The organism is Paracoccus sp. TRP (assembly GCF_000185925.1).
Taxonomy (GTDB): Bacteria; Pseudomonadota; Alphaproteobacteria; order Rhodobacterales; family Rhodobacteraceae; genus Paracoccus; species Paracoccus kondratievae.
This window is the reverse complement of record NZ_AEPN01000004.1, coordinates 1-110172: the sequence shown is the minus strand read 5'-3', so window position 1 is coordinate 110172 and position 110172 is coordinate 1. Positions and strand designations below refer to the sequence as shown.

At 64.1% G+C, this 110172-nt stretch carries 106 protein-coding genes, 2 tRNA genes and 1 pseudogene (1 of these 109 only partly in view); 54 read left to right on the top strand and 55 right to left on the bottom strand.

Going from position 1 to position 110172, the window contains the following annotated elements:
- Together cobA and PARACOCCUSGL_RS0104000 are read right to left on the bottom strand one after the other, a co-directional pair.
- Nucleotides 1-594: the 5' portion of a uroporphyrinogen-III C-methyltransferase gene (cobA, locus tag PARACOCCUSGL_RS0104005; RefSeq protein WP_010393304.1), read on the bottom strand. The gene continues 270 nt to the left of window position 1, outside the view; the window shows 594 of its 864 coding nt (coding positions 1-594); it begins with the start codon at nt 592-594; its stop codon lies beyond the left edge, outside the window.
- A 71-nt stretch (nt 595-665) separates the two neighbouring features.
- On the bottom strand, nt 666-2456 hold the full coding sequence (locus PARACOCCUSGL_RS0104000) for a nitrite reductase (protein ID WP_010393302.1): 1791 nt from the start codon (nt 2454-2456) through the stop codon (nt 666-668).
- Between the two features lie 133 nt (nt 2457-2589).
- Here PARACOCCUSGL_RS0104000 and PARACOCCUSGL_RS0103995 point away from each other — a divergent pair, with 133 nt between their 5' ends.
- The 8 genes from PARACOCCUSGL_RS0103995 (at nt 2590) to PARACOCCUSGL_RS0103960 (ending at nt 10988) form a co-directional block, all read left to right on the top strand.
- Nucleotides 2590-4629 carry a NosR/NirI family protein gene (locus tag PARACOCCUSGL_RS0103995; RefSeq protein ID WP_010393300.1) on the top strand — a complete coding sequence of 680 codons (2040 nt, stop codon included), beginning with the start codon at nt 2590-2592 and terminating at the stop codon, nt 4627-4629.
- The gene (locus PARACOCCUSGL_RS0103990; RefSeq protein WP_010393299.1) at nt 4626-5540 is read left to right on the top strand and encodes an FAD:protein FMN transferase; all 915 of its coding nucleotides are present in this window, start codon (nt 4626-4628) and stop codon (nt 5538-5540) included. Before PARACOCCUSGL_RS0103995 ends, PARACOCCUSGL_RS0103990 begins: the two co-directional genes overlap by 4 nt.
- Before the next feature lie 74 nt (nt 5541-5614).
- Complete coding sequence (locus PARACOCCUSGL_RS0103985; protein WP_010393297.1) at nt 5615-6067, top strand: cytochrome c; 453 nt, start codon at nt 5615-5617, stop codon at nt 6065-6067.
- 12 nt (nt 6068-6079) lie between these two features.
- A complete protein-coding gene (locus PARACOCCUSGL_RS0103980; protein ID WP_010393295.1) occupies nt 6080-7468 on the top strand; it encodes a cbb3-type cytochrome c oxidase subunit I in 1389 nt (462 codons plus the stop codon).
- Between the two features lie 3 nt (nt 7469-7471).
- Nucleotides 7472-8284 (top strand): CbbQ/NirQ/NorQ/GpvN family protein, encoded by an 813-nt coding sequence (locus PARACOCCUSGL_RS0103975; RefSeq protein ID WP_010393291.1) that lies wholly within the window; start codon nt 7472-7474, stop codon nt 8282-8284.
- An 11-nt stretch (nt 8285-8295) separates the two neighbouring features.
- Nucleotides 8296-10215 (top strand): nitric oxide reductase activation protein NorD, encoded by a 1920-nt coding sequence (locus tag PARACOCCUSGL_RS0103970; protein ID WP_010393289.1) that lies wholly within the window; start codon nt 8296-8298, stop codon nt 10213-10215.
- On the top strand, nt 10215-10751 hold the full coding sequence (locus PARACOCCUSGL_RS0103965) for a cytochrome c oxidase subunit 3 (RefSeq protein ID WP_010393287.1): 537 nt from the start codon (nt 10215-10217) through the stop codon (nt 10749-10751). The genes PARACOCCUSGL_RS0103970 and PARACOCCUSGL_RS0103965 overlap by 1 nt, the downstream gene beginning before the upstream one ends.
- A 3-nt stretch (nt 10752-10754) precedes the next feature.
- Nucleotides 10755-10988, top strand: coding sequence for a cytochrome C oxidase subunit IV family protein (locus tag PARACOCCUSGL_RS0103960; RefSeq protein WP_010393283.1), 234 nt, complete (start codon nt 10755-10757; stop codon nt 10986-10988).
- Between the two features lie 12 nt (nt 10989-11000).
- On the opposite strand, the gene PARACOCCUSGL_RS0103955 is transcribed toward PARACOCCUSGL_RS0103960, so the two are convergent.
- The 5 genes from PARACOCCUSGL_RS0103955 to PARACOCCUSGL_RS0103935 form a co-directional block, all read right to left on the bottom strand.
- Nucleotides 11001-11675, bottom strand: coding sequence for a Crp/Fnr family transcriptional regulator (locus tag PARACOCCUSGL_RS0103955; protein ID WP_010393279.1), 675 nt, complete (start codon nt 11673-11675; stop codon nt 11001-11003).
- A 92-nt stretch (nt 11676-11767) separates the two neighbouring features.
- Nucleotides 11768-12892, bottom strand: a complete 1125-nt coding sequence (gene nagA, locus PARACOCCUSGL_RS0103950) for an N-acetylglucosamine-6-phosphate deacetylase (RefSeq protein ID WP_010393276.1) — start codon at nt 12890-12892, stop codon at nt 11768-11770.
- Nucleotides 12892-13917: an SIS domain-containing protein gene (locus PARACOCCUSGL_RS0103945; RefSeq protein ID WP_010393274.1), complete on the bottom strand. Its 1026-nt coding sequence runs from the start codon at nt 13915-13917 to the stop codon at nt 12892-12894. The genes nagA and PARACOCCUSGL_RS0103945 overlap by 1 nt, the downstream gene beginning before the upstream one ends.
- Complete coding sequence (locus tag PARACOCCUSGL_RS0103940) at nt 13917-14684, bottom strand: GntR family transcriptional regulator (RefSeq protein WP_010393273.1); 768 nt, start codon at nt 14682-14684, stop codon at nt 13917-13919. The genes PARACOCCUSGL_RS0103945 and PARACOCCUSGL_RS0103940 overlap by 1 nt, the downstream gene beginning before the upstream one ends.
- The gene (locus tag PARACOCCUSGL_RS0103935) at nt 14684-15517 is read right to left on the bottom strand and encodes a BadF/BadG/BcrA/BcrD ATPase family protein (protein WP_010393271.1); all 834 of its coding nucleotides are present in this window, start codon (nt 15515-15517) and stop codon (nt 14684-14686) included. The genes PARACOCCUSGL_RS0103940 and PARACOCCUSGL_RS0103935 overlap by 1 nt, the downstream gene beginning before the upstream one ends.
- 154 nt (nt 15518-15671) lie before the next feature.
- Here PARACOCCUSGL_RS0103935 and PARACOCCUSGL_RS0103930 point away from each other — a divergent pair, with 154 nt between their 5' ends.
- The 5 genes from PARACOCCUSGL_RS0103930 to PARACOCCUSGL_RS0103910 all read left to right on the top strand — a co-directional run bounded on the left by PARACOCCUSGL_RS0103930 (nt 15672) and on the right by PARACOCCUSGL_RS0103910 (nt 20762).
- Entirely contained in the window at nt 15672-16550 is an 879-nt protein-coding gene (locus PARACOCCUSGL_RS0103930; protein ID WP_010393269.1) for an N-acetylmuramic acid 6-phosphate etherase, read from the top strand.
- Between the two features lie 48 nt (nt 16551-16598).
- Entirely contained in the window at nt 16599-17858 is a 1260-nt protein-coding gene (locus tag PARACOCCUSGL_RS0103925) for an ABC transporter substrate-binding protein (RefSeq protein WP_010393268.1), read from the top strand.
- A gap of 119 nt (nt 17859-17977) precedes the next feature.
- Nucleotides 17978-18895 (top strand): carbohydrate ABC transporter permease, encoded by a 918-nt coding sequence (locus PARACOCCUSGL_RS0103920; RefSeq protein WP_010393266.1) that lies wholly within the window; start codon nt 17978-17980, stop codon nt 18893-18895.
- 9 nt (nt 18896-18904) lie between these two features.
- Nucleotides 18905-19744: a carbohydrate ABC transporter permease gene (locus tag PARACOCCUSGL_RS0103915; protein WP_010393263.1), complete on the top strand. Its 840-nt coding sequence runs from the start codon at nt 18905-18907 to the stop codon at nt 19742-19744.
- A gap of 25 nt (nt 19745-19769) precedes the next feature.
- A complete protein-coding gene (locus PARACOCCUSGL_RS0103910; protein WP_010393260.1) occupies nt 19770-20762 on the top strand; it encodes an ABC transporter ATP-binding protein in 993 nt (330 codons plus the stop codon).
- Here PARACOCCUSGL_RS0103910 and PARACOCCUSGL_RS0103905 read toward each other — a convergent pair.
- Nucleotides 20759-21646, bottom strand: coding sequence for a cation diffusion facilitator family transporter (locus PARACOCCUSGL_RS0103905; protein ID WP_010393258.1), 888 nt, complete (start codon nt 21644-21646; stop codon nt 20759-20761). The two genes, PARACOCCUSGL_RS0103910 and PARACOCCUSGL_RS0103905, sit on opposite strands and share 4 nt — an antisense overlap.
- Nucleotides 21647-21802: 156 nt before the next feature.
- Between PARACOCCUSGL_RS0103905 and PARACOCCUSGL_RS0103900 the strand changes: the two genes are divergently transcribed.
- Nucleotides 21803-22255 carry a hypothetical protein gene (locus tag PARACOCCUSGL_RS0103900; RefSeq protein ID WP_010393257.1) on the top strand — a complete coding sequence of 151 codons (453 nt, stop codon included), beginning with the start codon at nt 21803-21805 and terminating at the stop codon, nt 22253-22255.
- Nucleotides 22256-22308: 53 nt separating this feature from the next.
- Here the strand turns inward: PARACOCCUSGL_RS0103900 and gltB are convergent, their stop codons facing one another.
- The 6 genes from gltB to PARACOCCUSGL_RS0103870 form a co-directional block, all read right to left on the bottom strand.
- Nucleotides 22309-26844, bottom strand: a complete 4536-nt coding sequence (gene gltB, locus PARACOCCUSGL_RS0103895) for a glutamate synthase large subunit (protein ID WP_029371468.1) — start codon at nt 26842-26844, stop codon at nt 22309-22311.
- A gap of 11 nt (nt 26845-26855) precedes the next feature.
- A complete protein-coding gene (locus PARACOCCUSGL_RS0103890) occupies nt 26856-27644 on the bottom strand; it encodes a hypothetical protein (protein WP_010393252.1) in 789 nt (262 codons plus the stop codon).
- A gap of 11 nt (nt 27645-27655) precedes the next feature.
- A complete protein-coding gene (locus PARACOCCUSGL_RS0103885) occupies nt 27656-29149 on the bottom strand; it encodes an NAD(P)-dependent oxidoreductase (protein WP_010393251.1) in 1494 nt (497 codons plus the stop codon).
- Between the two features lie 150 nt (nt 29150-29299).
- Nucleotides 29300-30106, bottom strand: coding sequence for an undecaprenyl-diphosphate phosphatase (locus PARACOCCUSGL_RS0103880; RefSeq protein ID WP_029371466.1), 807 nt, complete (start codon nt 30104-30106; stop codon nt 29300-29302).
- Entirely contained in the window at nt 30103-31095 is a 993-nt protein-coding gene (locus PARACOCCUSGL_RS0103875) for a complex I NDUFA9 subunit family protein (RefSeq protein WP_010393246.1), read from the bottom strand. Before PARACOCCUSGL_RS0103875 ends, PARACOCCUSGL_RS0103880 begins: the two co-directional genes overlap by 4 nt.
- A 31-nt stretch (nt 31096-31126) precedes the next feature.
- Entirely contained in the window at nt 31127-32725 is a 1599-nt protein-coding gene (locus PARACOCCUSGL_RS0103870) for a GMC oxidoreductase (protein ID WP_040601682.1), read from the bottom strand.
- A gap of 258 nt (nt 32726-32983) precedes the next feature.
- Here PARACOCCUSGL_RS0103870 and PARACOCCUSGL_RS0103865 point away from each other — a divergent pair.
- Together PARACOCCUSGL_RS0103865 and PARACOCCUSGL_RS0103860 are read left to right on the top strand one after the other, a co-directional pair.
- Nucleotides 32984-33068, top strand: a tRNA-Leu gene (locus PARACOCCUSGL_RS0103865).
- Nucleotides 33069-33244: 176 nt separating this feature from the next.
- Entirely contained in the window at nt 33245-33697 is a 453-nt protein-coding gene (locus PARACOCCUSGL_RS0103860; RefSeq protein ID WP_029371464.1) for an NUDIX domain-containing protein, read from the top strand.
- On the opposite strand, the gene PARACOCCUSGL_RS0103855 is transcribed toward PARACOCCUSGL_RS0103860, so the two are convergent.
- Nucleotides 33694-34962, bottom strand: coding sequence for a PP2C family protein-serine/threonine phosphatase (locus PARACOCCUSGL_RS0103855; RefSeq protein ID WP_010393239.1), 1269 nt, complete (start codon nt 34960-34962; stop codon nt 33694-33696). The genes PARACOCCUSGL_RS0103860 and PARACOCCUSGL_RS0103855 overlap by 4 nt on opposite strands.
- Before the next feature lie 119 nt (nt 34963-35081).
- Here PARACOCCUSGL_RS0103855 and PARACOCCUSGL_RS0103850 point away from each other — a divergent pair, with 119 nt between their 5' ends.
- On the top strand, nt 35082-35432 hold the full coding sequence (locus PARACOCCUSGL_RS0103850) for a hypothetical protein (RefSeq protein ID WP_010393237.1): 351 nt from the start codon (nt 35082-35084) through the stop codon (nt 35430-35432).
- 7 nt (nt 35433-35439) lie between these two features.
- Here PARACOCCUSGL_RS0103850 and ilvA read toward each other — a convergent pair whose 3' ends face one another.
- On the bottom strand, nt 35440-36678 hold the full coding sequence (gene ilvA, locus PARACOCCUSGL_RS0103845) for a threonine ammonia-lyase IlvA (protein ID WP_010393235.1): 1239 nt from the start codon (nt 36676-36678) through the stop codon (nt 35440-35442).
- 168 nt (nt 36679-36846) lie between these two features.
- On the opposite strand from ilvA, the gene PARACOCCUSGL_RS0103840 reads away from it, so the two are divergent.
- The 3 genes from PARACOCCUSGL_RS0103840 (at nt 36847) to mog (ending at nt 39260) form a co-directional block, all read left to right on the top strand.
- Entirely contained in the window at nt 36847-38073 is a 1227-nt protein-coding gene (locus PARACOCCUSGL_RS0103840) for an argininosuccinate synthase (RefSeq protein WP_010393233.1), read from the top strand.
- Between the two features lie 116 nt (nt 38074-38189).
- A complete protein-coding gene (locus PARACOCCUSGL_RS0103835) occupies nt 38190-38669 on the top strand; it encodes a VOC family protein (protein WP_010393231.1) in 480 nt (159 codons plus the stop codon).
- 42 nt (nt 38670-38711) lie between these two features.
- Entirely contained in the window at nt 38712-39260 is a 549-nt protein-coding gene (mog, locus tag PARACOCCUSGL_RS0103830; protein ID WP_010393228.1) for a molybdopterin adenylyltransferase, read from the top strand.
- Here the strand turns inward: mog and PARACOCCUSGL_RS0103825 are convergent.
- The 4 genes from PARACOCCUSGL_RS0103825 to PARACOCCUSGL_RS0103810 form a co-directional block, all read right to left on the bottom strand.
- Nucleotides 39235-39849: an AAA family ATPase gene (locus PARACOCCUSGL_RS0103825; protein WP_010393225.1), complete on the bottom strand. Its 615-nt coding sequence runs from the start codon at nt 39847-39849 to the stop codon at nt 39235-39237. The two genes, mog and PARACOCCUSGL_RS0103825, sit on opposite strands and share 26 nt — an antisense overlap.
- A gap of 61 nt (nt 39850-39910) precedes the next feature.
- On the bottom strand, nt 39911-40693 hold the full coding sequence (locus PARACOCCUSGL_RS0103820; RefSeq protein WP_010393223.1) for an ATP-binding cassette domain-containing protein: 783 nt from the start codon (nt 40691-40693) through the stop codon (nt 39911-39913).
- Nucleotides 40690-41763, bottom strand: coding sequence for an ABC transporter permease (locus PARACOCCUSGL_RS0103815; RefSeq protein WP_010393221.1), 1074 nt, complete (start codon nt 41761-41763; stop codon nt 40690-40692). Before PARACOCCUSGL_RS0103815 ends, PARACOCCUSGL_RS0103820 begins: the two co-directional genes overlap by 4 nt.
- A gap of 101 nt (nt 41764-41864) precedes the next feature.
- Nucleotides 41865-42884, bottom strand: a complete 1020-nt coding sequence (locus tag PARACOCCUSGL_RS0103810) for a sugar ABC transporter substrate-binding protein (protein ID WP_010393219.1) — start codon at nt 42882-42884, stop codon at nt 41865-41867.
- Nucleotides 42885-43000: 116 nt separating this feature from the next.
- On the opposite strand from PARACOCCUSGL_RS0103810, the gene PARACOCCUSGL_RS0103805 reads away from it, so the two are divergent.
- From PARACOCCUSGL_RS0103805 to PARACOCCUSGL_RS0103795, 3 genes are read left to right on the top strand one after another with little or no spacing between them, the layout of a single operon-like run.
- Nucleotides 43001-44194 (top strand): ROK family transcriptional regulator, encoded by a 1194-nt coding sequence (locus tag PARACOCCUSGL_RS0103805; protein WP_010393217.1) that lies wholly within the window; start codon nt 43001-43003, stop codon nt 44192-44194.
- A gap of 18 nt (nt 44195-44212) precedes the next feature.
- The gene (locus PARACOCCUSGL_RS0103800) at nt 44213-45130 is read left to right on the top strand and encodes a DnaJ C-terminal domain-containing protein (protein ID WP_010393215.1); all 918 of its coding nucleotides are present in this window, start codon (nt 44213-44215) and stop codon (nt 45128-45130) included.
- The gene (locus PARACOCCUSGL_RS0103795) at nt 45127-45474 is read left to right on the top strand and encodes a hypothetical protein (protein WP_010393213.1); all 348 of its coding nucleotides are present in this window, start codon (nt 45127-45129) and stop codon (nt 45472-45474) included. The genes PARACOCCUSGL_RS0103800 and PARACOCCUSGL_RS0103795 overlap by 4 nt, the downstream gene beginning before the upstream one ends.
- Here the strand turns inward: PARACOCCUSGL_RS0103795 and PARACOCCUSGL_RS0103790 are convergent.
- The 3 genes from PARACOCCUSGL_RS0103790 to ccmI are packed head-to-tail and all read right to left on the bottom strand — an operon-like array spanning nt 45471 to nt 47325.
- Complete coding sequence (locus PARACOCCUSGL_RS0103790; RefSeq protein WP_010393211.1) at nt 45471-45650, bottom strand: DUF1289 domain-containing protein; 180 nt, start codon at nt 45648-45650, stop codon at nt 45471-45473. The genes PARACOCCUSGL_RS0103795 and PARACOCCUSGL_RS0103790 overlap by 4 nt on opposite strands.
- Nucleotides 45647-46114, bottom strand: coding sequence for a Holliday junction resolvase RuvX (gene ruvX, locus PARACOCCUSGL_RS0103785; protein WP_010393209.1), 468 nt, complete (start codon nt 46112-46114; stop codon nt 45647-45649). The genes PARACOCCUSGL_RS0103790 and ruvX overlap by 4 nt, the downstream gene beginning before the upstream one ends.
- Complete coding sequence (ccmI, locus tag PARACOCCUSGL_RS0103780) at nt 46111-47325, bottom strand: c-type cytochrome biogenesis protein CcmI (RefSeq protein ID WP_040601691.1); 1215 nt, start codon at nt 47323-47325, stop codon at nt 46111-46113. Before ccmI ends, ruvX begins: the two co-directional genes overlap by 4 nt.
- A 203-nt stretch (nt 47326-47528) precedes the next feature.
- Here ccmI and PARACOCCUSGL_RS0103775 point away from each other — a divergent pair, with 203 nt between their 5' ends.
- The 12 genes and pseudogenes from PARACOCCUSGL_RS0103775 to der all read left to right on the top strand — a co-directional run bounded on the left by PARACOCCUSGL_RS0103775 (nt 47529) and on the right by der (nt 59858).
- Nucleotides 47529-48803, top strand: a complete 1275-nt coding sequence (locus PARACOCCUSGL_RS0103775; protein WP_010393204.1) for a sarcosine oxidase subunit beta family protein — start codon at nt 47529-47531, stop codon at nt 48801-48803.
- Between the two features lie 157 nt (nt 48804-48960).
- Nucleotides 48961-49191: a hypothetical protein gene (locus PARACOCCUSGL_RS0103770; protein ID WP_010393202.1), complete on the top strand. Its 231-nt coding sequence runs from the start codon at nt 48961-48963 to the stop codon at nt 49189-49191.
- 286 nt (nt 49192-49477) lie between these two features.
- Nucleotides 49478-49789, top strand: a pseudogene (locus tag PARACOCCUSGL_RS0103765) (sarcosine oxidase subunit delta); the annotation flags it as partial.
- Nucleotides 49790-49878: 89 nt separating this feature from the next.
- Nucleotides 49879-52809 carry a sarcosine oxidase subunit alpha family protein gene (locus tag PARACOCCUSGL_RS0103760; protein ID WP_010393198.1) on the top strand — a complete coding sequence of 977 codons (2931 nt, stop codon included), beginning with the start codon at nt 49879-49881 and terminating at the stop codon, nt 52807-52809.
- The gene (locus PARACOCCUSGL_RS0103755) at nt 52802-53320 is read left to right on the top strand and encodes a sarcosine oxidase subunit gamma (protein WP_010393196.1); all 519 of its coding nucleotides are present in this window, start codon (nt 52802-52804) and stop codon (nt 53318-53320) included. The genes PARACOCCUSGL_RS0103760 and PARACOCCUSGL_RS0103755 overlap by 8 nt, the downstream gene beginning before the upstream one ends.
- Before the next feature lie 60 nt (nt 53321-53380).
- Nucleotides 53381-53836, top strand: coding sequence for a hypothetical protein (locus tag PARACOCCUSGL_RS0103750; RefSeq protein ID WP_010393194.1), 456 nt, complete (start codon nt 53381-53383; stop codon nt 53834-53836).
- 107 nt (nt 53837-53943) lie between these two features.
- Nucleotides 53944-54543, top strand: a complete 600-nt coding sequence (locus tag PARACOCCUSGL_RS0103745; RefSeq protein WP_010393190.1) for a superoxide dismutase — start codon at nt 53944-53946, stop codon at nt 54541-54543.
- A 76-nt stretch (nt 54544-54619) separates the two neighbouring features.
- On the top strand, nt 54620-55198 hold the full coding sequence (locus tag PARACOCCUSGL_RS0103740; protein ID WP_010393189.1) for a DUF1203 domain-containing protein: 579 nt from the start codon (nt 54620-54622) through the stop codon (nt 55196-55198).
- 139 nt (nt 55199-55337) lie between these two features.
- Nucleotides 55338-56249: an EamA family transporter RarD gene (gene rarD / locus PARACOCCUSGL_RS0103735; protein ID WP_010393187.1), complete on the top strand. Its 912-nt coding sequence runs from the start codon at nt 55338-55340 to the stop codon at nt 56247-56249.
- 42 nt (nt 56250-56291) lie between these two features.
- Entirely contained in the window at nt 56292-56987 is a 696-nt protein-coding gene (locus PARACOCCUSGL_RS0103730) for a tetratricopeptide repeat protein (RefSeq protein ID WP_010393185.1), read from the top strand.
- 82 nt (nt 56988-57069) lie between these two features.
- On the top strand, nt 57070-58392 hold the full coding sequence (locus PARACOCCUSGL_RS0103725) for a PQQ-like beta-propeller repeat protein (RefSeq protein ID WP_010393183.1): 1323 nt from the start codon (nt 57070-57072) through the stop codon (nt 58390-58392).
- Nucleotides 58389-59858: a ribosome biogenesis GTPase Der gene (gene der, locus PARACOCCUSGL_RS0103720; RefSeq protein ID WP_010393181.1), complete on the top strand. Its 1470-nt coding sequence runs from the start codon at nt 58389-58391 to the stop codon at nt 59856-59858. The genes PARACOCCUSGL_RS0103725 and der overlap by 4 nt, the downstream gene beginning before the upstream one ends.
- Here the strand turns inward: der and PARACOCCUSGL_RS0103715 are convergent.
- From PARACOCCUSGL_RS0103715 to PARACOCCUSGL_RS0103705, 3 genes are all read right to left on the bottom strand, one after another.
- Nucleotides 59855-60628, bottom strand: a complete 774-nt coding sequence (locus tag PARACOCCUSGL_RS0103715; RefSeq protein WP_010393179.1) for a hypothetical protein — start codon at nt 60626-60628, stop codon at nt 59855-59857. The two genes, der and PARACOCCUSGL_RS0103715, sit on opposite strands and share 4 nt — an antisense overlap.
- A gap of 57 nt (nt 60629-60685) precedes the next feature.
- The gene (gene serS / locus PARACOCCUSGL_RS0103710) at nt 60686-61978 is read right to left on the bottom strand and encodes a serine--tRNA ligase (protein ID WP_010393176.1); all 1293 of its coding nucleotides are present in this window, start codon (nt 61976-61978) and stop codon (nt 60686-60688) included.
- Nucleotides 61979-62046: 68 nt separating this feature from the next.
- Nucleotides 62047-62349, bottom strand: a complete 303-nt coding sequence (locus tag PARACOCCUSGL_RS0103705) for a SoxS protein (RefSeq protein ID WP_227493398.1) — start codon at nt 62347-62349, stop codon at nt 62047-62049.
- 201 nt (nt 62350-62550) lie between these two features.
- On the opposite strand from PARACOCCUSGL_RS0103705, the gene meaB reads away from it, so the two are divergent.
- The 4 genes from meaB to PARACOCCUSGL_RS0103685 all read left to right on the top strand — a co-directional run bounded on the left by meaB (nt 62551) and on the right by PARACOCCUSGL_RS0103685 (nt 65109).
- Entirely contained in the window at nt 62551-63549 is a 999-nt protein-coding gene (gene meaB, locus PARACOCCUSGL_RS0103700) for a methylmalonyl Co-A mutase-associated GTPase MeaB (RefSeq protein WP_010393173.1), read from the top strand.
- On the top strand, nt 63533-64165 hold the full coding sequence (locus PARACOCCUSGL_RS20240; RefSeq protein ID WP_010393171.1) for a methylated-DNA--[protein]-cysteine S-methyltransferase: 633 nt from the start codon (nt 63533-63535) through the stop codon (nt 64163-64165). Before meaB ends, PARACOCCUSGL_RS20240 begins: the two co-directional genes overlap by 17 nt.
- 114 nt (nt 64166-64279) lie before the next feature.
- Entirely contained in the window at nt 64280-64555 is a 276-nt protein-coding gene (gene rpmB / locus PARACOCCUSGL_RS0103690) for a 50S ribosomal protein L28 (protein WP_010393169.1), read from the top strand.
- A 137-nt stretch (nt 64556-64692) separates the two neighbouring features.
- A complete protein-coding gene (locus PARACOCCUSGL_RS0103685; protein ID WP_010393167.1) occupies nt 64693-65109 on the top strand; it encodes a copper chaperone PCu(A)C in 417 nt (138 codons plus the stop codon).
- Nucleotides 65110-65126: 17 nt separating this feature from the next.
- Here PARACOCCUSGL_RS0103685 and PARACOCCUSGL_RS0103680 read toward each other — a convergent pair whose 3' ends face one another.
- Genes PARACOCCUSGL_RS0103680 through PARACOCCUSGL_RS21745 form a run of 3 tightly spaced genes read right to left on the bottom strand, consistent with a single transcriptional unit; the run spans nt 65127 to nt 68478 of the window.
- Nucleotides 65127-65765, bottom strand: coding sequence for an arylesterase (locus PARACOCCUSGL_RS0103680; RefSeq protein ID WP_010393166.1), 639 nt, complete (start codon nt 65763-65765; stop codon nt 65127-65129).
- Nucleotides 65765-68188 (bottom strand): heavy metal translocating P-type ATPase, encoded by a 2424-nt coding sequence (locus tag PARACOCCUSGL_RS0103675; RefSeq protein WP_010393163.1) that lies wholly within the window; start codon nt 68186-68188, stop codon nt 65765-65767. Before PARACOCCUSGL_RS0103675 ends, PARACOCCUSGL_RS0103680 begins: the two co-directional genes overlap by 1 nt.
- 35 nt (nt 68189-68223) lie before the next feature.
- Nucleotides 68224-68478, bottom strand: a complete 255-nt coding sequence (locus tag PARACOCCUSGL_RS21745; protein ID WP_138918276.1) for a hypothetical protein — start codon at nt 68476-68478, stop codon at nt 68224-68226.
- Nucleotides 68479-68616: 138 nt separating this feature from the next.
- Between PARACOCCUSGL_RS21745 and PARACOCCUSGL_RS0103670 the strand changes: the two genes are divergently transcribed.
- Nucleotides 68617-69201 carry a L,D-transpeptidase gene (locus PARACOCCUSGL_RS0103670; RefSeq protein ID WP_029371451.1) on the top strand — a complete coding sequence of 195 codons (585 nt, stop codon included), beginning with the start codon at nt 68617-68619 and terminating at the stop codon, nt 69199-69201.
- Nucleotides 69202-70257 carry a tRNA 2-selenouridine(34) synthase MnmH gene (gene mnmH / locus PARACOCCUSGL_RS0103665; RefSeq protein WP_010393157.1) on the top strand — a complete coding sequence of 352 codons (1056 nt, stop codon included), beginning with the start codon at nt 69202-69204 and terminating at the stop codon, nt 70255-70257.
- A 58-nt stretch (nt 70258-70315) separates the two neighbouring features.
- On the opposite strand, the gene PARACOCCUSGL_RS0103660 is transcribed toward mnmH, so the two are convergent.
- The 10 genes from PARACOCCUSGL_RS0103660 to PARACOCCUSGL_RS0103615 form a co-directional block, all read right to left on the bottom strand.
- Complete coding sequence (locus PARACOCCUSGL_RS0103660) at nt 70316-71119, bottom strand: purine-nucleoside phosphorylase (RefSeq protein ID WP_010393155.1); 804 nt, start codon at nt 71117-71119, stop codon at nt 70316-70318.
- A complete protein-coding gene (locus PARACOCCUSGL_RS0103655; protein WP_010393153.1) occupies nt 71103-72068 on the bottom strand; it encodes an ABC transporter permease in 966 nt (321 codons plus the stop codon). Before PARACOCCUSGL_RS0103655 ends, PARACOCCUSGL_RS0103660 begins: the two co-directional genes overlap by 17 nt.
- Nucleotide 72069: 1 nt before the next feature.
- A complete protein-coding gene (locus PARACOCCUSGL_RS0103650; RefSeq protein ID WP_029371447.1) occupies nt 72070-73164 on the bottom strand; it encodes an ABC transporter permease in 1095 nt (364 codons plus the stop codon).
- 61 nt (nt 73165-73225) lie between these two features.
- Nucleotides 73226-74812, bottom strand: a complete 1587-nt coding sequence (locus tag PARACOCCUSGL_RS0103645; protein ID WP_010393148.1) for an ABC transporter ATP-binding protein — start codon at nt 74810-74812, stop codon at nt 73226-73228.
- 1 nt (nt 74813) lies between these two features.
- Complete coding sequence (locus PARACOCCUSGL_RS0103640; protein WP_010393147.1) at nt 74814-75800, bottom strand: BMP family protein; 987 nt, start codon at nt 75798-75800, stop codon at nt 74814-74816.
- 91 nt (nt 75801-75891) lie between these two features.
- Entirely contained in the window at nt 75892-76296 is a 405-nt protein-coding gene (locus PARACOCCUSGL_RS0103635) for a GNAT family N-acetyltransferase (RefSeq protein WP_029371445.1), read from the bottom strand.
- A 7-nt stretch (nt 76297-76303) separates the two neighbouring features.
- Nucleotides 76304-76897, bottom strand: coding sequence for a tRNA (adenosine(37)-N6)-threonylcarbamoyltransferase complex dimerization subunit type 1 TsaB (gene tsaB, locus PARACOCCUSGL_RS0103630; RefSeq protein ID WP_010393141.1), 594 nt, complete (start codon nt 76895-76897; stop codon nt 76304-76306).
- Nucleotides 76890-77444, bottom strand: coding sequence for a NifU family protein (locus PARACOCCUSGL_RS0103625; RefSeq protein WP_010393139.1), 555 nt, complete (start codon nt 77442-77444; stop codon nt 76890-76892). Before PARACOCCUSGL_RS0103625 ends, tsaB begins: the two co-directional genes overlap by 8 nt.
- A 53-nt stretch (nt 77445-77497) precedes the next feature.
- Entirely contained in the window at nt 77498-78106 is a 609-nt protein-coding gene (locus PARACOCCUSGL_RS0103620) for a type II CAAX prenyl endopeptidase Rce1 family protein (protein ID WP_010393138.1), read from the bottom strand.
- Entirely contained in the window at nt 78106-78561 is a 456-nt protein-coding gene (locus PARACOCCUSGL_RS0103615; RefSeq protein ID WP_010393136.1) for a universal stress protein, read from the bottom strand. The genes PARACOCCUSGL_RS0103620 and PARACOCCUSGL_RS0103615 overlap by 1 nt, the downstream gene beginning before the upstream one ends.
- A gap of 155 nt (nt 78562-78716) precedes the next feature.
- On the opposite strand from PARACOCCUSGL_RS0103615, the gene PARACOCCUSGL_RS20235 reads away from it, so the two are divergent.
- Nucleotides 78717-79622: a sugar transferase gene (locus tag PARACOCCUSGL_RS20235; RefSeq protein WP_010393134.1), complete on the top strand. Its 906-nt coding sequence runs from the start codon at nt 78717-78719 to the stop codon at nt 79620-79622.
- Between the two features lie 10 nt (nt 79623-79632).
- On the opposite strand, the gene truA is transcribed toward PARACOCCUSGL_RS20235, so the two are convergent.
- The 3 genes from truA to PARACOCCUSGL_RS0103590 form a co-directional block, all read right to left on the bottom strand.
- Nucleotides 79633-80415 carry a tRNA pseudouridine(38-40) synthase TruA gene (gene truA, locus PARACOCCUSGL_RS0103605; RefSeq protein ID WP_010393131.1) on the bottom strand — a complete coding sequence of 261 codons (783 nt, stop codon included), beginning with the start codon at nt 80413-80415 and terminating at the stop codon, nt 79633-79635.
- 3 nt (nt 80416-80418) lie between these two features.
- A complete protein-coding gene (locus PARACOCCUSGL_RS0103600; protein ID WP_040601687.1) occupies nt 80419-81396 on the bottom strand; it encodes a 5-bromo-4-chloroindolyl phosphate hydrolysis family protein in 978 nt (325 codons plus the stop codon).
- Nucleotides 81397-81659: 263 nt separating this feature from the next.
- A tRNA-Gly gene (locus tag PARACOCCUSGL_RS0103590) sits at nt 81660-81733 on the bottom strand.
- Between the two features lie 85 nt (nt 81734-81818).
- Here PARACOCCUSGL_RS0103590 and PARACOCCUSGL_RS0103585 point away from each other — a divergent pair.
- Entirely contained in the window at nt 81819-83267 is a 1449-nt protein-coding gene (locus tag PARACOCCUSGL_RS0103585) for a TrkH family potassium uptake protein (RefSeq protein WP_029371442.1), read from the top strand.
- On the opposite strand, the gene PARACOCCUSGL_RS0103580 is transcribed toward PARACOCCUSGL_RS0103585, so the two are convergent.
- A complete protein-coding gene (locus PARACOCCUSGL_RS0103580) occupies nt 83264-84703 on the bottom strand; it encodes a peptidoglycan-binding domain-containing protein (RefSeq protein ID WP_010393128.1) in 1440 nt (479 codons plus the stop codon). The genes PARACOCCUSGL_RS0103585 and PARACOCCUSGL_RS0103580 overlap by 4 nt on opposite strands.
- Before the next feature lie 80 nt (nt 84704-84783).
- Here PARACOCCUSGL_RS0103580 and PARACOCCUSGL_RS0103575 point away from each other — a divergent pair, with 80 nt between their 5' ends.
- The 8 genes from PARACOCCUSGL_RS0103575 (at nt 84784) to glmM (ending at nt 95025) form a co-directional block, all read left to right on the top strand.
- The gene (locus PARACOCCUSGL_RS0103575) at nt 84784-85746 is read left to right on the top strand and encodes a glycine--tRNA ligase subunit alpha (protein ID WP_010393127.1); all 963 of its coding nucleotides are present in this window, start codon (nt 84784-84786) and stop codon (nt 85744-85746) included.
- A gap of 1 nt (nt 85747) precedes the next feature.
- Nucleotides 85748-86218 carry a DUF6446 family protein gene (locus PARACOCCUSGL_RS0103570; protein ID WP_010393126.1) on the top strand — a complete coding sequence of 157 codons (471 nt, stop codon included), beginning with the start codon at nt 85748-85750 and terminating at the stop codon, nt 86216-86218.
- Entirely contained in the window at nt 86218-88320 is a 2103-nt protein-coding gene (gene glyS, locus PARACOCCUSGL_RS0103565; RefSeq protein WP_010393124.1) for a glycine--tRNA ligase subunit beta, read from the top strand. The genes PARACOCCUSGL_RS0103570 and glyS overlap by 1 nt, the downstream gene beginning before the upstream one ends.
- Nucleotides 88321-88480: 160 nt before the next feature.
- Nucleotides 88481-91036: a putative PEP-binding protein gene (locus PARACOCCUSGL_RS0103560; protein ID WP_010393122.1), complete on the top strand. Its 2556-nt coding sequence runs from the start codon at nt 88481-88483 to the stop codon at nt 91034-91036.
- A 264-nt stretch (nt 91037-91300) separates the two neighbouring features.
- Nucleotides 91301-91792: a cell wall hydrolase gene (locus PARACOCCUSGL_RS0103555; RefSeq protein WP_010393120.1), complete on the top strand. Its 492-nt coding sequence runs from the start codon at nt 91301-91303 to the stop codon at nt 91790-91792.
- 78 nt (nt 91793-91870) lie between these two features.
- Nucleotides 91871-92653 (top strand): dihydroneopterin aldolase, encoded by a 783-nt coding sequence (locus PARACOCCUSGL_RS0103550; RefSeq protein ID WP_010393119.1) that lies wholly within the window; start codon nt 91871-91873, stop codon nt 92651-92653.
- A gap of 46 nt (nt 92654-92699) precedes the next feature.
- On the top strand, nt 92700-93671 hold the full coding sequence (folP, locus tag PARACOCCUSGL_RS0103545) for a dihydropteroate synthase (protein ID WP_010393116.1): 972 nt from the start codon (nt 92700-92702) through the stop codon (nt 93669-93671).
- A gap of 10 nt (nt 93672-93681) precedes the next feature.
- Complete coding sequence (gene glmM / locus PARACOCCUSGL_RS0103540; RefSeq protein WP_010393115.1) at nt 93682-95025, top strand: phosphoglucosamine mutase; 1344 nt, start codon at nt 93682-93684, stop codon at nt 95023-95025.
- Nucleotides 95026-95076: 51 nt separating this feature from the next.
- Here glmM and PARACOCCUSGL_RS0103535 read toward each other — a convergent pair whose 3' ends face one another.
- Genes PARACOCCUSGL_RS0103535 through dksA form a run of 3 tightly spaced genes read right to left on the bottom strand, consistent with a single transcriptional unit; the run spans nt 95077 to nt 97222 of the window.
- Nucleotides 95077-96174, bottom strand: coding sequence for an FAD-dependent oxidoreductase (locus PARACOCCUSGL_RS0103535; RefSeq protein WP_369750404.1), 1098 nt, complete (start codon nt 96172-96174; stop codon nt 95077-95079).
- 14 nt (nt 96175-96188) lie between these two features.
- Nucleotides 96189-96767, bottom strand: coding sequence for a DJ-1/PfpI family protein (locus PARACOCCUSGL_RS0103530; RefSeq protein ID WP_010393108.1), 579 nt, complete (start codon nt 96765-96767; stop codon nt 96189-96191).
- Nucleotides 96768-96799: 32 nt separating this feature from the next.
- Entirely contained in the window at nt 96800-97222 is a 423-nt protein-coding gene (gene dksA / locus PARACOCCUSGL_RS0103525) for an RNA polymerase-binding protein DksA (RefSeq protein ID WP_010393107.1), read from the bottom strand.
- Between the two features lie 163 nt (nt 97223-97385).
- Here dksA and PARACOCCUSGL_RS0103520 point away from each other — a divergent pair, with 163 nt between their 5' ends.
- Nucleotides 97386-98225 carry a MoxR family ATPase gene (locus PARACOCCUSGL_RS0103520; protein WP_010393105.1) on the top strand — a complete coding sequence of 280 codons (840 nt, stop codon included), beginning with the start codon at nt 97386-97388 and terminating at the stop codon, nt 98223-98225.
- Entirely contained in the window at nt 98222-98662 is a 441-nt protein-coding gene (locus PARACOCCUSGL_RS0103515) for a GNAT family N-acetyltransferase (RefSeq protein WP_010393102.1), read from the top strand. Before PARACOCCUSGL_RS0103520 ends, PARACOCCUSGL_RS0103515 begins: the two co-directional genes overlap by 4 nt.
- Before the next feature lie 57 nt (nt 98663-98719).
- On the opposite strand, the gene PARACOCCUSGL_RS0103510 is transcribed toward PARACOCCUSGL_RS0103515, so the two are convergent.
- From PARACOCCUSGL_RS0103510 to sucC, 9 genes are all read right to left on the bottom strand, one after another.
- Entirely contained in the window at nt 98720-99214 is a 495-nt protein-coding gene (locus PARACOCCUSGL_RS0103510; protein ID WP_029371430.1) for a lytic transglycosylase domain-containing protein, read from the bottom strand.
- A 148-nt stretch (nt 99215-99362) separates the two neighbouring features.
- On the bottom strand, nt 99363-100757 hold the full coding sequence (lpdA, locus tag PARACOCCUSGL_RS0103505) for a dihydrolipoyl dehydrogenase (protein WP_010393099.1): 1395 nt from the start codon (nt 100755-100757) through the stop codon (nt 99363-99365).
- Nucleotides 100758-100807: 50 nt separating this feature from the next.
- The gene (locus tag PARACOCCUSGL_RS0103500; protein WP_010393098.1) at nt 100808-101200 is read right to left on the bottom strand and encodes an MAPEG family protein; all 393 of its coding nucleotides are present in this window, start codon (nt 101198-101200) and stop codon (nt 100808-100810) included.
- Nucleotides 101200-101457, bottom strand: a complete 258-nt coding sequence (locus PARACOCCUSGL_RS0103495; protein ID WP_010393096.1) for a hypothetical protein — start codon at nt 101455-101457, stop codon at nt 101200-101202. Before PARACOCCUSGL_RS0103495 ends, PARACOCCUSGL_RS0103500 begins: the two co-directional genes overlap by 1 nt.
- A 141-nt stretch (nt 101458-101598) precedes the next feature.
- On the bottom strand, nt 101599-103143 hold the full coding sequence (gene odhB / locus PARACOCCUSGL_RS0103490) for a 2-oxoglutarate dehydrogenase complex dihydrolipoyllysine-residue succinyltransferase (protein ID WP_029371428.1): 1545 nt from the start codon (nt 103141-103143) through the stop codon (nt 101599-101601).
- A 2-nt stretch (nt 103144-103145) separates the two neighbouring features.
- Nucleotides 103146-106112, bottom strand: coding sequence for a 2-oxoglutarate dehydrogenase E1 component (locus tag PARACOCCUSGL_RS0103485; protein WP_010393093.1), 2967 nt, complete (start codon nt 106110-106112; stop codon nt 103146-103148).
- 21 nt (nt 106113-106133) lie between these two features.
- Nucleotides 106134-107294, bottom strand: a complete 1161-nt coding sequence (locus PARACOCCUSGL_RS0103480) for a glycosyltransferase family 2 protein (protein ID WP_010393092.1) — start codon at nt 107292-107294, stop codon at nt 106134-106136.
- Nucleotides 107295-107500: 206 nt separating this feature from the next.
- On the bottom strand, nt 107501-108385 hold the full coding sequence (sucD, locus tag PARACOCCUSGL_RS0103475) for a succinate--CoA ligase subunit alpha (protein ID WP_010393091.1): 885 nt from the start codon (nt 108383-108385) through the stop codon (nt 107501-107503).
- A gap of 4 nt (nt 108386-108389) precedes the next feature.
- A complete protein-coding gene (gene sucC / locus PARACOCCUSGL_RS0103470) occupies nt 108390-109583 on the bottom strand; it encodes an ADP-forming succinate--CoA ligase subunit beta (protein WP_010393090.1) in 1194 nt (397 codons plus the stop codon).
- A gap of 329 nt (nt 109584-109912) precedes the next feature.
- Here sucC and PARACOCCUSGL_RS0103460 point away from each other — a divergent pair.
- Nucleotides 109913-110172: hemolysin-type calcium-binding region (locus PARACOCCUSGL_RS0103460; RefSeq protein ID WP_010393088.1), on the top strand; the 260-nt coding region annotated here is incomplete at its 3' end.

The following is a 110172-nucleotide window of genomic DNA, read 5'->3' as shown; positions in this document are numbered from 1 at the left end:
ATAGACGGCAAGCGTGGTCTGCGGATCGGCAAGAGACGCCCAGTCCAGATCCAGCGCCGCATCCCGTGCCCGGTGGCCGGTGACATGGCGCAGCCCGGTCGCAAGTCCGCGATGTGTCAGCGGAAACCGGGCCGAGGCCGCCGCACCCTGTGCCGCGGTGATGCCGGGTATATAGTCGCAGGGGATGCCCGCGTGGGTCACGGCCTCAAACTCTTCGCCACCACGGCCAAAGATCGTCGGATCTCCGCCCTTGAGCCGCGCCACGGTCAGGCCCGAGCGTGCCAGCTCGACAAGCAGGGCGTTGATCTGTTCTTGCGGAACAGGGTGAAACCCTGCCGCCTTGCCCACGGGGATGCGGCGGACATGGGCCGGAACGCAGGCCATCACCTCGGCCGAGACCAGCCGGTCATGGACCACCACGTCCGCCTGCTGCAAAAGCCGCAGTGCCCGCAGTGTCAGCAGCTCGGGATCGCCCGGGCCCGCACCGATCAGATCGACGCGGCCCATGCCCGTCTTGCCCTGTTGCGGCCTGTCCAGCGCCGCGCCGTTCAGGCCGCAACGCGCGGCCCCATTCGTCACCGTCTTGCCGGCCATGTCCGAACCCCATTGAAATGCTGCCGGGGCAGGGGCGCAAACGCCCCTGCCTGTGGTTGCAACCGTGCTGATCAATAGGTGTCGGTCATGGTGTTATAGACGTTGAACTTGCCGGTCGGGGTTATCAGCCGCTTGTCCTTGATGACGTGCTTAAGCTCCAGCGTCTGGTCGTCCACGACGACAAGCGCCGATTCCTGGTCCTTGCTGTTCCAGACGCTGAACCAGATTTCGGTACCGTCCTTGTTGAACTCACCCTGAACGACGCGAGGCTGGCCCTCGGTGATGCCCGCCCATTCGGCGATGGGCAGCGTCGTGAATTCGGGGTCCGAGCCGTCGCCCGTCAGCGCCTTGGTGTCAAACACCGCGACCGAGCCCGAGATTTCGGCCTCGGGGTTCAGCGGCGCGTCTACATAAAGGTGCTGCGATTTCGGATGCGTCTTGATGAACAGTGACCCGCCCCCCAACGCCGGGAAGCTGTCGAGGATCTTCCACGCGTTGTCGGGATGGCCCTCGGGATCGGTGCCGATCAGCGCCACCGAATCGTCGCCCATATGCGAGGTCGCCCAGACCGGGCCAAAGGTCGGGTGGACAAAGTTCGCGCCACGCCCCGGGTGCGGGGTCTGGCCGCCGGTATCCTCGATCGAGACGAGCTTGCCTTCCTTGGTGTCGATCACCACCAGCTTGTTGCGGGCATTGGCGGCGGTGATGAAGTAACGGTGCGAGCCGTCCAACCCACCGTCATGCAGGAAACGTTCGGCCTCGATCTCGGTGGTCTTGAGGTTCCTGAGGTCGGTGTAATCGACCAGCAGGATCTTGCCCGTTTCCTTGACGTTAACGATGAACTCGGGCCGGTAATGGCTGGCCAGGATCGCGGCAACGCGCGGCTCGGGGTGGTATTCCTGCTCGTCATAGATCATGCCGCGCGTGGACTGAATCTTCATCGGCTCCAGCGTTTCGCCGTCCATGATGACATATTGCGGCGGCCAGTAGGCCCCGGCGATGGCGTATTTGTCCTCCCAGCCCTCCATCTTCGAGGTCTCGATCGAGCGCGCTTCCGACCCGATCTTGATCTCGGCCACGGTGGTCGGTTCTTTCATCCACAGGTCGATCATGTTGACCTTGCCGTCGCGGCCGATGACGAACAGATAACGGCCCGAGGCGGACATGCGGCTGATATGGACCGCATAGCCGGTGTCGAGTATCGACTTGATCTCATAGCTTGCGCCGTCGATCAGCGCGATCTGGCCTGCGTCCCGCAGTGTGACGCTAAAGAGGTTCTCAAGATCCCAGTCGTTTTCCTGCTTGGCCGGGCGCTGTTCCGGGGGAACGTGGACCTTCCAGGTTTCGCGCATCTCTTTCATGCCGAATTCCGGCGGAGCAGCGGGGTCCAGCAGCAGGTAATTCGCCATCAGGTCGACCTGTTCGGGCGAAAGCTGGCCCGAGGTGCCCCAGTTCGGCATCCCCGCCGGGGAGCCATAGGTGATAAAGCTTTGCAGATAGTCAAAGCCAAGCTCACGCGTCAGGTCGGGGGTCAGCGCCTTGCCGGTCGCGCCCTTGCGCAGCACCCCGTGGCAGCCGGCGCAGCGTTCGAAATAGATCTTGTTGGCCTCGTTATACTGCGCCTCGCTCAACGCCGGGATGCCCTCGGGCGCGCCGGGGGCGGCTACCTCTTGCTGTGCGAGATTGTCGAGCGAGGGCTCGTAGCGGTTGTCTGTCTTGGTCTTGTGATCCTCAAGTGCGGCGGCAGGGTCTTTGGCCGGCGGGGCCTGCTCTTGCGCAGAGACCGCAAGCGGCCCAAGGACAAGGGCCAGGGCTGCCGAGGCCATCAGGCCGGGTCTGGCGAAGAAAGTCCTTTGTCTCATCTGGCTTTCCTATTTGCTGGCGCGCGTTCACGCTGTTCCTGAGCGGATTTCGCGCCAGCGGCTTTGATCTATGTTAAGGCCGGGGTGCGGCATTTCGGCGATCAGCGGGCAAAGACCTGGGACGCGGACCTTTATGCCCGGACACCATCCTTTCGCACCTTGCCGCCTGCTTTTGGCACTGATCGCACTGATCTTGCTGAGCCTGCCCATGTGGGCCGCGCCGCCTGCCGCCCCCGATGCGGTGCAGGCGCAGGCACTTTTCGGGGCGGATGGGCCAGTGGTGCTGGACCGCCGCGAAACGCCGGTGCCCGGCTGGGGTGTCAGCCGTGAGGGCCGGGCGCTGGGCATGATGGGCTCGACCTGGGAAATCGCGGCAACCACTGGCTATTCCGGCAAGCCGCTGGATGTGCTGGTCGCGGTCACACCACAGGGTATTATCGCCGGTGCGCTGCTGGTTCGCCAGACCGAGCCTGTGCTGAGTCTTGGCATCTCGGACGCGCATATCGCCGCCTATGTGGACGGCTTCCGGGGCGTCGACCTGTCGCAGCCCCCGGGCTGGGACAGTGCGCTGCCCGAGGTGATCTCGCGCGCCACCGTCTCGACCGGGGTGATCCGCGACGGCATTTTGCGCAGCGCCCGGGTACTGGCGCAGGCGCAGGGGGTCGGCGGGGGCGGGATCGACCGCGTTACCTACCGCCCCGCCACATGGGCCGATCTGATGGCTGAGGGGGCGTTGGCTCATGCCGTTGTCTCGATGGCCGATGCAGCGCGCGCCTTTGCCGGGGCCAAAGTACCGGTCCAGCCGTCGGACGCGCCCTATCTGGATCTTTATGCCGGGCTGATCGACCCGCCGACCGTGGGTCGCAACCTGCTGGGTGCGCGCGAATTCACCGCCGCCGCAGGCGCGCTGCAACCCGGTCAGGCGCTGGTCGCGGTGCTGTCGCGCGGGCTTTACAGTCCACGTGGGACCGAATGGCACCGCACGGGCCGGTTTGAGCGTATCGCCTTTGAACAGGGCGCGCTGCGTATCGGGCCCGGCGACGGCGATTTCACCATGATTGAAAAGCTGGCCTTGCCGGACGCGCCCGAGTTCAGGGAAATGAGCCTGTTTCGGCTGAACATCGACCCCGTTGCCGGGGGCATCGATCCGCGTCAGCCCTTTGATCTGGTCGTGACAGCAACCCGGCCCTTGGCGGCGGGGGGTGAGGCGGTGCTACCGGTCCGCGCCACGATTCGCCTGCCAGAGGCTTATATCCTGACCGATCCACCTGCCGTGCCGCTGTGGCAGGAGTTCTGGCGGGACAAGGTGCCCGGCATCGCCATCGTCGGCGCAATGCTGCTGGTGCTGGCGCTGATCCTTTTCGGGCAAGAGGCGCTGGTGCGCAGGCCCCTTTTGTGGCGCCGGGTGCGGCTGGGCTATCTGACGGTGACGCTATTGGTGCTTGGCTGGGGGCTGAACGGCCAGCTTTCAGTCGTGCAGGTGGTGGCCTTTCTGAATGCGCTTCTGTCCGGGTTCCGGTGGGAGACGTTTCTGATCGAGCCGATCATTTTTCTGATCTGGTCCGCCGTGGCGCTGGGGTTGCTTTTCTGGGGCCGCGGTGTGTTCTGCGGCTGGCTGTGCCCTTTTGGCGCGCTGCAGGAGCTGACGAATGCTGTCGCGCAAAGGCTGGGGGTGCGCCAGATTGCTTTGCCTCAGGCCCTGCACGAACGGCTGTGGGTGATCAAATACACGCTGTTTGTCGCCATCGTCGCGCTGAGTTTTTACAGCATGGAGCAGGCGCTGATCCTTGCCGAGGCCGAACCGTTCAAGACGGTGATCTCGATGCGTTTCCTGCGCGCATGGCCCTTTGTGCTGTTCGCGTTGGCGGTGCTGGCGGGCGGGCTGTTCATCGAGCGTTTTTACTGTCGCTATCTGTGCCCGCTTGGGGCGGGACTGGCGATTCCCGCCAAGCTCAAGATCTTTGACTGGCTGCGCCGCCGTCCGCAATGCGGGCGCGAATGTCGGCTGTGCGAGGTGAAATGCACCGTCGGCGCCATCGACCCGCTGGGGCGGATCAATCCCAATGAATGCGTGCTGTGCCTGCGTTGTCAGGTGGTGATGAACGACCCCGGCACCTGTCCTGTGCTGAAACGCCGCGCCCGAACGGCTGCAAGTCCCGGAGATGCGCCATGAACCGCCGCCGCTTTCTGCTTGTCACCGCCTGCGCCGCCTTGCCCGCCCGGGCATGGGCTGCGCCCCAGGAATGGCGGGGTCGCGCCATGGGGGCCGATGTCACGCTGCGGCTCCGGGGTGCCAGCCCCACGCAGGCGCGCAGTTTTTTTGGCGAGGCGGCGCGGGTTCTTGCCCATGTCGAAAGCCTGTTCTCGCTGCATCGCGATTCGGATCTGACCCGGCTGAACCGGGACGGGCGGTTGCGCTTTCCCGCGCCGGGGATGATCGAACTGCTGACGCTTTCCGGACGGCTGCATGAGGCGACGGGGGGCGCTTTTGACCCGACTGTGCAGCCCCTGTGGGTGGTGCGGGCGCGGGGCGAGGATGAGACGACTGCCCGCACGCTGGTTGGATGGGACGCGGTCAGATGGTCGCGGACCGAGGTGCGGCTGACCCGCCCCGGCATGGCCCTGACCTTTAACGGGTTGGCGCAGGGCTGGGCTGCCGACCGGCTGGCCGGGGCGGCGGTGCGTCACGACCTGACCGATCTGCTGATCGACACGGGCGAAATCCGGGCGCTTGGCACGCGCCGCTGGCCGGTGACTTTGGCCGATACGGCGGGGGCTGCCTATCGCCGCATTCGCCTGTGCGACCGGGCGGTGGCGACTTCTTCGCCTGCGGGCACGCTGATCGGGCCGCGCGGGTTGCCTCATATCCTTGCGCCGGGCGGGGGTGGGGTGTTGTGGGACACGATCTCGGTCAGCGCGGCGACTGCGGCAATGGCGGACGGGCTGTCCACCGCGCTGTGCCTGATGCAGCCCGATGCTGCCTGTGGGGCGCTGAGGCGTCTGCCCGGCTGCCGGATCGAGCTTGCCGTCCCCGCGCAGGACGCGGAATTTTCGGGGAAAATGCCGGCCACCTGCCACGCTTGACTTTCATCAATGAACGACTCGTCCCCCGGGTCCAGTCAGGAAATATCTGACAATAACTGATGGGGACCCGCGTCATGAGCGACATCATGACCAAGAACATGGCCCGGAACGTCTTCTACGGCGGGTCCATATTCTTTTTTCTGGTCTTTGGCGCATTGACCATACACAGCCACATCTACGCCCGCACCAAGGCCGTGGATGAGGCCCAGCTTACGCCTTCGGTCGTTCTCGGCAAGCACGTGTGGGAACGTAACGCCTGTATCGACTGCCATACTTTGCTGGGCGAAGGTGCCTATTTCGCGCCCGAGCTTGGCAATGTCATGCGGCGCTGGGGCGTGCAGGACGATCCCGAAGCCGCTGTCGAGACCCTGCGCGGCTGGATGGAGTCCATGCCCTCGGGGATCGAGGGGCGCCGCCAGATGCCCCGGTTCGAGCTGACGGATGAGGAATACCGGGCGCTGACCGATTTCCTGCTGTGGACCGGCACGATCAACACCCAGAACTGGCCGCCGAACGACGCTGGCTGAGGGGGAACAACGATGAGATATCAATCGCAACGCATCGCCTATGCGTATTTTCTGGTGGCCATGGCGCTGTTTGCCGTGCAGGTCACGATTGGCCTGATCATGGGCTGGATCTATGTCAGCCCGAATTTCCTGTCCGAGCTTTTGCCCTTTAACATCGCGCGGATGCTGCACACCAACAGCCTTGTCGTCTGGCTGCTGCTCGGGTTTTTCGGGGCGACCTATTACATCCTGCCCGAAGAGGCAGAGCGCGAGCTGCATTCGCCCCTGCTTGCCTGGATCCAGCTGGGCATCCTTGTCCTGGGCACGCTGGGCGTGGTCGTGACCTATCTTTTCGACCTCTTTCACGGGCACTGGCTGCTTGGCAAAGAGGGGCGCGAATTTCTTGAACAGCCCAAATGGGTCAAGCTTGGCATCGCCGTCGCGGCGGTGATTTTTATGTATAACGTCAGCGTCACCGCGCTGAAGGGGCGGCGGACGGCGGTGACCAACGTCCTGCTGATGGGGCTGTGGGGCCTGGTGCTTCTGTGGCTGTTTGCCTTTTACAACCCGGCGAACCTCGTGCTCGACAAGCAGTACTGGTGGTGGGTCATCCACCTGTGGGTCGAGGGCGTGTGGGAACTGATCATGGCCGCCATCCTTGCCTTTCTGATGCTCAAGCTGACCGGCGTTGACCGCGAGGTGGTCGAAAAATGGCTTTATGTCATCGTCGCCACGGCGCTGTTTTCGGGCATTCTTGGTACCGGGCACCATTACTACTGGATCGGCCTGCCAGCCTATTGGCAATGGATCGGCTCGATCTTTTCCAGCTTCGAGATCGTGCCCTTCTTTGCCATGATGTCCTTTGCCTTCGTCATGGTCTGGAAAGGCCGGCGGGACCACCCAAACAAGGCAGCCCTGCTTTGGAGCCTTGGTTGCACCGTGCTGGCGTTTTTCGGTGCCGGGGTCTGGGGCTTTCTGCATACGCTGCATGGGGTGAACTATTATACCCATGGCACGCAGATCACCGCAGCGCATGGTCACCTGGCCTTTTACGGCGCCTATGTCTGCCTTGTGCTCGCGCTGGTCAGCTACACCATGCCGGTGCTGAAAGGGCGCGATCCCTATAACCAGGTGCTGAACATGGCCTCGTTCTGGCTGATGTCGGCGGGGATGGTGTTCATGACCGTGACGCTGACCTTTGCAGGCACGGTGCAGACCCATCTGCAACGGGTCGAGGGCGGCCTTTACATGGACGTGCAGGACGGGCTGGCGCTGTTTTACTGGATGCGCTTTGGCTCGGGTGTCGCAGTGGTCTTGGGGGCGCTGCTCTTCATCTACGCTGTGCTTTTCCCGCGGCGCGAGGTTGTGACCGCCGGTCCGGTGCAGACGCACAGGGACGGCCATATGGAAACGGCCGGGTAAGCCATGAATGCGCATGTGAAACCCGCAGAAGGGAAGGGGGCGGATGTCCCCTTCTACCTGCCGCAGGGCGACGAGGTCGCGGTGTTCGAGGCCGCCGCCGCCCGTGATCTGCCGGTGTTGCTGAAAGGGCCGACCGGCTGTGGCAAGACGCGTTTCGTCGCCCATATGGCGGCGAGGCTGGGGCGGCCGCTTTATACGGTCGCCTGTCATGACGACCTGTCGGCGGCCGATCTGATCGGGCGCTATCTGCTGAAAGGTGGCGAGACGGTCTGGACCGACGGTCCCCTGACCCGCGCTGTGCGCGAGGGTGCGATCTGCTATCTCGACGAGGTGGTCGAGGCGCGCAAGGATGTCACTGTCGTCCTGCATCCGCTGACCGATGACCGTCGCATCCTGCCCATCGACCGCACCGGAGAAGAGATCGAGGCCGCGCCCGGTTTCATGCTGGTCGCGTCATATAACCCGGGCTACCAGAATATCCTCAAGACCCTGAAACCCTCGACCCGGCAACGTTTCGTGGCGATGGAGTTCGACTTTCCCGAACCCACCCGCGAGGCCGAGATCGTCACCCGCGAAAGCGGCCTTGATCCTGACCGCACGCTGGGGTTGGTGCGGCTGGCGGGCAAAATCCGCGGGCTAAAGGGCCAGGACCTCGAAGAAGGCGTCTCGACCCGGCTGGTGGTCTATGCCGCCAGTCTGATCGCCGGTGGCATGGCGCTGGACCGCGCCATCGAGGCGGCGATGATCGAGCCCCTGACCGACGAGGCCGAGGTCAGGCGCGGGCTGCGCGATCTGGTCGCGGCTATCTTTGGCTAAGGGGTCGCGGCATGGGTCTGCACCTTGAACCATGGGAGCCCGAGGAAACTGTCGGCAAGCTTTGGCACGTCTGGGCCAGCGGCTTTGGCGCCCCGCAAGAGTTCGACGATCAGGCGGTGGCGCTGGCCGAGGTTTCGGGCAGGCTTGCGGTGCTGTTTCGCGCTTTGGGCGGCGGCGCCTCGGTTGAGATCAGGCCCGCCGCTGCCCGTTCATCTGCGCATCGTATCGGCTGGCTGCGGCGGCTTGGCACGGTGGCCGAAACAGTCCCGCACGCAAGTTTTGACGGCGAAATCCTGCGCCTGCCCGAACGCCTGTCGGCCTTGCCGTCGCGGCAGGCGAACGGGGCGCTGTATCTGTGGCTTGCGGCCTGCGCGGCCCATGCTGATCTGACGCCTGCGTATGACGATCCGCTGTGCCGTGATCTTGCGCGGCTTGGTGCGGCCCGGCGCGCGGTCGATGCCACGCTAAGGGACGCGCCGGGTCTGGCCGGACTTTATGCTGATCTGTCCCGGCTGGTCCTGACCCTGCGCCCCGTCGCCCCCCTGCCGCCCGCCGAGGCCGCAGTCGAGGCTTTGATACGTCATTTGCTTGGCGACCCCGCGCCTTTGCCGGGTCTGGCCCGTGACTGGCTGGCGGTGTTAGACGATCCCACGGCGCAGCGGGTCCCACGTGGCTATCGTCCGATGCGTCCCGTGCCGCTTTGGCCCGATCTGGCGCCGCCCGAGACGGCCGAGACCGCTGCCCCCGGCGATGCGCCTGACGGTATCACCGCCGATCCGGCCAACGGGCGCATCTTTCGCGCCCGCCGACGGCAAAGCGATCAGCCCCAGCGCCGCGACAGCCTGATCCTGCACAAGTTTGAGGCTCTGCTGAGCTGGGCCGACCTGATGAATCTCAACCGGCATGTCGATGATGATGACCAGGATGATGCGAAGAAGGCGGCCGAGGATCAGGAAGAACTGGGCCTTGGCCAGGTGTCAAAGGCACCGGCGACGCGTTTGCGGCTGCATCTCGATCTTGCGCCCGAGGATGCGGATCTTGAGGCAGTCGCTGGCATTCATACCTATCCCGAATGGGACGCCCGGCGCGGGCGCTATCTGGCCAGCCATGTGCGGGTGCTGGAAAACCGCGCGCCCGAACAGGACGAGGCCCCGCAGCCTGACCCCCGCGCGCAGTCGCGCATCCGCGCCGTGCGCCGCCAGTTCGAGGCTTTGCGCCCGGGACGCCTTACCACCACCGGCCACCGCGATGGGGATGATCTGGATGCCGAGCTGACCGTCCGCGCCGCCGCCGATCTGCGTGCCACCGGACAGGGCAGCGACCGCATCTGGCGCCAGTCCCGGCCGCTTGCTCGCAATCTGGCGGTGTCGATCCTGCTTGATGTTTCGCGCTCGACGGAAAGCGCGGTGACCGGGCGCGCCGTGATCGAGGTTGAGCGAGAGGCACTGGCGGCGCTGGCCTGGGGGCTGGACGCCTGCGGCGACCGTTTCGCGATCAACGCCTTTTCGTCGCTGAAACGCGACCGGGTATTTCTGAGCACCTGCAAGGATTTCGATGAACCAATGGGCGTCGCAGTCGAGCAGCGCATCGCCGGGCTGCGTCCACGCTTTTACACCCGGCTGGGCGCGGGCATTCGCCATGCCTCGGCCGGGCTTGCGCGGCAGTTGGGTAGTCGCAGGCTGTTGCTGGTCATCACCGACGGCAAGCCCAACGACCTTGACCACTATGAGGGCCGCCACGGCATCGAGGACAGCGCCATGGCCGTGCGTGAGGCCCGCCGCGCCGGACACGCGGTTCATGGCATAACCGTCGACCGCGACGCGAAAAGCTGGTTTCCACGTATCTTTGGGCCCGGGGGCTTTTCCCTTGTCCCGCATCCAGACCGGCTGCTGGCGGCGCTGCCGGTGATCTACCGGCAATTGGTGCGCTGATGCGGATACAGGACCTTCCCGGAGAGCCGGTGATCTGGGTGCTGATCGCCTCGGAACTGCTGGTCTTTGCTGCGGCTGCTACCGCGATGGCGGCGGTGCGGCTGACCGATCCCGCGGGTTTTGCCGCCGCGCAGTCGCAGCTGCATGGATGGATGGCGGCGCTCAATACGGCGATCCTTGTCACCTCGGGCTTTTGCGCAGCCCTGGCCGAGCGTGCCTGCCGGCGTGGCGACCGCAGGCGGGCGCGTATGACGCTGGCGCTGGCGGCCTTGGGCGGGGTGGGCTTTCTTGCGGTCAAGATCGCCGAATATGCCGCCGACCTGCGCGCAGGCCTTGGCCTTGAAACCCACCCGTTCTTTACCTTTTACTATCTCATCACCGGTTTTCACGCTGCGCATGTGCTCTTTGGGATCGGGGTTCTGGCGCTGGTCGCAATCCGCCTGCGTGCCGAAGAGGTGCAGGCCGGCGCGGCCTTTTGGCATATGGTCGATCTTGTCTGGGTGCTGATCCTGCCGCCGGTTTATCTGCTGGGGTAGGGGATGGATCTGCATCGCATCTGGCTGACCCTTCTGGCGCTGACGGCGGCGACCACGGCCCTGTCTTTTGGCTCGGGCGCTGTGGTGGCAGCAGGACTGGTGGCGCTGGCTTTCCTTAAGGCCCGCGCGATCATGTCGGGTTTTCTGCACCTTGATCGCGCACCGGAGTGGAGGACGGCCTTTACCCTGCCTCTTGCGCTTTGGCTGGTGTTGATCTGGGGGCTTTACGCCTTATGATCCTGCGCGGCGCTAATCCATCGCCAGCGCGCGCAACCCGGCGATATCGGCGATGATAGCGCGGTTGGCCTCGACCTCGACCCCATGCTGACGCAGCCGGGCAAAGGCCCGCGACAGGCTTTCGGGCTGCATACCCAGGTGCCCGGCGATGAGACGTTTGTTATAGGGCAGGCGAACCTCGGCGCCGCCGCTTTCGGCATCGGACAGATCGGCCAGGAACTGCGCCACGCGCTGGACGCCGGTATGGGCCTTAAGCCGCTCTATCTGGTCCACCAGCCCCTGCAGATGCACAAAGGTCGATGCCAAAAGGCCGATGGCAAATTCCTGATTTTCCAGCAGGAACTGACGCAACCGCGCGCCGTCGATCTGCAGCAGCGTGCAGTCCGAGATCGCCTCGGCCGAGACCGGATAGGGTTCGCCGCGCAGCACCATCGCCTCGGCAAAGCTGCGGTTGCGGCCCAGAATCGCAACCACCGCCTCGGCCCCGCTGGGCGTCAGCCGGGACAGTTTGACGAAACCGTTCAGGACGATGAACACCGAACGCGCCGGATCGCCCTGCAGAAAAATCGTCTCGCCCTCGCTATAGCTGCATCGCAGGGCGTCCTTTAGCAGCTTGTCGCGCATCTCGGGCGTCAGCCCGTTCAGCAGAACGGACTTTTTCACTGCTTCGGGCGGGGGGGCGCTCATCGTGACCTCTTTCACGGTTCGGCGAGTTTACAAGTTTCGCACGACCGCGCGCCAAGGGAAAGACCACGCGGACACGTGGCCTTGCCGATGCGTCACAATGACAGCCAGTGTTCGCGCAGGCTGAAGTCGGGGCCAAGCAGCACCAGATCCGCCGCGCGACCCGGAGCAAGCCTGCCATAACGGTCCTCAAGCCCAAGCAGTGCCGCCGGGATGGCCGAGGCCATGCGCAGTGCGCGCTCGGGTGCGATACCGACCTGACTGACCAGCAGCGCGATTGCCTGCGGCAGCGTCAGATCGGCCCCGGCCAGGGTGCCATCCGCCAGCGTCAGCCGCCCGTCACGGCGCAGCACCTTGCGGCCGCCCAGTTCCATCTCGGTCAGGTTGGTGCCGGCAAAGGCCATGCAGTCGGTGACCAGAAAGATGCCGTCGGGCCGTGCCGCCAGCGCCAGTCGCATGACCGCAGGATGGACATGGATGCCATCCGCGATCAGCCCCGCCGCCACATCCGAGGTCAGCACCGCCCCCGCCAGTCCCGGCGCGCGGTGGCCGATCTGGCTCATGGCGTTGAACAGATGCGTGGTGCAGCGGGCGCCCGCAGCAAAACCGGCCTGTGCCTCTTCATAGGTGCATTCGCTGTGGCCAAGGCTGACCACCGCGCCCGCCCCGGCAAGGGCGGCGATCTGCTGGGGGCTTGCTGCCGCGGGCGCAAGCGTCACCATCAGCGCGGGCAGGCGGCGGGCGGCGTCGCACAGCCGCGCCAGGTCCTCATCCGTCATCGGCCGGATCAGCGCCGGGTCATGCGCGCCCTTGCGGCGAGGGTCGAGATGCGGCCCTTCGAGATGCAGGCCCAGAAAACCCGGCACCTCGTTTTCGGCCGCAGCAATGCCAAGCGCGATGACATGGGCGGTCGCCTCGGGCGTGTCGGTGATCAGCGTCGGCAGCACCCCCGCCGTCCCAAGTGAGCGATGGGCGGCGCAGATGCGGCGCAGCCCATCGGCATCGGTTGAGCCGTCCAGCATCAGCCCGCCGCCGCCATTCACCTGCAAATCAAGAAAGGCCGGGGCAAGGATGCCTGTTACGGTACGGCGATCCCCCGCCGGGGCCTCGGCCTCGGGCAGGATGGCGGCGATCTGGCCGTCCTCGATCACCAGCGCATGACCGTCAAGAAAGCGCGTACCGTCAAAGATGCGCGCGCCCGTCAGAACCTCGCGCGTCATCACACCGTCTCCGTCACCTTGCGCAGATGCGGGGGCGTGTCAGGGTCAAAGCCGCGCCGCCGGGCCAGCCCCTCGATAAAGGCATAGAAACCGGCGATGGTGACCAGGGGCGCGACCAGCGGGTGCAGGTCGGGGACCGAGGGCAGGGTGACAGCGTTGTCGGCCTCGGTTCCCGTGACAAACACATCTGCGCCCTGTGCCGCCAGACGCTCGGCGGTGGCCCTGAGCTGGGGCAGCGCGGCGTCCTCGACTCCCAGCGCCAGCACCGGAAAGCCGGATCGGACGATGGCGGCGGGGCCGTGCAGCACCTCTGCGGCGGAATAGGCCTCGGCGTGGATGCCCGAGGTTTCCTTGAATTTCAGTGCTGCCTCGCAGGCGATGGCAAAGCTGGGGCCACGCCCCAGCACAAAGGCCGAGTTCGCCCGCGCAAGACGTGCCGAAAGCGGCGACCAGTCCAGCGTGATGGCCTTGCCAAAGGCCTCGGGCAAGGCGGCGACGGCGTCCTTGAGTGCGCTGTCTTCGCGCCATTCGGCCAGCAGCGACAGGCCCGCGAGCACTGAGCAGACAAAGGTCTTGGTGGCGGCGACGCTTTTTTCCTCACCCGCCTGCAGGGGCAGGCAATGGGCCGAGACCTGTGCCATCGGGCTGTCTTCGACGTTGGTGATGGCGATCGACAGTGCGCCGCCCTGACCCGAGGCGCGCATCATTTCGACCCCGTCCGGGCTGCGACCGGATTGTGAGATGCCGATACAGGCCGCTTTGCCCAGCCGCAGGGGCCGGCGATAGATCGACGCGATGGACGGGCCGACCGAGGCGACCGGCACCCCGGCCTCAAGCTCGATGGCGTATTTCAGATAGGTCGCGGCATGGTCCGACGAGCCGCGTGCCACGGTGACCAGCAGGTCGGGGTCCTTGCGGCGCAGGGCATTGGCGGCGTCCATGACCGCATCGCGCGAACGATCAAGGAAACGGGCGGTGGCCTCGGGGATCTCGGCCACTTCGCGCGCCATATGTGTCTGGCTCATCACGGGTTCCTTTCGCCTTCAGGGGCAAGTTTCAGTTCCACGGCAAAGTCATAGGCATCGCCGCGATAGAGCGAGCGGGTAAACTCGACCACCTTGCCCGAGGGCAGGTACGAGATACGTTCGATCCTTAGCCCGGCCACACCGGGGCTGACGCCCAGCAGATCGGCGTCCTTGGCGTTCAGATTGGCGGCCGAGATCCGCTGCACCGCCCGCACCGGCCGCAACCCGCGCGATTGCAGCACCGCGTATAGTGAATCGGTGACGCAATCGGGATCGGGCAGGATATCCTGGGGCAGCGAGGCGCGCTCAATGGCAAGCGGCACCCCGTCCGAGCTGCGTACCCGTTCCAGCCGGGCCACATGCGCGCCGACGCCCAGCCCCAGTGCCATCACCTCTTCGGGGGCGGGGGTGAACAATCCGCGCGCGATCCAGCGGCTTTCGACATTGCGGCCGCGCCGGGCCATGTCCTCGGTGAACGAGGTCAAAAGCGACAGCGCCTGTTCCAGCTTTTCGACCTTGGGCGCAACAAAGGTGCCCGAGCCGCGCTTTTGAATCACCTGCCCCGAGGCGACCAGCTCGGCCACCCCTTTGCGCACGGTGACGCGCGACAGGCCGGTCATCGTTGCCAGCTCTCGCTCGGACGGCAGGCTGTCGCCCGGTTGAAGCCGCCCCGAGGCGATGGCATCGGCGATCAACCGGTGCAGTTGCAGATACAGCGGCCCGCCGCCGGTTTCCTCAAAGGCCTCGGCGGTGAAAAGCTCTCCCATCACACCTCCTGCCGGGCAAGATGCAGTGCCCCGTCAAGGCCCGAGCCCTTGGGCGCGCGGATTGGCCACAGCCCCTGCAGCCGGTGGGCGTAATGCGCGCCAAGGCCGCCCAGAAATACCACCGGCAGGTCGCGGCCCGCCTGAAGGGTGTCGATCATGGCGCGGATCTCGGCCACGGCGCTGTCAAAAAGACGCTCGGCCGCCGGATCGCCCCCGGCGACGATGCGCGGCGCGAAGATCGCGAACTCGGCCGGTCGTGCCCTGAGGCCAAATGAAATCACGCCCTCGATTCCGCCCAGCTCGTCCAGCACCGCCTGCAAAAGCGGGCTCATGGGCACGAAACCGTCTTCGGCGCGCAGGGCCTCGGATAACAGTGCCCGGCCCAGAACCGCGCCGCTGCCCTCATCGCCCAAAAGAAAGCCGCGTCCGCCGTATTGCCGCATCTCGCCACCGATCTGGACAGCAAAGACCGAGCCGGTGCCCATGGCGGCGACGATCCCGTCATCGGCACCCAGCGCGCCGGTCGCTGCGGTGACGGCGTCGGTAACGATGCGCGTGCGGCGAAAGGGCAGCATGGATTGCAGGCTGAGCGCGGCGGCGGTGACATTCGCGCCTGCAAGGCCCAGCACCGCAGTCAGCTCATCCACATGGCCGCGCCCGGCCTGTTCCAGCGCCGCGCGGGCGGCGGCGAGGATATTGGCGCAGGCTGTCTTTACATCGGTCGAGATATTGGCAGGCCCCGATGCGCCCTCGCCGATAATCCGGCCCGAGCCGTCTGCAATAGCGGCGCGGCAGCCGGTTCCTCCCCCGTCAATGCCCAGAAAATATGACATGGCGACTCCCTTTGAACGGATGATACCAAAGCAATACCAAAAGGGAAGGGTAAATTTCAAAACCGCTGGGAAACGTCAATTTCTGATATCTGATGCAGATGAGTCTTTACAAGTGGTATTGTTTTGGCATTATCGGTGAAACAGGGGGAATCACATGACCGCATCTGGCACCGAGGCAAGGCATCCGGCATCCGCAGGGCTTCACGCCCGTACGGGCGACGAGGTGCTGCGCATCCTGCTTGACGCGCAGGTGGCGGCGCTTGGTGCGCTGCGGCCTGCGTTGCCGGCCATCGAACGCGCGGCCGACGCTGCTGCCGGGGCGCTGCGCCAGGGCGGCAAGCTTGGCTATGCCGGGGCAGGTTCCTCGGGGCTGATGGCACTGGCCGATTGTCTTGAGCTTGCCGGCACTTTCGGCATCGCGCCCGAACGGACGCCGATGATGTTTGCCGGGGGCGCCGGGGCGCTTTTGCATCTGACCGGCAGTGTCGAGGATGATCCGGAACTGGCGCTTGCCGATCTGGACCGTTCAGTGCTGGGCAGGGGGGACGTGCTGCTGTGCCTTTCGGCCTCGGGGCGCACACCCTATGCGCTGGCGATCTGCACGGCGGCACAGGAACGCGGCGTGACCGTCGTCGGCCTGACCAATGTGGCGGATTCGGCGCTGCTCAGGATCGCAGATATTCCGGTCCTGATCGAGACCGGGGCAGAGGTTGTCTCGGGCTCGACCCGGATGGGGGCGGCAACAGCGCAAAAGGTGGCGCTGAACATGCTGTCGGTCCTGGTGGCGATCCGGCTGGGCCATGTTCATGACGGCTATATGGTCAATGTGGTTGCCGACAACATCAAGCTGGTCGATCGCGCAGCCCGCATCGTCGCCGCAGTGGCGGGGGTCGGGCGCGACGTGGCCGAAGAGGCTTTGTCGCGGACGGGTGGCGTGGTCAAACCCGCGATTCTGGTCGCGCGCGGCGCAACGCCCGAAGAGGCTGAGGCGCAGCTGACCGAAAATGGGGGCCTGCTGGCCCCTCTGATCTGATTTCAACCAGAGGGTCCGTGAGAGACCCGATGCCGAAGGGAGAAGACCATGACCAAGACCATCCGCCTGGCGCTGCTGGCCAGCACGATGCTGGGCACCGCCGCCTGGGCCGAGGACGTGACGCTGACCGTCGAAAGCTGGCGCAACGATGACCTTGCCATCTGGCAGGACAAGATCATCCCGGCTTTCGAAGCGGCGAACCCCGGCATCAAGATCAATTTCGCCCCCTCGGCCCCGCCGGAATATAACGCGGTGCTGAACTCCAAACTGGATGCTGGTTCGGCGGGCGACCTGATCACCTGCCGGCCCTTCGACGCCTCGCTCGAGCTCTTTAAAAAGGGCAAGCTGGCGGATCTGACCGATCTGGCGGCGATGGCCAATTTCTCGGATGTGGCGAAATCTGCCTGGCAGACCGACGATGGCAAGCAGACCTTCTGTGTGCCCATGGCCTCGGTGATCCACGGCTTTATCTATAACAAGAACGCCTTTGCCGAGCTGGGGCTTGAGCCGCCGAAAACCGAGGCAGAGTTCTTTGCCCTGCTCGACAAGATCAAAGAGGACGGGACCTATATTCCGATGGCGATGGGCACCACCGACCAGTGGGAAGCCGCGACCATGGGCTATCAGAATATCGGCCCGAACTACTGGAAGGGCGAAGAGGGCCGCAAGGCGCTGCTTGCCGGGACGCAAAAGCTGACCGATGAGGCCTGGGTCGCCCCCTTCCGTCAACTTGCGAAATGGAAAGATTATCTGGGCGATGGTTTTGAGGCCCAGACCTATCCCGACAGCCAGAACCTGTTCACGCTGGGCCGTGCCGCGATCTATCCCGCCGGCTCGTGGGAGATCGGGGTCTTCGGCCCGCAGATCGGCGGTGCGTTCGAGATGGGCGCTTTCCCGCCTCCGGTCCCGGCCGAGGGGGACAAGTGCTATATCAGCGACCACACTGATATCGGTCTGGGCCTGAATGCTGCGACCAAGCATCCCGAAGAGGCCAGGAAATTCCTGGAATGGGTCGGCTCGCCGGAGTTCGCCGAGCTTTATGCCAACGCGCTGCCGGGCTTTTTCTCGCTGAACTCGACGCCGGTCGAGATGCAGGACCCGCTGGCCAAGGAATTCGTGTCCTGGCGTCAGAATTGCGAACCGACGATCCGCTCGACCTATCAGATCCTGTCGCGCGGCACGCCGAACCTGGAAAATGAGACCTGGACCGCCTCGGCCAATGTCATCACCGGTGCCGAGACGCCCGAGGCTGCTGCCGAGCGGCTGCAAAAGGGCCTCGCCTCGTGGTATGAACCGCGGCAGAAGTAACCGTCTGCCGGGTCCGGGGGACCGACGCGATAATCGGCCGGGCTGTCTGGCCCGGCACAAGGCGGGGGGCGAAACCCCCTGCACCCCCAAGGGTAGTTTCAACCGAGAAGGAGGGCGTCATGGCGCAGCGGAAAGCGTTTCGCTGGCATATCATGGTGTTTCTTGCACCTGCGGTGCTGGTCTATACCGCGATCATGATCGTTCCGCTGTTCGGGACGCTGAACCTGTCGCTGTTCAACACGACAGAAGAGGGGCGCGTCTTTGTCGGCCTGAAGAACTTTGCGACGCTGTTTGGCGATCCGCGCTGGTCTGAACGCTTTTGGAACGCCCTTGGCAACAACGCCTGGTTCTTTCTTGTCCATATGCTGGTCCAGAACCCGGTCGGGGTGGCGCTGGCGGCGCTGCTGTCCTCACCACGGTTACGCGGGGCCGCCTTTTACCGCACCGCGATCTTTATTCCGACCATTCTGTCGTTCGTCATCGTCGGCTTTGTGTGGAAACTGATCCTGTCGCCGATCTGGGGCATCGCCCCCGGCATGCTGGATGCCGTCGGGCTGAAGGGGCTGTTTGCGCCCTGGCTTGGCCGCGAAGGCTCGGCGCTGACGACGCTGGCGCTGATCTCGGTCTGGCAGTTCGTCGGCATTCCCATGATGCTGATCTATGCGGCGCTGCTGTCGATCCCCGACGAGGTGATCGAGGCGGCCGAGATGGACGGCGTCACCGGCTGGTCGCAGTTCTGGAAAATCAAGCTGCCGCTGATCCTGCCCTCGATCGGTATCATTTCGATCCTGACCTTTGTCGGCAACTTCAACGCTTTTGACCTGATCTATGTGACGCAGGGCGCACTGGCGGGGCCGAATTTCTCGACCGATATCCTTGGAACCTTCCTTTATCGGACGTTCTTTGGCTTCCAGCTCCAAATCGGCGACCCGCATATGGGCGCGACAATCGCCACCGCCATGTTCGGGATCATCCTGCTGGGCGTCAGCCTGTATCTCTTCACCGTCCACCGTCGGCTGCGCCGCTATCAGTTCTGAGGGGAAAGCATGAGCCAGGCCCGCAACTCAACTGCCCGCAGCCTTGCCGCACATGCGGTGCTGATCCTCTATACGGCGATCGCGCTGTTCCCGGTCTTTGTCGTGGTCGTGAACAGTTTCAAGAACCGGCGCGCGATCTTTGCCGATCCGCTGGCGGTGCCGACAGCCGACACATTCGACCTGATCGGTTATCGTACGGTGCTGGCGCAGGGGGATTTCTTTCTCTACTTCCAGAACTCGCTGATCGTGACGGTGGCAAGCCTGTTCTTTGTCCTGCTGTTCGGCGCCATGGCAGCCTTTGCGCTGTCGGAATACCGTTTTCGCGGCAATACGCTGACGGGACTTTACCTTGCGCTTGGGATCATGATCCCGATCCGGCTGGGAACGGTCGCCATCCTGCAAATGATGGTGGCATCCGGGCTGGTCAATACGCTGACTGCCCTGGTGCTGGTCTATACCGCGCAAGGCCTGCCCCTAGCCGTATTCATCCTGTCCGAATTCATGCGCGGCGTTTCGGATGATCTCAAGAACGCCGGACGTATCGACGGTCTGTCGGAATACACGATCTTTTTCCGGCTGGTCCTGCCGCTGGTCCGGCCCGCCATGGCGACCGTCGCCGTCTTTACCATGATCCCGATCTGGAATGACCTGTGGTTCCCGCTGATCCTTGCCCCAAGCGAGGCGACCAAGACCATCACGCTGGGCAGCCAGGTCTTTATCGGCCAGTTCGTCACAAACTGGAATGCGGTGCTGGCGGCGCTAAGCCTCGCGATCCTGCCGGTGCTGGTGCTTTACCTCATCTTCTCGCGCCAGCTGATCCGCGGCATCACCGCCGGCGCCGTCAAATGATCCGTCCCGCAGTAAGGAGACCCTGATGGGAGCCCTGACCCTTAGCCAAGTTACCAAGTCCTTCGGCGCCACCCAGGTCATCAGGGGCGTGGACCTCAATGTCGAGAATGGCGAGTTCTGCGTCTTTGTCGGTCCCTCGGGCTGCGGCAAGTCCACGCTCTTGCGCATGATCGCGGGGCTTGAGGATGTGACCTCGGGCGATGTCACCATCCATGGCGCGCGCGTCAACGATCTGGCCCCGGCCAGGCGCGAAATCGCGATGGTGTTCCAAAGCTATGCGCTTTACCCGCATCTGACCGTGCGCGACAACATGGGGCTGGCGCTGAAACAGGCCGGTACCCCGCGGGTCCAGATCGAACAGGCGACCGAGAAAGCCGCCGAGATGCTGGACCTTTCGCATCTGCTTGAGCGCCGCCCGGCCGAGCTTTCTGGCGGTCAGCGCCAGCGCGTCGCCATCGGCCGCGCCATCGTGCGGCGGCCCAAGCTGTTTCTCTTTGACGAGCCGCTGTCGAACCTTGATGCGGCGCTGCGCGTGCAGACCCGGATCGAGATTGCGCGCCTGCATCGCGAACTGGGCGCGACGATGATCTATGTCACCCATGACCAGGTCGAGGCGATGACGCTGGCCGACAAGATCGTCGTTCTGCGCGGTGGCGTGGTCGAGCAGGTGGGCCGTCCGATGGATCTTTACAACGATCCCGACAACACCTTCGTCGCCGGGTTCATCGGCAGCCCGCAGATGAACTTTCTCAAGGCTGGCAAGCTGGGGCTGCGCTCGGACACGCTGGGCATCCGCCCCGAACATCTTGAGCCGGGCAGCGGCCAGATCAGCGGCCGCGTCAGCCATGTCGAGAAGCTGGGCGGCGAGACGCTGGTCTATGTCGCCACCGAAGATCATGGTTTGCTGACCGTGCGCCAGTTCGGCGAACAGGATTATGCCGTGGATGAAGAGGTGGGGCTAAGCTTTGATCCGAACCGTGCCTTCCACTTTGACGCAGAAGGCAAGCGCCTGCGCTAGATGACCACAACGCCCGAGTGCTTGGCCTTGTGTTCGGGTTCGACATGGATCGTGATAAGCGCACCGGGCAGTTTTTGCTTCAGCGCCTGTTCGATCCGGTCACAGATGTCATGGGCGGCATCGACAGTGGTGCCCCCTTCGACCACCAGATGAAAATCGATAAAGGTGCGCGGCCCGGCGTGGCGGGTGCGCAGGTCATGTGCCTCGATCGCGCCGGTGGCGGTGTCCGAGATGGTGGCGCGGATATCGGCCAAAGTATCCTCGGACACGGCTTCGTCCATCAGGCCCGACAGCGACGAAGCCATTACCTTCCAGCCCGACCACAGGATATTCAGCGCAACCAATGCGGCAAGCGCCGGGTCAAGCACCGCCCAGCCGGTTATAACGGCCAGCCCAACCCCGGCGATGACCCCGATTGATGAGATCACATCGGACAGAAGGTGGTGACCGTCGGCGACCAGTGCCGGGGATTTCAGCTTTCGGCCCCGGCTGATCAGCACCCAGCACCACAGCCCGTTCAGGATGCTGGCCGTGCCGTTCACCAGCAACCCCTCCAGCGGGGCGTCCAGCATGCGCGGGTTCTGAAAGCCGTGCCATGCCTCGCGCAGGATCAGCAATGCGGCGACGATGATCATCACCCCCTCCAGCACGGCGCTGAAGAACTCGGCCTTGTGGTGGCCATAGGGGTGGCCGCGGTCGGCGGGCTTGGCCGCGATCCGGATCGCGATCAGTGCCGCGACGGCAGTCGCCACGTTCACCGTGCTTTCCAGCGCGTCCGACAGCAGCGCGACCGAACCGGTCATCCACCAGGCCAGCGCCTTCAGCGCCAGCACCACGATGCCGGTCAGGATGCTGCCAAGGGCGATTTTTTCGGTCGCGGACATGGGCGCGCTTCCTTTTCCGATTCCGTCGCCCGGCGGCTTTTACCCCTGATTGCAGGTGAGGCCAACCGCAACCGGCCCGAAAGGGGATGTATGGCTGGCTTGCAGAACCGTCGCGGTCTTGCTGTAAAACCACCACGTTCAGATGAGGGACATCCCATGCAGATCAGCACAACGCCCGAAATGTGGGTGGTGCAGCGCGAGCGGCGGCTGCGCATCCCCGAGATCGCCAATGCCGCCGCCGAGCTTGCCCCCGAGATCGGGCAGCAGATCAAAGACGCCGGCCTTGAGGTTGCGGGGCCGTGGATATTCATTGCGCAGAACTTGCCCAAGGATGGCGAGACCGAATTTGACTGGCGCATCTGCCGTCCGGTCGCCGCATCGGGCAGCGCCGTTGCCGGGCTGCACCACCTGCCGCCCGTACCTGTCGCCTCTGCCCTGCACGAAGGGCCGCTGGCGGCGCTGTTTTCTGACGGCTATGCGCCGCTTTTGGCCAAGATCGCTGCTGCGGGGCGCGCGCTTACCGGCGAAAGCCGCGAAATCTATCACGACTGGACCGGACCCGGGGCCGAGCGGCAAAAGATCGAGATCCAGTTCGGTCTGACACAGTAGCCCCACGTTACGGGGGATGTGAAACGGGGGCCCCGCAGGCCCCCGTATTCGTTTCATTCCGCCGGGATCGCTGACAGATCCTCGACCGGGGCAATGGGATGCTTCAGATGGGGCAGCATCTCTTTGGGGCAGACCTGCAGGAAATTCCGCCGCTCTTCTTCCCAGTTTTGCAGGATCTCGTCGGCACGGCGCGAGCCCGTCTCTTTCACGTGCATCTCGATCAGGCCCTTGAGCTCGGCTTCCCAATGGGGCTGGGTAACCGGGCAGAGCACCAGCGTTTCGGGGTTGATGTAATCGCGTGCGATGCCCTCGGGGTCATAGAGATAGGCCATGCCCCCGGTCATGCCGGCGCCAAAGTTCGCGCCGATGCGGCCAAGGATCACTGCAACGCCCCCGGTCATGTATTCGCAACCGTTCGAGCCACAGCCCTCGATCACCACCGTGGCGCCCGAGTTGCGGACGCCAAAGCGTTCGCCCGCCCGGCCAGCCGCGAAAAGATAGCCGGCGGTCGCGCCATAAAGCACGGTGTTGCCGATGATCGTGTTTTCATGGGCGACCAGCGGGCTGCCCATGGGCGGACGTACGACGATGATGCCGCCCGATAGCCCCTTGCCGACGTAGTCGTTGGCATCGCCCGAGACCTCGATCTTCAGCCCCGGCGCGGCAAAGGCGCCGAGGGACTGGCCCGCGCTGCCGGTCAGCCGGACCGTCAGGTGGTCGGGCTGCAGCTTGTTGCGCATACCAAAGGTCTGCACGATCATCGACGAGGTCCGGGTCCCGACCGTCCGCTGGGTGTTCCGGATCGCATAGCTCAGCTGCATCTTCTCACCATCCGAGAAGAAGCGGCCAGCATCGCGGATGATCTCGGCATCCAGCGTGTCGGGCACGGCGTTGCGCGGCTTGGAGCGGTCATAGACGATCTTTTCCGAGCCATCGACGGTGATCAGCAGCGGGTTAAGGTCAAGGTCGTCCAGCGATTTGTCACCCCGGCTGACCTGGGTCAGCAGATCGGCGCGGCCAATGACCTCGTCCAGTGAGCGGGCACCGATGCTGGCGAGGATCTCGCGCACCTCGGTGGCGTAGAAGGTGATCAGGTTCACCACCTTGTCGGCCGAGCCGTTGAACATGGCCCGCAGCTTTTCGTCCTGCGTGCAGACGCCCACCGGGCAGGTGTTCGACTGACACTGACGGACCATGATGCAGCCCATGGCGATCAGGGCGGCGGTGCCGATCCCGTATTCCTCGGCCCCCATCATCGCTGCCATGACGATGTCGCGCCCGGTACGCAGGCCACCGTCGGTGCGCAGCGTCACCCGGTCGCGCAGGCGGTTCATCGCCAGCACCTGATGCGCCTCGGTCAGACCCATCTCCCACGGCAGGCCCGCGAATTTGATCGAGGTCGCGGGGCTGGCGCCCGTGCCGCCGTTATGGCCCGAAATCAGGATGATATCGGCCTTGGCCTTGGCAACGCCCGCCGCGATGGTGCCGACACCGGACGAGGCGACCAGCTTTACCGTGATCTTGGCACGTGGGTTGATCTGCTTGAGGTCATAGATCAGCTGCGCCAGATCCTCGATCGAGTAGATGTCGTGATGCGGCGGTGGGCTGATCAGCGTCACGCCTTTGGTCGAGTGGCGCAGCCGGGCGATCAGCTCGGTCACCTTCATGCCGGGCAGCTGGCCGCCTTCGCCGGGCTTGGCGCCCTGTGCGACCTTGATCTCAAGCTCTTCACAGGCGTTCAGGTATTCGGCGGTGACGCCGAAACGGCCCGAGGCGACCTGCTTGATCTTGGCACAGGGGTTGTCGCCGTTCGGCAGCGGATGGCTGTGGGCCGGATCCTCGCCGCCCTCGCCCGAGTCGGACTTGGCGCCGATGCGGTTCATGGCGATGTTCAGGGTCATATGCGCCTCGGGCGACAGGGCGCCCAAAGACATGCCCGGCGTCACAAAGCGCTTGCGGATCGAGGTGATCGATTCAACCTCTTCGATCGGCACCGGCTTACCCAGCGGTTTGATATCCAGAAGGTCACGGATATGGATCGGCGGGTTCGCCCGCATGGTGGCGGTGAACTGCTTCCAGATATCATAGGACGCTTTCTCGCAGGCCAGCTGCAACAGCCGCATGGTGTTGGCTTCCCACGCGTGCTTTTCGCCCGAACGACGCGCCTTGTAAAAGCCGCCCACCGGCAGCAGATCGACAAGCGGCGCGCCAAAGCCCTTGGCATGAGCCTCTTCCAGCTTGGCCTGAAGCCCGTGCAGACCGATCCCCGAGATGCGCGACTGCATGCCGGGGAAATATTCCGCGACCATCGCACGGCTCAGCCCCACGGCCTCAAAGTTCAGGCCGCCGCGATAAGAGCTGAGGACCGAAATCCCCATCTTGGCCATGATCTTCAGCAGGCCGGCGTTGATCGCCTCGCGGTAGCGGGTCATGACGTCGATCAGGTTGCCTTCCAGCAGGCCGCGCCCGATCCGGTCGGCCAGCGTGTCCTGGGCCAGATAGGGGTTCACTGTGGTCGCGCCGCAGCCGATCAGCACCGCAAAGTCATGCGGGTCCACGCATTCCGAGGACCGGACGTTCAGCGAACAGAAGGTCCGCAGCCCCTTGCTGGTCAGCCAGCTGTGCACGGCGCTGGTCGCAAGGATCGTCGGTACGCCGACGCGGCTGGCCGAGATACCTTCGTCGGTCAGGATGATGTGACCGTGACCCGAGCGGACGGCATCCTCGGCCTCGGCGCGGATGCGGGCCAGCGCATCGGCCAGCGCGTCCTGCCCGCCATTGACCGGGAAGGTACAGTCGATCTGCGTTGCCTGATCCTGGAACATGCGGGTCAGCTCTTCGAACTCGCCATTGGCGAGGAAGGGGCTTTCCAGCATGGTGATCTCGGCATGGGTCGAGCTTTCCTCAAGCACGTTCTTGAGGTTGCCGAACCGCGTGCGCAGGCTCATCACCCGGCTTTCCCGCAGCGAGTCGATCGGCGGGTTGGTCACCTGGCTGAAGTTCTGGCGGAAATAATGCGACAGCGGCCGGAACTGGCGCGACAGCACCGCAGGTGGCGTGTCGTCACCCATCGAGGCAAGCGCCTCTTTGGCGTCCTCGGCCATCGGCACCAGCACCTGTTCGATCAGCTCGATGTTGTAGCCAACGGCGATCTGGCGACGGCGCAGGTCTTCATCTTCGTGCAGGGCGGTTTCGGGCAGTGTCGCCATCAGCTCGGACGGCTGGACGACTTTTTCCACCCAGTCGCCAAAGGGCTGGCTGGCGGCCAGATGGTCCTTGATCTCGCGGTCGTGGTAAAGCTTGCCCTCGGCCATATCGACGGCGATCATCTGACCCGGACCAAGCGCGCCCTTTTCGCGCACAGTGGTTTCATTGACCGGGACCATGCCAGCCTCTGACCCCGCGATCAGCAGGTTATCGGCGGTCACGACATAGCGCAGCGGCCGCAGCCCGTTACGGTCCAGACCGCCGCAGACCCAGCGCCCGTCGGTCATGGCCAGCGCCGCGGGACCGTCCCATGGCTCCATGATCGAGTTGCAATAGGCGTACATATCCGCCCATGCCTTGGGCATGTCGGTCGTTGCTTTGGACCAGGCCTCGGGGACAAGGATGGTCTTGGTCATCGGCGCATTGCGGCCCGAACGGACCAGCACCTCGAACACCGCATCAAGCGCCGCCGAGTCCGAAGAGCCGCCGGGGATGATCGGCTTGATATCCTCGGCCATGTCGCCAAAGGTGCGGCTGGCCATGCGGATTTCATGGCTGCGCATCCAGTTGGCGTTGCCTTTCAGCGTGTTGATTTCGCCGTTATGGGCCAACATGCGGAAGGGCTGGGCCAGCCACCATTGCGGGAAGGTGTTGGTCGAATACCGCTGGTGATAGATCGCAAAGGCGCTTTCGAACCGCTCATCCTTGAGGTCGGGATAGAACTCGGCCACCTGCTCGGCCAGCATCATGCCTTTGTAGATGATGCTGCGGCACGACAGCGTGCAGATATACATGCCCGCGATCTGAGCCGCCACTGCCGCTTTCTCGATCCGGCGGCGGATGATGTACAGTTCGCGCTCGAACTGCTCGTGGTCGATGTCCTTTTCGCAGCGGATCAGGATCTGTTCGATCTCGGGGCGGGTGGCGTTGGCCTTTTCCCCCAGAACCGAGGTGTTCACCGGCACATGCCGCCAGCCATAGATGTAATGGCCCATGCGCAGCACCTCGGATTCCACGATGGTCCGGCAGCGTTCTTGTGCGGCGAAATCGGTGCGTGGCAGAAAGACCTGGCCGACGGCGATCAGCTTGTCATTGTCGGGCTCATGCCCCGTGCGGCGCACCTGATCGTAAAAGAAGGGCACCGGGATCTGCACATGGATGCCCGCGCCATCGCCGGTCTTGCCATCCGCGTCCACCGCGCCGCGATGCCAGATTGCCTTCAGCGCATTGATGCCGCTTTCGACGACCTTGCGGCTGGCCTTGCCGTCGATGCTGACCACCAGCCCGACGCCGCAGGACGAATGTTCATCCTCGGCACGGTAGAGGGAGTGTTCCGCCATCCAGTCGCGGCGGGCCTGTTCCTGCTGTTCCCAGCTCGTCATGTCACAGTCCTTCACGTCCGTGCCTCCTTCAAAAGCTGCCTCAGGATGTCGGCCCCCTCGCCGCCCACCATCTGCAGGTCGCAATCATATTCCGGTGTGGTCGAACCAAAGCCGGGGTGCCCCGGGAACGCGAAGGTTACCGGACTGTCGTTGGTCTGCTGCACTGCGCCGGTCCAGTCCTCCGAGGTCTCAACACCCCCGTAGAACCGCCCTTGCGTGCGGCTGATGAATTGCTGGCCACGGCGCCGGATCAGCACCTGCCCGGATTCGCTGTAGGTGGTCAGCTCGAACCGGGTGACATCCAGCGCCATGCCGTCGATCTGCACCTTTTCGCCCGTCAGCTCGTCCTGACCGACGTGGTGCAGCCGCTCGCCGCTGTTTGAGCGGGTCCAGAAGTCGAAATCGTCCTGGCCGCTGCGCAAAAGCGTGCTGAACGAGGCATGATCCTCGGCCTCGTCCTCAAGCACATCGGTCAGGCCGGTACGCAGGTCGGTGCTTTCCATCCAGCGCGTCTCGCGGTCGATGCGCGACTGAAAGGTCGCCCCTTCCTGGGTGAAATAGGTCACGCGCTGGTCGCCTGGCGCGTCCGAGTCGCAACGATAATGCTGCGAGACGGTACAGCCGCGGTTTTGCACCGTGACCTCAAGCTTGCAGCCCGAAGGCGGGGTGAAATTCGCCGCCGCCGCCGGTCCTGCGGGCAGCAACAGCCAGATCGCCATACCTGCCGCCAGCGCCATGGCGCCGGCCGGCCGGATGGGGCAGGAGTGCTGCGCCTGTGTCCTGAAGGAATATATCCGCATGGTCCGCCCCCTTATTCCGCAGCGACCCGGGCAGCGCCCGAGAGATAGCTGACGATGCTGTCGGCGGCCTCGCGCCCGTCGCGGATTGCCCAGACGACCAGTGAGGCGCCGCGTACGATATCGCCCACGGCAAAGACGCCGGGCAAGCTGGTCTGATGGGTCTGGTAATCGGCCTTGATCGTGCCCCAGCGCGTCACCTCAAGCCCGTCCACGCCCCAAAGACGCGGCAGCTCCTCGGGCTCAAAGCCCAGGGCCTTGATGACCAGTTCGGCGGGTTCGTCGTAATCGGCACCCTCGATCAGTTCGGGACTTTGCCGGCCCGAGACATCGGGCGCGCCCAGCCGCATCCGCTGCACGCGAACGGCGCTGATGGTCGGAACCTCGCCCGTGTCGTCAACATCGCGTTCCTGCGCAACCATCGCCTCGCCCGTGACATGGCCGGAGAAGGCGCCGGGGGCCGAAAGCCAGACGAATTCGACGCCTTCCTCTTCGGCGTTCTGCACTTCGCGCTGGCTGCCGGGCATATTGGCCCGGTCGCGGCGATAGAGGCATTTCACCGATTGCGCGCCCTGACGGATGGCGGTGCGCACGCAATCCATGGCGGTGTCGCCGCCGCCGATAACGATGACGCGCTTGCCCTTGGCGTTCAGCTCTCCGTCCTCGTAATCGGGGATCTCGTCACCCAGATCGACCCGGTTCGAGGCGGTCAGATAGTCCAGCGCCCGCACCACGCCCCGCGCGGCGGCATTGTCGATGTCCAGATCGCGGGTCTTGTAAACGCCGGTCGCGATCAGCACCGCGTCATGTTTGCCGCGGATCGCGTCAAAGCTGATATCGGTGCCCACATCGACGTTCAGAACGAATTCGACCCCGCCTTCGGCCAGTTGCCGGGTGCGACGCTCGACCACGTGCTTTTCCAGCTTAAAGCCGGGGATGCCATAGATCAGCAGCCCGCCGGCGCGGTCGTGGCGGTCATAGACCGTGACCTGAAAGCCCATGCGGCGCAGGCGGTCCGCTGCGGCAAGGCCACCCGGGCCGGCGCCAATGATGCCGATCGACTCCGAACGCTCCTGAGCCGGGGTGATCGGTGCGACCCAGCCCTCTTCCCATGCGGTGTCGGTGATGTATTTCTCGATCGCGCCGATGGTGACGGTGCCATGGCCCGATTGTTCGATGACGCAATTGCCTTCGCACAGCCGGTCCTGCGGGCAGATGCGGCCGCAGATTTCGGGGAAGGTGTTCGTCTCCTGGCTGCGCAGGTACGCTTCCCGGGTGCGCCCCTCGGCGGTCAGGCGCAGCCAGTCCGGGATGTTGTTGTGCAGCGGGCAGTGGCTTTGGCAATAAGGCACGCCGCATTGGCTGCACCGGCTGGACTGCTCCTTGGCCTTGGCATCGGCGAATTCGCGATAGATTTCGTGGAAATCTCCCGAGCGGGATGCCGCGTCACGTTTTTCGGGCATCTCGCGCCCAATGGTGACGAATTTAAGCATCTTCTGCGTGGCCATGGCTGCGCGTCCTTGGATGGCGAGGGAATTCCCCGCCTGATACGGCAGCCTGCAGTCAAATAAAAGTCAGCAATACTGACTCATTTAACGATTTTCCGGTCTGAGCGCGATTTTTTATCGCTGAGCGGCAGGAAAATAGGTCAACATTGCTTACCATCCAGCCTGTAAAGCCAGTAAAACCACGACTCCGACCACGATTCGCCACCAGGCAAAGAAGCCATAGCCATGGGCCGAGACATAATTCAGCAGCCCGCGGACCACGACGATGGCGGCCAGAAAGGCGCAAACAAAGCCGATGACGATGTTTCCGGTCGCAGCGGCGTCCAGAACATCGCGGTTTTTGTAGAGGTCAAAGACAAAGGCGCCCAGCATCGTCGGCATGGACAGGAAAAAGCTGAACTCGGCCGCAGAGCGTTTGTCCGCCCCCAGGAGCAGCGCCCCGACGATGGTCGCGCCCGAACGTGAGACGCCGGGGATCATCGCCAGGCACTGGATAAAGCCGATCTTTAGCGCCATTGGCAGCGGAAAATCTTCGGCTGCGAAATAGCGCGGGCGCGAGGCCAGCCGGTCCACGAACAACAGCACCACGCCCCCGACGATCAGCATCGTGGCGATAAGGGCTGGGGTCTCGAACAGGATCTCCTTGATGATCTTGTGGGTCAGGACCCCGATCACCGCGGCGGGCAGGAACGCCAGCAGCACCGCAAGGATAAAGCGGCGTGCCTGCGGGTCATGCGGGGCGGCAGAGAAAATCCGCCACAACCGCCCGGCATAGACGCCAAGGATGGCAAGAATCGCGCCCAGCTGGATCAGCACTTCGAATGCGCGGCCGGGCGAATCAAAGCCCAGAAAATGTCCGGCAAGCAGGACATGACCAGTCGAGGACACGGGAATGAACTCGGTCAGCCCTTCCAGCAGACCGAGTGCGGCAGCGACAAGAGTGTTATGATCCATCAGCTGTTGCGCAGGTTTTTCGCCGAGGCCGTGATCGCCTCATATTGGCCGGTCGGGCGGAAGCGCCAAAGATAGCCCTCGATGATCGGGGGCGCGGCGGTCGGTTCGATGCCCAGATCGGCAAAAGTCCTGACCTTGCCCGAGACACGGTTCGGCTGACGCAGCTGCCGCGCCTGATCGCGGGTCAGCACCCGGTTTGTCAGCAACCCGCCGCTGACGACCTGCACGGTGTCCAGCGCAAAGCCCATCAGTCCGGCCAGCCAATGCGGCACGCCGATGATTGCGCGGCGGCGTGCAGTGGCGGTCAGCACCTGCCGGGCGACATCTCGCATGGTCAGAACATCGGGGCCGCCAAGTTCATAGATGCCCGATCCGGCCTCGCCCGAGGCGGCCATGACGGCGGCGCGGGCCACGTCCAGAACATGGACCGGCTGTACCTCGGTCCGCGCGCCCGGCACGAACAGAAACGGCCCCAGACGGGTCAGCGAGGCGATGCGGTTATAAAAGCGGTCATCGGTCCCAAAGATGATCGAGGGGCGCAGGATCACCGCATCGGGGCGATGGGTCAGCACCTCGGCTTCACCCCGGCCTTTCGAGGCTGCGTAATTGCTGGCGGCGTCGGGATCGGCGCCCAGGGCCGAGACATGGACGAAATGTTTCACCCCGGTCTCGGCAGCGATGCGGGCGACACGGCCCGCCGCCTCTTCGTGAATGGTGTCGAACGTGTTCTTGCCCTCGCGGACCATAATGCCGACGCAGTTGATCACCGCATCCGCATCCGCCATGCAGGCGGCGACGGACATGTCGTCGCGGACGTTGCAGGGTACGGGTTCGACCTGACCGGGGGCACCATAGGTGCGGACGACTCCGGCTTCATAGGGGCGGCGGACGGCGACACGGATGCGCCAGCCCTCGGCGGCCATGATCCGGGCGATCTGCCGGCCCAGGAATCCAGAGCCGCCATAGATGGTGACAAGCTTGGCTGTGGACATGCGTCGCTCCCTTCGTGGCGTGCCTGCCCGTTCAATAGCCAAGCCTGTCGCCAGCGGCAAGCCGTGGCCGCAGCCCTGCGACGATAGCGTCCGCGACCCGCAGCGCATTTGCCGCGATGGTCAGGCTGGGATTGACCCCGTTCGAGGTCGGCATGAATGACGAATCGCTGACATAAAGGTTGTCTATCCCGTGCACGCGGCAATCACGGTCCAGCACGCTGGTCGCCGGATTGTCGCCAAATCGCAGTGTCCCGCAGGGATGGGCAAAGTTAAGCTGGGGCGTCGTGCCCATGAACATCGCGCGATGTGGGCGAAATGCGGCCCGCATCGCCTTGCGGAATGCGGCCCGTCGCGCCCGCAGCTCGTCCGAGATGTCATAGCGAAAGCGCAGGCGGTCGGGGTCCTGCGGATCAGGCAGCACGCGGTTATGCGCATAAGGCAGGTCCTCAAGGACGCCGACAAACAGCTTGGCGCGTCCCAGAATCCGCGCTGCGATCATCGCGGGCAGGCGCAACCCGTGGCGCAACGCACGCAACCGGCGCAGCGCCGACTGGTCGAAACGTCCGTTCAGCGCATGTAAAATCTCGCCATATCCGGCAGTAAGGCCCATGGATTGCACCGTGCCAAAGCGCTGACCATCCATGAAATAGAGGTCGCGTATGCTGACCGAGCGAGCCTCTCCGTTTTCGTCGCGGCCAGGAGCGGCCCAGATGGCGATGATCTCGCTAAGGTGAAACATCAGGTTACAGCCGACCTTGCCGTTACCATTGCCAAGCCCTTGCGGCCAAATCTCGCTGCCCGAGCGCAGCAGAAGTGACGGTGAGCCAAGCCCCCCCGCTGCTAACACATAGGTTCGCGCCCGCAGGGTGAATTCCTGTCCGTCCCGGCGGCAAACCAGCCCTTGGACGTTGTGGTGACCGGCCTTGATCCGCATGACGGTGCAACGGTCGATCAGCGTGGCGCGACCAGTCTCGATCGCCGGCAGAACCCCTGCGGTACGGCCATCCATCTTGCAGCGACGCGGACAACGGCGGCCAAAGCAGCATTCGCATCCCGGCAGAAAGCGCGCTGCCATATGGGTGCGATAGGGGTGCATTCCGGCGCGATTCAGCGCCTCGATCAGCGCCGCGTCCGACGGTGGCAGCGGCAGGCCCGGTGGCAGCAGGTCGGATTTCTCTTGCGCAAGGGGATCGCTTTCGCCGCTGACGTGAAAATATTTTTCGGCCAGAGCGAACCAGGGCAGCATCTCGTCATAACTGACGGGCCAGCCACCGGTTGGGTGGGGCAGCGCCTGGGAGGAATCGAGATCGTGCCGCTCGGGGCGTTCCAGCGTCGCGGCGTAATAGGCCGAGGTGCCGCCGACCCCGGCGCCGATCATGCCGTCAAGTTCGCACCAGTTGCCGTCAAGCTGCGCCTCAAGCAACCGCGGCCACGCTCCGTTTGCCAGACGTTTTTCGGGATCATGAGTGTCGATGCCAAGTGCTGGCAGGGGGGCATCGCCCAGATCGGGGCCCTTTTCGACGAACAGCACCGACAAGCCCGCTTCTGCCAGATGGCGGCCTGCGGTGCCTCCGCCGATTCCCGTGCCGATCACGATGACATCCCATTCTTGGCGCGTCAGTTCGTCCATGAAAGTTCCATCAGGCGGCGGAGATCGCGGGCCATGCCCCTTGGTCGAGGTTTTGTAGCCTCGTGCGATTTGCCTCAGCAAGCTGGCCGAATGGACAGGATTTCCGGCTGTCCCTGCGCGATTTCGCAGCTGCAGCATGACCTGCGCAGCATCCGCATCACGGGCGGGGCGAAAAAAGATGATGGCAGTGCGAAGATTCTTCGTCACCCCCGTTGACACCTCCCGCGGCTGGCCTTAATCACCCGGCTCACGCGACCTGCCCAGGTGGCGGAATTGGTAGACGCGCACGGTTCAGGTCCGTGTGCCGCAAGGCGTGGAGGTTCGAGTCCTCTCCTGGGCACCATAACAAAAGCCGCGCAAGCCTTTGGGTTTGCGCGGCTTTTGCGTTTCAGGCCAGACTGCCATACCTCTTGTGCCCATGCGCGGCCCACGCTTAGCGTGCCTTCGCCTTGGATCCGAAAAAGGTGCGTTGCTGCGACTGCGATGCGTTACGCCGAGAAGAATGGGGAAGAACGCCCGATGATACCGCGTTATGGAACGCCGCCCGGTCGCCGCGCCTATCGCCTGCGTCCGGGCGCCTATGCTCTGCTGATCCGGGATGGCGCGGCCTTGCTGACCTTTCAGCACGCACCCGAGCCAGAGTTTCAGCTGCCGGGCGGCGGCATAGACCCCGGCGAGTCGGCATTGGCTGCGCTGCATCGTGAGGTGCGGGAAGAGACCGGCTGGCGTATCGGGTATCCGCGCTGCTTTGGGGCCTATCGGCGTTTTTGTTACATGCCGGATTACGGTTTCTGGGCCGAAAAGCTGTGCAGCATCTGGCTGGCCCGTCCCGTTGCCCGGCTCGGCACACCTTCGGAGCCGGGCCATGAGGCGCATTGGGTGCCCTTGGCCCAAGTCACAGGCCTGTTGCCCGACCCTGGGTCGCGGGCCATGGTTCGGGCGGCATTGCGCAGGTTCGGGGTCGCGGGCTAGCTGCAAGACGCACCCTCGCTTCGCCGTTCGACCAGCACGGCCGAGATGTCGTCACTTCGCTGGCCACTGCTGTAATGTGCTGCTGACCAACAGATTGATTCCAACAGCGCGTCGCCATGCAGCGTCGCATTGGTGCGCAGGATGGCGTGCAAACCCTCTTCTCCCAAAGGGTCGCCGCGGGCGTTTTCGCATTCGGTCAGCCCGTCCGAATAGATGAACAGCCTGTCCCCAGGGGCGAGTGTGACTTGCAATTCCTCATAATCGGCCTGCGAAAAGACCCCGATGGGCAGGCCCCCTTGCCCGATGGATTCGATCCGCCCGTCAGCGCGCTGCACCATCGGATGGGGATGGCCCGCCTGCACCAGCCGCAAATGCCCGGTCCACAGGTTCAGATCGGCATAGATCATGGTGAAATACGATTCGATGCGCAGTTCATCGAGCATCAGCGAGTTCAGCAGGCGCATGACCTCGACCGGGGGCTTGGGATCGCAGCCCCCGCTGTCAGAGGCGCGTATTGCGACGTTCTGATGGTTTGTCCCCGAAAGCAGCGCCGCCAGACGGGCGCAAAGCAGGGCCGAGGCGACCCCGTGTCCCGCCACGTCCAGTGCAAACAGCCCGACCCGTCCCGCGTTGATTGGAAAAAAGCCGACAAGATCGCCACCAACATGGCCGGCGGGCCGCATCAGCAGCGAAAGGTCGAAATCCCCAAAACTGCCGTGGCATTCGCGAACCAGCCCCTGTTGCAGGCGTTGTGCCTCACGCAGGTCGCGTTCGATTGCCGTCTGGGTCTCACGCAGCTTGGTCAGTGCAGCGGTAAGGCGGGTGTTGGCGCTGCGCAGCTTTTCCTCCATGCGCAGGATGCGCTCGCTGGCTGCAAGCCGCGCCAGCAGCTCGGCCCCCGAGACCGGCTTGGTCAGGAATTCGTCGGCACCGGCGCGCAGACCTTCGGCAATGTCCTTCTTGTCGTTGCGCGAGGTCAGCAGGATGAAATAGCCGTACCGGTCCGATTGCATGGCACGGAAACGGCGGCAGAATTCAAGCCCGCTATGCCCGGGGATCATCCAGTCCGAAATCACGATGTCCGGCCGTCGCTCAAGGCAGAGGCGCATCGCTTCACGGCTGTTTGCGGCCTCTGCCACCTGATAGCCTGCGCGGGTCATCTGGACCGCCAGTGTCCGCCGCTGTGCCCGGCTGTCATCGACAATCAGCACCAGCCTTTGGGTCTGGGGCGCAGGATTCGGTGCATGGCCATCAGCGATCATCATGCTGACGGGTTTAGCTCCACCGGGCTGAATGTTCGGTTAATCTATACCATTTTCAGTATTAACCGGATGTAGACGGATTCGCTGTTACGAAGGTCGCGTGATTCTGTCGGAGGGTGTCCGTGCTGGACTGGAACCGTATCAACGAACTGCGTGACGAAGTCGGTGATGACGAGTTTCAGTTGATTCTGGAGCTGTTTCTGGACGAGGTCGAAGGGGTCATTATGCGCTTGTCGCCTCTGGATGCGCTGCGCCTGGAAACCGATCTGCATTTCCTCAAAGGCTGCGCCTGGAGCCTGGGCTTTGCGGTTTTCGGCTGTCTTTGTGACGCGGGTGAGCGTCAGGCGGCCGAAGGGCACCCGGAAAAGGTCGATGTTGAGGCCTTGCTTGCCTGTTACTCGGAATCAAAACAGGCGCTGATGGGCCGGTTTGGCGGGACACGGCGGACCTGCCAGCAAGGCGGCCGTGTCTGAGATGCGATTAGATCAGGAATTCCGCCAGTACCGGATCACGGGTGATGTCGCGATAGCCGATCCCCGCAGCCTCCAGCCGCTCGCGCAGCCGGTCGAGGTTTTCGGGGGCCGTAGTCTCGATACCGATCAGGACCGAGCCAAAGTTGCGGGCCGATTTCTTAAGATATTCAAAACGGGCGATATCGTCCTCGGGGCCGAGCAACTGCAGGAAATCACGCAGCGCGCCGGGGCGCTGGGGCATACGCAGAATGAAATACTGCTTGAGTCCCGAAAATCTCTGGGCGCGCTCTTTGACCTCGGGCAGGCGCTCGAAATCGAAATTCCCGCCCGAGCACAGGCAGACCACGCGTTTGCCTGCCAGATCGGGCATGTCGCGCAGCACGTCGATGGCAAGCGCCCCAGCAGGTTCCAGGACGATCCCTTCGATGTTCAGCATTTCCAGCATAGTGGCGCAGATGCGGTCTTCGGGCGCGGTATGGACATCGTTCGCCGTAAAGTGCGACAGGGCGCGGAAGGGCAAATCACCGATTCGCGCCACGGCGGCGCCATCGACGAAATTATCGACCGAGGGCAGGGTGACGGGCGCGCCCGATTGCAAGGCCTCGCGCAGGCTCGCGCCCCCTTCTGGCTCGGCGAATTCGGCGCGGGTCCGGGGGGCCAGCTCGCCAAACAGCCGGGTGACGCCTGCGGCAAGCCCGCCGCCGCCGACCGGCAGGATGATCAGATCCGGCGCCCCGCCAAGCTGGTCCAGAAGCTCCGACCCGACTGTGGCCTGGCCCTCGATGATGTCTGCATCGTCAAAGGGCGAAAGAAAGGTCGCGCGTTGGGCGCGGGCAAAGTCCTGCGCAGCGGCCAGCGTCTGGTCGAAATAGTCGCCTGCAAGCACGATCTCGATCGCATCGCCGCCAAAGATGCGGGTCTTGTCGATCTTTTGCTTCGGCGTGGTGACCGGCATGAAAATCGTGCCCTTGGTGCCGAAATGGCGGCAGGCATAGGCCATGCCCTGGGCATGGTTGCCGGCGCTGGCACAGACGAAATGCCCCTTTGCCCCGCCGCTGATCTTGCGCATGGCGTTGAAGGCGCCGCGCAGTTTGTAGCTGCGCACGGGTGTCAGGTCTTCACGCTTCAGCCAGATTTCGGCCCCGTATTTGGCCGAAAGGTGGTCGTTCTTTTGCAGGGGCGTCGGCTCGAAGAGGTCGCGCAGCGCGATCTCTGCCTGGCGGACAGAGGCGGCAAAGTTTTCCATGAATTCGCGAATGACCCGATTTTTCCCGATTGGCAAGAGAGAACAGGGGCTGATAGCCCTATCAAAACGGGTACGATGGCACGGGGAAGGGGCGTTTTGTCGTGCTCCTCTTGTGACACACCGCGAATGATCCTATTCCCTGCCGAAATTCCATTGGGGGTTATCTGCATGTCCGACGCGCCGAAGAAAGTCGTCCTTGCCTATTCGGGTGGGCTCGACACCTCGATCATCCTGAAATGGCTGCAGACCGAATACGGCTGCGAGGTCATCACTTTTACCGCCGACCTTGGCCAGGGCGAAGAGCTGGAGCCGGCGCGCCAAAAGGCCGAGTTGCTGGGCATCAAGCCGGAAAACATCCATATTGTCGATGTGCGCGAAGAATTCGTGCGCGACTTTGTTTTCCCGATGTTCCGCGCCAATGCGGTCTACGAGGGGCTGTATCTGCTGGGCACCTCGATTGCGCGCCCGCTGATTTCGAAACATCTGGTCGATATCGCGCACCGTCACGGTGCAGATGCCGTCGCCCATGGCGCGACAGGTAAAGGCAACGACCAGGTGCGGTTCGAACTGTCCGCCTATGCGCTTGACCCCTCGATCAAGGTGATCGCGCCGTGGCGGGAATGGGACCTGACCTCGCGTACCAAGCTGATCGAATTCGCCGAGGCGAACCAGATCCCGATTGCCAAGGACAAACGCGGCGAGGCCCCGTTCAGCGTCGATGCCAACCTGCTGCACACCAGCAGCGAAGGCAAAGCGCTTGAAAACCCGGCCGAGGAGGCGCCCGATTACGTCTATCAGCGCACGGTCAGCCCCGAGGACGCACCCGACCAGCCCGAATATATCGAGATCGGCTTTGAGCGTGGCGATGCCGTGTCGATCAATGGCGAGGCACTGTCGCCCGCCACCCTGCTGACCCGGCTGAACGAATACGGCCGCACGCATGGTATCGGCCGGCTCGACTTTGTCGAGAACCGCTTTGTCGGGATGAAGTCGCGTGGCATTTACGAAACGCCCGGCGGCACGATCCTGCTAGAGGCCCATCGCGGTATCGAACAGATCACGCTGGACAGCGGCGCGGGCCACCTCAAGGACTCGATCATGCCGCGCTATGCCGAGCTGATCTATAACGGTTTCTGGTTCAGCCCCGAGCGTGAGATGCTGCAGGCGCTGATCGACAAAAGTCAGGAACATGTGACCGGCACCGTGCGGCTCAAACTCTATAAGGGCAGCGTTCATACGGTTGGCCGCTGGTCGGATCACTCGCTTTATAGCGAACGTCACGTCACCTTCGAGGATGACGCCGGCGCATACGATCAGAAAGATGCGGCGGGCTTTATCCGGTTGAACGCGCTGCGGCTCAAGCTGGTCGCGAACCGGAACGCGCGGTTCAAGTAGCCGCAGCCAGATCCTTACCTCAAAGGCCGCGGACAAACCCGCGGCCTTTCATATGCTGGAACCTCGCCACTCCTGAAACGTTTGCCCCCAGCCAACGGTTCAGGGAGGAGCTTGCGATGACCGTACCCAAGAACACCGTCTGCATCTGGTATGACAAGGACGCAGAAGAGGCCGCCCGCTTTTACGCCGAAACCTTTCCCGACAGCGCTGTCACCGCAATTCGACGGGCGCCAAGTGACTACCCCTCAGGCAAGGCAGGCGATGTGCTGGTAGTGGAATTCACCGTCGCGGGCATTCCCTGTATCGGGCTGAATGGCGGTCCGGTCTTTCAGCATAGTGAGGCATTCTCGTTCCAGATCGCGACCGAGGATCAGGCGGAAACCGACCGTTACTGGGACGCGATCGTCGGCAACGGCGGCCAGGAAAGCGCCTGTGGCTGGTGCAAGGACAAATGGGGCATCTCGTGGCAGATTACTCCCCGAGCGTTGACCGAGGCACTTGCCGTCGGAGGGGATGAGGCGAAGCGCGCATTCGAGGCGATGATGCAGATGACCCGCATCGACGTCGCGGGCATCGAGGCGGCGCGGCGCAGCTGAGATCCGCTTTTCTTCGGACGCGGGCTGGGCCAAGATATCGCCATGACCCAAAGTTCCGCCATCCGCCCCGCCCATATTGCCATTGTCACCGTCTCGGACCGCGCCTCTCGCGGGGAATATGAGGACAAAGGCGGGCCTGGGGCCGAGGATTGGCTGCGCGCGACCATCACCTCGCCCATGATCGTCAGCCGCCGCATCATCCCCGACGGGCGCGAAACGGTCGCCGACTGTTTGCGTGACCTTGCCGATCATCAGGGCGCCGATCTCATTCTGATCACCGGCGGCACCGGCCCCGCCCCGCGCGACCAGACGCCCGAGGCTGTCGCAGATGTGATTGAAAAGGAGCTGCCGGGTTTTGGCGAAGAGATGCGCCGCGCCAGCCTGCGCGAGGTTCCGACCGCCATCCTGTCGCGCCAGACTGCCGGCATCCGGGGGGCTTCGTTGCTTATAACGCTACCGGGCAAACCCTCAGCCATCGCCACCTGCCTCGATGCGGTTTTCGCAGCAGTGCCCTATTGCCTTGACCTGATCGGCGCTGCCTGGATCGAAACCGACCCGGCGTACATCAAGGCGTTTCGGCCAAAGAAATAGACTCTGGCTGCACAACCAGATCGGCCGTCATAGATTCGCGCAGCACCACCTCGGCATTGCCCAGGTCGTTTTCCAGATGCGCCATCACTTCGGCCGGCGAACGACTCAGCCCCTGCCAGCGCGCGGTCAGGCGGCGGCGCAACTCGTCCTGGGGCACATCCAGCATCACCGACAGATCCCAAAGTGCGGCCAGCTGTCGCCATGGCACGCGATCAAGCAGCAGGTAATTGCCCTCGACCACGATCAGCCGGGTTTCCGCTTCGACCCGCCCGGCACCGGCAATGGCCAGATCCCGCTCGCGGTCGAAAAGCGGGTAGATCACCTCGCCCCCGGTTTTCAGGCGCTCGATCAGCTTGACGAAACCGGCGGCGTCAAATGTCTCGGGCGCGCCCTTGCAGCTGCGTAAGCCATCCCGGTCCAACAGCCGATTGTCCAGGTGAAACCCGTCCATCGGAACCAGAACCGCGCCGGATAGTCTCGCAACCAGCTGCGCGGCCAGTGTCGACTTCCCCGAACCCGGCGCGCCTGCAATCGCGACCACCCGCCGACCGGGGCCCAGCTGTGCAATCCGATCCAGTATTTCTTCCATGCAAAAATATCCCGGGGGGAGTCCAAAGGACGGGGGGCAGAGCCCCCCGCGACCACGCAACTCAGGCTGCCGTTGCCGCCTCGTCCGGTACCTTGGCGCCGGTCATAAAGGCAACCGCATCCGACATCGAATAATCCTGCGGCCGGATCACGCACAGCCGTCGGCCCAGCCGGTGAATGTGGATGCGGTCCGCGACCTCAAAGACATGCGGCATATTGTGGCTGATCAGGATGATCGGGATGCCGCGCGCACGCACGTCGCGGATCAGCTCCAGCACGCGGCGGCTTTCCTTGACCCCCAGCGCTGCTGTCGGTTCGTCAAGGATCACCACTTTCGAACCAAACGCCGCGGCCCGGGCCACCGCGACGCCCTGACGCTGGCCCCCCGACAACGTCTCGACCGCCTGATTGATGTTCTGGATGGTCATCAACCCCAGTTCATTCAACTTTTCGCGGGCGAATTTTTCCATGGCCGGACGGTCAAGCTTGCGAAACCACTTGCCCATGATGCCGGGTTTGCGCAGTTCACGCCCCATGAACATGTTGTCTGCGATGGACAGGGCAGGGGACATGGCCAACGTCTGATAGACGCATTCGATCCCTGACGCCCGCGCATCCAGCGGGCTTGCGAACCGGACCTGCCGTCCCTCCAGCATGATCTCGCCTTCATCGGGCTGGATCGCCCCTGACAGGGCCTTGATGAGTGAGGATTTGCCCGCGCCGTTATCGCCGATGACAGCCAGAATCTCGCCCGGCATCAGGTCAAAGTCGCAGTGGTCCAGCGCAGTGACTTTGCCATAGCGCTTGACGAGGCCGCGCGCCTTCAAAAGCGGTTCCCGGGTCATGCCGATGCCTTTCTGATCCATTGATCCACCGCCACGGCGATGATGATGAGCATGCCGATAAGGAAAAAGGTCCATTGCGGGTCAGTGCCGACCATCTTCAGCCCCATCTCAAAGACGCCGACGATCAGCGCGCCAAAGAACATGCCGACGATCGAACCGCGCCCGCCAAAGAGGCTGATCCCGCCGATCACCACGGCAGTAATCGACTGGATATTGCCTAACTGCCCGGTCGAGGCCGAGGGTGAGACCGAGCCGAACCGGCCGATCATTACCCAGCCGGCGATGGCGCAGAACAGCCCGGCCAGCGCATAGACCTGAATAAGCACGCGACGGGTTCGTACGCCGGCCAGCTCGGCCGCTTCGGGATCATCTCCCACGGCATAGACATGTCGGCCCCAGGCTGTGTGGCGCAGCACATAGGCAAGTAGCGCGACCAGCGCGATCATCAGAAAGACGGCGTAGAGGATCTTCACCCCGCCGGGTTGGATCGAATAGCCCCAGAATTGCAGGGCCGGTGCCTCGGCCGCGATTTCCGATGAACGGATCGTCTCATTGGCGGAATAGATATAGTTCGCCGCCAGAATGATCTGCCAGGTGCCGAGTGTCACGATAAAGGGCGGCAGCTTGACCCGTGCGACCAGCCAGCCGTTGGCAAAGCCCATCGCCGTCCCCGCTGCAAGCCCCAGCCCGATCGAAAGTGGCGCCGGGACGCCATAGCGAAAGGTGAACTGTCCCATCAGCACCGATGAAAAGACGGCGATCGCCCCGACCGACAGGTCAATCCCGGCAGTCAGTACCACCAGTGACTGGGCGCAGCCCAGAATACCGACGATGACAAGTTGCTGCAGGATCGTGGACAGTGTGACGGCCCTGAAGAAGTTTTCCTCCTTCAGGCCAAAGATGATGATCGCCGCGATCAGCACGATCATCGGCACAGCCGAGGGTGTCATATGCAGCCAGTGCTGCAGGCGCTTCAGGGCGGATTTTGGTTCGTGAAATTCGGCAACCTTGTCCGAGGCGCCGCGCAGGCCCTCCTCGTAGCTGGCGGCCGTCTTGGTGTCGGATGACATGGACGGTCTTCTCCCTTGAAGGACGCCACCCCCCGCGGCGCCCGCTGCCTGTGATCGGGCGGGGCGCGCCTTCGCGCCCCGCCCCGCGGTTCAGCCGGGCATCAGCCCCAGCAAAGCTCGGTGCCCTTGGTGCTGTCGATGGATTCGATGCCCTCGGCCGGCTTGTCGGTGACAAGCTGCACGCCGGTATCGACGAAATCCTTGCCTTCGGTCGGTGCGGGGCGGGTGCCATCTTTCGCAAAGGCGGCAATTGCCTCGATCCCTTTCGACGCCATATCCAGCGGATATTGCTGCGACGTGGCGCCGATTACCCCGTCTTTGACGTTCTGCACGCCGGGGCAGCCGCCATCGACAGATACGATCAGCACATCCTTTTCGCGACCAATGGCCTTTAGCGCCTCATAGGCCCCGGCGGCGGCCGGTTCGTTGATGGTATAGACCAGATTGATGTCGGGATCCTTGGCCAGCAAGGTCTCCATTGCCTTCAGCCCGCCTTCTTCGTTGCCCGAAGTGACCTCATGACCGACGATGCGCGGATCGGTCTCATCGCCCCATTTGTTCGGGTCGCCCAGTTCAATGCCAAAACCTTGCAGGAAGCCCTGATCGCGCAGCACATCGACCGAGGGCTGCGAGATGCCCAGATCCAGCATGGCGATCCTGGCCTCGGCGGCCTTGTCGCCCAGCGTTGCCTTTGCCCACTGGCCGATCAGCTCACCCGCCTTGAAGTTGTCGGTGGCAAAGGTCGCATCCGCCGCGTCGATCGGGTCGAGCGGTGTGTCCAGTGCGATGACCAACAGGCCCGCATCCCGCGCCGCCTTGACGGAATCGACGATTGCCTTGGTGTCCGAAGCGGTGATCAGGATGCCCCTGGCGCCGTCGGCGATACAGGCTTCGACCGCCGCGACCTGGCTTTCGTGGTCGCCGTCAATGCGTCCGGCATAGGATTTCAGCTCGATCCCAAGTTCGGCCGCCTTGGCTTGGGCACCCTCTTTCATTTTGACGAAGAAGGGGTTGGTGTCGGTCTTGGTGATCAGGCAGGCGCTTTCCGCCTGCGCCATACCCGCCAGCAGGGTCAGTGCCGTGCCCGCCAGCGCTGCACGCAGCAATCCAGTCTTGGTCATGTGGTTTTCCTCCTCTCGGCCAAAGGGGCCGCCATTGCCTGCGGAAGGCTGCCGAACAAAAGGTGGCTTGTCAATAAATCAATTTCGTTGATTTATAGGGTGAGAGGAGAAAAGCCATGCCCACGACCATGCCAGCCGGATCGACCCCCCAAGGGGTGCGGGGCCAGAATGAGCGCCTGATTCTGTGGTTGATCCGCCGCAATGGCCCGATGCCGCGCGCCGCGCTTGCACAGGCAATGGGCCTGTCGGCACAGGCCGTCTCAAACATCACGCGTGAGTTGATCGCTGCGGGTCTCTTGGACGCAGGGGGCGAGCGGCGGCGCGGCAAGGTCGGTCAGCCGCTGTTGCCGCTGGCACTTGCGCCCGAGGGGGCGCTGTTTCTGGGTCTCAAGGTCGGGCGCAGGCTGGCCGAGCTGGTGCTGGTCGATTTTTCGGGGCAGATCAGACAGATGCGGGTGCTGCCTCATGCCTTTCCCCATCCTGACGCGATCCGCGACTTTGCCATCGCCAGCGCGGACGAGATTCTTGCCGGGCTAACCGAGGCGCAGCGTGCGCGTCTGTCGGGTATGGGCATCGCAAGCCCATTTTATCTGTGGGATTGGGCGAGAGAGATGGAGCCCTGGCGCGGCCGCGACCTGCGCGCCGAGCTGGCCGAAGTGCTGGACATGCCGGTCTGGCTGGAAAACGACGGCTCCTGTGCCTGCGGGGCCGAGATGATGTTCGGGACGGCCGAGCTGCCCGAAAATTTCCTGTATTTCTACATTGCCCATTTTGCCGGGGGCGGCGTCGTGCTGGACGGGCGCTTGCGGCTTGGGCCGTCGCGCAATGCAGGGGCAATGGGTTCATTTCCGGTACCGGGCGGGCGCCAGGTGCTGGATGTGGCCTCGGTTTCGGTGCTTGAGGCGACGCTGGGCCATGACCTGCCGCTGGATGACGCGGCATGGGACCTGCCGCCTGATATCCTGTGTGAATGGCTGGACAAATCGGCACAGGTGCTGTCCCATGCAGCCTTAGGAGCGGTGGCCGCTCTGGACTTTCCGCTGGTGGTGATCGACGGTGCAATGCCGGACAAATTGCGCGCTGCGCTGGTCGAGGCGACCTCCGCCAGTCTGGCCCGGATGCGTCACCACGGCGTGACCTTGCCCGAGGTACGCGCCGGAACCCTAGGCCGCAGTGCCCGTGCATTGGGCGCTGCTGCTTTGCCGCTGGGGGCGGGGTTCATGCCGGGCGGCACCTTCTCTGCGCCCCGTCCGGGCCGGATCGGGCAGGAAACCCAGGGGGCGCCTTTGCGTTCCCCCGATGACAGGTGAAGAAAGGATGACCCGGCCATGGCCGACGATCCATACAAGGCGCTGGGGCTGAACAAGAACGCCAGTCAGGACGACATCAAGCGGGCCTATCGACGGATCGCCAAGACTGACCATCCGGACCTGAACTCTGATCCCGTCGCGCATGATCGCTTCAAGGCGGCCGCCGCCGCTTATGAACTGCTCAGGGACCCCGAACAGCGCGCGCGCTTTGACCGGGGTGAAATCGACGCCTCGGGGCAAGAACGTCAGCAGCGGCATTACTACCGCGAATATGCCGAATCGGACGACAATCCCTATCGGCAACATCAGGGCTTTGACGATCTGTCGGATGTGTTCTCGGATCTTTTTGGCCGTGGCGGCGGGGGCGGAGGGGGCAGCTGGCGCGGCGGTGCGAAAAGCTTTGATATGCGCGGTCCCGATCAGCGCTTTACGCTGGAAATCGACTTTATGACCGCCGCGCGGGGCGGATCGACCCGGATCACCATGCCTGATGGCAGCGTGCTGGATGTGAAAATCCCCGAAGGCGCGCACGACGGTCAGGTGGTGCGCCTGCGCGGCAGGGGCGGGGCGGGCATGGGCGACGGCCCCCCGGGCGACGCACTGCTGACCCTGATCGTTGCCGAGGACCCGGATTGGAGGCGCGACGGCGACGATGTCGAAACCATTTTGCCCATCACCATTGATGAGGCCGTGCTAGGTGGCAAGGTCGAGGCCGAAACCATCGACGGCCCTGTCATGCTGACCATCCCTCGCGGCGCAAGTTCCGGTCAAAAGCTGCGGCTGAAAGGCCGCGGCCTGCGGGGCGAGGGCGGCCGGCGCGGCGATCAGCATGTGATCCTGAAAATCGTCATGCCGTCGCGCATCGACGCAGAACTGGAACATTTCATGGAACAATGGCGCCGCGACCATGCCTATGATCCAAGGGGGAGAAGATGACCCAGCGGCATTACACCCTGTCCGAAACGTTGGAGGCCGTCAGCGACCTGACGGCCGAGCAGCTGGAGCGTTACGTCAGTTCCGGTGTCGTCGTGCCGGTTCAGTCCGAGCAGGGGCCGTTGTTTCGTGAAATCGACCTTGCGCGGCTGAATCTCGTGGTTGACCTGGCCGAAGGCTATCATCTGGATGATGAGGCTCTGGCGCTGGTTCTGTCGCTGATAGACCAGCTTCACGGACTGCGTGGCGACATGCGGGCGATTCTGGATGCCGTGGCGCGTGAGCCGGCTGAAACCCGGCTGCGGCTCAAGACGGCGATCCGCGAAGTGCGTGTGGTGACGCGTTAATCCGCCCTTCGCCCTGTCAGCTGGCGGTCAGGCAGCTGGGCCATGATTGCCAGCCGCTCGGCCTCGGTCATGCTGGCCCAACGTGCGATCTCATCAAGACTGCGCAGGCAGCCGCGGCAAAGGCCGCTGTCTGCATAGATCTGGCAGATCTGGATGCAGGGGCTGGACGGTTTCATCCGATAAAGCGCAGCCGGTCGAGCGCCCCTTGCAGGATATAGCCTGCCGCAACCTGATCTATTACCTCTGCCCGGCGTTTGCGCGAGGTATCGCCCTCAAGCAGCGCCCGCTCGGCCGCGACGGTGGACAGTCGCTCATCCCAAAAGGTGATCGGCAGCGGCGTCAGCCGTTCAAGATTGCGGGCAAAGGCGCGGGTCGACTGGGCGCGCGGCCCCTCGCTGCCGTCCATATTGCGAGGCAGGCCCAGCACCAGCCCGACCAGCGCACGCTCATCGACGATCTTCAACAGCGCCTGTGCATCCAGCGTGAATTTCGTCCGCCGGATCACGGTAAGCGGGGATGCGACACCGCGCAGCCCGTCGCTGACCGCAACGCCGATGGTTTTGGTGCCAAGATCCAGCCCGACGATTGCGCCGCTGCGGGGCAGAGCTTCGGCAAAAGCCTCGACGGTCTCGCAGATCATTCCAGCCCCGCCTGCTTTGCGGCCGCCTCGATCAGATCCAGCGCCGGTTGATTGCCTGAAAACCGCTGCCGCGCCTCGCCAAGCACGACTTTCGCATGGTCCTGCTGCCCGATCACAGGCAGCGAAGAGATCAGCCGCGCCCATTCCTCGGGAGTACCGCCCTGGGTTGCCAGCCGGGATTCCAGCCCCTTGACCATCCCTTCGATCATCTTCTGGCGCTCTTCGGGTGGCAGGTCCTGCGCGGCTGCTATCGCATCCGCGTCGGGGCCGGGCAGGGTCGAGGGCTCGGGCGGGGTATAGTCCGGCTGCCCGGCAAGCCACGCCAGATCGCTGATCGCGGCGCGGATGGGGGCAATCCACGGCGCGCTTTCCGGCCCTTCGGCCAAAAGGCCCGCCCAGATGGGAAAGGCGCGGTCGGGACGGCCGTTCTGCAAGTGCAGCAGCCCGACCATGAAACGCGCCTGCGGGTTGCGCGGGTCGCGCGCCAGCGCCTCGGCAACCGCCTTTTCACCATCGCTGGTGATAAGCCCGCCTGCCGCCTCGATTGTCAGCCCGGCAAGACGCGCCAGATCCTCGGCGCTGGCCTGATCGCCGCGTAGCGCGACCAGACGGCGCTGAGCATCCTTGGCCGCGACCAGATTGCCCAGCCGCTCTTCATGCTCGGCCAGCAGTTCCAGCCCGCGCGGATCGTTGGGATTCTTTTGAACCACTTCGCGCAGCTGGTCGATCAGCGCGGTATATTCGGCATCGGGCTCGGGCCGTTCGGGTTGGGGGGCCCTGGCCTCGGCCTCGGTCTGAGTGGGGCGGCTGTCGTAAAGGGCCTGTGCATCGGCGATGCGCTGCGCGATGGGGGCATCGGGGCGATCAGGCTGACCCAGCCGCTGATAAAGAAAGAACGCCCCGACAAGCAGCAGTGCCAGTGCGACCAGCGCCACCCACCCCCCAGGCGAGCGTTGGCCGCTGACGGCACGTTGCAGCGCACGGTCGGCGGCCAGAACCTTGCGGCCGATTTCGACACGCAAACGCTCGGCATCGGTCTGATCTATCACCCCGCGTTCCAGATCCCTGCCGACCTCGCGCAGCTGGTCACGATAGACCCGCAGGTCATAGGCGGCGGCGGGCTCGGCCTCGTCGCCCTGCCGTCGCAGAAGCGGTGCTGCGATGGCGACGGTCACCATCCCTGCCAGCGCGGCACAGATAATCCAGAACATCGGCTTCCCCTTGTGGCTGGTTCCGGTGATAGCCGTTTTCGCCGGGCGGAAAAAGTCAAAGCACTGCGACAAAAATACAGCGCCCCGACGGGAGATCTGCGCCCCGCCCTGACGCATTTTGACAACCGCCGCGTCGCAACCCGGCTTGCCCGAAAACGGCTGCCGTTTCACTCTGCTGTCATTGAGTCGAAAGAGGTTCTGTCATGCCTGCTGCCCCCGCAAGTTCCAGCACCGGCCGCTATTCGGTCTTTGCCATCGCGCGAGAGGCGATGCGGCTTCACACCGGCTGGAAGCGCGCCTGGGCCAGCCCCGAGCCGCGCAAGAAATATCAGGTCATCATCGTGGGTGCTGGCGGCCACGGCCTTGCCACCGCCTATTACCTTGGCAAGAATTTTGGCATCACCGATGTTGCAGTTCTGGAAAAAGGCTGGCTGGGCGGCGGCAACACCGGTCGCAACACCACGATCATCCGGTCGAACTATCTGCAGGACCCCTCTGCGGCGATCTATGACAAGGCGCTGAAGCTTTACGAAAATCTGTCGCAGGATCTGAACTACAACATCATGTTCAGCCCGCGCGGCCTGCTGATGCTGGCGCAGACCGAACACGAGGTGCGCGGCTACAAGCGCACCGCCTATGCCAACCAGTTGCAAGGCGTGGCGACCGAGTGGATCACCCCCAAGCGCATCAAAGAGATGCTGCCGATCATCAATATCGACGGACCGCGCTATCCGGTTCTGGGTGGTCTGTATCAGGAACGCGGCGGTACCGCCCGGCACGATGCCGTCGCCTGGGGCTATGCCCGCGCCTGTTCGGCCATGGGCATGCATATCATCCAGAACTGCGAGGTGACCGGTGTTGAGACCGCCGGCGGCAAGGTTGTCGCGGTGAACACCGGCAAAGGCCGGATCGAATGCGACAAGCTGGCGCTGATCGCGGCGGGCCACAGTTCGGTTCTGGCAGAGATGGCGGGCTTCCGCCTGCCCATCGAATCGCTTGCCCTTCAGGCGCTGGTGTCCGAGCCGATCAAGCCCTGCTGTGATCTGGTCATCATGGCCAACACCGTTCACGGCTATCTGTCGCAATCCGACAAGGGTGAAATGGTGATCGGGGGCGGGACCGACGGGTTCAACAACTACACCCAGCGCGGCTCGTGGCATCATGTCGAAGAAACCGTGCGCGCGCTGATCGAGACCTTCCCCATGCTCTCGCGGCTCAAGATGCTGCGGCAATGGGGAGGGATCGTCGATATGACCGGCGATCGCTCTCCGATCCTGTCGACGACGCCGGTGGGCAATATTTTCGTCAACTGCGGTTGGGGTACGGGTGGTTTCAAGGCCATCCCCGGCTCGGGCTGGGCCATGGCCGAACTGGTCGCCAAGGGCCAGCCTGGTCCTTTGGCTGCTGATTTTGGCCTGAACCGCTTTGCCGAAGGCCGCTTCATCGACGAAAGCGTCGCCGCGGGGGTGGCGCACTAATGCTCATGCCGGGCGCGATCCTGCCGGGGTCCGCGGAATTTGGGCCAATTCTTGCCAAATTCCGCGCCGGCGCAGAAAATTTCGTCCAAGCCTTGGGAAACTCTTCGTTGTCTGGTGAATTGTCTCAGTACGTCACCATGACCAAGGAGTTTTCTTCATGGCCGAACAGAACAAGAGCAACCTCTGGCTCATCGGCGGCGTTGTCGTCGTCGTGCTGGTCGTCATTTACTGGTTCGTGTCCTCGGGAACCGAACCGGCCGCGACTGAACCGCCTGCCGCACCGGCAGCCTCGTCCGAAAGCGCGCCCGCAGATGACGGCGCTGTTTCGGTCGAACCTCCGGCTGAGCCTGCGGCTCCGGCTGAACCCGCGACGCCTTCTACGAACTAAGGCGCCTGATCCGGCTCCAGGGGGCGCCTTTTCCTGCATTGGCCGGGGGGCGGTTCGTCCCTCGGTTTCCTGCTGCGCGTTCTGGCCGGGTCCTGCTGCGACCCTTGCCGCCGGGCCCGCGCTGACCAAACCTGCTTTCTTTCTGCAAGCCCTGCCGGTGCGCCACGCGCCCGCAGTCGGCTGCGGAAGCTTCAGCAACCCCCAGCCCATTACACAGATGACCCGTGTCCGGCCCTTTGCCGGGACGCGGGCCTGTCTGCGCGACCTGCCGCCCAAGGAGTGACCCATGCTGATCCTGACCTGTCCCTATTGCGGCATTTCGGCCGAGGAAACCGAGTTGCAGCCGGGCGGCGAAGCGCATCTGAAGCGCGTCGGCCCCGGGTCCTCGGACACCGAATTTGAAAGCTATCTGTTCGCCCGCAAGAACCCCAAGGGCGTGCATTTTGAGCGTTGGCGTCACGCCTATGGCTGCGGCAAGTGGTTCCTTGCCGCCCGCGACACCGCAACGTTGCAGGTCTTTGGCACCTACAGTGCCCAGACCCCGCATCCGACGGACGAAATCGTTGCCGCCATCCGGGTGCATCGCCCTGATTGGCAACCCGACTGGGATAGCGCACCGGCTGCCGCAAGCTCTGCTTCCAACCCTGCCGCCATCTCTGGCGAAACCTCTGCCGAAAGCCCGAAAGCATGACCGAGACCGGACCCTTCCGACTGCCGCGCGGCGGCCGCCTGATTGATCGCGCATATCCGTTGCCCTTCCGCTTTGACGGGCGCCAGATGCGTGGGGTTGCGGGCGACACCATTGCCTCGGCCCTGTTGGCGAATGGCCAGCTGATGATGGGCCGCAGCTTCAAGTATCACCGCCCGCGCGGCCCGATCGCCTCGGGCGTGGAAGAGCCGAACGCGCTTTTGGGCCTTGGTCAGGCGGGCCGGTTCGAGCCGAACCAGCGTGCGACCACCACGCCGCTGATCGGCGGCATGGTCACGACCAGCCAGAACTGCTGGCCCAGCCTGAACGCTGATATCGGCGCGGTAAACAACTGGCTGTATCGCTTTTTCCCGGCGGGGTTCTATTACAAGACCTTCATCCATCCCCGCGCGTTCTGGAAACATGTGTTTGAGCCGGTGATCCGCCGGTCGGCCGGTCTGGGCAAGGCCCCGACCGAAGCCGACCCCGACAAATACGAACAGGCCTATGCCCATGTGGATGTCGTTGTTGTCGGTGGCGGCATTGCTGGTCTGGCCGCTGCCCGCGACGCGGCGCGCGAGGGCAAATCGGTCTGGCTGGTCGAGCAGACGCCCCATTTCGGCGGCCGCACCCCCACCGACCACGCTGATGGTCAGTCCCACGTCGACGCTCTGGTAGCCGAGCTGCAGGGGATGCAGAACGTAACCCTGCGCCGCTCGACCCAGGCGACCGGGCTTTACGACCATGGCTATCTGCTGGCGCGCGAATCGCTGGCCGATCACGACCCGAACGCAGGCATCCCCCGCCAGCGCCTGTGGCGCATCCGTGCAGGTCATGTGATCGTCGCGACCGGCGCGCTTGAACGGCCGCTAAGCTTTGCCGGCAACGATGTGCCGGGTGTGATGCTGGCCTCGGCTGTGCGCGATTACATCAACGATTATGGCGTCGCGCCGGGGCGCAGGATCGTTGTCGTTGCCAATAATGACGACGCTTATCGCACCGCGCTGGTGGCTCTTGAGGCCGGGCTTGAGGTGCCGGCGGTGATCGACGCGCGCAACTCGGTCGAGGGTGCTTTGCCCGCGGCGGTGCGTGCCCGGGGCGTGCGCGTCCTGACCGGCAGCGCCATCGCCGGGATCAAGGGTGGCCATTCGGTCGAGGCGGTCAAGATCTGCGCCCATTCCGGCTCGGGCGATGTGACCGAGACGGTGGACGCCGATTGCGTGGCAATGTCCGGCGGCTGGTCCCCGGTGGTTCACCTGTGGAGCCATTGCGGCGGCAAGCTGAACTGGGATGACGCGCAGGCGATGTTCGCCCCCGACCCGAACCGTCCCCCGACCGGGGCAGACGGCAAGGCAATGGCAAGCTGTGCCGGTGCCGCTGCGGGCGATCTGCTGGTCGCCGGGCTGACCGGCGCGCAGGCCGAGGCGGCGATCATGCCGGTCTGGGTCATGCCGCAGCAGGCCACGCGCAAAATGAAGTTCAAGATGTGGCTCGACTTTCAGAACGACGTGAAGGTCTCGGATGTCGAACTTGCTGCGCAAGAGGGCTATCACAGCGTCGAACATACCAAGCGGTACACCACGCTTGGCATGGCGACCGATCAGGGCAAGGTCAGCAATATCAACGGCCTTGCTGTTCTGTCGAACGCGCTAACCCAGCCGATCCCGGCGACCGGCACCACGACTTTCCGCCCGCCCTATACGCCCCTGACGCTTGGCACCATCGCTGCTGAGGCGCGGGGTGAGCTGTTCCAGCCCCTGCGCAAAACTCCGATGCATGGCTGGCACGAGGCGCGCAGCGCCTTCTTTGAGCCGGTCGGTCACTGGCGCCGCCCCTATTGCTATCCCAAGGCGGGTGAAAGCCATGCCGATGCGGTGGCGCGTGAGGTGCGGGCGGTGCGGGCCAGCGTCGGGACCCTGGACGCCTCGACGCTGGGCAAGATCATCGTCAAGGGTCCCGATGCGGGCAAGTTCCTCGACATGATCTACACCGGCATGATGTCCACACTGCCGGTCGGCAAATGCCGCTATGGCCTGATCTGTAACGAGAACGGCTTTCTGATCGACGACGGCGTCGCCGCGCGGCTTAGCGAGAACACCTGGCTGGTCCACACCACCACTGGCGGGGCCGAGCGCATCCATGGTCACATGGAGGACTGGCTGCAATGCGAATGGTGGGACTGGAAGGTCTGGACTGCCAACGTGACCGAGCAATGGGCGCAGATCGCTGTGGTCGGCCCCAAGGCGCGCGTTCTGCTTGAGCGGCTGGGCGGCATGGATCTGTCTGCCGAGGCGCTGCCCTTTATGGGCTGGGCCGAGGGCGAGATTGCTGGTATTCCGGCCCGCGTCTATCGCATCAGCTTCTCGGGTGAGCTGTCCTTTGAGGTGGCCGTTCCTGCCAACCGCGGGCTTGAGCTTTGGGAAAAGCTGCATGAGGCTGGCAAGGACCTGAGCGTTACGCCCTATGGTACCGAGGCCATGCATATCATGCGGGCCGAAAAAGGCTTTATCATGATCGGCGACGAAACCGACGGCACGGTGATCCCGCAGGATCTGGGCCTTGGCTGGGCGGTCAGCAAGAAAAAGGCCGATTTCATCGGCAAGCGTGCACAAGAGCGCAGCCACATGACCGATCCCGAACGCTGGAAGCTCGTCGGCCTGGAAAGCGTTGACGGGCGGGTGCTGCCCGACGGCGTCTATGCTGTCGATGAGGGCGTGAATGCGAATGGTCAGCGCAAGACGCAGGGCAGGGTGACCTCGACCTATATGTCTCCGACGCTGAACCGGCCGATTGCCATGGGTCTGGTCAGGCATGGACCTGACCGCATGGGTGAGGTGCTGGAATTCCCCGTTGCGGGTCAGGAAAGCTACAAGGCGCGGATCGTCGATCCGGTGTTCTACGACAAGGAAGGGAGCCGGGCGAATGGCTGAGGCATTGGCAAGGATTTCGCAGGTCCAGGACTGGGGCATGATCCAGATCCGCGCCGATCTGGAGCGCGCGGGCGATGCGATTGCCGGCGCAGCCGGGCTCGCCGTGCCCGGGCGCGGCCGCGTCACCTCGGACGGCAGCCGCAAGCTGGGCTGGATGTCCCCGGATGAGCTGCTGCTGGTCCTGCCGCTTTCAGAGGTGGCCGGGACGCTGGCCGCCCTGCGGGATGCGCTGTCGACCGAACACGCGCTGGTTCTGGACGTCAGCGATATGCGCGCGGTGTTCCGCATCCATGGCGCCAGGGCCCGTCAGGTGCTGATGAAACTGTGCCCGACGGATCTGTCCTCGATGCCCGAGGACGGGCTGCGCCGTACCCGTGCCGCGCAGGTCGCCTGCGGCATCTGGCGTGAGCCCGAGGGCTATGTGCTGATCGGCTTCCGCTCGGTTGCCGATTATCTGCGCAACCTTCTGACGACTGCGGCGGCGCCGGGCACGCAGCTGGATCCTCGCTAGGGCTTGTGGTCGCGGCGGGGCGGCGTATGGATGGTGGGCTGATGCCATCCGGTTGATTCCATGCGTTCCGTCCCGTTCCTGCCTGCCCTTGCTTTTGCCGGTCTGATGATGCCGGTCTCTGCCTCCAGCGCGCAGGACCGCGCGCAAGAGGCACCTATCGTGATGATGTGCCAGATCGTCGATCAAAGCGGCACCGGCTGGGTGCCCGAGTTCATCATGCTGACCCGCCAGACCTCTGGCCCGAAAGAGGGCCGGATCGAGGTCTTTGACCCGATCCTTAAGCGTCTTGTCGGCCGCCCGACCGAGGCGCGCATTACCGGTGACGACCGGCAGAGCCGCACCTATGGCTGGGCGCTTGCCGGGGTGCGCAACGCCTCGGGTCAGCGGACCGAGCGGCTGGACTATAGGTTGAACCTTCGCAAGGCGGATGGTACGGCTATGGTGACGGCGACGGCCCTGGGCTATGATAACGTCATGACCGGAACCGGATTTTGCGGTTTTCCCGGCGCGGAATGAGGCAGGAACTTGCCTGCCTGCCAGGCGTTAAGCTGGCAGCAGGGGCTTTTCCCCGTTTCCCATCCGTGCCAGAACATCACTCCAAACCCGTTGGAAAGGATACAGAAATGGCCTTTACGCTTCCCGACCTTCCTTATGCTCACGACGCGCTGGCCGCGGGCGGTATGTCCAAGGAAACGCTCGAGTTTCACCACGACAAGCACCACAAGGCCTATGTTGACAAGCTCAACGAGCTGATCGCGGGTACCGAGTGGGAAGGCAAAAGCCTTGAGGACATCGTCAAGGGCACCTACCAGTCGGGCGCTGTGGCGCAGAACGGCATTTTCAACAACGCCAGCCAGCACTGGAACCACAGCCAGTTCTGGGAAATGATGGGCCCGAACCCCGGCGTGATCCCCGGTGAGCTTGAAAAAGCCCTGACCGAATCCTTTGGCTCGGTTGCGGACTTCAAGAAGAAATTCACCGAAGCCGGCGTCGGCCAGTTCGGTTCGGGCTGGGCCTGGCTGGTCAAAGACGCCGACGGCAGCCTGAAGATCACCAAAACCGAAAACGGCGTGAACCCGCTGTGCTTTGGTCAGACCGCGCTTTTGGGTTGCGACGTGTGGGAGCACAGCTACTACATCGACTTCCGCAACGCCCGGCCGAAGTATCTCGAGAACTTCCTCGACAAGCTGGTGAACTGGGAAAACGTGGCCTCGCGCCTCTGATCCCCTCGCCACATTGGATCTGGGCCCGCCATCTGGCGGGCCTTTTTCCATCGCGCAGCACGGTTGCAAATTTCTGATGTTCTGGCTGACCGCGATGCGGTCGGTGTCAGCATTCAAAAGCAGGAAACCGGGTGCCTTACGCCTGCTGAAGGGCAAGATTAACGTCTGCTTCCAGGAGGCTGTAACGAAAAAGGTAACGTTTCTTCCTTTGCCAAGCGATCACGTGAAGGCCCTGAGGTCAGGGGGACGCGATGCATATGGTTGCCTGCCCGAGCGGACGATCTCTGACGGTAAGGGCAATCCATGCCGACATTGTCCGGGGCTTATTCCCAAGGGCGCCGGGATGCTGATCTTGGCCTGTCGACCATTTGATGAACTACAGCCCTATGCCGAAACAGGCCCGATCTTTCTATGCGCTGATGAGTGTCAGCCGTGGGCTGGCGACGGCCTGCCGCCGATGCTGGAAAGCCCGGACTATCTGCTGAAAGGATATACGGCCGATCAGCGGATCCGATACGGGACCGGAAAAATCGTCGCCAAAGATGAAATCAGTTCCTATGCCGCAGAGCTGCTTGCCTGCGATGACATCAGCTTTGTTGATGTCCGATCCGCGCGCAACAATTGCTTTCAGACCCGGATTGTAAGGGCGTCCTGAACCGGCCCCATGTACAACGCACCTGGTTTGGCCAGGTCACGAACCGGATTTTCCTGGCCGTCTTGCCACACGTTATCCGGCGGCCCCTTGCCCCGGTTGCGAATCGGCGGCATGGCTTGGCGACCGAAAGGATTCCTGCATGAGTGATTGGACCAAGGGCTTTTGGGCGATGATCGCGGTCTGTGTGACCTGGGGTCTGTCGCCGATCTATTATCGTGCGCTCTCGGGAGTGCCGACTGTTGAGGTGCTGGCGCATCGCACCCTTTGGTCTTTGGTCCTGTTTCTGATCGTGCTTGCCGTTCAGGGAAGGCTGGGCGCGCTGCGCGAGGCGCTGACCGGGCGCTGGGTTGGGCGCATCACGCTGGCAGCACTGATGGTTTCCACGAACTGGGGCCTGTTCATCTGGGCGATCCAGGCCGGTCATGTCGTTCAAAGCTCGCTTGGCTATTACATCTTTCCGCTGATGGCGGTGGTGGTCGGGATGCTGCTTTTCGGCGAAAAGCTCAGTGCGGCGCAGGCGGTGGCGGTGCTGCTTGCGGTGACGGCGGTGGTGCTGCTGACCTGGGGACTGGGGGTCGCGCCGTGGATCAGCCTTGGGCTGGCGCTGACTTTTGTCGCCTATGGCGCGATCAAGAAGGCTCTGCCGCTGGGTCCGGTGCTGTCGGTCGCAGCCGAAGTGGCGCTGCTGACGCCGCTTGCGCTTTTGTGGCTGCTGGGACAGGGGTTCGGGCTGATGCCGGAGGCGCTGGCGCAGCCGCTGGCATTCGGGGCCGATCTGTGGACCTCATTGCTGCTGATCAGCTCGGGTGCGGTGACGGCCGTGCCGCTGATCCTGTTCAGCTATGCCGCACGGCGGGTCGGGATGGCGACGCTGGGGTTGATGTTCTATCTGAACCCGACGTTGCAGTTTCTGTGTGCGGTGCTGCTGTTTGGTGAGCCGTTCACCCGCTGGCACATGGTTGCGTTCGCGATCATCTGGGTGGCGCTGGCGATCTACAGCCTGTCAGCCTTCCGTCAGTCGCGTCGCGTCCCGCCATTGGCAAACGGGTGAAACCGCGTATAGAACAGCGCGCAGGATATATCCGGGGACGACATGGCCAATCAGAACGACAGCTTCATCGACGAAGTCACCGAGGACCTGCGCCGAGACCGGCTGTTCGCATTTTTCCGCCGCTATGGCTGGGTTGCGCTGGTGGTGATTCTGGGGATCGTCGGCGGTGCAGCCTGGCACGAATATTCCAGCCGTCAGGCCGAAACCAGGGCTCAGGCCTGGGGCGATGCCGTTCTTGCCGCCCGTCAGGGCGAGGACCCGATCACGGCGCTTTCCGCCATTGATCCCGCAGGCTCGGCCGGCCGCAAGGCCCTGTCCGAGATGCTGGCCGCCGGAGCCGAGGCCGAGGCCGGGCTGCCGCAAAAAGCTGCCGAGCGTCTCAAGGCCGTTGCGGCTGATCTGGCAGGCGATCCCGTGCTGCATGATCTGGCGCTGCTCAAGGCCGTGATGGTCGCCGGCCCCTCGATGGACGCGGCCGAACGTGACCGGCTGCTGGCCGATCTGTCCAAGCCCGGCGCGCCCTTTGAGCTTCTGGCGCTTGAGCAAAAGGTCGTGGCGCTGATGGGCGCGGACCGCAAAGAGGACGCAATCACCCTGATCGGCCAGATCCAGCAAAAGGATGGCCTGTCCGAGCCCTTGCGTCGCCGCCTGTCCGAGATGATGATCACCCTGGGCGTCGAGCCCAAGCGCGACGCGGGTCCCGGGCCGCAAACCGTGCCGGCCCCCGCCGCAAATTAATGACCGGTCCTGCCGGCGAACTGAAACACCGTGCCCGCGGTCGGGTCTGATTCGACACCCGGCCAGGATAAAGGAGAACGCGATGACGAGGCTGCCCCTGATCGCCGCCCTGGCCGGACTGACCGTCCTTTCGGCCTGCCAGCAGCGTGAGGTCATCCTGCCCGGAGAACGGCTGGACCCGCGCGCGGTGCTGTCGCCCGAAGGACCGGTGGCTGACGGAGCCCAGGCGCCGGCCACAGCCGCCCTGTCTCTGCCGCCGGTGCGCGGTAACTCTGACTGGACCCAGCGTGCTGGCAATGCTGCGCATGCGCCGGGCAACGTCGCGCTGGGGGCGGGGACGCAACGGGTCTGGGCGGCCGCCATCGGCTCTCCGTCGGGCAAGCGCCACCGCATCACCGCCGATCCGGTTGTGGGGGGCGGCCTGATCTTTACGCTGGACAGCCAGTCCACCGTCGCTGCAACAACCACCGGCGGGGGCCGGGTGTGGAGCGTCGATCTGCGCCCTGCTGGCGAAAGCGACCGCAGCGTCTCGGGCGGGGGTCTTGCCGTCGAGGGCAGCCGGGTCTTTGCGACCACCGGTTATGGTGAGCTGGTTGCGCTGGACACCCGCAATGGCGGCGTCGCGTGGCGCCAGCGGGTCGATGCGCCGATCAGCGGCGCGCCCACTGTGGCGAATGGCGTCGTTTATGTCGTCGGCCGCGACCAGACCGGCTGGGCGGTGCGCGCCAGCGACGGCAAGGTGCTGTGGCGCAGCTTTGACAACAAGGACATGGCGGGCGTCATGGGGGCATCGGCCCCGGCGGTTGCGGGTGATACGGCGGTGTTCCCGTCGAATACCGGCGGCCTGATCGGCGTCGACACCGGCAATGGCAGCCAGCGCTGGGTCTCGAACGTCGGGGGAACCCGGCTTGGCCGTGCGGTCTCGTATTTCCGCGACATGACGGGCGATCCGGTCATCGTCGGCAATACTGTCTACGCTGGCACCAGCGCGGGCGGGGTCGGGGCCTTTGACCTTGGCACCGGCATGATGAAATGGCACGCCCGCGAAGGCGCGGCGAGCCCTGTTCTGGCAGCGGGCAATTCGGTCTTTCTCGTCAACGATCAGGCGCAGCTGATCCGGCTGGACGCGGCCAATGGTGGCCGGGTCTGGGCGCAGAAACTGCCCTATTTTACCGAACAGATCGTTCGCAAGCAGGACAAGATCTGGAACCACTATGGTCCGGTGCTGGCAGGATCCAGGCTTTACCTTGCCTCATCTGACGGTTATCTGCGCGTCTTCGATCCCGCTTCGGGCGCGCTGATCGGCACGGCCCAGATCCCGAGCGGGGCCGCGGCGGCGCCGGCTGTGGCGGGCCAGACCCTTTATGTCGTCACCCATGGCGGCCAGTTGATTGCATACAGATGACCTTTACCCTCGCCATTGTCGGGCGTCCCAATGTCGGCAAGTCCACGCTGTTCAACCGCCTTGTCGGCAAGCGGCTGGCGCTGGTTGACGACCAGCCCGGCGTGACCCGCGACCTGCGCGAGGGGCAGGGGCGTCTGGGCGATCTGCGCTTTATCGTCGTTGATTCGGCCGGACTTGAAATGGCCGAAGATGACAGCCTGCAAGGCCGCATGCGCCGCCTGACCGAACGCGCGGTCGATGAGGCGGACGTCTGCCTGTTCATCATCGACGCCCGTGTCGGGGTGACTGCGGCGGATGAGTATTTCGCCGATATCCTGCGCAAGCGCGCCAAACACGTCATTCTGGCCGCGAACAAGGCCGAGGGCCGTGCCGGAGAGGCGGGCGCGATCGAGGCCTATGCTCTTGGTCTGGGCGAACCCCTGCGCATCTCGGCCGAGCATGGCGAGGGGATGGACGATCTATACCGCGCCCTTGTCCCGCTGGCCGAGGGGTTTGAGGCCCAGAACGTCCAGCAGGCGCCCGAAACCGATGTCGCTGTCGAGGATGGTGACGAAGAGGCCGAGGATTGGCGTCCCTCAGAGCGCAAGCCTTTGCAGATCGCTGTGATCGGTCGGCCGAACGCGGGGAAATCGACGCTTATCAACCGTATTCTGGGCGAAGATCGCCTGCTGACCGGGCCCGAGGCCGGGATCACCCGCGATTCGATCAGCGTCGGTACCACGTTCATGGGGACGCCGGTCCGCATCTTTGACACGGCGGGGATGCGTAAAAAGGCGCGCGTCACCGACAAGGTCGAAAAGCTGTCGGTCGCCGATGGCCTGCGCGCCGTGCGCTTTGCCGAGGTGGTGGTCGTTCTGCTGGACGTGGGTATCCCGTTCGAGCAGCAGGACCTGCGCATTGCCGATTTCGCGGAAAGCGAGGGCCGCGCCGTGGTCGTCGCCGCGAATAAATGGGACCTCGAAGAGGACAAGCCCGAAAAGCTCAAAGAGCTGCGCGAGGCGTTCGAGCGGCTGCTGCCGCAGCTCAAGGGCGCGCCTTTGGTCACCGTCTCGGCCCGCACGGGCAAGGGGCTGGACCGGCTGCATGCAGCGATCCTGCGCGCGCATGAGGTCTGGAACCGGCGTGTGTCGACCGCGCGTCTGAACCAGTGGCTGTCGGCGATGACCGAGGCGCATCCGACCCCTGCTCCGGGGGGGCGGCGCATTCGGCTGCGCTATATCACTCAGGTCAAGACGCGTCCGCCAGCCTTTGTCATCATGGCGACCCATACCGACAAACTGCCCGACAGTTACGCGCGCTATCTGGTCAACGGGCTGCGGCAGGATTTCGACATGCCGGGTACACCGATCCGGCTGACCTTCCGCGATCAGGGGTCCAAGAACCCCTACAAGGACAAGGCGAACAAGATCAATCAGTCCGGCGCGCTTTCCAAACACAAGCACCGGCAAAAGCCCAAGGGCGCTTAGGTCAGCACCCGCACCATAGCCACGGCGATGATGGCGATCGAGATCACCGCCATGGTGGCGATCACCGCGTCGGTGGTGACCGTCGCCCCGGCAAGGCAGATCAGCCCCCAGAGCAGCGCCAGGCTGAAACCCGTCCTGCGCCCCAGCCGCAGTTGCACGCTGACCGCCGCGACCGAGCCGATGAGCATGGTGATTACGGCGGCAATCTCTTGCGGGATGCCAAGCTCGTCTCGCAAAAGTCCCGCCAGAACGGCAAAGCTGATCAGCATCCCCCAGCCCGCGATAAAGCCAAGGGTCGAGCTGTGCAGCACCTCATCCTCGCTGCGGACGCCGCGCATGGCCGCGGCAAGAAATGCCGTCAGCATTGCGGCAGCCAGTACCAGCGCCACCACCGGCTGTCCGGGCAAAAGCCAGGGCCAGATCGCCCCCAGGACCAGCCCAAGGATCAGTGGCCCCTGCACGGCCCCGCCATCGTTGCGTCTGGCCTGCCGCCACGGGCCCGGCAGAACGAAACAGCGGGCAAGGTGATAGACCAGCGCCACCATGGTCACGACCATCAGCCCGGCCATGCCAGGGCCCCCGGGTTGCAGGAACAGCCCCGGCAGATCCATTTGCTGTGGCTGCTCGGTGAGGCGCTGAAGGCCCGCCAGCGCAATGCCCCGCTCGGCCAGTGTCACGCCTTCTTGCGCGGGCGTCATGGCGTGAAAGACCGTGCTGGCCATAAAGACCAGCGCAGCCAGAACCAGCAACAAGGTACCCACGCGCGACATGAGCAGGAAACGCCGCCAACGCGCATGAAGTTGCGCGCCGGACCGCCTTTTTTTGACTCAGATCAGCTGGCCGTCAGCCCCTAGCCGCGTCTTTCCGCCCAGATAGGGATGCAGCACCTCGGGCAGGACGACCGAACCGTCGGCTTGCTGGCCGTTTTCCAGCACCGCGATCAGCGTCCGGCCGACCGCCAGACCCGAGCCGTTCAGGGTATGGACGAACTCGGGCTTGCCGCCATTCGCCGGGCGATAGCGCGCATTCATGCGCCGCGCCTGAAAATCGCCGCAATAGCTGACCGAGGAAATCTCGCGGTAGCGGTTCTGCCCGGGCAGCCAGACTTCGAGGTCATGGGTGATGCGCGCGCCAAAGCCCATATCGCCACCGCAAAGTACGATGGTGCGATAGGGCAGACCCAGCCGCTCCAGCACCGCCTCGGCACAGCGGGTCATGCGGGCGTGCTCGGCCGGTCCCGATCCGGCATCGGTGATCGACACCATCTCGACCTTTTCGAACTGGTGCTGACGCAGCATACCTGCGGTGTCGCGCCCGGCGCTGCCTGCCTCAGAGCGGAAGCACTGGCTGTGCGCCACATAGCGGCGCGGCAGGCTGGAGTGGTCGATGACCTCGTTATTGACGATATTGGTCAGCGTCACCTCGGCGGTCGGGATCAGCCACCAGCCTTCGCGGGTCTGATAGCTGTCCTCGCCGAATTTCGGCAACTGGCCCGTACCCTCCATCATTTCGGACAGGACCAGCACCGGGGTCCAGGTCTCGGTCAGCCCGTGCTCGTTGCCGTGCAGGTCAAGCATGAACTGGGCAAGCGCGCGATGGATGCGGGCGACGCCGCCCGACAGCACGACAAAGCGTGAGCCTGCCAGTTTCGCAGCAGTTTCAAAATCCATGCCGGGCTTGACGCCTTCGATCTCAAAATGTTCGCGGGGGGTGAAATCCAGGGTGCGCGGCTCGCCCCAGCGGCGGATCTCGACGTTGTCATCCTCATCCTTGCCGGGCGGCACGCTGTCGAGTGGCAGGTTGGGGATGGTCAGCAGCAGCTCGCGCAGCTTGGCATCCAGCGCCGAGGCCTCGGCTTGCAGGCGGGCGGTTTCGTCCTTCTTGGCGGTGACGAGGTTGCGCAGGCGCTGGAACTCCGCCTCGTCGCCGCGACCCCTGGCGGCGCCGGCCTCTTTGCTGGCCTTGTTCTGTTCGGCCTGCGCGGCCTCGGCCGCGGCGATGCGGGAACGGCGGTCGGCATCCAGCGACAGAATTTCGGGAGAAGCCGGCGGCAGGTTGCGCAAGCCAAGTGCGGCGTCGAAAGCGGCGGGATTCTCGCGGATTGCGCGGATGTCGTGCATGGCTGACCCGTGTCTAGGTAAGTACTTACTTGCGATGGGATAAACCAAAGCGGACCGGGGTGAAAGCCTCAGCCCGCCGCCTGGGCCAGCATATCGCGCAGAACGTCAAAGAAACGGTCGCGGCCGGGGTAGCCTTCAAAGCGGGCCATCTCGACCCCGTCCTGCAGCAGGATGAATGTCGGGGTCAGCCATGGTCGCCGCGCCAGCGCCAGCCCGTCGGGATAGGGACCGTCCAGATCGACCGTCAGCAAGGGCGCAGCGCGGCCCTCGGGGTGGCTGGCATAGACGGGGGCAATCTCGCGGTCCCATTGTGCGCAATAGACGCAGCCCCGACGCCGCACCATCATCAGCTGCAGGCGCGGCGCGGCCATGGCAGGTCCAGCCAGAGCCGCTGCCATTCCCGCCAATATTGCCCGCCGTGTCGGCATGATCCGCCCCGTTTTCTGCGTCCGGACATCACCCCGCGCCGATCCGTCACAACCGCCCGGCGTTTACATGTCCCCTCGGTGGAAATATCCACAAGGGGCGGGGCAGTCGACCCCCGCCTTGCTAGGACGCCGCCGGGAGTGGCCATGGATGAACTGACCGAACCCCTGACGCAGGGCAATCGCCGCGCGCTGTCCCGCGCGATTACGCTGATCGAAAGCACCCGTCCTGACCATCGCGCCCGTGCCGTGGCGCTGATGGCCGAGCTGCCCCGGCGGCAGGCGCTGCGCATCGGCCTGTCGGGCACGCCGGGCGTCGGCAAATCGACCTTTATCGAGGCTTTTGGCAAGATGCTGACTGCGCAGGGGCTTAAGGTCGCTGTGCTGGCGGTTGATCCCAGCTCGGCACGTTCGGGCGGCTCGATTCTGGGCGACAAGACCCGGATGGAAGAGCTCAGCCGCGATCCGAACGCCTTTATCCGCCCCTCACCCTCGCGGGCCGAGCTGGGCGGGGTGGCGCGCCGTACCCGCGAAACGGTGCGGTTGTGCGAGGCGGCGGGCTTTGACGTCGTCCTGATCGAGACGGTGGGTGTTGGTCAGTCCGAAACGCTGGTTGCCGAGATGTCGGACCTCTTTATCCTGCTGCTGGCCCCTGCTGGCGGCGATGAGCTGCAGGGGGTCAAGCGCGGCATCATGGAGATCGCGGACCTGATCCTGGTGAACAAGGCAGACGGCGATCTGCGTGAAACTGCCCTGCGCACGGTTGCCGATTACGCGGGTGCGCTGCGGCTTTTGCGCAAGCGCCCCTATGACCCCGAGGGGTTCCCCAAGGCACTGCCGGTCTCTGCCTATACCGGCGTGGGGCTGGAAAAGGCTTGGGATAATATGACCTGGCTTGCCGATTGGCGGCGCGATCATGGTCATTTTGTGGCCCGGCGGGCCGAGCAGGCGCGCCATTGGTTCCTGTCCGAGCTGCGCGCGGGTCTGCTGGCACGGCTTGAGCGGCCCGAGGTGCGCGCCCGACTGCGCGAGGTTGGGGATGCCGTGGCGCGGGGGGAAGGCGACCCTGATTCGGCGGCGGCGCAGATGCTCGATTGGCTGGACGCTTCTGACGCCGGGCTGCAGGCGCATGAGCGTAGGGCCTGACCCGCAGCCTGATCCCGGCCCGGCGCTTGCAGAGCTGCTTGCGCCGGTCTCGGGCGGGCAGATGGCTCTTGTGGCGGCGGGGTTCAGCACACCCCTTGGCGGGATGATCGCGGTTGCAGATGACGCCCGGCTGCATCTGCTGGAGTTTGTTGAGCGCAAGGAACTGCCCGCCGAGCTGACGCGCCTGCACCGGATTGCCGGGGGAGGCATCAGCGCCGGACGGAATGCCGTCATCGACCGGACCGAGGGCCAGATCGCCGGCTATTTTGCCGGAACGCTTGCCGGGTTCGACCTGCCTCTGGCGCTGTATGGCACGCCTTTTCAGCAAGAGGTCTGGCAGGCGCTGCAGCAGATCCCTCCGGGCATCACCATCAGTTACAGCGAGCTTGCGCGGCGCGTCGGGCGGCCTTTGGCAGTGCGGGCTGCGGCAGGGGCAAATGGCGCCAACCAGCTTGCCATAGTGATTCCCTGCCATCGCGTAACCGGTTTGGACGGGCAGCTGACCGGCTATGGTGGCGGGCTGTGGCGCAAACGGGCTTTGCTCGATCATGAAAACCGGGCATATTCCGCCGTAATCCGGGGCGACGGGCCGCGAAAACCCGGCGAAAAGGCTTGACGCGCTGGCCGTCTGCCTTTATCCCCCGCAAACGGATTTCCGGGCGCTGCCACGCGGCGCCCTTTCATATTGCGGGCAGACGCCCGTGCAGGATCGAAGCGAAGGAACAAGATCATGTCGCGCGTTTGCGAACTGACCGGCAAGGGCCCGATGAGCGGCAACAACGTGTCCCACGCCAACAACAAGACCCGCCGCCGGTTTCTGCCGAACCTGAACGAAGTTTCGCTGCTGTCGGAGAAACTGGGCCGCAGCTTCCAGCTGCGCATCTCGGCCGCGGCGCTGCGTTCGGTTGACCACCGTGGCGGTCTGGACGCTTTCCTGGCCAAGGCCAAGGACTCTGAGCTGTCCGAGCGTGCCCTGAAAATCAAGCGCGATCTGGCGAAAGCCTGATTCGCGATTTCCTGACAGGGGTTCCGATTTGGCCCCGTTGAGGATGCGTGCGCCCTGCCGTTCCCGGCGGGGCTTTTTCGCGTGAATGCTCTCTGGCATCCTTGGCTTAACCCGCTGCGACCGGAATGAGGCCTGCCATGAAATTCCTTTCTGCCGCTTTCTGTCTGACCTTGCTGCCCTGCGCCGTGCTGGGACAGGATCTGGTGCTGCGCGATGGCTATGTCCGCTCGACCAATCCCCGGTCCGGCGCGGCTTTCATGGTGATCGAGAATCAGGGGCAGGCGGCCTGTACACTTTCTGCCGCTGCCTCTGAGGCCGCTCAGCGGGTTGAGCTGCACGGCAACCGCGAAGAGGGCGGGATGATGCGCATGGTCAAGATGGACCCGGTCGCGATCCCTGCCGGGGGGCGCCACGAACTCGTCCGCGGGGGCGAACATCTGATGCTGATGGGGCTGAATCACCCGCTGGCCGAGGGGGAGGAGGTCGATCTGGTGCTGGATTTCGGAACCTGCGGCAAGGTCGGGGCGCGCTTACCGGTTCGGAACGGGCGCTAACCGCTTACCTCTGGTGATCAGCGCGGGATGCTGGCAGCGGCGATCAGTTCCTCGACCTTGGGGCCCAGCGATTCGATGATCAGTCTGACCCCCTCAGCCGAGGCATGCAGCTTGTCGGATTGCAGCATGGTTTTGTAATCTTCGCCCGGCAGGTCAAAAAGCGGCTGGTAGAGGTTTTCCATCAGCAAGGTGCCGTGTTTTTGGGCCAGGCGGGGCCAGATCGTGGCCCAGTCCTCGCGCAGCGGATCGTTCTCGTCTGGCAAGGCGATGCCGACCAGCAAGAGCGGCTTTCCGCCCTTGCCGGCCTGTTTCAGAATCGAATCCAGATTGTCCTCGACCATGGCCGGACCGAAACCCATCAGCAGGTCGTTGCCGCCCAGCTCGACGATCACCGCATCGGGTTTATGGCGGGCCAGCGAATAGCCGATCCGTACCCGCCCGCCGGCGGTGGTGTCGCCCGAAAGGCCTCCGTTCAGCACAACCACGTCATGGCCACGCGCCTTTAGCCAGCTCTGCAGCTGCGGCACCAGCCCGTGATGGCGCGGCAGACCATAACCTTCGGTCAGGCTGTCGCCAAAGGCGAGAATGCGCAGCGGGGCGGCCGCCGCCATCTGTGCGGCGGCCAGGGTCATGATCAGGACAAGGATTCTCAGCATTATCCGGCTCGTTTCAGGCGCAATGCGTTGCTGACCACAAAGACCGATGACAGTGCCATCGCACCCGCCCCCAGCATGGGCGAAAGCTGTGGCCCGCCAAAGGGCACCAGCGCCCCCATGGCCACCGGAATCAGCGCGGCATTATAGCCAAAGGCCCAGAACAGGTTCTGCCGGATGTTGCGCATGACGCTGCGCGACAGGCGGATGGCACGCACCACGCCCAACGGGTCGCCGCCGATCAGAACCACCTCGGCCGATTCGATGGCGACATCGGTGCCGGTGCCGATGGCGATGCCGGTCTCGGCCGCGGCAAGCGCCGGGGCGTCGTTGATCCCGTCACCGACAAAGACCGTGCCTGCGCCCATATCGCGGATCGCGGCCAGCTTGCCCTCGGGCAGGACGCCAGCGGTCACGCGGTCGATGCCAAGCTGGCGGCCAACCGCCTCGGCCGTGGCCTGCACATCACCCGAGATCATCGCAGTCTGCAGGTCCAGTTCGTGCAGCTTTGCCACCGTTTCCGCAGCCTCGGGGCGGATCGGGTCGGCCAGCGCCATGGCTGCTACATGCTGGCCGTCGACGGCCAGATGCACGGGGGTTGCGCCATTCGCAGCCCATCCCCGGGCAGCCGCGATCAGCGTGGACGAGGTGGTGATCCCGCTTTCGGTCAGTGCGGCGGCATTGCCGATCAGCAGTGCGCGTCCCTCGACCCGGGCTGACAGGCCGCGTCCCACCGTGGCCTGGACGTCCTCGGCCGGTGGCAGCTCCAGCCCTTTGTCACGGGCGGCAGCAGTGATGGCGGCGGCAAGAGGATGCTCGGAACGTGCTTCGGCAGACGCGGCAAGGCGCAGCGCATCTTCGGGCGTCATGCCCTCGGCCTTGATCGCGGTCAGGGCGGGCGCGCCCTGGGTCAGCGTTCCGGTCTTGTCAAAGGCGACGATGCGGGCATCGGCCAGCCGTTGCAGCGCATCGCCGCGCCGGAACAGCACGCCCAGTTCGGCACCCCGCCCGGTGCCGACCATGATCGAGACCGGCACCGCCAGCCCCATTGCACAGGGGCAGGCGATGATCAGGACCGATATCGCCGCAACCATCGCTTGCCCGAGCGAGCCGGTAAAGATCAGCCACAGCGCAAAGGACAGGATCGCAAGCCCGATCACGACCGGAACAAAGACCGCGGTGATGCGGTCCACCAGTGCCTGAACCGGAAGTTTGGTTGCCTGTGCATCCTCGACCATGCGGATGATGCGCGCAAGAACCGTGTCGCCACCCGTGGCGGTGACGCGATAGGCAAGGGCCGAGGTGCCGTTGACCGTGCCGCCGGTCACGGGGTCTCCGGTCGTTTTGGTGACTGGAACCGGCTCGCCCGTCAGCATGGATTCGTCGATGGCGCCGCTGCCCTCGGTCAGCACACCGTCGACGGCCACCCGCTCGCCCGGGCGCAGGTGGACGATGTCACCGGTGCGCAGTTCGGCCACCGGAATGTCGCGGATGCTGCCGTTCCGTTCGACCCGGGCGGTGTCTGGGGTAAGCTCGATCAGGCGGCGGATGGCGTCGCCCGCCTGTCCTTTGGCCCGCGCCTCAAGCCAGCGGCCCAGCAGAATCAGCGTGACGATGACGGCGGCGGCCTCGTAATAGACATGCACTGATTCAGACGGCAGCAGGCCCGGCGCAAAGGTTGCCACGGTCGAATAGAGCCACGCCGCCGAGGCACCAAGCGCGACCAGGCTGTTCATCTCGGGTGCGCGGCGCATCAGGGCGGGAAAGCCGATGCGAAAGAACATCCGCCCCGGTCCCGCCAGCACCGCCGTCGTCAGCACGAATTCGCCAATCCACAGCAGGCGCTGGTCCAGCGCCATGGAAAGCCAGTGATGGAAGGCCGGAAAGATATGGCCACCCATTTCGGCCACAAAGATCGGCAGGGTGAGAACCAGCGCGATCAGGAAATTGCGCCGAAGCGTGGCGGCATCGGCCGAGTGGTCGTGCATGTGGTGGCCTGCCTCGGCCTGCACCTGCGCGGGATAACCCTTGGCGGTGACCGTCTCGGCCAGCGTCTGGGGCGTTACGGCGGGGGAATGGTGGATTGTGGCGCTGCCGGTGGCCAGATTGACCTGCGCAGAAGTCACGCCTGGCATGGCCGAGAGCGCCTTTTCGACGCGACCGACGCAAGAGGCGCAGGTCATCCCGTCGATGTTCAGCCGGGTCTCCAGCGGTTCGGCCGGATAACCGGCACCGGCCAGCGCCTCGATTGCGCGGGGCAGGGCATCGGCAGAGTTCACGACAAAGCGTGCGCGTCCGGTCGCAAGGTTGACCTGCGGGTTTTCGATCCCCGGTACAGCGGCCAGCGCCTTTTCGACGCGGCCTACACAAGAGGCACAGCTCATGCCGGCGATGGTCAGCTCGGCATCGTTATGATGATTTCTCATTGGCTTACCCTGTCAGAATGCGGGAAGGGCGCTATTCAGACAGGAAACGGCGGAGCCTGCTGGCGCTGGGGCTGGTGATGCAGGACCTGATGGCGCGGTACCCCTTTACCGGGGTCGGGGCGCCAGCGCAGCGCGTGGCCATTGCCGGCAAGTGCCGGTCGGGCCTGCCGCAGCCGGGCAGAGACATGACAGCGACAACCACGCCCACTCCGATCCCGGCACAGATGCGGGACACGTGTGGCCGCGCGGCGCGGCAGGCGTTCAGTCGGGGCGCAGGTTGCACGGATCATGGCAGACGGTCCTTTCCTGATGTAACCTGGGCACGTTCCTTGCGCGTTTCAACCGCGTCACGGCGCTTTGAGTTGATCCGGGCGGTTCAAGAGGTTAGGCGCTGGATCAAGGAACATCGAAGAATTTGGGACAAACAGATGAATCGCAGACAGATGCTGATGGCCGCGTTGCCTTTGGTGGCCGTGCCTACGCTGGCTCTGACCCAGGAGCGGGCTCAGCCAGCGGCGCAGACGAAACGTGCCGAGCCCAAGCGCGACCCCTATGCCCCGACCGAGGTTGCAATCCGCAGCGATTTCGAGGTTGGCAGCATCGTCGTGGTTTCCAAGGACTTTTTCCTGTACCACGTCATCGCTCCGGGCCGGGCGATCCGCTATGGCGTTGCCGTGGGCAAGGATGAGCTGGTCTGGAAAGGTCGCGCTACGGTCGGTCGCAAGACCGAATGGCCAAGCTGGACGCCGACCCCTGCGATGATCAAGCGCAAGCCCGCACAATATGCCAAATGGGCTGATGGCATGCCGGGTGGTCCGACCAACCCGCTGGGTGCGCGCGCGCTGTATCTCTATGACGCCAAGGGCAACGACACCGCGATCCGCATTCACGGCACGACCGAGCCGAATTCGATCGGCCGGGCTGTCTCGAACGGCTGTATCCGTATGCGTAACGAGGCAGTGATGGACCTGTATGAGCAGGTTCCGATCGGGACTCCGGTCTACGTCTACTAAGTGGATATCCGCCTGAAATCGCTGTCGGATCCGGCGCTTGCCGGATTCGACACCATTATCGACGTCCGATCTCCGTCGGAATATGCCGAGGATCATCTGCCCGGCGCGGTCAACCTGCCGGTGCTGTCGGACGAGGAACGTGCCCAGGTCGGCACGATCTACAAACAGGTTTCCCCCTTTGATGCCCGCAAGCTGGGTGGTGCCATGGTCGCCGCCAATGCCGCGCGCCACATTGCCGGGTCGCTGGCCGGGCATGGCGGCGGCTGGCGGCCCTTGGTCTATTGCTGGCGGGGCGGTCAGAGGTCGGGTGCCTTTGCGACCATTCTTGCCCAGATCGGCTGGCGCGTCGGGCGCGTCGGGGGAGGTTACAAGGCATGGCGTGCGCTGGTGGTTGAGCGGGTGCAGCAGTTGGTCACCGCACCTGTCGTGGTGCTGGACGGCAATACCGGCAGTGCCAAGACCGAGATCCTGCAGCGCCTTGCCGCACGTGGTCATCAGGTCATCGACCTTGAGGGGCTTGCAAATCATCGTGGCAGCCTGTTTGGCGCGATGCCCGGTGGTCAGCCCAGCCAGAAATGTTTCGAGGGTCGACTTGCCGTGGCGCTGGAGGCTTTGGATTCAAGCCGGCCGCTGCTTGTCGAGGCCGAGAGTTCGCGCATCGGTGACGTGAACCTGCCACGCGGTATCTGGCAGGCGATCATTGCCGCGCCGCGTATCCGGCTGGCCGTTCCGGTCGAAGCTCGCGCCGCCTATACTGCCCGGGTCTATGCCGACACCAGCGCCGACCCCGCAGCTGTGGCGCGCATCGTGGACCTGCTGCGACCGCTGCATCCGGCCGAGCGGATAGAGGATTGGTTGCGCCTGATTGACGTCGCCGATTGGGCTGGGCTTGCCGAGGGGCTGATGCGTCATCATTACGACCCGCGCTATGACAAGCACCGGGCACGCCATGATGACGGGCGGGGGCCCGTAGTGGCGCTGGAAAGCCTTGAGGACCCCGAGGGCGCAGCTGATCGGGTCGAGGCGGTGCTGGCCGGGATGAATCTGGCGGGGTAGCGCCGGTGGTCAGGTTGCGTGCCTCCGGCGGGGATATTTGAACACGAAAGAAACGCTGTCAGCTGCTCTGGGTCAGAAAGCGGCGCAGGATGCGTTCCAGCTTGGCGGCACCGAGCGGGGCCATCGCCTTGGTATGTTCGTGGCTGATCGATTCATCCGAAAGCCCCGCGCCCATATTGGTGATGACCGAGACGGCTGCACATTTGAGGCCGAGAAAGCGTGCGAGAATCACCTCGGGCACGGTGGACATACCGACCGCGTCAGCGCCGAGGGTGCGGGCGGCGCGGATTTCGGCCGGGGTTTCGAACGAGGGACCTGAAAACCAGCAATAGACGCCTTCGGGCAGGGGGATGTCCTCGGCCTTGGCAGCGGCTTTCAGGGCGGCGCGGATTTGCGGGTCATGGGCTTTGGTCATGGGTACGAAGCGGGCCTCGGAAGGTTCGCCGATCAGCGGGTTGGTGCCCGCGAAAGCGATATGGTCCGAAAGCAGCATGAGTGAGCCGGGCGGCATCTCGGCGCGCAGGCTGCCGGCGGCATTTGTCAGCAAGAGCCGTTCGCAGCCAAGCGCCTTGAGCACCTCAAGCGGCAGGCGCATCACATCCGCGCGGCCCGCTTCGTAATAATGCGCCCTGCCGCCGAAGACCGCGACGCGGCGGCCTTCGAACTGGCCGATCACGAGCTGCGGCACATGGCCCGAAACCCCGGCATGGGGAAAGCCGGGCAGGTCGGAATAGGGGATTGCGGTGCCTTCTACCGCGCTGGCGAGATGCCCGAGGCCAGAGCCGAGGATCAGCCCGTATTCGGGTGCGGCGTTTCCGGCACGGCCCTGGATCAGGCGGGCAAGCTCAGCGCTCTTTGACATAGGGCTCTCCTCCCGCGCGGGGCGGTATGGCGCGGCCGACAAAGCCGGCCAGGATGATGACGGTCAGGATATAAGGCAGCGCGTTCATGAACATCGACGGCACGGTGACAAAGCCGAGGTCCAGATTGGGAAAGCGGTTCGCCACTGCCTCGAGCAGACCAAAGAGGAAGGTTGCGCCCAATGCGCTCCATGGTCGCCATTTGGCGAAGATGAGTGCCGCCAGTGCGATAAAGCCGCGTCCGGCGGTCATTTCTTTGACGAAACCAGCGGAAATGCCAGTGGCGAGATAGGCCCCGGCAAGCCCGCAAAGCAGGCCACAGATCAGCACTGCGGCATAACGCAGCCGCGTGACCGAGACCCCGGCGGTATCGACCGAGGCCGGGTTCTCGCCCACCGCGCGCAGCCGCAGGCCAAAGCGGGTGCGGTAAAGCACCCACCAGGTCAGCGGTACGATGGCGAAGGCGACATAGACAAGGATCGTGTGGCCCGAGATCAGCTCGACATAGATCGGGCCGATCACCGGCACCGGGCGCAGGCTGTCGGCAAAGGGCAGGGTGATCGCGTCAAACCGCGCCGCGCCGGATAGCGAGGGGGTTCGGCCGCCGAGCTCAAAGATCTTTTGCCCTAGCAGAACGGTCAGCCCCGAAGCGAGAAAGTTGATCGCCACGCCCGAGATAAGCTGATTGCCCCGGAAGGTGATCGAGGCAAGCCCGTGCAGCAGCGCCAGCGCCACTGCGCCTGTGATCCCTGCCAGAAGCCCGGCCCAGGCGCTGCCTGTCGCATAGGCGACCGAGGCCGAGGCAAAGGCCGCCATCAGCATCTTGCCCTCAAGTCCTATGTCAAAGACGCCGGCACGTTCCGAGTAAAGCCCGGCGAGGCAGGCGAGCAGCAGGGGCGTCATCAGCCGCATGGCGGAATCAAGGATTTGCAGGATGGTTGCGAAATCCATCTCAGCCTCTCTTGCGGTTCAGGGTCAGGAACAGCCGCTCAAGCGGCATGCGCACCATGTTGTCGAGCGCCCCGGTGAACAGGATCACCAATGCCTGAATGATGACGATCAGTTCGCGCGGAATCGAGGTCCAGAGGGCAAGCTCTCCTCCGCCCTGATAAAGAAAACCAAAAAGCAGCGCGGCAAGGAATACGCCAAGCGGATGGTTGCGTCCCATCAGCGCGACGGCGATGCCGATGAAGCCCGCGCCCTCGACGGCATTCAGGACCAGCCTCTCGGCCTCGCCCATGACGTTGTTGACCGCCATCAGACCTGCCAGCGCGCCGGATATCAGCATGGCGACCACGGTGATCCTTACCGGAGAGATACCGGCGTAAAGCGCGGCTGGCTCGGACTTGCCGAAAGCGCGGATCTCATAACCCAGCCGCGTGCGCCAGATCAGCAACCAGACCAGCAGGCAAGCGATGATGGCGATGAAAAAGGCGATATTGGCCGGGGTGTTCCTGCCCCAGTCGATCCCGAATGCCAGCGCCATATCGGAAAGTTTGGGCAGATGGGTCGCCGGCGGAAAATTCGCCGAGGCAGGGTCCATGCTGCCCACCGGGCGCAGCAGGTTCACAAGCACATAGTTCAGCAGCGCCGCGGCGATAAAGTTGAACATGATCGTGGTGATGACGACATGGCTGCCACGCTTGGCCTGCAGCCAGGCCGGGATCAGCGCCCAGAGCGCGCCAAACAGCGCAGCGCCCACCACGGCGGCGGGCAGCGCCAGCGCCCAATGCGGCCAGGGCAGAGCCAGCACCACCAGTGTCACGCCCAGCCCACCCATCGCGGCCTGCCCCTCGCCCCCGATGTTGAAGAGGCCAGCGTGATAGGCGACCATGACGGCAAGGCCGGTAAAGACGAAATTCGTCGTGTAATAGAGGGTGAATCCCCAGCCGTAGCTAGAGCCGAGCGCCCCTTCGACCATGACCTTCAGCGCCTCGACCGGGCTTTCCCCGATGGCCAGGATCACCAGCGCCGAGATGGCAAAGGCCAGAGCCAGCGAGATCAGCGGCGTCACGATCACATCCGCCCATTTCGGCATTCGCTCCATTAACCTGCCCCTCCCGGCATATTCATATTCTGGGGCCCTCTGGGCCGGGACATGCAGCGCGTCATTCGGCGCCTCCGCTGGTCGCCGGTGCCGCGGCGGGTTCGACCCCGGCCATCAGGCAGCCCAGCTCTCCGGCCGTGGTGCTGGCCGGCAGACGCTCACCCATGATCCGGCCGTCAAACATCACCGCGATGCGGTCAGATAGCGCCATAATTTCATCCAGTTCGACCGAGACAAGCAACACCGCTTTGCCCGCATCGCGCAGGGCTACGATGCGTTTGTGAATGAACTCGATCGCGCCAATATCCACCCCGCGTGTTGGCTGGCCGATCAGCAGCAGATCGGGGTTACGCTCGATCTCGCGCGCGACCACGATTTTCTGCTGATTGCCGCCGGAGAAATTCTTGGCCGCAAGGTCGGGGTTCGGGGGGCGGACGTCGAAACGCTGCATCTTGTCGGCCGCGTCGGCGCGGATCGCGGCATTGTCCATCAGCAGCCCGTTCTGGAATTGCGGCGCGTCGTGATAGCCAAAGGCGCTGTTTTCCCAGGCCGAGAAATCCATGATCAGCCCCTCGACCTGCCGGTCCTCGGGGACATGGCCTATTCCCGCTGCGCGCCGGGCGCGGCCGTCTGCGCCAGTGCCGCTAAGGGGCAGGGGCGTGCCGTTCAGCCGGATTTCGCCCTGCAACCTTGCACCGGGTTCGGGAAAACCACCCAGAATTTCAAGAAGTTGCGTCTGGCCGTTTCCTGCCACGCCTGCGATGCCGACGATTTCGCCCGCGCGGACTTCAAGGTCGATGCCGCGCAGCCGCTCGACCCCGTCCGCATCGACCATGCCAAGGCCCCGAACCTCAAGCACCGGTGCGCCGGGCTGGGCGGGGGTCTTTTCGACCCGCAGCAGAACCTTGCGTCCCACCATCAGTTCGGCCAGCTCTGTCGGGTTCGTCCCGGCAGTGCGGACCGAGGCCACCATCTCACCTCGCCGCATGACCGAGACGTTGTCCGTGATCTCCATGATCTCGCGCAGCTTGTGGGTGATCAGGATGATGGTTTTGCCCTCATCCTTGAGGCCACGCAGGATGCGGAACAGGTGGTCTGCTTCGGCCGGGGTCAGAACGCCGGTCGGTTCGTCCAGAATCAGGATATCGGCCTGACGATAAAGCGCCTTGAGGATCTCGACCCGTTGCTGATGGCCGACAGACAATTCCTCGACTGCCGCGTCGGGGTCGACCTGCAGCCCATATTCCTCGGCCAGGCGCTTTAACTCGCCTCGCGCGCGGGACAGCGAATGGCGCAGAAACCCTCGGTCCTCGGCCCCAAGGATAATGTTTTCCAGCACGGTGAAATTCGGCACCAGCTTGAAATGCTGGAACACCATGCCGATGCCGGCGCGGATCGCCGCCTGGCTGTCGCTGATCGTGACCGGCTGGCCGCCGATCAGGATCTCGCCGGCATCGGGACGGTAAAAGCCGTAGAGGATCGACATCAGCGTCGATTTCCCGGCCCCATTTTCGCCGATGATGCCGTGGATCGTGCCGCGGGGCACGACCAGGTCGATGTTCCGGTTTGCCTGCACCGGCCCGAAGGCCTTGGAAATCCCCCGCAATTCGATTGCGGGGGCCGTGCCTGTCGCGCCAGCAAGCGCCATGTTACTGAACCGGGCAGGTGTTGTCGGTCATGTAGTCATGCACCTTGATTTCGCCTGCGGTGATCGCCTTGGCGGCGGCATCGACGGCGGCCGTAATCTCGTCGGTAATGAGCGGCTTGTTGTTGTCGTCCATCGCCAGCGATACCCCACCCGAGGCAAGATCCATGACCTTGATGCCCGGCTGGACCTCGGCCCCGGCCTTGAACGCCTCATAAACCGAGACGTCGACGCCCTTGACGACCGAAGTCAGCACCTTGCCCGGATGCAGGTGGTTCTGGTTGCTGTCGACACCAATCGACAGCACTCCGGCATCTGCCGCCGCCTGCAGCACGCCAATGCCGGTACCGCCAGCCGCCGCATAGACCACGTCTGCCTGTTGCGAGACTTGCGCCTTGAGCAGCTCGCCCCCCTTCACCGGGTCGTTCCATGCTGCGGGGGTGGTGCCGGTATAGTTGATGATGACCTTGCCATCGGGGCGGGCGGCCTTGAACCCTTGGGCATAGCCGCATTCGAACTTGTGGATCAGCGGGATATCCATGCCGCCGATAAAGCCGACCGTGCCGGATTTCGAGGCCTTGGCTGCCGCGATCCCGGCGAGATACGAGCCCTGTTCCTCGGTAAAGACCACGGATTGTACGTTCGGCTGTTCGACGGTCGTGTCAATGATGACGAATTTCGTGTCGGGATAGTCCGGGGCGATTTTGTTCAGCACCTCGCCAAAGGCAAAGCCGGTCATCACGATGGGATTGGCCCCCGATTGCGCCAGCCGACGCAGCGCCTGTTCGCGCATCGCCTCGGACTGCATTTCCAGCTCTTTGTAGCTGCCCCCGGTCTCGGCCTTCCAGCGCTCGGCGCCTTCATAGGCGGCTTCGTTGAAGGATTTGTCGAACTTCCCGCCCAGATCGAAGATCAGTGCCGGATCGGCCAGAGCCGCCAGCGGCATGAAAGTCAGGCAGGCACCGGCAAGCAGAGATTTCATCAGGGACATATCGAGCCTCAAAACGGGTTACGGGCGAGTCAGCCCAGGATTTACGAATTAGGGCGCATGGGCCCAAATCCGTCAACAGGCTTATCCGGGATCAAAGCGTTCGCTGCATCAGTACTGCATCGACGCCAGAGGCGTAATAATCACGTCGCTTTCCAACGGTTTCCCAGCCAGCACCTGCGTAAAGTGCCAAGGCCGGAACATTGTCCGAGGCGACCTCAAGAAATGCCCGGACCGCGCCCCGCTGGCATGACGTGGCGGCGAATTCGTCGAGCAGGGCAGAGGCCAGGCCCTGACGCCTTGCCTCGGGTGCGATGGCCAGCGTCAGCAACTCGGCCTCATCCACGATGCAACGACCCAGCAGAAAGCCGTGGGGTGGGCGGGTCAGCAGGAAATTCGCCGGGCTGGTCAACAGGCCCTTAAACTCAGGCTCGGACCATGGGCGGGGATGGGTGGTAAAGGCGCTGCGATGCAGTGCGGCCAGCGTTTGGGGGGTCATGGCGGCGTCAGGGCAGGATGGGCGGCGCATGGTCACGCGCCGGGGCTGCATCGGCCGGGCGCAGATAGATCGGGGCCGGGCGCGGCAGATCCGGATGGTCACGCCGTTCGGCCGCAATGCGGGCAATTGCCTCGGCCAGTGGCATCACGGGGGACAATAACGGTGGCCCCGCAGGCAGATCGTGCAACGTTCCCTGTTCGGGCATCGAGGTAAGGCCGGGGCCGAAATCCTGCCAGATCACCTCGCCATTACGGGCGGGGACAGCGACACGACAGGGGCGAGGCAGGCCATGCGCGGCAGCCTCGGTTACGCCGACGCCTACTGCGGGGATGCCAAGCGACAAGGCGAGCCCCCGCGCCGCCGCAACCGAGATGCGGATACCGGTAAAATTTCCCGGCCCGATACCGCAGCCAAGAACCGAAAGCTGGCTCCAGACGACGCCAGCCCCGGTCAGCACCTCTTCAAGCAGAGGAAACAGACGCTCGGCCTGGCCGCGGGCCATTTCCTCGTGGCGGTGGGCCAGCAGCTTGTCGCCTTGCAGCAAAGCGGCCGCGCAATGCGCGGCCGATGTGTCGAAACCCAGCGAAAACGTCTCAGCCAACGGGCCGCACCTCGGTCACTTCCGGGATGTAATGGCGCAGCAGGTTCTCGATGCCCATTTTCAGGGTCAGCGTGGACGAAGGGCAGCCGGCGCAAGCGCCCTGCATATGCAGATAGACGACGCCGCGATCAAAGCCGTGGAAGGTGATGTCGCCGCCGTCCTGCGCCACGGCGGGGCGGACGCGGGTGTCCAGCAGTTCCTTGATCTGGTTGACGATTTCGGCATCGGGGCCGGTCTGATCGTTATGGGCGCTGCCGGTCGCGCCTTCGATGGCCGGAGCGCCGGACTGGTAATGCTCCATGATCGCGCCAAGGACCGAGGGTTTCAGATGGTCCCAGACCGCATCATCGGCCTTGGTCACCGTCACGAAATCCGAACCGAGAAACACCCCGGTCACGCCCGGAACGGCAAAGATGCGGCGGGCCAGCGGGCTGGTGGCCGCAGCCTCGGGCGCGGGGAAATCAGCGGTGCCGTCGCCGAGCACGGTTTCACCCGGCAGAAACTTCAGCGTCGCGGGGTTGGGGGTGGTTTCGGTCTGGATGAACATGGCGCGGGCTCCTTTGCCCTCGGATATGGGGATCGAAGGGGGAACAAGTCAAGTCAGACCGGTATTCCATTCGCCGCGGCGAGCCTTGCAAAGACAAGGAAATTGACCAGCACATGCGCAATCGCCCCGGCCCCCGCCGTCCCCGAGGACAGCCGTGCCGCCATCAGAAACGGCGCAATCACTGTTGCCCCAAGGATGGTGCCAACCCCGCCGCCCGGCGCATCAAGCCGTGCCATGGCAAGGGCAGGGGCCAGATGCCACAGGATGAATAGCCCTGTGGCCACAGCCTGCGCGCTTGGGCCGGGGCGGGGAATCAGTGCGCCACGCCAGAAAGCCTCTTCCAGGGTGCCGTTGATCAGCGCGGCCAAAGCGACCGCGCCAGACACATGTGCCGACAGTTGCAGCGGTGCGGTTCCGGCCCAAAGGGCGCAGGCAGCGACGAATGCTGTCAGGGCCAGCAGCGTCAGGCCCGGGGGCAGGTAAGGGCGTAGCGACCATCCGTCGCAATGCCAGAGCGCGCCGACGATAAGTGTCCAGTAAAGCCCAAGCCCGATTGCAATGGCCGTCAGCGGGCGCAGCCCCTCAAGGTGGCCAAGTTGATGAAATATCCATGCAAGCACTGGAATCGCCGCAAGCGTGGCCAAGGCCAGCCCACGGTTCATCAGGTGATCTGTTCCAGCCGTTCGCGCGAGATGTCGCCGGGCACGATGGTGATGGTGCAGGGCAGGCTGGCGACCTCTCGCATCAGTCTTGTGACCAGAGGTCCGGGACCGGCGTTTTCGGTCGCGGCCGCCAGCACCACCACGCCGATTTCGGGATCGGTATGGATCTGGGCCAATAGCTCGGTCGCGGGCTCTCCTTCGCGGACCACCAGTTCGGGCTCGATGCCGGGGCGGTCGCGCATCCATTTGGCAAAGACTTCGTAATGCGCCTCGATCCGCTCATATGCCTCGGCGCGCATAACCTCGGCGACGCCCATGCCATGCTGGATAGCTGTGGCCGGAATCACCCCGAGAACCTGAACTCCGCCGCCAGTCTTGGCTGCGCGTAGAGCGGCGTAGCGGATAGCATTCAGACATTCTCGCGTGTCATCCAGAACCACCAGAAATTTCCGCATGTACCCTGCCTTGGCTGCCCAGAATAAGCAAAGACTGGCCGAAAGGACACGGTTCTGCAAGTCTCGCTCTGTTTCGCGCTTGCAGGAGTTTCAAATTGCAAGTCGCTATGTTAGGCGGGAAAAGTTCTCCAAGGTGCCAAACGCGGGACGGTATTGTGACGATTCACCACGATTGGGACAAAGCCGACCGTCGCGATCTGGCCTCGATAACAAATGTCGATCTGGGCTGGATCGCACGTGAAGAGGCGCAGACCCGGGTCGGCATGACCTTGGGCAAGCGCCTTTTTGACATTTTTCTGGCACTTGTTCTGCTTGTCCCCCTGTCGGTCGTCATGGCCGTGGTTGCGGTGGTTTTGCTGGTCACTCAAGGGCGGCCCCTGCTGTACGTCGCGCCCCGCATGCGCGCGCCGGGTGAGCCGTTCAACCTGCTGAAGTTCCGCACCATGCTGCGGGACGAAGGGGATTTCGGTGCGACCGGCGGGCATAAGCATTGGCGCATCACCCGTGTCGGCCGCATCCTGCGCCGTACCCGCATCGACGAGCTGCCGCAGCTTTTCAACATCCTGCGCGGCGATATGAGCTTTGTCGGCCCGCGTCCGCCGCTGCGCGAATATGTCGAACGTTTCCCTGCGCTTTATTCACAGGTGCTGAAGAACCGGCCAGGTGTCACCGGGCTTGCGACGATGATCTATCATGCGCATGAGGACCGGATCATGGCGCGCTGCCAGACGGCAGAGGCGACCGAGGCCGCCTATTACCGTCGCTGCCTGCCGACCAAATTGCGTCTGGACCTGATCTATCAGCGCCGCCGCAGCTTGCGCATGGATCTGTGGATCATCTGGCATACGGTGATGACCGTGCTGATCCCGAACTGGCAGGGCCGCCGCGCCCGCCGGGTGCCCAGCGGACAAAAGCTGGAGGCAGGCAAACCCGTCTCCGAGAACACAGCGCAGAAAGTCGCTGTCTCTGGCGGGCCGCGCCTGCAATCCGCGCGGGCTTCGACGCCGGCGCTTTCCCAGATCCAACCCTCTCAGACCCGGCCCGGTGTTCCGGCCGAATGATCGGCTGCTGCTAGCTTGTGGCGAAGGGGTCTTGCGGATAGCTGACCCCTGTCAGGTACAGCCCCTGCGGCGGGCAAACCGGGCCACAGGCGGCGCGGTCGCGCGCCTCCAATGCCTCGGCGACGCGGTCGGGGGGCCATGAGCCCGCGCCAACCCGCTCAAGCGTTCCGACGATCGAGCGCACCTGATTATGCAGAAATGAGCGTGCGCGCAGGGTAAAGCGGTATTCGCGCCCTTGCGGGATCTCGGCCTCGGTGATCGTCAACTCATCCAGCGTTTTCACCGGGCTTTTCGCCTGACACATGGTCGAACGGAAGGTGGTAAAGTCGTGCCGCCCCAGCAGATGCGCTGCGCCCTCGCGCATGGCGGCCAGATCCAGCGGGTGCGAGACCTGCCAGGCGCGGCCACGATCATGCGTCAGCGGCGCGCGGCGCGAAATCAGGCGGAACAGGTAGCGCCGCTCAAAGGCTGAGAAGCGGGCATGAAACTCATCATCGACCCTTGCCACGGCAAGGATGGCGACGGGCGCAGGTTTCAGGTGCCAGTTCAATGCCTCAGAGAGGCGGAACGGGTCCCAGTCACGAATCAGATCGGCATGGGCGACCTGACCAGTCGCATGTACACCGGCATCGGTGCGACCGGCGGCAGCGATGCGGGCGCCCTGGGCAAAGCCAGGGTCAAGACGGGCCAATGCGGCCTCGACCGCGCCTTGCACGCTGGGGCGGTCGGCCTGCGCCTGCCAGCCGGCGAAGGGACCGCCGTCATATTCGATCAGCAGCGCGAAACGAGGCATGGTCTAACGGCGCGACTTTTCCGATTCGCGGGGAATCAGCAGATCGTCCAGTGTCATCGGGCGCTGCAGCTCTGCCGGCTCGGCCGGTGGGGTGGGCGCGGGGCGGACCCCTTCGCGAACCAGCCGGTCGCGCAGCACGCTGATTTCAATGTCGAGATCGGTGCGCCCCCCTTCGAGCAAGCGGGCGCTGCGGGCGGCGAATTCGGTTTCCAGATCGGTAAGCAGCGTTTCATAATCCTGCCGGGCGCGCTGGTCGCGGGTCTGGACATAGAGATCGGCGAATTTCACTGTCGCATCGCGCGCCCCTTGCAGATAGACGCTGAGATAGCGGCGCACGGCGGAGATGGTGTCGGGGTTTTCCTCGACATGGCTGAAAAGTTCGCGGGCGGTGGCAGCGAACATGCCGACACGGGCCTCAAGCCGGCGATCGCCGGTCCGCAGAATCGCGTCCTGCATGGCCTTCAGATGGGCTTCGCCCTCGGCCACGATGCGTTGGGCGCGGTCCTGTTGGTAACCGTCGATGCCCTCCATCCCCTTGTCACGTATCGGGTCGGTGCCGAATGCCAGCCAGTGCAGCATGGCCCCGGCAAAGCCGATCACGCCTGCGCCTGCCTCTGCCCCCGGCACATAAGAGCCGATGGCAAGGCCAAGGCCAGTCAGGATGCCCCCAAAGAGCTTGCGCGGGATCGCCGGTCGGCGTGCGACGCGGCGTGCGTCATATGCAGCCTCGGCCTGCAGTCCCTCGCGGGTCATCCACATGCCCGAGGCAACGGCGCCAAAGGCGATCAGGTGCAGCGCGAGTCCGTTCGGGTCCTGCCAGAAGGCGCTGATGAGAAAGGGGATCGCCATGATCGTCACCCAGCGGGTGCGCGATTCGAGCGGGTGGCGGAACTCGCCCGGTGCTGGCCGCGCGGGGGCGCGCAGGTCGGTTCCGTCCAGCTGGGGCTGCGGCGAAAAGCGGCCGCCGAAACGCTTTGCCATCATTGCCCCCTTAGCCAGCGCCTACAAAGGAAGCATAGAGCGTCAGACCCATCAACAGAAAGAAGGACAGGCGCTGCATGGCTTTCTGGGACATCGGCTTCCTTTCGGCGCATTTCCGCGGGTTGCCCGAAGGATATAGGGCGCCCCCGGCCCGAACGGAAGGGCGAAGGCTTGTGCGGTGTGACTGGCTGGATGGATGGGGGCTCTGCCCCCGCGCCTGCGGCGCTCCCCCGGGATATTTCAGCACGAAAGAAGGTGGGGGATGGAGCGGGTGATGGGAATCGAACCCACGTATTCAGCTTGGAAGGCTGCTGCTCTACCATTGAGCTACACCCGCATCGGGCTTTTCTATAGGGGCAGACGTGTTCTTGCGCAAGCGTCACGCGCTTGACGGTTGCATGGCGGCGGGGCAAGCAGGCGGCATGATCGATATCCGTCCCGTCGCCAATATCGTAGGCAAGGTTGTGGTCACGCTGGGGGCGGCGATGACGCTGCCCATGCTGGTGGACTGGTGGCATGGCGATGCTCATTGGATGAGCTTTCTGGGAAGCAGCTTTCTGACCATGCTTGCAGGTGGCCTTGTCGCCTTGTCCACCCGGCAGTCCGACAAGTCGCTTGCGATTCAGCAGGTGTTCCTGCTTACCGCGATGCTGTGGCTTGTCGTGCCGGTTGCCGGGGCGCTGCCCTTTATGCTGGGTGAGCCGCAGGCCAGTTTCACCGACGCCTATTTCGAGGCCATGTCGGGGATGACCACAACAGGGACCACGGTCTTTCCCGATCTGGACAGTTTGCCCAAGGGCACGAATCTGTGGCGGGCGTTTCTGAACTGGGCAGGCGGGCTTGGGATCATCGTTGTCGCCATGATCTTTCTGCCGGTGATGAAGGTCGGGGGGATGCAGTTCTTTCGCTCGGAGGGTTTTGACACTCTGGGTAAGATCCTGCCCCGCGCCTTTGACATCGCGCGCGAGATGACCGGGGTTTATATTGCCATGACCGCCTGTAGCATGGTGGTCTATATCCTTTTGGGGATGAAGGGGTTTGACGCGCTGGTGTTTGCGCTGTCCACCTGTTCGACCGGCGGGTTTTCCAATTATAACTCGAGTTTCGGCCCCTATATCGGTGCGCCGGAATATGCGGCCGCGTTCTTTATGATCATGGCCTCGATTCCCTTTATCCGCATGGTGCAGCTGATCCGGGGCTCGGCAGAGCCCTTATGGCGCGACATTCAGGTTCGGGCCTATCTGCGCTGGACCTTTTATGCGGTGGCGGTGATCGTCCTTTACCGGCTGCTGTGGCTGGAGGCAAAAAACCCTCTGGATGTTATCCGGGAAACTACTTTCAACGTGGTTTCGGCCTTTTCCGGGACGGGGCTATCCACAACGGATGTGACGCAATGGGGGCATTTCCCCTTTGTCATCCTGTTGGTCGTCGGGCTGATCGGAGGTTGCACCGGCTCGACCTCATGTTCAGTCAAGGTGTTCCGCTATCTGGTGCTGTTTCAGGCGGTCAAGGCGCAGCTGCGGCGTATGCAGTCGCCGCATCGGGTGTTCCCGCTGCTTTACGATGGCCGCCCACTGGACGAGGACGTGATCGATTCGGTCATGTCCTTCTTTACCCTGTTCATCCTGTCCTTTGGGCTGCTGATCATCGGGTTGGCACTGACCGGGCTGCATCCGCGCACCGCACTGACTGCGGCCTGGACCGCGATTGCCAACGTTGGAACTGTCTGGGGGCCTGAGATGACCGATAACGGTGGGGTAACGAATTTCCCCACCGCGTCGAAATGGCTGATGATCTTTGGCATGTACCTTGGCAGGCTTGAGCTGATCTCGGTGCTTGTCCTGTTCCTGCCGCGGTTCTGGCGCAGCTAGTTCGCGGGGGTGGCCGGTTCCGGCGCGGGCGTCTCGGGGGGGTCTGCCGGGGCGATGGCCGGCACCTCGGGCTGGGCTTCGCCTGCGCCGGGGGCAAAGCGGGTCAGGTTGTCCGAAATTTCAGCCGCGAGGCGGTGCTGGTTTTCAGGGTCCGAGACCGGCCAGATCAGGACAAAACCCTGTACCCGGCCGTCGATCACCCTGGCTTCGGCATGGCCGATATGGGTCTGGTTCTGACCATCAAGCGTGACTGCGCCACGCGTCACCTTGCGTTCAGGCGACGGTACCCAGCCAAGGGCGGTGACAAGACCTGCCAGGTCCAGCATTTCCTGTTGGCCGCCGGGCTGTGAAAAGAGGATCAGCGCCGCACCCGAGCCGTCCTTGGGCCCATAGATCGACAGTGCACGCTCTGCCCGTTCGAATTGCAGCTTGTCCATGGGGGCAGGCAGCGTAAGGCCGGTGTGGCTGTCCTGCAGCTCGGCCAGCCCCATTTCGGCCCGCCATGCAGCGCGGCGGGCGATGAGCTCGGCCATGGCGGTGGCGGTGTCGGGAGAGGCCCGCAGGCGCACGATCTCGGCCGCGATCGCGGCGCGGGTCATCGGGCCGTCCTTGCCGTCGATGGACCCTTCGTAATGGCCGGCCCAACGCAGGGCACGCTGGATATCTTCAAGCGGAGGCATGGAAACCGGCTCGGCCTCGGGTGCCGGGGGGGCGCCAAGCTCGGGCGTCTTGCCGGCAATGGCGACCTCACCCATGTCCTCGGCGGGTGAGAGGAAGGCGTCCTTGGGTACCGCGCCTGCATTTTTGAACGCCTTGAGCCAGGCGGTGCCCGTCGCCTCGTCCATCGGGCCAAAGGCGATGGCCGAGCGGCCATTTGGCAGGGTCCAGAGCCCGGATTCGGGCAGGGTCTGGCGCCATTTTTCAAGCATCTCTTCGGCCTTGGCGCGATTGGGGCTTGATTCGAGGCGCAGGAAGAATTTCGCCGGCTCGGGTTCGGCGACCGGTTCGGGTGCGACTGCCGGGGATGCCGGATCCCCGGTCACAGCTGCGGCCGTGTCCTGCGGGAAGGTCGAGGCATTGCCGGCAGAGTTTGCGGGTTCGGCGGCGGCGGTCACGTTCAGCGGGGTAAAGCTGCGCCCCTCGGCGGTGGCAATGAAGCTGTCGCCCGGAACTTTGCGCTGTTGTTTCAGCTCGTCCAGCCGCGCTGCGGCATCTTCGCGCGGCATGGGGCCAAGGGCGATTCCGACCCAGCCTTCGCTTAACGGAAAGGTTACGACATCGGGAAACTGTGCACCCCATGCCTCGGCGCTGGCCTGAGCGGCCTCGGCCCCGCGCTTGGCCTCGATGCGGATCACCACATCCTCGGCCAGCGCGGCCGAGCCGAGAGCCAGCGGCAAAGCCGCACCAAAGACGAATGCAAAGCGCCCCATGGGCATGTCCCTCTCATTGACCCTGCGCCGCCCTCTGCCTAGAAGGCGGCAGACATTTCCTGCCAGTTATGCCGAAGGAAGCCCCGATGACCAGCCCAAAGGACAACCAGACGGCCAAACCCGTCTGCTTTCAGGACGTGATCCTGCGCCTGCAATCCTATTGGGCCGCACAGGGCTGCGCGGTGCTGCAACCCTATGACATGGAGGTCGGTGCCGGCACCTTCCACCCGGCGACCACGCTGCGCAGTCTGGGTGCCCGGCCTTGGGCTGCGGCCTATGTCCAGCCCTCGCGCCGCCCGACCGATGGGCGCTATGGCGAGAACCCGAACCGCCTGCAGCACTATTATCAATATCAGGTTATCATCAAACCCTCGCCGCCGAACCTGCAAGAGCTGTATCTGGGCAGCCTTGCCGCCATCGGCCTTGATCCGATGATCCACGATGTCCGCTTTGTCGAGGATGACTGGGAAAGCCCGACCCTGGGCGCATGGGGCCTGGGTTGGGAAGTCTGGTGTGACGGGATGGAGGTCAGCCAGTTCACCTATTTCCAGCAGGTCGGCGGGCATGACTGCCGCCCGGTCTCGGGCGAGCTGACCTATGGGCTTGAGCGGCTGGCGATGTATGTCCTTGGGGTCGAGCATGTGATGGACATGCCGTTTAACCATCCCGACAGCCCGATCCCGCTGACCTATGGCGACATCTTCCGTCAGGCCGAGCGTGAATATTCGCGCTGGAACTTTGAGCAGGCCGATACGGAAATGCTGCTGCGCCACTTTGAGGATGCCGAGGCCGAATGCGAGCGCATCCTGACCGCGGCCGAGACCGATGCCGCCGGGCGGCAGATCCCGATGGCGCATCCTGCCTATGATCAGGCGATCAAGGCCAGCCACCTGTTCAACCTGCTTGATGCGCGCGGGGTGATCTCGGTCACCGAGCGGCAGGCCTATATCGGCAGGGGGGGGGCGCTGGCCAAACGTTGTGCGGATCTGTTTGTGACCACCTCGGCCGCCACGGGCGAGCCGCTGCCCGCCTTCCCGGCTGGGGCCTAGGATGGACGGCCGCTTTCCCGCCCTTGTGCTGATCGTTACTGCCGCCGTTGCGGGGGCAGGGGTCTGGTACGCGCAGCAATATGCTTTTTACGACCGGCTGGACCCGGCCTCGGTCACGCTGACCGCGACTGTGAACGGTGAAAGCGTGCCTGTGCCGGCCAGCGAGGTGCAGGTCATCGACGCCAGCAGCTCTCCGATCCGCTGGCGGGCCTGTTTTCGCCTGACCGAGCCTTTGCCCGCAGGGGCCGAACCCTTCCCCGAGGCGCAGCCGCTGAACGGCCCGGGCTGGTTTTCCTGTTTTCAGGCCGGGCAGATTGGCGCTGATATCGAATCCGGGGCCGCCCGGGCCTATCTTTCCCAGGCCGAGGTCCGCCCCGATGTGGACCGCGTGATTGCGGTCTATCCCGACGGCCGCGCCTTTGGCTGGCACCAATTCAATGACAAGACCCCCGAACGCGGAGTGATGGACTGATGGCCGACCTTCTGATCGAGCTGTTCTCCGAGGAAATTCCGGCGCGGATGCAGGCCCGCGCGCGCGAGGACCTCAAGAAACTCGTCACCGACGGGTTGGTCGAGGCCGGCCTGACTTACCGTTCCGCCGGTGTTTTCAGCACCCCGCGCCGGTTGACGCTGGCGATCGAAGGGCTCAGCGCCCATAGCCCCACCACCCGTGAAGAGCGCAAGGGCCCGCGGACCGACGCGCCCGAGGCCGCGCTGGAGGGGTTTTTGCGCTCAACTGGCCTGACCCGTGACCAGCTTGAGGCCCGCGATGACAAGAAAGGGCAGGTCTGGTTCGCCACCATCACCCGCCCCGGTCGTCCGGCGGCCGATATTGTGGCCGAGGTGCTTGAGGCCGCGATCCGTAACTTTCCCTGGCCCAAATCGATGCGCTGGGGCGCGGGCAATCTGCGCTGGGTGCGGCCTCTGCACTCGATCCTGTGCCTGCTCACGGACGAATCGGGTGCAAGTGTGGTGCCACTTGAGATCGAAGGCATTCGCGCCAGCAACACCACCCGCGGCCATCGCTTCATGGCACCCGAGGAATTCACCGTTTCCGGCTTTGACGATTATGCCGCGAAACTGCGCCGTGCGCGCGTGATGCTGGATTCAGCCGAACGTGAGGCGGCGATCCGGCAAGAGGCCGCTAATCTGGCCTTTGCCCGCGGCTGGGAAATTGTCCCGGACGAAGGGCTGCTGACCGAGGTCGCCGGTCTGGTCGAATGGCCGGTGCCGCTGATGGGTGCGATCGAGGATCGCTTTCTGTCGCTGCCGCCCGAAGTGCTGCAAACCTCGATGAAAGAGCATCAGAAGTTCTTTTCGGCCCGTAACCCCAAGTCGGGCCGGATCGAGGGCTTTGTCACCGTCGCCAATATCGAGACTTCGGATCAGGGCGAAACGATCCTCAAGGGCAACCAGCGCGTCCTGGCCGCCCGCCTTTCGGACGCGGCCTTCTTCTGGGAAAACGATCTGCGCGAGGCCAGGTCAGGCATGACCGACTGGGCCGAGGGTCTCAAGGCGGTGACCTTCCAGAGCAGGCTTGGCTCTCAGGCCGACCGCATTACCCGCATCGCTGCCCTTGCGCGTCAGATCGCCCCACTGGTCGGCGCCGATGCCGATCAGGCCGAGCAAGCGGCCAGGGTGGCCAAGCTTGACCTGCGCTCGGCCATGGTCGGCGAATTCCCGGAACTGCAAGGCATCATGGGTCGTTATTACGCGCTTGAGGCCGGGCTGCCTGCCGCGGTGGCCGATGCTGCGCGAGATCATTATTCGCCGCTCGGTCCCTCGGATGCGGTGCCTTCCGCGCCGGTGTCGGTCGCGGTGGCGCTGGCTGACAAGCTGGATACGCTGACCGGCTTCTGGGCCATCGACGAAAAGCCGACCGGGTCGAAGGATCCCTTCGCGTTGCGTCGCGCCGCACTTGGCGTGATCCGGCTGGTGCTGGTGAACGGTGCGCGCCTTGGCCTGTCCGAACTCTTCCGCCTCTTTGGCGAGGCGCATCTGGCCGCGCTCAAGCCTGGGCAGGGCGATCAGCAGATTGCGACGCTGCAAAACGACCTCCTCGCTTTCTTCTACGACCGGCTCAAGGTCCATTTGCGCGATCAGGGCATCCGTCATGACATCATCGACGCCGTGCTGAACATGCCGGGCAGCGACGATCTCGTGCTGCTGGTGAACCGTGCCACGGCGCTGAACGACGTGCTGCGGACCAATGACGGCACCAACCTGCTGCAAGGGCTGAAACGCGCCGGCAACATCCTCGCCCAGGCCGAGGATAAGGACGGGGTTGAATACAGCTTCGGCGCTGATCCGAAATTCGCAGAAACTGATGAGGAACGCGCCCTGTTCGCCGCACTTGATCAGGCCGAACCTGCGATCCGCAATGCTGTCACGGGCGAGGATTTCCCTGCTGCGATGCAGGCGATCGCCGCTCTGCGGGCGCCGATCGACGCCTTTTTCGAGGCGGTACAGATCAATACCGACAATCAGATCGTGCGCCGCAACCGCCTGAACCTGCTCTCCCGCATCCGCGAGGCAGGCCGGCTGATCGCTGATTTCGGCCGGATCGAGGGCTGATCCCAGCCTTTCTTTCGTGCCCAAATATCCCCGGGGGAACGCTCCTGGGGCCCCATTGAGGGGCCGCAGGAGCGTGGGGGCAGAGCCCCCGCTCCCCGCGCTGCCGACCTGCGCTTCGCACTTGCAGCAATGCGCTTGCCATGCCTAATGTGACGGCATCATGACCGCGCTGACTGATCCAGGAGCCATCGTCGAAATCACCCCCTCGGCGGGGATTCAGACCGCGCGTCATGGCTGGCGGGCAAAATGCCTGCAGCGTCTGATCCGGATGGAGCTGCCGGTTCCGGCAAGCTTCGCCATCTCGGCCGAAGCAGTACGCGCCATTGCTGCCGGGCAGATGCCCGACCGTGCCCGGCTTGCCGCGATCATTGATCGTGCGGATGGGCTGGTCAGCGTGCGCCCCTCGGCAGTAGATCCGGCGTGGGGCGGACCGGGAACGGTGCTGAATGTCGGCATCAACCACGAACGCCACGCCCTTCTGGTGCAAAGCCGGGGCAAGGCAGCGGCAGATGCGATCTACCTGGGCTTTGTGCAGTCCTATGCCATCCACGTTGCGCGGCTGGACCCCGACATGTTCTCGGACAGCGAGGGCGGGCTTGCCGCTGCCCTGCGCGCCTATGAGGACGAAACGGACGAAGAATTCCCCCAGGACCCTGCCCGCCAGCTGGCCGAAGTGCTGCGCAGTATGGCGCGGGCCTGGGACGGGCCGACCGCCCGGCTTTTGCGTCAGGCCAAGGGTGCGCCGGCCAATGCGCCGCTTGGGTTGGTGGTGCAGCACATGGCACTGGCGATCGGGCCGGGCGTAACCGGCTCTGGCACCATCCAGTTCATAGACAGCGTTACCGGCATGCCGCGTATCACCGGCCGGTTCCGGGGTCAGACCCAGGGCCGTGCCAAAGGCGAGGGGGCCGAGACGCTCTATCTCGTGCGCGACCCGCGCGGCCCCTCGCTGGAAGAGGCGGCACCGCAGGTGTTCGCCGATCTTGTCCGCTTTGGCGTCGCCGCGCGTGAACGCCTGCGCGAAGAGATGCAGATCGAATTCGTCGTCTCGGATGGCAAGCTGTCGATCATTGATGCGGTACGGGTCGGCCGCAGCTCACGCGCGAGCGTCCGCATCGCCGTGGCACTGGCCCGCGATGGCATCATCACGCCCGAAGAGGCGGTGATGCGGGTCGAGCCGCGCGCCCTCTCTGATCTGCTGCACCATCAGGTCGACCCGCGCGCGCCCCGCGATGTCATCACCAGGGGCATCAACGCCAGCCCGGGCGCGGCTACCGGGCGCATCGTCTTTACCGCCGCCGCTGCTCAGGCTGCCGAGGCGCGGGGTGAGCGTTGCGTCCTCGTCCGCCGCGAGACTGTGCCCGAGGATATCCGCGGCATGCATGCCGCCGTCGCTGTTCTGACGGAGCGTGGCGGCATGACCAGCCACGCCGCGGTGATCGCGCGCGGCATCGGTCTGCCCTGCATCGTCGGCGCCAGCGGTATCTCGATCGACGCGCGTGCACGCACGATGATGGTTGGCGGCCGGTTGTTTCATGAGGGTGAAGAAATCACCATCGACGGCACCTCGGGTGAGGTGTTGGCCGGTGCGGCCGAGATGCTTGAGCCGGCGCTGGACGATAGCTTTGCCCAGCTGCTGGAATGGGCCGATGCGCATTGCCGCATCAGGGTACGCGCCAATGCCGACACGCCCGAGGACGCCCGCACCGCCCGCATGTTCAACGCTCAGGGCATCGGCCTGTGCCGCACCGAGCATATGTTTTTTGATGACGAGCGCCTGCCCGCCATGCGTGAGATGATCTTTGCCGGACGGCCTGAAGATCGTCGCCTGTCGCTTGAGCGTCTTTTGCCCATGCAGCGCAGCGATTTCGCCAAGCTGTTCGAAATCATGGCGGGCCTGCCGGTTACGATCCGCCTGTTTGACCCGCCGCTGCACGAATTCCTGCCCCATGACCGCGAGGGCATGCGCGAGCTGGCCGAATCACTGGACCTGCCCCTGTCGGACGTGACCCGCCGGGTCGAGGCGCTTAGCGAATTCAACCCGATGCTGGGGATGCGCGGGGTGCGGCTGGGGATCACCGTGCCCGAAATTTATGACATGCAGGCCCGCGCAATTTTTGAGGCGACCATCGAGGCCAGCCATAACGGCGATCCGGTCGTGCCCGAGATCATGATTCCGCTGGTCAGCGCAAGGCGTGAGGTCGAGCTGGTCAAGACCCGGATCGACGCTGTCGCGGCCGCCGTCCGTAATGAGACGCGCAAGGAATTTACCTACCGTCTTGGCGTGATGGTCGAAACTCCGCGCGCAGCACTGCGTGCCGGTGAAATTTCCGAACATTCGGCATTCTTATCATTTGGTACCAATGACCTGACGCAAATGACCTATGGGCTGTCACGCGACGACGCGGGCCGTTTTATGGGCATTTATGTCAGCCAGGGGGTCTATTCCGAGGACCCGTTCCACATTCTTGACCGCGACGGTGTTGGCGAACTGGTCGCCATCGGGGCCGAGCGCGCCCGTGCCACCAAGCCCGATATCACCATCTCGGTCTGCGGCGAACATGGTGGCAACCCTGAATCCATTGCCTTCTGCCTCAGGGCGGGGGTGAATTACGTCTCGTGCTCGCCCTTCCGGGTGCCGGTGGCGCGTCTGGCGGCGGCGCAAGAATCGATTCTCATGGCTCGCGAAGAGGCCGATTCGGCGGGCAGGGCCTAGTTCCCGGCCTGGCCGATTTTGGCCAGAATCTGCCCGTAACCTAATTTGTCGTCGGCGAGTTTCCGCCAAAATCGTTAAAATTCAACTGAATCGCTCCGCTCACGCCTATGTGGGGTGGATCGGATGGCCCTGTTTCATGCCTCTAGCGCCGAATATCCGCTGAGGTAGCGGACCCCAGTTTCAAACCGACCGGGTCGGACCCGGACCGAAAACAGGACCAACATGTCGATATACAAGTCATGGCTGGCGTGCGTTTCTGTGTGTATGGTTGTCGCTTTTTCGCCCGTCGCCACCACTCCGGCGCTTGCTGACGGAAAGCATCAAGTCGCGTACGAGATCAAGACCGGGCGTGGCCGTCAGGTCGTCCAGATTGATCCCAATGACCTGCAATGCCTGTCAGAGGCCTTGTATTTCGAGGCCCGCGGCGAAGGTCTGCGCGGCCAGCAGGCCGTGGCCGAAGTGATCCTGAACCGCGTCGACCATCCACGCTTTCCAAAAACCGTTTGCGGTGTCGTGAACCAGCGCGGCCAGTTCACCTATAACAAAGGCGCCCGTATCCGTGAAAAGGGCACCTTTGCCCGCGTGCAAAAGGTCGCAGTCGCCGCGCTTTCCGGCGCACCACGCACGCTGACCAACGGCGCGACCTATTTCCATGCTCGCGGCGTCAAGCCCTCGTGGACCAAGCGGTTCGAACGCACGATCCGTATCGGCAGCCATACCTTCTATCGCTCGGATCGTCGTCTGGCATCGAACTGAGCCCGCGACGCAAATTTGCCATCAAAGCAGCGGCCCTGTCCCTTGCGGCGGGGCCGTTTTCCTGAAAACACAGGCGGCATGGACCAGCCTGATCGTATCCACCTGCGCGACTATATCCTTTCGACCGAGATTGGCGCGTTCCAGACCGAACGGGGCCAACAGCAGCGGCTGCGCTTTAACATTGATGTCGAACTGGCCACCCATGTCGTCGGCGTCAATGACGAGGTGGACCGGATCCTGAGTTATGACATTCTGACCGGCGCTGTCGCCGCGGGGCTGGCGGACCGCCGCTATGACCTGCTTGAGACGCTGGCGGAAAAGATCGCGGCGCAGATCCTTGCCCATCCGCGCGCGGCACAGGTCTCGGTCACTATCGAAAAGCTGGACCGTATTCCTGGTGCCCTGGGGGTGACGCTGGTGCGCCGTCAGGGCCGTGTCGTTGCCGATCCGATCGAGGCGCCGATCCGTGTGATCCTGCATGGCCGCGACCTGACCCTGCCCGAAGGGGCGGTGGCGCTGGTACCCGACGCGCCGGGCCTGCCGCTGCCGCAGGGTGGAAACCTGCGCGAGATCGAGCTTTTGGCACTGGATCAGGCTGCATGGGCCTTGGCGGGGCGTCTGGGCCTGACCGTTGCCAACAGCCGGACCGAGCTGGACTGGGCCGCGACCGAGGGCCGCGCCGTGGTCTGGGCCCCTGCGCGCATGGTCCGCGACGTGGCTGACCTGCCTGCCACGCCAACGGCGCTGGCGCTGTGGCTGGCGCAGCGGCTGGGTGCAAGCCGGCTTGACTGGGCGTTGGCTCAGGGTGTGCCCGCGCCCGAGGTGCCGGCGGATTTCCCCATTCCGACGGGTCATCTTTGATCGCCGGGCTTGAATCGCCCGCTACGGGGCGTAAAGACTTGGAAATATGACCGATTATTTCCGCCCTATTCCATGCGAGACGGGCCGGTGGCAGCTTGCCGGCGGCTGGGTACGTTTTTCGCAATTCGAACTTTTGCGCAGGGGTGAGGCTCCGCGTGTCGTGGACAGCGCCCCGGATGCGGTGCTTGAGGCGCTGACCGCGCCGCGTGTCTCGCTTTTGGGCCTTTCGATGCAGCAGCCGCGCATCATGGGCATCGTCAATACGACGCCCGACAGCTTTTCGGATGGCGGTACCTATGACGGGGCCGGGCAGGTGCGGCTGTTGGCCGGGCAGGGGGCCGAGATTCTGGACATCGGCGGCGAATCGACCCGACCCGGCGCCCGCGAGGTGCCTGTCGCGGAAGAGATTGACCGCGTCACCCCCGCTATCGAGGCGGCGCGGGGGCTCGCCGTGATCTCGGTCGATACGCGCAAGGCCGAGGTGGCCCGTGCAGCCGTCGATGCCGGGGCACATATGGTAAATGATGTGTCGGGCTTTGACTTCGACCCCGATATGGCGGGGATGGTGGCCGCTTCGGGTGTGCCGGTCTGTCTGATGCACGCTCAGGGCATCCCCGAAACGATGCAGGACAACCCGACCTATGGCGATGTGCTGCTTGACGTCTATGACGCGCTGGCCGAACGCATCGCCCGGGCCGAAGCGGCGGGTATCGCCCGCGACAGGATCGTGATCGATCCGGGCATTGGTTTCGGCAAGACGCAAGAGCATAATCTGGCTATCCTGCGCCGGATCTCGCTTTACCACGGGCTGGGCTGCGCGGTGCTTTTGGGTGTGTCGCGCAAGCGGTTCATCGGCAGTATCGGTGGGGTCGAACGTCCGGCCGACCGGGTGGCCGGTACACTGGCGCTGACGCTTGCCGGGATTGCGCAGGGTATCCAGATCCACCGCGTCCATGACGTGGCGGAGACAAGGCAGGGCATCGCCCTATGGCGGGCCGCGACGACAGAGACAGGATGAGCAGGTAAAGATGGGCAGGAAACTTTTTGGTACCGATGGTGTCCGGGGCAGGGCAAATACTCATCCCATGACGGCCGAGATGGCGCTGCGGCTTGGTGCCGCCGCCGGGCGCTATTTCCGTCGCAAGGGCGAAGATCACCACCGCGTCGTCATTGGCAAGGACACCCGCCTGTCGGGTTATATGCTGGAAAACGCCCTGACGGCAGGGCTGACCTCGACCGGGATGAATGTCCTGCTGCTCGGCCCGGTGCCGACGCCTGCGGTGGGCTATCTGACCCGCTCGATGCGGGCGGATGTGGGCATCATGATCTCGGCCAGCCACAACCCGGCCCATGACAACGGCATCAAGTTCTTTGGTCCTGACGGTTTCAAACTGTCTGACGAGGCCGAGGCCGAAATCGAGTCGATTGTCGCAGGCGAAATCGAACCCGCCCAGCCCCAGAACATCGGCCGCGCCAAGCGCATCGACGATGGGCGTGGGCGCTATGTCGAATACGCCAAGACCACCTTTCCGGCCGGTCAGCGGCTGGAGGGGCTGAAGGTCGTGATCGACTGCGCCAATGGCGCCGCCTATCGCGCCGCACCCGATGTGCTGTGGGAACTGGGCGCCGAAGTGATCCCGCTGGGCGTCAGCCCGAACGGCTATAACATCAACGACGAAGTTGGTTCGACCCACCCCGAAGCCTGCGCCCGCGCCGTCGTCGAACATGGGGCTGATCTGGGGATCACTCTGGACGGCGACGCCGACCGGGTGATGATCGTTGATGAAAAGGGCAAGGTGGCTGACGGCGACCAGATCATGGCGCTGCTTGCCGATCGCTGGGCCACACAGGGCCGGCTGCGCGGCGGCGCTCTGGTGGCGACGGTGATGTCGAACCTGGGGCTTGAACGGTTCCTGCAAGGGCGTGGGCTGCGGCTTGAGCGTACCGCCGTCGGTGACCGCTATGTGGTCGAGCGGATGCGCGGCGCGGGCTTTAACCTGGGGGGTGAGCAGTCGGGCCATATCGTGATGACCGATTATGCAACCACAGGCGACGGGCTGATCGCCAGCCTGCAATTCCTTGCCGCGCTGGCTGACAGTGGTAAACGCGCCTCGGAACTGGTGGCGCAGTTTGAGCCGGTGCCGCAATTGCTAAAGAACGTGCGCTATGCCGCAGGGGCCGATCCGTTGTCGCAGGACAGCGTCCGGGCCGAAATCGCCCGGGCCGAAGAGCGGCTGAACGGTCAGGGACGGGTGCTGATCCGAAAATCCGGGACGGAGCCGCTGATCCGGGTCATGGCCGAGGCCGAGGACGAAACCGTCCTGCGCGAAGTCGTGGAAAACATCGTCGCAGCGGTCGAGCAATTCGCCTGACCTGTCCGCAGGTGCCGGAATAGGGCTGAGGGGGTCGTCTTGCCGACCCTCTCAGACCACGGTGGTCGGGTCGTAATCGTAAAGCCAGGCAAAACGCCGGATCATGCTGCCCGGCGCAAGCCGCGAAACTGCGCGCAACCCGGCATGGGCGACGGCACGGGTCGGGCCGCGCAGATGGTAATTGCGGGCATTGGCATTGGCGGCCTCGACGATGCGCTGGCAGCGCGGCTGGCGCAGGGCCTGGAACCGCGCCAGTGCCGACTGTTGGTCAGAATCGGCGGCAAGGCAGGCGGCCAGTACCCAGGCATCCTCAATCGCCATCACCGCGCCTTGGGCCATAAAGGGCAGGGTCGGATGCGCGGCGTCTCCGATCAATGCGCGGCGACCATCCTGCCAATGGGCGGCGACGGTGTGGCGGAACAGCCCCCAGATGCTGGCCTCATCGACGCGGGCCAGCCATTCCGGCACAGGACCGCCAAAACGGGCGAAGGCGGCGCGCAGTTCGGCCGGATCGCCGGCAATCGACCAGCCTTCTTCTCTCCAGTCCGGGCGTTCGACGACGGCGACGATATTGCGCAGACCCGCACCAAGCGGATAGCTGACCAGATGCCGACCCGGACCCATGAAGACCTGTGCCACCGGCGCTGCATCAGGTTCTGCCGGGATCAGCGTCCGCCATGCGGTCTGGCCGGTAAAGAAGGGGGTTTCGATGCCGTTAAGTTCGGACCGAAGTCGGCTTTTCACCCCGTCCGCACCGATGAGCAGCGGCACATCGGGTATGTCGGTGACCTGATGCCCGGTCTTGATCTGTACACCCGCCTCGCGCGCGGCTGTTTCGAGTATTGCAAGCAGCTTGGCGCGGTGGACAAGGCGAAAGTGGTCGGCTGGGCGGTGGCGGGCCAGATCAAGTACTGCGACCGTTCGCCCGACGGAATCATGCAGTTCGACCCGACGCGAAGGTACGGAAATTTCCTCGAATCGCGGCCAAAGCCCAAGCGCCTCGATCACCCTCACCGCATTGGGTGAGATCTGCAATCCTGCGCCGACCTCTCGCAACGCGGCAGCACGTTCCAGCACCGTCACCTGATAGCCGCGTTGCGCCAAGGCACAGGCAGCGGTCAGACCGGCGATTCCGGCCCCGATGATGATGACGGAACGGGGGTTCAGCGCATCACCTCGGCGCTGGCGAGGGCGACAAAGCCTTCGACCTGATCGGCAGGCAAGCCGGCAGCACGCATTACCCCGGCGGCAAAGGTCACGGGTGCGGAACCGGGCGCGGTGATGATGCCGCCATCGGCCACAGCATGGGGGACATCGCGGTAATGCGCCTGGGCTGCATAGCCGGACAGATGGCCTTGCAGAAACTCCAGCCCGTTCGAGGTATGTGCCCGCCCGTCCAGCAGTCCGGCGCGCCCAAGTGCCAGCGTGGCACCGCAGATGCCAGCGATGGTCTGACCGCGGTCATGGGCGGCACGCAGCATTTCACCCAGATCGGGGGCATCGTCGCGCAGCCAGCTGTCGCCGCCGCAAAGGACGATCACCTCATCCCCGTGCGGTGTGGCGTCGGCAAGCCCGGTCACCGGCAACCCGCCCATCGAGCGCAGGTTGCCGCCGCCGGGCGTGACATAGCGGACGTCGAGCCCGTAGAAACTTGCGCCGATACCAGAGATCTGCGCTGTCTCCCAATCGGCGAACCTGTCGAGCAACAGGATCATCACGGGTTTCATGGACTTGTCCGGCATGTCATTCTCCCCGGTTCGGGGCGTCCCAGGGCCTAGTCGTCGCGGTGCACACGCTCGCGACGCTCGTGCCGCTCTTGCGCCTCCAGCGTCATGGTCGCGATCGGGCGCGCATCCAGCCGCTTAAGGCTGATCGGCTCACCCGTCATTTCGCAATAGCCGTATTCGCCGGTCTCGATTCTCCGCAGTGCTGCGTCGATCTTGGCGACCAGCTTGCGCTGACGGTCGCGGGTACGCAGCTCAAGCGAGCGGTCGGTTTCTTCGGACGCACGGTCGGCGAGATCGGGCACATTGCGCGCGCTGTCCTGCAGACCTTCGAGTGTCTCGGCAGATTGATCCAGAAGTTCCTGCTTCCATGCAATCAGTTTGCGGCGGAAATATTCAAGTTGCCGCTCGTTCATGAAAGGTTCGTCTTCGGCGGGGCGATAATCTTCAGGCAGAAAGATCTGGGCTTTCATCGTTCCTCCGGCATCCGGGCGGCTTGTATGCCCGGACCTTGCGGCCCCCTTAAAGTATGGCAGGGGAATTGTCACTAGCCCTTTCCGTTCCGCCTTGCCCCGCCAGCTTGCAGAGCGGGTCTCTGCTGGCTAGGGTCGCGCAGATTGCGCAAAGGACAGGCGGATGCAGTTTTCCTCGACCGAAACCTATGTGGCACCCCCCGATCTCGCCATGGCCGTGAATGCGGCGATCACGCTTGAGCGGCCCTTGCTGGTCAAGGGAGAGCCGGGCACGGGCAAGACCGAGCTGGCGCGGCAGGTTGCCGCAAGCCTGAATCTGCCCATCGTTGAATGGCATGTGAAATCGACCACGCGCGCCCAGCAGGGGCTTTACGAATATGATGCCGTGTCGCGGCTGCGGGACAGCCAGCTTGGTGATCCGCGCGTGCATGACATCGCCAACTATATCCGCAAGGGCAAGCTGTGGCAGGCCTTCGATGCGGAAAGCAAGGTCGTGCTGCTGATCGACGAGGTCGATAAGGCCGATATCGAATTTCCCAATGACCTCTTGCAGGAACTCGACCGCATGGAGTTCCATGTCTACGAGACCGGAGAGACCGTGCGCGCCCGCCACCGGCCCGTGGTCATCATCACCTCGAACAATGAAAAGGAACTGCCCGACGCGTTTCTGCGCCGCTGTTTTTTCCACTACATCCGGTTCCCTGATGCAGAGACGCTGAAGCGTATCGTCGAGGTGCATTACCCCGGGCTCAAGCGCCGCATTCTTGACGAGGCGCTGAGCCAGTTCCTTGAACTGCGCGAGGTGCAGGGGCTTAAGAAAAAACCCTCGACCAGCGAGCTTTTGGACTGGCTCAAGCTGATCCTTGCCGAAGACCTTGCCCCCGAGGACCTGCGCCGCCCGGCCGGAGAGATGCTGCCCCGGCTGCATGGTGCGCTGCTTAAGAACGAACAGGATGTGGCGCTGTTCGAACGGCTGGCCTTTATGGCGCGGAGACAGAGGTGATCCGTCCCCTTCGCCCTCAGGATCGCAGGGGTTGGCAGCGTCTCTACGAGGGCTATCAGGCCTTTTATGGTTTTGCTGACCGCCCGGCTGAATTCTATGACCGCGCCTTTGCCAGACTGACCTCGGGTGAGGCGCGTGACTTTCACGGGCTGGTGGCCGAGGTCGATGGCCGGCTGGTCGGGCTGACCCATTACGTCTTTCACCCCAACCTGTGGCGCGATGAGGGGGTCTGCTATTTGCAGGACCTGTTCACCTCGTCCGAGGCACGGGGCAGGGGTGTTGCCCGCGCGCTGATCGAGGCCGTTTATGAGGCGGCGGATGCTGCCGGCGTGCCTGCGGTCTATTGGCTGACGGCCGAGGACAATTATCCGGCCCGGATGCTATATGATCGGGTGGCGGCGAAATCGCCCTTTATCCGCTACAACCGCAAGCTTTGACCAAACGAAAAGGGCGGCCCCGTAAGACCGCCCTTTCCAGATCTGCTGTCCCTCGCCTTAGCGCAGGCCGGTTTCTTTCAACAGGCCCTTGCGCTTGGCTTCGTAGTAATACCCGCGGGCATACCATTTCACCGCGGCATCCTTGTTCCCGCCCGAGACCAGATAGGCCCCGCGCAGATATTTGACGCCGTATTTCAGGTTCGTTTCGGCATCCAGCAGGCCAGCGGCAGAGCCGCGATACCCCATGCCCCGCGCGGTGGCGGGCAGGATTTGCATCAGCCCATAATAGGGACCGTTGCGGGCGCCGGGCCGGTGGCGCGATTCGCGGATGATGACGCGATGCACCAGATCAACCGGCACGTCGTATTCCGCAGCGTATTTGTTGATCAGCCGACGCAGCTCGGGTGTCTCGTTGGGATGCAGGTTCGCAACCTCGGCGGCCGAGGCGCGCGGTTCGACCAGATACCGGCGGTCGGGATCCACCCGGTTGTCGCCGCAGGCGCCGAGAGCCAGAACGCTGCCCAGCACCAACAGTCCGATCATGGATTTCATGACTGCCCCTTGTCTTGGTGATTGTCCAAGGGATTAGCCGGGTCCGGGTCCGGGATGGTAATCAAAAGAATGGACCGCCCGGGGTGCGGACGGTCCATCGGCGAAAACCCGCCACACGCTGCGGCGGGTTTAGGTGAAGTTTCGCCGATCAGGCGTGAATAGCACCGTCACCGCAGGCCAGAGCCGCCTCACGCACCGCCTCCGAGCAGGTCGGGTGGGCGTGACAGGTCAGCGCGATGTCCTGAGCAGAGGCACCGAATTCCATCGCAACGCAGACCTCGTGAATCATCTCGCCAGCGTTCGGGCCGATGATATGGCAGCCAAGCACCCGGTCGGTGTCGGCATCGGCGATCATCTTGACGAAGCCTTCGGCCTGGAACAGCGCCTTGGCGCGTGCGTTGCCCATAAAGGGGAACTTGCCGACCTTGATCTTGCGGCCGTTGGCCTTGGCGGCCTCTTCGGTCAGGCCGACCGAGGCGACCTCAGGCGTGGTATAGATCACGCCGGGGATGACGTCGTAATTCACATGGCCATGTTTGCCGGCGATGACCTCGGCAACTGCCATGCCTTCGTCCTCGGCTTTGTGGGCCAGCATCGGACCGGGCACCGCGTCGCCGATGGCATAAATGCCCGGCACGCTGGTCTGCCAATGCTTGTCGATCTGAACAAAGCCGCGATCGGTCAGCGCGACCCCGACCTTGTCGAGGCCAAGGCCGGTGACATAGGGGCGGCGGCCGGTGGCGACCAGCACGCATTCGGCCTTGATCTCATGCTCGCTGTCGTCCTTGCGCAGCTTGTATTTGACCTCGGCCTTGCCCTTTTCGACCTCGACCTCTTGCACGGCGGCGCCAAGAACGAATTTCAGACCCTGCTTGGCCAGGATGCGCTGGAACTGCTTTTGCACCTCGCCATCCATACCGGGGGTGATAGCGTCGAGATATTCGACAACAGTCACCTCGGCGCCCAGACGGGCATAGACCGAACCAAGCTCAAGGCCGATCACGCCGGCACCGATCACCACCATTGATTTCGGGATCTTGGGCAGGGACAGCGCGCCGGTGGAATCGACGACGATGCCAGCCGCGTTATCGACCTCGACCCCTTTCAGGCTCGCCGGTTCCGAGCCCGAGGCGATAACGATGTTCTTGGTTTCGTGAACGGTGTCGCCGACCTTGACCTTGCCGGGGGCCTCGATGCTGGCCCAACCCTTGAGCCAGTCGATCTTGTTCTTTTTGAACAGGAACTCGATGCCCTTGGTGTTCCCGCCGACCGTCTCGGCCTTATAGCCCTGCATCTTTTCCCAATCGACCTTGGGCTTGGCACCCATCAGGCCCATTTTCTCAAAATTCTCATGGGTTTCATGCAGCAGGTGGCTGGCATGGAGAAGCGCCTTTGAGGGAATGCAGCCCACGTTCAGGCAGGTCCCGCCCAGGGTTTCGCGCCCCTCGACGCAGGCGACCTTCAGCCCCAGCTGGGCGGCGCGGATCGCGCAGACATAGCCGCCGGGACCGGCGCCGATCACGATCAGATCATAGGTGGGCATTCGGGCTCTCCTTGCAGTTCACGGGCCGCGTGCGGCGCCGCTTGTTCGGTTCAGGTAAATAAGGTGATTACGATCATCACCAGGGTGGCGATGAACCCAGCCGCCCAGATGACCGATCGCCACGGCGACCAGCCAAAGGCATAGGCGGGAATGTAAAGCAGCCGCGCCAGCAGATAGGTCCACGAGCAAAGCACGGTCAGGGGTGAGCTGGCATCCGACAGGACCACCACCACCACGGCGATGGTAAACAGGATCAGCCCTTCGAAATGATTGTTCACCGCGCGGCGCAACCGTCCGGTCAGGGCCGAGAATTCGGGTTGTGTGTCGCGCGGGCTGGCGTTCCATGACACGCCCACGTCGCGGTTCATCGAGGCCGCGGCCAGACCGATCTGCACAGCTTGCAGCAGCGCGGCGAGGGCAAGGGCGGTGGTTTCGGCTACCATCACGCGGTCTCGACAAAGTGGAATTCGGTGGCCGAAACGCCGGCCTGGCTGTTAAAGACGCCGGCCGCCCCTTCAAGATACGCTTTGGCTTTCCCGGCGTCGCCGACCTGAAACAGCGCCCATGCGCTTTGATCGTTTTCCCGCCACAGCTGCAGCAGCGACAGGCCGTTACCGCCCCGATCTTCGGCATCCGCGTCAAAGGCGGTGCGGAAACGGGCGTATTCGGCAACGCGGTAATGGGCGATCATCTGGGCCATGGGACTCTCCTCTGTTTTTGGCGCATCTGCCCTGCGGGTTTCCGGGGCGCGGCGCCTTGCAACAGGTCAACGGGACAGGCCGGAAAGAGTTGCGCGGCGATCGGGCCGGGGGCAGTCGCGCCGCCCCCGACCCGTCAGAGATCAGAGATCCATCAGCAGGCGGCGCGGATCTTCGAGCGCCTCTTTTACGCGCACGAGGAAGGTCACGGCGCCCTTGCCGTCCACGATGCGGTGGTCATAGCTCAGCGCCAGATACATCATCGGACGGATAACGATCTGACCATCGACCACCACCGGGCGATCCTGGATCTTGTGCATGCCGAGGATACCCGACTGCGGCGGGTTCAGGATCGGCGAGGACATGAGCGAGCCATAGACGCCACCGTTCGAGATGGTGAAGGTGCCGCCCTGCATCTCGGCCATGGTCAGCTTGCCGTCGCGGGCGCGGGTGCCAAGCTCGGCGATTTCCTTCTCGATCTGGGCAAAGCTCTTGTGATCGGCGTCACGGACCACCGGCACAACCAGGCCGGACGGCGTGCCGACGGCAACACCCATATGGACAAAGTTCTTGTAGACGATGTCGCCGCCGTCGATTTCGGCGTTGACCTCGGGCACTTCTTTCAGCGCGTGGCAGCAGGCCTTCACAAAGAAGGACATGAAGCCCAGCTTGACTTTGTGCTTTTTCTCGAACTGGTCCTTGTAGGTGCTGCGCAGGTCCATGATGCCTTTCATGTCCACCTCGTTATAGGTGGTCAGCATCGCGGCGGTGTTCTGCGCGTCTTTCAGACGACGGGCGATGGTGGCGCGCAGGCGGGTCATCTTGACGCGCTCTTCGCGGGCGGCGTCCTCGGCCGAGCTGGGCGCACGCGGAGCTGCCGCAGGGGCAGGAGCGGCCGAGGCAGCAGGCGCGGCAGCGGCGCGCGCCACATCCTCTTTCATCACGCGGCCATCGCGGCCGGTGCCGGTCACGGCGTCGCGGTTGATACCGGCTTCGGCCATGGCTTTTTTGGCCGACGGTGCGTCCTCGACATCCTTGCGGGCGGCCGGTGCCTCAGCGCTGGGGGTACTGGGGGCCGGAGCTGCAGCGGCTGCAGCAGCAGGGGCGCTGGCTTCGGTCGCGGCACCGGCGGCACCTTCGGTGATGATCGCCAGACGGGCGCTGGCATCAACCGTCGCCCCTTCGGGGGCAAGGATTTCAGCCAGAACGCCAGCGGCAGGGGCCGGGACCTCGACCGAGACCTTGTCGGTTTCGAGCTCGCACAGCATCTCATCCTGCGCGACGGCATCGCCGACCTTTTTGAACCAGGTCGCAACCGTGGCTTCTGTCACGCTTTCGCCCAGGGTGGGCACCATCACATCGACGGATTTTCCGCTCATCTTCTTTTGTCCTTCCTGAGCCTTGGTGCCCGCATCAGCCTTGGGCAACATTTCTTCGGGGCCCGCATCGCCCTCTTCCATGATCTGCGCGAGCAGGGCGTTGGGTGCGACTACCGCGCCTTCGGGCGCGACGATCTCGGCCAGCTTGCCTGCCACGGGCGAGGGAACCTCGACCGTCACCTTGTCCGTTTCCAGCTCACACAGCATTTCATCCACCGCGACGCGGTCACCCGGTTTCTTGAACCAGGTGGCCACGGTCGCCTCGGATACCGATTCCCCTAGGGTGGGGACGCGTAGTTCCACTGCCATTATCAGGCCCCGACGGTGATGGCTTCTTGAACCAGCGCCTCTTGCTCGGCCTTGTGGCGCGAGGCCAGACCGGTTGCCGGAGAGGCGGCCGCGTTACGGCCGACATAGCGCGCGCGTGCGTGCCTGGCGCCGATGCGCGACAGAACCCATTCGATATTGGGTTCGACAAAGCTCCAGCCACCCTGGTTCTTGGGTTCTTCCTGACACCAGACGATCTCGGCGTTTTTAAAGCGCTCAAGCTCTTTGGACATGGTCTGGGCCGGGAACGGATAGAACTGCTCAAGCCGCAGGATATAGACATCGTCCGCACCAGCGGCGTCGCGCGCCTGAGCCAGATCGTAATAGACCTTGCCCGAACAGATCACCACGCGGCGGATCTTGTCATCGGCTGCCAGCTTGAATTCCGACTTGCCGCGATCGGCGTCGTCCAGCAGCACCCGGTTGAAGGTCGAGCCGGTCATGAACTCATCGGCCGACGAGACCGCCAGCGGGTGACGCAGCAGCGATTTCGGCGTCATCAGCACCAGCGGCTTGCGGAAGGGCCGCTTCAGCTGCCGGCGCAGGATGTGGAAGTAGTTGGCCGGTGTGGTGCAGTTCGCGACGATCCAGTTGTCCTCGGCGCAAAGCTGCAACCAGCGCTCAAGCCGGGCCGAGCTGTGCTCGGGGCCCTGACCTTCGTAGCCATGCGGCATCAGCATCACGAGGCCTGACATGCGCAGCCATTTCTTTTCACCCGAGGTGATGAACTGGTCGAACATGATCTGCGCGCCGTTGGCAAAGTCGCCGAACTGCGCTTCCCACATGACAAGGCTGTTCGGCTCGGCCAGCGAATAGCCGTATTCAAAGCCAAGCACCGCGTATTCCGACAGCATCGAGTCGATCACCTCGTAACGCGCCTGCCCGCCGCGGATGTGGTTCAGCGGGTAATAGCGTTCCTCGGTGGTCTGGTTGATAAAGGCCGAATGGCGCTGCGAGAAGGTGCCGCGGGTCGAGTCCTGACCTGCCAGACGCACCGGATGCCCCTCGGTCAGCAGCGAGCCAAAGGCCAGGGCCTCGCCCGTCGCCCAGTCGAAACCGGTGCCGGTCTCGAACATCTGTTTCTTGGCTTCCAGCAGGCGACCCACGGTCTTGTGCAGATCAAACCCTTCCGGCACGCGGGTCAGGGCTGCGCCGATCTCGGCCATGGTTTCGGGGGCGATACCGGTCTGGCCAAGGTTGTCTTCGGCATGTTCGGCCTCGATCCCCGACCACTTGCCGTCCAGCCAGTCGGCCTTGTTCGGCTTGTAGTTCTTACCGATCTCGAACTCTTCGTTCAGATGGGACTGGAAGGCGGCCTTCATCTCTTCGATCTCGCCCTCGGGGACCAGACCGTCAGCGACCAGACGCTCGGTGTAAAGCTGCAGAGTCGTCTTGTGGCCCTTGATCTTCTTGTACATCACCGGGTTGGTGAACATCGGCTCATCGCCTTCGTTGTGACCGAAGCGGCGATAGCAGAAGATGTCGATGACCACGTCCTTGTGGAATTTCTGACGGAACTCGGTCGCGACCTTGGCGGCATGAACAACCGCTTCGGGGTCGTCGCCGTTCACGTGGAAGATCGGCGCCTCGACCATCAGTGCGATGTCGGTGCAATAGGGCGAGGTACGGCTGAAATGCGGCGCCGTGGTAAAGCCGATCTGGTTGTTCACCACGATATGGATGGTGCCGCCAGTGCGGTGGCCGCGAATACCCGAAAGCTGGAAGCATTCGGCCACGATGCCCTGTCCGGCAAATGCCGCGTCGCCATGCAGCAGGATCGGCAGGACGGCGGTGCGATAGGTCTGGTCCGACAGTTGGTCCTGCTTGGCGCGGGCCTTGCCCAGCACGACCGGGTTCACCGCCTCAAGGTGCGAGGGGTTGGCGGTCAGCGACAGGTGCACGGTATTGCTGTCGAAGGTCCGGTCCGACGAGGCGCCGAGGTGGTATTTCACGTCGCCCGAGCCGTCCACGTCATCGGGCTTGTAGCTGCCGCCCTGGAATTCGTGGAAGATGGCGCGATAGGGTTTGCCCATCACATTGGCCAGAACCGACAGGCGGCCGCGGTGGGGCATGCCGATGACGATGTCCTTGACGCCAAGCGCACCCCCGCGCTTGATGATCTGCTCCATCGCCGGGATCAGCGCCTCACCACCGTCAAGGCCGAAACGCTTGGTCCCCATGTATTTGACATGCAGGAACTTTTCAAAGCCCTCGGCCTCGACCAGTTTGTTGAGGATGGCGCGGCGGCCTTCGCGGGTAAAGGCGATCTCTTTGCCATAACCCTCGATACGCTCTTTCAGCCATGCCGCCTGCTCGGGGTCCGAGATATGCATGTATTGCAGCGCGAAGGTACCGCAATAGGTGCGCTTCATCAGGTCAACGATCTGACGGATCGTGGCGATCTGCAGTCCCAGCACGTTGTCGATAAAGATGGGCCTGTCCAGATCGGCGTCGGTGAACCCGTAAGTCTTGGGATCAAGCTCGCCGTGATCGGGGATCTCGCGCATGCCAAGCGGATCCAGATCGGCGTGCAGATGGCCCCGGATGCGGAAGGCGCGGATCAGCATGATCGCGCGAATGCTGTCCAGAACCGCACGCTTAAGCTGCTCGTCCGACAGGCTGACGCCCTTTTCGGCGGCCTTGGTCGCGATCTTGTCCAGCGCCGCCTTGGCCTCGGCCTTGGGCAGCATGGGCCATTCGCCGGTCAGCGCGGCGGTGGTGTCGTCGGCCGGAACCGGCGGCCAGTCCGGACGCTGCCAGCTTGCGCCCCTGGCCTCGCGCGTGACGGTCGCCTCGTCATCGCCAAGGCTGCGGAAGAAGGCGTCCCACGCCTGATCCACCGCCTCGGGGTTCTTGGCCCACTGGCCATAAAGCTGCTCGACATAGGTCGCGTTGTGACCTTGCAGGAAGCTTGAATCGTGGAAGGCCGAATTGGGAGATTGATCGTTCATTGGCTTGCCTCCGGGAAATCCTTATCCGTTCACGCCCGGGTCGGGGGCGGTCGCATTGTTCTGGCCATGGCCGGGCAAAGTCCCGGTCATCAGCCGTGTCTGAAGATCCTGATACCATGCCTGCAGCCTTTCACGCGGCTGGCGCCACAGGGCGGGCAGGTTACGTCCGGCCAAAAGGGCCCCGCGCGTCTGTGGCAGGTTCCAGCGACCTCCGGCGAGGTCTTTTGGCAGCTCGGCCAGCGTCATGCGCAGATACCACAGTGCATAGCGGGCCAGATCGCGCCCGGGCTGGGCCGAATTGCGGCGGACGAAATAAGCGATGTTGAGCAGGGCGAGCGCGGCATTCACCCGCCGCCGGTCCCGACCTGCCGCAGCCTCAAGATGGTGGATCGGCGCGTCCGGGGCCATGGCAAGGATGCCGTGGCGACCAAGGCGATAGCTTGCATCCAGATCCTCGGCGATGGCACTGCCGACAAGCCCTTCGTCAAAAGGTTCGCGCAGCGCCACGGCCCGGCGCAGGGTCAGGGCAAAGCCGACGATGAAATCCAGCCGGACCAGCCCTTGTGGCAGGCTGGTATCGCCCTGCCAGCGCCGCTCGGGCGGGTCATAGGGCAGGAATCGCTGGTCTGCGGGGATCATCAGAAGATGGCGCAGGGCAAAGTCGATCACATGCCGTGCCAGTCCGCTTTGGCTGGAAAGCATCCGGTTTACGCGGCCGGTCTGCTTAAGCTCGCCCGCTTTGGCTGCTTGATGCGCCCAGAAAGTGTTGCAGGCCGAAATGGCGGCGATCCGCCCCTGGGTGTCGGCGCGGTAATGGGCCATGATCCGGCTTGCGCAGGCAGGATGCAAAAGCGCGTCGTCGTCGATCATGAACAGGATGTCGGCCCGCGCCAGAGCAACGGCCTGATTGCGCTGGACGGTCAGGGATTTGCGCTGTGCGGGCTCATAACTTAGCGGACAGCCGCCCATTTCAGCGATCACTGCCGCGACATTGTCGCGGTTCTGTGCCCAGTCCGCACTGGCATCGACGATGATAATTTCGGCCGGGCGCTCATCCGAAGCCAGCGCCGCGCGGACGCAATCGCACAGGATGCTGCCGCGATTATAGGTCGAAACACAAAGCGCCCAATCATTGGCGCGGGAGGGCAGGGGCGCACGGTCCTGAAGGGGTTCGACGGTCATGGCGTCTTACCCCAGGCAAAGGTGCAGGTGCCGGGCCAGGCGACGCGCAGGGCGGCGGGACCGTAACCGAGGCGGGATGCTTCGGCGGTTCTGGCGACGATCTGGCAACGACGGCGGTCCAATCTGGCACCTGTTAAAAGATCTGGCGCGGCCCCCAGTAAAGGTAGGCAGGGGCCACGCCCAAGTCAAAAGCCCTTGCGGTCAGGTCAGCGGCCGATCGCTTTCAGAACGGCGTCGCCCAGACCGGCGGGGCTGTCAGCAACGATGATCCCGGCCGATTTCATGGCCTCGATCTTCGATTCCGCGTCACCCTTGCCGCCCGAGACGATGGCGCCGGCATGACCCATGCGGCGGCCCTTCGGAGCGGTGCGGCCAGCAATAAAGCCAGCGGTCGGCTTCCATTTGCCTTTGCGCTTTTGCTCGGCCAGGAACTCGGCGGCCTCTTCTTCGGCCGAACCACCGATCTCACCGATCATGATGATCGACTCGGTCTCAGGGTCGTCGAGGAACATCTGCAGCACGTCGACATGGTCCAGGCCCTTGATCGGGTCGCCGCCGATGCCGACAGCGGTGGACTGGCCAAGGCCGACATCCGAGGTCTGCTTGACCGCCTCATAGGTCAGCGTGCCCGAGCGCGACACGACGCCGACCGAACCGCGCGAGAAGATCGAGCCGGGCATAATGCCGATCTTGCATTCGCCGGGGGTCAGGATGCCGGGGCAGTTCGGGCCGATCAGGCGCGATTTGCTGTCGCTCAGCGCGCGCTTGACCTTCATCATGTCGAGGACCGGGATACCCTCGGTGATGCAGACGATCAGCGGGATTTCGGCGTCGATCGCTTCAAGGATCGAGTCGGCCGCGAAGGGCGGCGGGACATAAATCACCGTGGCATCGGCGCCGGTTTTGGCCACGGCTTCGTGGACCGAGTCAAAGACCGGCAGGCCCAGATGCTCAGTGCCGCCCTTGCCCGGGGTCACGCCGCCGACCATCTGCGTGCCATAGGCGATCGCCTGTTCGGTGTGGAAGGTGCCCTGAGAACCGGTGATCCCCTGGCAGATGACTTTGGTGGCTTTGTTGACGAGAACGGCCATCTTCTTATCCTTTCACCGCTTTCACGATCTTCTGAGCCGCATCCGACAGGTCGTCGGCCGGGATCACATTCAGGCCCGAGTCGCGGATGATTTGCTTGCCCAGCTCGACGTTGGTGCCTTCAAGCCGCACGACCAGAGGCACTTGCAGCCCGACTTCCTTCACCGCGGCGATGATGCCTTCGGCGATGATGTCGCAACGCATGATGCCGCCAAAGATGTTGACCAGAATGCCTTTGACGTTCGGGTCCGAGGTGATGATCTTGAATGCCTCGGTCACTTTCTCTTTGGTGGCGCCGCCACCAACGTCGAGGAAGTTCGCGGGCTCGGCGCCGAACAGCTTGATGATGTCCATGGTGGCCATGGCCAGACCGGCGCCATTCACCATGCAGCCGATTTCGCCATCCAGCGCGATGTAGTTCAGGTCGAACTTGGATGCAGCGAGTTCCTTGGGATCCTCTTCGGTCTCGTCGCGCAGCGCGAGGACGTCGGGCTGGCGGTAGAGGGCGTTGTTGTCAAAGCCCATCTTGGCGTCGAGGCACTTGAGATTGCCGTCTTTCATCACGATCAGCGGGTTGATCTCCAGCATCTCCATGTCCTTTTCAAGGAACAGGCGATACAGGTTCTTGACCAGCTGGACGCATTGCTTGACCTGCGCACCCTTGAGGCCAAGGGCAAAGGCCACGCGGCGGCCGTGGAAATCCGAAAGGCCAGTCGCCGGATCGACGCTGAAGCTGACGATCTTTTCGGGGGTCGAGGCCGCGACCTCTTCGATATCCATGCCGCCTTCGGTCGAGGCGACGAAGCTGATGCGCGAGCTGCCGCGATCAACCAGAAGCGCGAGATACAGCTCGCGCTCGATGTCGCTGCCGTCCTCGATATAGATGCGGTTGACCTGCTTGCCGGCTTCGCCCGTCTGATGGGTGACGAGGGTGCGGCCCAGCATCTGACGGGTCAGCTCTTCGGCCTCCTCGACCGATTTCGCCAGACGGACGCCGCCCTTTTCACCGGCCTCTTTTTCCTTGAAGTGACCCTTGCCACGGCCGCCGGCATGAATCTGCGCCTTCACGACCCAGAGCGGGCCGTCGAGTTCCCCCGCCGCCGCCTTGGCCTCGTCGGCCTTCATCACCACCCGCCCGTCGGAAACCGGCGCGCCGTACTGGCGCAGCAGCGCCTTGGCCTGGTATTCATGGATGTTCATCGTGCTTCCCCGCAGTTGTCGGTTGGCCGGGCTTGTGCCACATTCCGCGTCGGCGCCAAAGCCCTATACAGGCCGAGTTGCATAAAATGAGCTGCTTTCCGCCTTTTGTGATCACACCTCTTGAGGCTGCGATCACAAAACTGCCGGCAGCCAGCCCCTGCCGTCGCGTCATCGTGGTGCGGCCGCGCGCCGTTTCGCTTCCAGGTCGCGCGGGGATGCGTTCGGGGTGAGAGTCAGACAAAATCGGCAAAATTGATTTCTTTTGACATCTCTTGGCCGGTGGTTTTTGGTCAGACGTCATTTGATGATCTATACTGAGAGATATTACCATGGCGACCATTAACGGCACCGATGGTGCGGATACCCTGACGGGTACTCCAGACGCCGACGTGATTAACGGACTTGCTGGCAATGATGTCATCACCGGCGGCAGTGGTAACGATACGCTGCGCGGCGGCTCTGGCGACGACACATTCCTGATCGGCGGTACCAGCCCGGGGACAGACATTTTTGACGGCGGCGACGGTGCTGACCGGATCCGCCTGAACGGCAATTTGACCGTCTCGAACCTGCAGTTGACCAGCGCCAA

Coding starts and splice junctions, on each gene's coding strand:
- PARACOCCUSGL_RS0103645 (WP_010393148.1), bottom strand. CDS start 74,812: ATGGCGCTTGCTGGCGCGACAGGCACGGCCCCCGCAATCGAATTGCGG.
- PARACOCCUSGL_RS0103485 (WP_010393093.1), bottom strand. CDS start 106,112: ATGAACGATCAATCTCCCAATTCGGCCTTCCACGATTCAAGCTTCCTG.
- PARACOCCUSGL_RS0103805 (WP_010393217.1), top strand. CDS start 43,001: ATGCCCACGACCATGCCAGCCGGATCGACCCCCCAAGGGGTGCGGGGC.
- PARACOCCUSGL_RS0103995 (WP_010393300.1), top strand. CDS start 2,590: ATGCCCGGACACCATCCTTTCGCACCTTGCCGCCTGCTTTTGGCACTG.
- PARACOCCUSGL_RS0103685 (WP_010393167.1), top strand. CDS start 64,693: ATGAAATTCCTTTCTGCCGCTTTCTGTCTGACCTTGCTGCCCTGCGCC.
- PARACOCCUSGL_RS0103890 (WP_010393252.1), bottom strand. CDS start 27,644: ATGCGGATATATTCCTTCAGGACACAGGCGCAGCACTCCTGCCCCATC.
- PARACOCCUSGL_RS0103985 (WP_010393297.1), top strand. CDS start 5,615: ATGAGCGACATCATGACCAAGAACATGGCCCGGAACGTCTTCTACGGC.
- PARACOCCUSGL_RS0103790 (WP_010393211.1), bottom strand. CDS start 45,650: ATGAAACCGTCCAGCCCCTGCATCCAGATCTGCCAGATCTATGCAGAC.
- PARACOCCUSGL_RS0103900 (WP_010393257.1), top strand. CDS start 21,803: ATGCAGATCAGCACAACGCCCGAAATGTGGGTGGTGCAGCGCGAGCGG.
- PARACOCCUSGL_RS0103730 (WP_010393185.1), top strand. CDS start 56,292: ATGGCCAATCAGAACGACAGCTTCATCGACGAAGTCACCGAGGACCTG.
- PARACOCCUSGL_RS0103945 (WP_010393274.1), bottom strand. CDS start 13,917: ATGAGCCAGACACATATGGCGCGCGAAGTGGCCGAGATCCCCGAGGCC.
- PARACOCCUSGL_RS0103870 (WP_040601682.1), bottom strand. CDS start 32,725: ATGGACGAACTGACGCGCCAAGAATGGGATGTCATCGTGATCGGCACG.
- lpdA (WP_010393099.1), bottom strand. CDS start 100,757: ATGCCCACCTATGATCTGATCGTGATCGGCGCCGGTCCCGGCGGCTAT.
- PARACOCCUSGL_RS0103570 (WP_010393126.1), top strand. CDS start 85,748: ATGGACGGCCGCTTTCCCGCCCTTGTGCTGATCGTTACTGCCGCCGTT.
- PARACOCCUSGL_RS0103680 (WP_010393166.1), bottom strand. CDS start 65,765: ATGCTGAGAATCCTTGTCCTGATCATGACCCTGGCCGCCGCACAGATG.
- PARACOCCUSGL_RS0103725 (WP_010393183.1), top strand. CDS start 57,070: ATGACGAGGCTGCCCCTGATCGCCGCCCTGGCCGGACTGACCGTCCTT.
- PARACOCCUSGL_RS0103600 (WP_040601687.1), bottom strand. CDS start 81,396: ATGGCAAAGCGTTTCGGCGGCCGCTTTTCGCCGCAGCCCCAGCTGGAC.
- PARACOCCUSGL_RS0103915 (WP_010393263.1), top strand. CDS start 18,905: ATGAGCCAGGCCCGCAACTCAACTGCCCGCAGCCTTGCCGCACATGCG.
- PARACOCCUSGL_RS0103980 (WP_010393295.1), top strand. CDS start 6,080: ATGAGATATCAATCGCAACGCATCGCCTATGCGTATTTTCTGGTGGCC.
- PARACOCCUSGL_RS0103975 (WP_010393291.1), top strand. CDS start 7,472: ATGAATGCGCATGTGAAACCCGCAGAAGGGAAGGGGGCGGATGTCCCC.
- PARACOCCUSGL_RS0103550 (WP_010393119.1), top strand. CDS start 91,871: ATGGACCAGCCTGATCGTATCCACCTGCGCGACTATATCCTTTCGACC.
- serS (WP_010393176.1), bottom strand. CDS start 61,978: ATGCACGACATCCGCGCAATCCGCGAGAATCCCGCCGCTTTCGACGCC.
- PARACOCCUSGL_RS0103970 (WP_010393289.1), top strand. CDS start 8,296: ATGGGTCTGCACCTTGAACCATGGGAGCCCGAGGAAACTGTCGGCAAG.
- PARACOCCUSGL_RS0103500 (WP_010393098.1), bottom strand. CDS start 101,200: ATGGTAGCCGAAACCACCGCCCTTGCCCTCGCCGCGCTGCTGCAAGCT.
- PARACOCCUSGL_RS0103920 (WP_010393266.1), top strand. CDS start 17,978: ATGGCGCAGCGGAAAGCGTTTCGCTGGCATATCATGGTGTTTCTTGCA.
- meaB (WP_010393173.1), top strand. CDS start 62,551: ATGGATGAACTGACCGAACCCCTGACGCAGGGCAATCGCCGCGCGCTG.
- truA (WP_010393131.1), bottom strand. CDS start 80,415: ATGCCTCGTTTCGCGCTGCTGATCGAATATGACGGCGGTCCCTTCGCC.
- PARACOCCUSGL_RS0103905 (WP_010393258.1), bottom strand. CDS start 21,646: ATGTCCGCGACCGAAAAAATCGCCCTTGGCAGCATCCTGACCGGCATC.
- mog (WP_010393228.1), top strand. CDS start 38,712: ATGACCCAAAGTTCCGCCATCCGCCCCGCCCATATTGCCATTGTCACC.
- PARACOCCUSGL_RS0103560 (WP_010393122.1), top strand. CDS start 88,481: ATGACCGCGCTGACTGATCCAGGAGCCATCGTCGAAATCACCCCCTCG.
- PARACOCCUSGL_RS0103510 (WP_029371430.1), bottom strand. CDS start 99,214: ATGAAATCCATGATCGGACTGTTGGTGCTGGGCAGCGTTCTGGCTCTC.
- PARACOCCUSGL_RS0103495 (WP_010393096.1), bottom strand. CDS start 101,457: ATGGCCCAGATGATCGCCCATTACCGCGTTGCCGAATACGCCCGTTTC.
- nagA (WP_010393276.1), bottom strand. CDS start 12,892: ATGACGCGCGAGGTTCTGACGGGCGCGCGCATCTTTGACGGTACGCGC.
- PARACOCCUSGL_RS0103940 (WP_010393273.1), bottom strand. CDS start 14,684: ATGGGAGAGCTTTTCACCGCCGAGGCCTTTGAGGAAACCGGCGGCGGG.
- PARACOCCUSGL_RS0103910 (WP_010393260.1), top strand. CDS start 19,770: ATGGGAGCCCTGACCCTTAGCCAAGTTACCAAGTCCTTCGGCGCCACC.
- PARACOCCUSGL_RS0103480 (WP_010393092.1), bottom strand. CDS start 107,294: ATGACCGTCGAACCCCTTCAGGACCGTGCGCCCCTGCCCTCCCGCGCC.
- ruvX (WP_010393209.1), bottom strand. CDS start 46,114: ATGATCTGCGAGACCGTCGAGGCTTTTGCCGAAGCTCTGCCCCGCAGC.
- PARACOCCUSGL_RS0103860 (WP_029371464.1), top strand. CDS start 33,245: ATGATACCGCGTTATGGAACGCCGCCCGGTCGCCGCGCCTATCGCCTG.
- PARACOCCUSGL_RS0103825 (WP_010393225.1), bottom strand. CDS start 39,849: ATGGAAGAAATACTGGATCGGATTGCACAGCTGGGCCCCGGTCGGCGG.
- rarD (WP_010393187.1), top strand. CDS start 55,338: ATGAGTGATTGGACCAAGGGCTTTTGGGCGATGATCGCGGTCTGTGTG.
- folP (WP_010393116.1), top strand. CDS start 92,700: ATGACCGATTATTTCCGCCCTATTCCATGCGAGACGGGCCGGTGGCAG.
- PARACOCCUSGL_RS0103660 (WP_010393155.1), bottom strand. CDS start 71,119: ATGTCAAAGAGCGCTGAGCTTGCCCGCCTGATCCAGGGCCGTGCCGGA.
- PARACOCCUSGL_RS0103530 (WP_010393108.1), bottom strand. CDS start 96,767: ATGCCGGACAAGTCCATGAAACCCGTGATGATCCTGTTGCTCGACAGG.
- PARACOCCUSGL_RS0103955 (WP_010393279.1), bottom strand. CDS start 11,675: ATGAGCGCCCCCCCGCCCGAAGCAGTGAAAAAGTCCGTTCTGCTGAAC.
- PARACOCCUSGL_RS0103885 (WP_010393251.1), bottom strand. CDS start 29,149: ATGGCCACGCAGAAGATGCTTAAATTCGTCACCATTGGGCGCGAGATG.
- PARACOCCUSGL_RS0103810 (WP_010393219.1), bottom strand. CDS start 42,884: ATGACCAAGACTGGATTGCTGCGTGCAGCGCTGGCGGGCACGGCACTG.
- glmM (WP_010393115.1), top strand. CDS start 93,682: ATGGGCAGGAAACTTTTTGGTACCGATGGTGTCCGGGGCAGGGCAAAT.
- gltB (WP_029371468.1), bottom strand. CDS start 26,844: ATGACGAGCTGGGAACAGCAGGAACAGGCCCGCCGCGACTGGATGGCG.
- ilvA (WP_010393235.1), bottom strand. CDS start 36,678: ATGGAAAACTTTGCCGCCTCTGTCCGCCAGGCAGAGATCGCGCTGCGC.
- ccmI (WP_040601691.1), bottom strand. CDS start 47,325: ATGTTCTGGATTATCTGTGCCGCGCTGGCAGGGATGGTGACCGTCGCC.
- PARACOCCUSGL_RS0103670 (WP_029371451.1), top strand. CDS start 68,617: ATGAATCGCAGACAGATGCTGATGGCCGCGTTGCCTTTGGTGGCCGTG.
- PARACOCCUSGL_RS0103750 (WP_010393194.1), top strand. CDS start 53,381: ATGCGTTCCGTCCCGTTCCTGCCTGCCCTTGCTTTTGCCGGTCTGATG.
- PARACOCCUSGL_RS0103755 (WP_010393196.1), top strand. CDS start 52,802: ATGGCTGAGGCATTGGCAAGGATTTCGCAGGTCCAGGACTGGGGCATG.
- PARACOCCUSGL_RS0103675 (WP_010393163.1), bottom strand. CDS start 68,188: ATGAGAAATCATCATAACGATGCCGAGCTGACCATCGCCGGCATGAGC.
- PARACOCCUSGL_RS0103555 (WP_010393120.1), top strand. CDS start 91,301: ATGGTTGTCGCTTTTTCGCCCGTCGCCACCACTCCGGCGCTTGCTGAC.
- PARACOCCUSGL_RS0103585 (WP_029371442.1), top strand. CDS start 81,819: ATGATCGATATCCGTCCCGTCGCCAATATCGTAGGCAAGGTTGTGGTC.
- PARACOCCUSGL_RS0103615 (WP_010393136.1), bottom strand. CDS start 78,561: ATGCGGAAATTTCTGGTGGTTCTGGATGACACGCGAGAATGTCTGAAT.
- der (WP_010393181.1), top strand. CDS start 58,389: ATGACCTTTACCCTCGCCATTGTCGGGCGTCCCAATGTCGGCAAGTCC.
- dksA (WP_010393107.1), bottom strand. CDS start 97,222: ATGAAAGCCCAGATCTTTCTGCCTGAAGATTATCGCCCCGCCGAAGAC.
- PARACOCCUSGL_RS0103925 (WP_010393268.1), top strand. CDS start 16,599: ATGACCAAGACCATCCGCCTGGCGCTGCTGGCCAGCACGATGCTGGGC.
- PARACOCCUSGL_RS0103820 (WP_010393223.1), bottom strand. CDS start 40,693: ATGACCCGGGAACCGCTTTTGAAGGCGCGCGGCCTCGTCAAGCGCTAT.
- PARACOCCUSGL_RS0103625 (WP_010393139.1), bottom strand. CDS start 77,444: ATGTTCATCCAGACCGAAACCACCCCCAACCCCGCGACGCTGAAGTTT.
- PARACOCCUSGL_RS0103655 (WP_010393153.1), bottom strand. CDS start 72,068: ATGGATTTCGCAACCATCCTGCAAATCCTTGATTCCGCCATGCGGCTG.
- PARACOCCUSGL_RS0103930 (WP_010393269.1), top strand. CDS start 15,672: ATGACCGCATCTGGCACCGAGGCAAGGCATCCGGCATCCGCAGGGCTT.
- glyS (WP_010393124.1), top strand. CDS start 86,218: ATGGCCGACCTTCTGATCGAGCTGTTCTCCGAGGAAATTCCGGCGCGG.
- PARACOCCUSGL_RS0103835 (WP_010393231.1), top strand. CDS start 38,190: ATGACCGTACCCAAGAACACCGTCTGCATCTGGTATGACAAGGACGCA.
- PARACOCCUSGL_RS0103775 (WP_010393204.1), top strand. CDS start 47,529: ATGCCTGCTGCCCCCGCAAGTTCCAGCACCGGCCGCTATTCGGTCTTT.
- PARACOCCUSGL_RS0103580 (WP_010393128.1), bottom strand. CDS start 84,703: ATGCCCATGGGGCGCTTTGCATTCGTCTTTGGTGCGGCTTTGCCGCTG.
- PARACOCCUSGL_RS0103520 (WP_010393105.1), top strand. CDS start 97,386: ATGCAGTTTTCCTCGACCGAAACCTATGTGGCACCCCCCGATCTCGCC.
- PARACOCCUSGL_RS0103935 (WP_010393271.1), bottom strand. CDS start 15,517: ATGTCATATTTTCTGGGCATTGACGGGGGAGGAACCGGCTGCCGCGCC.
- PARACOCCUSGL_RS0103965 (WP_010393287.1), top strand. CDS start 10,215: ATGCGGATACAGGACCTTCCCGGAGAGCCGGTGATCTGGGTGCTGATC.
- PARACOCCUSGL_RS0103575 (WP_010393127.1), top strand. CDS start 84,784: ATGACCAGCCCAAAGGACAACCAGACGGCCAAACCCGTCTGCTTTCAG.
- PARACOCCUSGL_RS0103855 (WP_010393239.1), bottom strand. CDS start 34,962: ATGATGATCGCTGATGGCCATGCACCGAATCCTGCGCCCCAGACCCAA.
- PARACOCCUSGL_RS0103795 (WP_010393213.1), top strand. CDS start 45,127: ATGACCCAGCGGCATTACACCCTGTCCGAAACGTTGGAGGCCGTCAGC.
- PARACOCCUSGL_RS20240 (WP_010393171.1), top strand. CDS start 63,533: ATGAGCGTAGGGCCTGACCCGCAGCCTGATCCCGGCCCGGCGCTTGCA.
- PARACOCCUSGL_RS0103840 (WP_010393233.1), top strand. CDS start 36,847: ATGTCCGACGCGCCGAAGAAAGTCGTCCTTGCCTATTCGGGTGGGCTC.
- PARACOCCUSGL_RS0103715 (WP_010393179.1), bottom strand. CDS start 60,628: ATGTCGCGCGTGGGTACCTTGTTGCTGGTTCTGGCTGCGCTGGTCTTT.
- PARACOCCUSGL_RS0103760 (WP_010393198.1), top strand. CDS start 49,879: ATGACCGAGACCGGACCCTTCCGACTGCCGCGCGGCGGCCGCCTGATT.
- PARACOCCUSGL_RS21745 (WP_138918276.1), bottom strand. CDS start 68,478: ATGATCCGTGCAACCTGCGCCCCGACTGAACGCCTGCCGCGCCGCGCG.
- PARACOCCUSGL_RS0103740 (WP_010393189.1), top strand. CDS start 54,620: ATGTTCTGGCTGACCGCGATGCGGTCGGTGTCAGCATTCAAAAGCAGG.
- PARACOCCUSGL_RS0103800 (WP_010393215.1), top strand. CDS start 44,213: ATGGCCGACGATCCATACAAGGCGCTGGGGCTGAACAAGAACGCCAGT.
- PARACOCCUSGL_RS0103650 (WP_029371447.1), bottom strand. CDS start 73,164: ATGGAGCGAATGCCGAAATGGGCGGATGTGATCGTGACGCCGCTGATC.
- PARACOCCUSGL_RS0103815 (WP_010393221.1), bottom strand. CDS start 41,763: ATGTCATCCGACACCAAGACGGCCGCCAGCTACGAGGAGGGCCTGCGC.
- rpmB (WP_010393169.1), top strand. CDS start 64,280: ATGTCGCGCGTTTGCGAACTGACCGGCAAGGGCCCGATGAGCGGCAAC.
- PARACOCCUSGL_RS0103770 (WP_010393202.1), top strand. CDS start 48,961: ATGGCCGAACAGAACAAGAGCAACCTCTGGCTCATCGGCGGCGTTGTC.
- sucD (WP_010393091.1), bottom strand. CDS start 108,385: ATGGCCGTTCTCGTCAACAAAGCCACCAAAGTCATCTGCCAGGGGATC.
- odhB (WP_029371428.1), bottom strand. CDS start 103,143: ATGGCAGTGGAACTACGCGTCCCCACCCTAGGGGAATCGGTATCCGAG.
- PARACOCCUSGL_RS0103635 (WP_029371445.1), bottom strand. CDS start 76,296: ATGACCCCCCAAACGCTGGCCGCACTGCATCGCAGCGCCTTTACCACC.
- PARACOCCUSGL_RS0103875 (WP_010393246.1), bottom strand. CDS start 31,095: ATGTCCACAGCCAAGCTTGTCACCATCTATGGCGGCTCTGGATTCCTG.
- PARACOCCUSGL_RS0103990 (WP_010393299.1), top strand. CDS start 4,626: ATGAACCGCCGCCGCTTTCTGCTTGTCACCGCCTGCGCCGCCTTGCCC.
- PARACOCCUSGL_RS0103960 (WP_010393283.1), top strand. CDS start 10,755: ATGGATCTGCATCGCATCTGGCTGACCCTTCTGGCGCTGACGGCGGCG.
- PARACOCCUSGL_RS0104000 (WP_010393302.1), bottom strand. CDS start 2,456: ATGAGACAAAGGACTTTCTTCGCCAGACCCGGCCTGATGGCCTCGGCA.
- sucC (WP_010393090.1), bottom strand. CDS start 109,583: ATGAACATCCATGAATACCAGGCCAAGGCGCTGCTGCGCCAGTACGGC.
- PARACOCCUSGL_RS0103745 (WP_010393190.1), top strand. CDS start 53,944: ATGGCCTTTACGCTTCCCGACCTTCCTTATGCTCACGACGCGCTGGCC.
- PARACOCCUSGL_RS0103620 (WP_010393138.1), bottom strand. CDS start 78,106: ATGAACCGTGGGCTGGCCTTGGCCACGCTTGCGGCGATTCCAGTGCTT.
- PARACOCCUSGL_RS0103705 (WP_227493398.1), bottom strand. CDS start 62,349: ATGGCCGCGCCGCGCCTGCAGCTGATGATGGTGCGGCGTCGGGGCTGC.
- PARACOCCUSGL_RS0103640 (WP_010393147.1), bottom strand. CDS start 75,800: ATGTCCCTGATGAAATCTCTGCTTGCCGGTGCCTGCCTGACTTTCATG.